The 115343-nt window shown below is 57.4% G+C and carries 107 protein-coding genes (2 of these 107 running past the window's edge); 43 read left to right on the forward strand and 64 right to left on the reverse strand.

What is annotated here, in order from left to right; translation table 11 throughout:
* Positions 1 to 860, reverse strand: the 5' portion of a protein-coding gene (gene mutM, locus QMZ18_RS02435) for a bifunctional DNA-formamidopyrimidine glycosylase/DNA-(apurinic or apyrimidinic site) lyase (protein WP_282604637.1). The gene continues 13 nt to the left of window position 1, outside the view; only the first 860 of its 873 coding nucleotides appear in the window; it begins with the start codon at positions 858 to 860; its stop codon lies off the left edge, out of view.
* 117 nt (positions 861 to 977) lie between these two features.
* Between mutM and QMZ18_RS02440 the strand changes: the two genes are divergently transcribed.
* The gene (locus QMZ18_RS02440; protein WP_282604638.1) at positions 978 to 1874 is read left to right on the forward strand and encodes a class I SAM-dependent methyltransferase; all 897 of its coding nucleotides are present in this window, start codon (positions 978 to 980) and stop codon (positions 1872 to 1874) included.
* A 16-nt stretch (positions 1875 to 1890) separates the two neighbouring features.
* Positions 1891 to 3432, forward strand: coding sequence for a 2-polyprenylphenol 6-hydroxylase (gene ubiB, locus QMZ18_RS02445; RefSeq protein ID WP_282604639.1), 1542 nt, complete (start codon positions 1891 to 1893; stop codon positions 3430 to 3432).
* A gap of 30 nt (positions 3433 to 3462) precedes the next feature.
* Here the strand turns inward: ubiB and QMZ18_RS02450 are convergent, their stop codons facing one another.
* The 4 genes from QMZ18_RS02450 to QMZ18_RS02465 all read right to left on the reverse strand — a co-directional run bounded on the left by QMZ18_RS02450 (position 3463) and on the right by QMZ18_RS02465 (position 7398).
* Positions 3463 to 4197, reverse strand: a complete 735-nt coding sequence (locus tag QMZ18_RS02450; RefSeq protein WP_282604640.1) for a gamma-glutamylcyclotransferase — start codon at positions 4195 to 4197, stop codon at positions 3463 to 3465.
* Between the two features lie 81 nt (positions 4198 to 4278).
* Positions 4279 to 5154, reverse strand: coding sequence for a sulfurtransferase (locus QMZ18_RS02455; RefSeq protein ID WP_282604641.1), 876 nt, complete (start codon positions 5152 to 5154; stop codon positions 4279 to 4281).
* Between the two features lie 18 nt (positions 5155 to 5172).
* Positions 5173 to 6432: an MFS transporter gene (locus tag QMZ18_RS02460; protein ID WP_282604642.1), complete on the reverse strand. Its 1260-nt coding sequence runs from the start codon at positions 6430 to 6432 to the stop codon at positions 5173 to 5175.
* Positions 6433 to 6510: 78 nt separating this feature from the next.
* A complete protein-coding gene (locus QMZ18_RS02465; RefSeq protein WP_282604643.1) occupies positions 6511 to 7398 on the reverse strand; it encodes a DMT family transporter in 888 nt (295 codons plus the stop codon).
* A 159-nt stretch (positions 7399 to 7557) separates the two neighbouring features.
* Here QMZ18_RS02465 and QMZ18_RS02470 point away from each other — a divergent pair, with 159 nt between their 5' ends.
* The 6 genes from QMZ18_RS02470 to QMZ18_RS02495 all read left to right on the forward strand — a co-directional run bounded on the left by QMZ18_RS02470 (position 7558) and on the right by QMZ18_RS02495 (position 12944).
* Positions 7558 to 8445, forward strand: a complete 888-nt coding sequence (locus QMZ18_RS02470) for a LysR family transcriptional regulator (RefSeq protein WP_282604644.1) — start codon at positions 7558 to 7560, stop codon at positions 8443 to 8445.
* Between the two features lie 40 nt (positions 8446 to 8485).
* Entirely contained in the window at positions 8486 to 9730 is a 1245-nt protein-coding gene (coaBC, locus tag QMZ18_RS02475) for a bifunctional phosphopantothenoylcysteine decarboxylase/phosphopantothenate--cysteine ligase CoaBC (RefSeq protein ID WP_282604645.1), read from the forward strand.
* A gap of 182 nt (positions 9731 to 9912) precedes the next feature.
* Entirely contained in the window at positions 9913 to 10404 is a 492-nt protein-coding gene (gene dut / locus QMZ18_RS02480; RefSeq protein ID WP_322097119.1) for a dUTP diphosphatase, read from the forward strand.
* A 5-nt stretch (positions 10405 to 10409) separates the two neighbouring features.
* Positions 10410 to 10868, forward strand: a complete 459-nt coding sequence (locus tag QMZ18_RS02485) for an Rrf2 family transcriptional regulator (RefSeq protein ID WP_282604646.1) — start codon at positions 10410 to 10412, stop codon at positions 10866 to 10868.
* Positions 10869 to 10916: 48 nt separating this feature from the next.
* On the forward strand, positions 10917 to 11936 hold the full coding sequence (cysK, locus tag QMZ18_RS02490; protein ID WP_282604647.1) for a cysteine synthase A: 1020 nt from the start codon (positions 10917 to 10919) through the stop codon (positions 11934 to 11936).
* A 177-nt stretch (positions 11937 to 12113) separates the two neighbouring features.
* Positions 12114 to 12944, forward strand: coding sequence for a molybdopterin-synthase adenylyltransferase MoeB (locus tag QMZ18_RS02495; RefSeq protein ID WP_282604648.1), 831 nt, complete (start codon positions 12114 to 12116; stop codon positions 12942 to 12944).
* A gap of 21 nt (positions 12945 to 12965) precedes the next feature.
* On the opposite strand, the gene QMZ18_RS02500 is transcribed toward QMZ18_RS02495, so the two are convergent.
* Positions 12966 to 13952 (reverse strand): D-glycerate dehydrogenase, encoded by a 987-nt coding sequence (locus tag QMZ18_RS02500; protein ID WP_282604649.1) that lies wholly within the window; start codon positions 13950 to 13952, stop codon positions 12966 to 12968.
* 248 nt (positions 13953 to 14200) lie between these two features.
* Here QMZ18_RS02500 and QMZ18_RS02505 point away from each other — a divergent pair, with 248 nt between their 5' ends.
* The 3 genes from QMZ18_RS02505 (at position 14201) to QMZ18_RS02515 (ending at position 16565) form a co-directional block, all read left to right on the forward strand.
* Positions 14201 to 14785 carry an SH3 domain-containing protein gene (locus QMZ18_RS02505; protein WP_282604650.1) on the forward strand — a complete coding sequence of 195 codons (585 nt, stop codon included), beginning with the start codon at positions 14201 to 14203 and terminating at the stop codon, positions 14783 to 14785.
* A gap of 59 nt (positions 14786 to 14844) precedes the next feature.
* Positions 14845 to 15861 carry a dipeptidase gene (locus tag QMZ18_RS02510; RefSeq protein WP_282604651.1) on the forward strand — a complete coding sequence of 339 codons (1017 nt, stop codon included), beginning with the start codon at positions 14845 to 14847 and terminating at the stop codon, positions 15859 to 15861.
* 68 nt (positions 15862 to 15929) lie between these two features.
* Positions 15930 to 16565 (forward strand): glutathione S-transferase family protein, encoded by a 636-nt coding sequence (locus tag QMZ18_RS02515; protein ID WP_282604652.1) that lies wholly within the window; start codon positions 15930 to 15932, stop codon positions 16563 to 16565.
* Positions 16566 to 16655: 90 nt separating this feature from the next.
* Here the strand turns inward: QMZ18_RS02515 and QMZ18_RS02520 are convergent, their stop codons facing one another.
* From QMZ18_RS02520 to irrA, 4 genes are all read right to left on the reverse strand, one after another.
* Positions 16656 to 17246, reverse strand: a complete 591-nt coding sequence (locus QMZ18_RS02520) for a DUF3501 family protein (RefSeq protein WP_282604653.1) — start codon at positions 17244 to 17246, stop codon at positions 16656 to 16658.
* A gap of 68 nt (positions 17247 to 17314) precedes the next feature.
* Complete coding sequence (locus QMZ18_RS02525) at positions 17315 to 18655, reverse strand: heterodisulfide reductase-related iron-sulfur binding cluster (RefSeq protein WP_282604654.1); 1341 nt, start codon at positions 18653 to 18655, stop codon at positions 17315 to 17317.
* 441 nt (positions 18656 to 19096) lie between these two features.
* Positions 19097 to 19510: a rubrerythrin family protein gene (locus QMZ18_RS02530; protein ID WP_282604655.1), complete on the reverse strand. Its 414-nt coding sequence runs from the start codon at positions 19508 to 19510 to the stop codon at positions 19097 to 19099.
* Positions 19511 to 19825: 315 nt separating this feature from the next.
* Positions 19826 to 20248 (reverse strand): iron response transcriptional regulator IrrA, encoded by a 423-nt coding sequence (irrA, locus tag QMZ18_RS02535; protein WP_282604656.1) that lies wholly within the window; start codon positions 20246 to 20248, stop codon positions 19826 to 19828.
* 354 nt (positions 20249 to 20602) lie between these two features.
* Here irrA and fabA point away from each other — a divergent pair, with 354 nt between their 5' ends.
* From fabA to QMZ18_RS02550, 3 genes are all read left to right on the forward strand, one after another.
* Positions 20603 to 21121: a 3-hydroxyacyl-[acyl-carrier-protein] dehydratase FabA gene (gene fabA / locus QMZ18_RS02540; protein WP_282604657.1), complete on the forward strand. Its 519-nt coding sequence runs from the start codon at positions 20603 to 20605 to the stop codon at positions 21119 to 21121.
* A gap of 42 nt (positions 21122 to 21163) precedes the next feature.
* Positions 21164 to 22384, forward strand: coding sequence for a beta-ketoacyl-ACP synthase I (fabB, locus tag QMZ18_RS02545; protein WP_282604658.1), 1221 nt, complete (start codon positions 21164 to 21166; stop codon positions 22382 to 22384).
* 135 nt (positions 22385 to 22519) lie between these two features.
* On the forward strand, positions 22520 to 23308 hold the full coding sequence (locus QMZ18_RS02550) for an enoyl-ACP reductase (RefSeq protein WP_282605583.1): 789 nt from the start codon (positions 22520 to 22522) through the stop codon (positions 23306 to 23308).
* 83 nt (positions 23309 to 23391) lie between these two features.
* Here QMZ18_RS02550 and QMZ18_RS02555 read toward each other — a convergent pair whose 3' ends face one another.
* The 26 genes from QMZ18_RS02555 to QMZ18_RS02680 form a co-directional block, all read right to left on the reverse strand.
* Positions 23392 to 23757, reverse strand: a complete 366-nt coding sequence (locus QMZ18_RS02555) for a nuclear transport factor 2 family protein (protein WP_282604659.1) — start codon at positions 23755 to 23757, stop codon at positions 23392 to 23394.
* Positions 23754 to 24173 carry a RidA family protein gene (locus tag QMZ18_RS02560; protein WP_282604660.1) on the reverse strand — a complete coding sequence of 140 codons (420 nt, stop codon included), beginning with the start codon at positions 24171 to 24173 and terminating at the stop codon, positions 23754 to 23756. The genes QMZ18_RS02555 and QMZ18_RS02560 overlap by 4 nt, the downstream gene beginning before the upstream one ends.
* A 77-nt stretch (positions 24174 to 24250) precedes the next feature.
* A complete protein-coding gene (ugpQ, locus tag QMZ18_RS02565) occupies positions 24251 to 24994 on the reverse strand; it encodes a glycerophosphodiester phosphodiesterase (protein WP_282604661.1) in 744 nt (247 codons plus the stop codon).
* Positions 24995 to 25261: 267 nt separating this feature from the next.
* The gene (pnp, locus tag QMZ18_RS02570; RefSeq protein ID WP_282604662.1) at positions 25262 to 27370 is read right to left on the reverse strand and encodes a polyribonucleotide nucleotidyltransferase; all 2109 of its coding nucleotides are present in this window, start codon (positions 27368 to 27370) and stop codon (positions 25262 to 25264) included.
* Between the two features lie 266 nt (positions 27371 to 27636).
* Positions 27637 to 27906, reverse strand: a complete 270-nt coding sequence (rpsO, locus tag QMZ18_RS02575; protein ID WP_282604663.1) for a 30S ribosomal protein S15 — start codon at positions 27904 to 27906, stop codon at positions 27637 to 27639.
* A 72-nt stretch (positions 27907 to 27978) separates the two neighbouring features.
* The gene (truB, locus tag QMZ18_RS02580) at positions 27979 to 28917 is read right to left on the reverse strand and encodes a tRNA pseudouridine(55) synthase TruB (RefSeq protein ID WP_282604664.1); all 939 of its coding nucleotides are present in this window, start codon (positions 28915 to 28917) and stop codon (positions 27979 to 27981) included.
* Positions 28907 to 29347 (reverse strand): 30S ribosome-binding factor RbfA, encoded by a 441-nt coding sequence (gene rbfA / locus QMZ18_RS02585; RefSeq protein ID WP_282604665.1) that lies wholly within the window; start codon positions 29345 to 29347, stop codon positions 28907 to 28909. The genes truB and rbfA overlap by 11 nt, the downstream gene beginning before the upstream one ends.
* Positions 29348 to 29476: 129 nt before the next feature.
* Complete coding sequence (gene infB, locus QMZ18_RS02590) at positions 29477 to 32113, reverse strand: translation initiation factor IF-2 (RefSeq protein ID WP_282604666.1); 2637 nt, start codon at positions 32111 to 32113, stop codon at positions 29477 to 29479.
* A 13-nt stretch (positions 32114 to 32126) separates the two neighbouring features.
* Positions 32127 to 32834 carry an RNA-binding protein gene (locus QMZ18_RS02595; protein WP_282604667.1) on the reverse strand — a complete coding sequence of 236 codons (708 nt, stop codon included), beginning with the start codon at positions 32832 to 32834 and terminating at the stop codon, positions 32127 to 32129.
* Positions 32835 to 32859: 25 nt separating this feature from the next.
* Positions 32860 to 34458 (reverse strand): transcription termination factor NusA, encoded by a 1599-nt coding sequence (gene nusA, locus QMZ18_RS02600; protein ID WP_282604668.1) that lies wholly within the window; start codon positions 34456 to 34458, stop codon positions 32860 to 32862.
* Between the two features lie 104 nt (positions 34459 to 34562).
* A complete protein-coding gene (gene rimP, locus QMZ18_RS02605; RefSeq protein WP_322097163.1) occupies positions 34563 to 35072 on the reverse strand; it encodes a ribosome maturation factor RimP in 510 nt (169 codons plus the stop codon).
* Between the two features lie 338 nt (positions 35073 to 35410).
* Complete coding sequence (trmB, locus tag QMZ18_RS02610) at positions 35411 to 36145, reverse strand: tRNA (guanosine(46)-N7)-methyltransferase TrmB (protein WP_282605584.1); 735 nt, start codon at positions 36143 to 36145, stop codon at positions 35411 to 35413.
* 146 nt (positions 36146 to 36291) lie between these two features.
* Positions 36292 to 37464, reverse strand: coding sequence for a methionine adenosyltransferase (metK, locus tag QMZ18_RS02615; RefSeq protein WP_282604670.1), 1173 nt, complete (start codon positions 37462 to 37464; stop codon positions 36292 to 36294).
* A 291-nt stretch (positions 37465 to 37755) separates the two neighbouring features.
* A complete protein-coding gene (locus QMZ18_RS02620; protein WP_282604671.1) occupies positions 37756 to 38217 on the reverse strand; it encodes a helix-turn-helix domain-containing protein in 462 nt (153 codons plus the stop codon).
* Positions 38218 to 38335: 118 nt separating this feature from the next.
* The gene (lnt, locus tag QMZ18_RS02625) at positions 38336 to 39934 is read right to left on the reverse strand and encodes an apolipoprotein N-acyltransferase (protein WP_282604672.1); all 1599 of its coding nucleotides are present in this window, start codon (positions 39932 to 39934) and stop codon (positions 38336 to 38338) included.
* Positions 39927 to 40862 (reverse strand): hemolysin family protein, encoded by a 936-nt coding sequence (locus QMZ18_RS02630; protein WP_282604673.1) that lies wholly within the window; start codon positions 40860 to 40862, stop codon positions 39927 to 39929. The genes lnt and QMZ18_RS02630 overlap by 8 nt, the downstream gene beginning before the upstream one ends.
* Positions 40859 to 41452: an rRNA maturation RNase YbeY gene (gene ybeY, locus QMZ18_RS02635; protein WP_282604674.1), complete on the reverse strand. Its 594-nt coding sequence runs from the start codon at positions 41450 to 41452 to the stop codon at positions 40859 to 40861. The genes QMZ18_RS02630 and ybeY overlap by 4 nt, the downstream gene beginning before the upstream one ends.
* Before the next feature lie 277 nt (positions 41453 to 41729).
* Complete coding sequence (locus QMZ18_RS02640; RefSeq protein ID WP_282604675.1) at positions 41730 to 42752, reverse strand: PhoH family protein; 1023 nt, start codon at positions 42750 to 42752, stop codon at positions 41730 to 41732.
* Positions 42749 to 44212, reverse strand: a complete 1464-nt coding sequence (gene miaB / locus QMZ18_RS02645) for a tRNA (N6-isopentenyl adenosine(37)-C2)-methylthiotransferase MiaB (RefSeq protein WP_322097120.1) — start codon at positions 44210 to 44212, stop codon at positions 42749 to 42751. Before miaB ends, QMZ18_RS02640 begins: the two co-directional genes overlap by 4 nt.
* Before the next feature lie 81 nt (positions 44213 to 44293).
* Entirely contained in the window at positions 44294 to 45271 is a 978-nt protein-coding gene (locus QMZ18_RS02650; RefSeq protein WP_282604677.1) for a 1-acyl-sn-glycerol-3-phosphate acyltransferase, read from the reverse strand.
* A gap of 1 nt (position 45272) precedes the next feature.
* Positions 45273 to 46190 carry a GNAT family N-acetyltransferase gene (locus QMZ18_RS02655; RefSeq protein WP_282604678.1) on the reverse strand — a complete coding sequence of 306 codons (918 nt, stop codon included), beginning with the start codon at positions 46188 to 46190 and terminating at the stop codon, positions 45273 to 45275.
* A gap of 121 nt (positions 46191 to 46311) precedes the next feature.
* Complete coding sequence (locus QMZ18_RS02660) at positions 46312 to 46731, reverse strand: Fur family transcriptional regulator (RefSeq protein WP_282604679.1); 420 nt, start codon at positions 46729 to 46731, stop codon at positions 46312 to 46314.
* 154 nt (positions 46732 to 46885) lie between these two features.
* Positions 46886 to 47302 (reverse strand): MucR family transcriptional regulator, encoded by a 417-nt coding sequence (locus tag QMZ18_RS02665; RefSeq protein WP_282604680.1) that lies wholly within the window; start codon positions 47300 to 47302, stop codon positions 46886 to 46888.
* Positions 47303 to 47506: 204 nt separating this feature from the next.
* Complete coding sequence (locus QMZ18_RS02670; RefSeq protein ID WP_282604681.1) at positions 47507 to 48034, reverse strand: GNAT family N-acetyltransferase; 528 nt, start codon at positions 48032 to 48034, stop codon at positions 47507 to 47509.
* A gap of 9 nt (positions 48035 to 48043) precedes the next feature.
* On the reverse strand, positions 48044 to 48826 hold the full coding sequence (tsaB, locus tag QMZ18_RS02675; protein WP_282604682.1) for a tRNA (adenosine(37)-N6)-threonylcarbamoyltransferase complex dimerization subunit type 1 TsaB: 783 nt from the start codon (positions 48824 to 48826) through the stop codon (positions 48044 to 48046).
* A gap of 192 nt (positions 48827 to 49018) precedes the next feature.
* A complete protein-coding gene (locus QMZ18_RS02680) occupies positions 49019 to 49609 on the reverse strand; it encodes a malonic semialdehyde reductase (protein ID WP_282604683.1) in 591 nt (196 codons plus the stop codon).
* Positions 49610 to 49835: 226 nt separating this feature from the next.
* On the opposite strand from QMZ18_RS02680, the gene QMZ18_RS02685 reads away from it, so the two are divergent.
* Positions 49836 to 50954, forward strand: coding sequence for a polysaccharide deacetylase family protein (locus tag QMZ18_RS02685; RefSeq protein WP_282604684.1), 1119 nt, complete (start codon positions 49836 to 49838; stop codon positions 50952 to 50954).
* 66 nt (positions 50955 to 51020) lie between these two features.
* Here the strand turns inward: QMZ18_RS02685 and QMZ18_RS02690 are convergent, their stop codons facing one another.
* The 7 genes from QMZ18_RS02690 to murJ all read right to left on the reverse strand — a co-directional run bounded on the left by QMZ18_RS02690 (position 51021) and on the right by murJ (position 58121).
* Positions 51021 to 52052 (reverse strand): glucosaminidase domain-containing protein, encoded by a 1032-nt coding sequence (locus QMZ18_RS02690; protein WP_282604685.1) that lies wholly within the window; start codon positions 52050 to 52052, stop codon positions 51021 to 51023.
* Between the two features lie 63 nt (positions 52053 to 52115).
* Positions 52116 to 52673 (reverse strand): NifU family protein, encoded by a 558-nt coding sequence (locus QMZ18_RS02695; RefSeq protein ID WP_282605585.1) that lies wholly within the window; start codon positions 52671 to 52673, stop codon positions 52116 to 52118.
* A 144-nt stretch (positions 52674 to 52817) separates the two neighbouring features.
* Entirely contained in the window at positions 52818 to 53336 is a 519-nt protein-coding gene (locus QMZ18_RS02700) for a universal stress protein (protein ID WP_282604686.1), read from the reverse strand.
* 9 nt (positions 53337 to 53345) lie between these two features.
* Positions 53346 to 54140, reverse strand: a complete 795-nt coding sequence (locus QMZ18_RS02705) for a TIGR02186 family protein (protein ID WP_282604687.1) — start codon at positions 54138 to 54140, stop codon at positions 53346 to 53348.
* Positions 54137 to 55048, reverse strand: a complete 912-nt coding sequence (locus QMZ18_RS02710; RefSeq protein WP_282604688.1) for a sulfite exporter TauE/SafE family protein — start codon at positions 55046 to 55048, stop codon at positions 54137 to 54139. The genes QMZ18_RS02705 and QMZ18_RS02710 overlap by 4 nt, the downstream gene beginning before the upstream one ends.
* Positions 55049 to 55413: 365 nt before the next feature.
* Positions 55414 to 56442: a tryptophan--tRNA ligase gene (gene trpS / locus QMZ18_RS02715; protein ID WP_282604689.1), complete on the reverse strand. Its 1029-nt coding sequence runs from the start codon at positions 56440 to 56442 to the stop codon at positions 55414 to 55416.
* 125 nt (positions 56443 to 56567) lie between these two features.
* Positions 56568 to 58121, reverse strand: a complete 1554-nt coding sequence (gene murJ, locus QMZ18_RS02720) for a murein biosynthesis integral membrane protein MurJ (RefSeq protein ID WP_282604690.1) — start codon at positions 58119 to 58121, stop codon at positions 56568 to 56570.
* A gap of 196 nt (positions 58122 to 58317) precedes the next feature.
* Here murJ and QMZ18_RS02725 point away from each other — a divergent pair, with 196 nt between their 5' ends.
* Positions 58318 to 59184 (forward strand): amino acid ABC transporter substrate-binding protein, encoded by an 867-nt coding sequence (locus QMZ18_RS02725; protein ID WP_282604691.1) that lies wholly within the window; start codon positions 58318 to 58320, stop codon positions 59182 to 59184.
* A 65-nt stretch (positions 59185 to 59249) separates the two neighbouring features.
* Here the strand turns inward: QMZ18_RS02725 and QMZ18_RS02730 are convergent, their stop codons facing one another.
* The 3 genes from QMZ18_RS02730 to mutS all read right to left on the reverse strand — a co-directional run bounded on the left by QMZ18_RS02730 (position 59250) and on the right by mutS (position 66312).
* Entirely contained in the window at positions 59250 to 60461 is a 1212-nt protein-coding gene (locus QMZ18_RS02730) for a homoserine O-acetyltransferase (protein WP_282604692.1), read from the reverse strand.
* 140 nt (positions 60462 to 60601) lie between these two features.
* Positions 60602 to 63466: a [protein-PII] uridylyltransferase gene (locus QMZ18_RS02735; protein ID WP_282604693.1), complete on the reverse strand. Its 2865-nt coding sequence runs from the start codon at positions 63464 to 63466 to the stop codon at positions 60602 to 60604.
* A gap of 179 nt (positions 63467 to 63645) precedes the next feature.
* Positions 63646 to 66312, reverse strand: coding sequence for a DNA mismatch repair protein MutS (gene mutS / locus QMZ18_RS02740; protein ID WP_322097164.1), 2667 nt, complete (start codon positions 66310 to 66312; stop codon positions 63646 to 63648).
* A 338-nt stretch (positions 66313 to 66650) separates the two neighbouring features.
* Here mutS and QMZ18_RS02745 point away from each other — a divergent pair, with 338 nt between their 5' ends.
* The 9 genes from QMZ18_RS02745 (at position 66651) to phoB (ending at position 77583) form a co-directional block, all read left to right on the forward strand.
* Complete coding sequence (locus QMZ18_RS02745) at positions 66651 to 67151, forward strand: hypothetical protein (RefSeq protein WP_282604695.1); 501 nt, start codon at positions 66651 to 66653, stop codon at positions 67149 to 67151.
* Positions 67152 to 67259: 108 nt separating this feature from the next.
* Positions 67260 to 69545, forward strand: a complete 2286-nt coding sequence (locus QMZ18_RS02750; RefSeq protein WP_282604696.1) for an NADP-dependent malic enzyme — start codon at positions 67260 to 67262, stop codon at positions 69543 to 69545.
* Positions 69546 to 69710: 165 nt separating this feature from the next.
* Positions 69711 to 71210: an ATP-binding protein gene (locus QMZ18_RS02755; RefSeq protein WP_282604697.1), complete on the forward strand. Its 1500-nt coding sequence runs from the start codon at positions 69711 to 69713 to the stop codon at positions 71208 to 71210.
* 234 nt (positions 71211 to 71444) lie between these two features.
* Positions 71445 to 72473, forward strand: coding sequence for a PstS family phosphate ABC transporter substrate-binding protein (locus QMZ18_RS02760; RefSeq protein WP_322097121.1), 1029 nt, complete (start codon positions 71445 to 71447; stop codon positions 72471 to 72473).
* A 117-nt stretch (positions 72474 to 72590) separates the two neighbouring features.
* Positions 72591 to 73970 carry a phosphate ABC transporter permease subunit PstC gene (gene pstC, locus QMZ18_RS02765; protein ID WP_282604698.1) on the forward strand — a complete coding sequence of 460 codons (1380 nt, stop codon included), beginning with the start codon at positions 72591 to 72593 and terminating at the stop codon, positions 73968 to 73970.
* Complete coding sequence (gene pstA, locus QMZ18_RS02770; RefSeq protein WP_282604699.1) at positions 73963 to 75267, forward strand: phosphate ABC transporter permease PstA; 1305 nt, start codon at positions 73963 to 73965, stop codon at positions 75265 to 75267. The genes pstC and pstA overlap by 8 nt, the downstream gene beginning before the upstream one ends.
* Positions 75268 to 75278: 11 nt before the next feature.
* The gene (pstB, locus tag QMZ18_RS02775) at positions 75279 to 76082 is read left to right on the forward strand and encodes a phosphate ABC transporter ATP-binding protein PstB (RefSeq protein WP_282604700.1); all 804 of its coding nucleotides are present in this window, start codon (positions 75279 to 75281) and stop codon (positions 76080 to 76082) included.
* Positions 76083 to 76117: 35 nt separating this feature from the next.
* Positions 76118 to 76891: a phosphate signaling complex protein PhoU gene (phoU, locus tag QMZ18_RS02780; protein WP_282604701.1), complete on the forward strand. Its 774-nt coding sequence runs from the start codon at positions 76118 to 76120 to the stop codon at positions 76889 to 76891.
* Positions 76888 to 77583, forward strand: coding sequence for a phosphate regulon transcriptional regulator PhoB (phoB, locus tag QMZ18_RS02785; protein WP_282604702.1), 696 nt, complete (start codon positions 76888 to 76890; stop codon positions 77581 to 77583). Before phoU ends, phoB begins: the two co-directional genes overlap by 4 nt.
* Positions 77584 to 77593: 10 nt before the next feature.
* Here the strand turns inward: phoB and QMZ18_RS02790 are convergent, their stop codons facing one another.
* From QMZ18_RS02790 to QMZ18_RS02805, 4 genes are all read right to left on the reverse strand, one after another.
* Complete coding sequence (locus tag QMZ18_RS02790; RefSeq protein ID WP_282604703.1) at positions 77594 to 80326, reverse strand: bifunctional acetate--CoA ligase family protein/GNAT family N-acetyltransferase; 2733 nt, start codon at positions 80324 to 80326, stop codon at positions 77594 to 77596.
* A 198-nt stretch (positions 80327 to 80524) separates the two neighbouring features.
* Positions 80525 to 81925 (reverse strand): AmpG family muropeptide MFS transporter, encoded by a 1401-nt coding sequence (locus QMZ18_RS02795; protein ID WP_282604704.1) that lies wholly within the window; start codon positions 81923 to 81925, stop codon positions 80525 to 80527.
* Positions 81915 to 83777 carry a translational GTPase TypA gene (gene typA, locus QMZ18_RS02800; RefSeq protein ID WP_322097122.1) on the reverse strand — a complete coding sequence of 621 codons (1863 nt, stop codon included), beginning with the start codon at positions 83775 to 83777 and terminating at the stop codon, positions 81915 to 81917. The genes QMZ18_RS02795 and typA overlap by 11 nt, the downstream gene beginning before the upstream one ends.
* A 39-nt stretch (positions 83778 to 83816) precedes the next feature.
* The gene (locus QMZ18_RS02805) at positions 83817 to 84809 is read right to left on the reverse strand and encodes an adenosine kinase (RefSeq protein WP_282604705.1); all 993 of its coding nucleotides are present in this window, start codon (positions 84807 to 84809) and stop codon (positions 83817 to 83819) included.
* Positions 84810 to 85021: 212 nt separating this feature from the next.
* Here QMZ18_RS02805 and QMZ18_RS02810 point away from each other — a divergent pair, with 212 nt between their 5' ends.
* Both QMZ18_RS02810 and QMZ18_RS02815 read left to right on the forward strand, forming a co-directional pair.
* Positions 85022 to 85750 carry an EI24 domain-containing protein gene (locus QMZ18_RS02810; protein ID WP_282604706.1) on the forward strand — a complete coding sequence of 243 codons (729 nt, stop codon included), beginning with the start codon at positions 85022 to 85024 and terminating at the stop codon, positions 85748 to 85750.
* Positions 85747 to 86256 (forward strand): hypothetical protein, encoded by a 510-nt coding sequence (locus QMZ18_RS02815; RefSeq protein ID WP_282604707.1) that lies wholly within the window; start codon positions 85747 to 85749, stop codon positions 86254 to 86256. The genes QMZ18_RS02810 and QMZ18_RS02815 overlap by 4 nt, the downstream gene beginning before the upstream one ends.
* A gap of 24 nt (positions 86257 to 86280) precedes the next feature.
* Here the strand turns inward: QMZ18_RS02815 and nth are convergent, their stop codons facing one another.
* Positions 86281 to 87027 carry an endonuclease III gene (gene nth, locus QMZ18_RS02820; protein ID WP_282604708.1) on the reverse strand — a complete coding sequence of 249 codons (747 nt, stop codon included), beginning with the start codon at positions 87025 to 87027 and terminating at the stop codon, positions 86281 to 86283.
* Positions 87028 to 87101: 74 nt separating this feature from the next.
* Here nth and QMZ18_RS02825 point away from each other — a divergent pair, with 74 nt between their 5' ends.
* The 3 genes from QMZ18_RS02825 to QMZ18_RS02835 all read left to right on the forward strand — a co-directional run bounded on the left by QMZ18_RS02825 (position 87102) and on the right by QMZ18_RS02835 (position 89514).
* A complete protein-coding gene (locus tag QMZ18_RS02825) occupies positions 87102 to 87614 on the forward strand; it encodes a DUF2244 domain-containing protein (RefSeq protein WP_282604709.1) in 513 nt (170 codons plus the stop codon).
* Positions 87615 to 87855: 241 nt separating this feature from the next.
* Positions 87856 to 89106, forward strand: coding sequence for a sorbosone dehydrogenase family protein (locus tag QMZ18_RS02830; RefSeq protein WP_282604710.1), 1251 nt, complete (start codon positions 87856 to 87858; stop codon positions 89104 to 89106).
* Positions 89107 to 89175: 69 nt separating this feature from the next.
* Complete coding sequence (locus QMZ18_RS02835) at positions 89176 to 89514, forward strand: cytochrome c (protein ID WP_282604711.1); 339 nt, start codon at positions 89176 to 89178, stop codon at positions 89512 to 89514.
* Between the two features lie 10 nt (positions 89515 to 89524).
* Here QMZ18_RS02835 and dapB read toward each other — a convergent pair whose 3' ends face one another.
* From dapB to dnaK, 3 genes are all read right to left on the reverse strand, one after another.
* On the reverse strand, positions 89525 to 90337 hold the full coding sequence (gene dapB, locus QMZ18_RS02840; RefSeq protein ID WP_282604712.1) for a 4-hydroxy-tetrahydrodipicolinate reductase: 813 nt from the start codon (positions 90335 to 90337) through the stop codon (positions 89525 to 89527).
* A gap of 138 nt (positions 90338 to 90475) precedes the next feature.
* Entirely contained in the window at positions 90476 to 91609 is a 1134-nt protein-coding gene (gene dnaJ / locus QMZ18_RS02845; RefSeq protein ID WP_282604713.1) for a molecular chaperone DnaJ, read from the reverse strand.
* A gap of 143 nt (positions 91610 to 91752) precedes the next feature.
* Positions 91753 to 93732, reverse strand: coding sequence for a molecular chaperone DnaK (dnaK, locus tag QMZ18_RS02850; RefSeq protein WP_282604714.1), 1980 nt, complete (start codon positions 93730 to 93732; stop codon positions 91753 to 91755).
* A 208-nt stretch (positions 93733 to 93940) separates the two neighbouring features.
* Between dnaK and QMZ18_RS02855 the strand changes: the two genes are divergently transcribed.
* Both QMZ18_RS02855 and QMZ18_RS02860 read left to right on the forward strand, forming a co-directional pair.
* Complete coding sequence (locus tag QMZ18_RS02855; protein ID WP_282604715.1) at positions 93941 to 94264, forward strand: hypothetical protein; 324 nt, start codon at positions 93941 to 93943, stop codon at positions 94262 to 94264.
* Between the two features lie 17 nt (positions 94265 to 94281).
* On the forward strand, positions 94282 to 94908 hold the full coding sequence (locus QMZ18_RS02860) for an alpha-ketoglutarate-dependent dioxygenase AlkB (RefSeq protein WP_322097123.1): 627 nt from the start codon (positions 94282 to 94284) through the stop codon (positions 94906 to 94908).
* On the opposite strand, the gene grpE is transcribed toward QMZ18_RS02860, so the two are convergent.
* The gene (grpE, locus tag QMZ18_RS02865) at positions 94898 to 95596 is read right to left on the reverse strand and encodes a nucleotide exchange factor GrpE (RefSeq protein WP_282604716.1); all 699 of its coding nucleotides are present in this window, start codon (positions 95594 to 95596) and stop codon (positions 94898 to 94900) included. The genes QMZ18_RS02860 and grpE overlap by 11 nt on opposite strands.
* Positions 95597 to 95641: 45 nt before the next feature.
* The gene (hrcA, locus tag QMZ18_RS02870; protein ID WP_282604717.1) at positions 95642 to 96706 is read right to left on the reverse strand and encodes a heat-inducible transcriptional repressor HrcA; all 1065 of its coding nucleotides are present in this window, start codon (positions 96704 to 96706) and stop codon (positions 95642 to 95644) included.
* Positions 96707 to 97019: 313 nt separating this feature from the next.
* Here hrcA and rph point away from each other — a divergent pair, with 313 nt between their 5' ends.
* The 3 genes from rph (at position 97020) to hemW (ending at position 99708) form a co-directional block, all read left to right on the forward strand.
* A complete protein-coding gene (gene rph, locus QMZ18_RS02875) occupies positions 97020 to 97739 on the forward strand; it encodes a ribonuclease PH (RefSeq protein WP_282604718.1) in 720 nt (239 codons plus the stop codon).
* 85 nt (positions 97740 to 97824) lie between these two features.
* The gene (rdgB, locus tag QMZ18_RS02880; protein WP_282604719.1) at positions 97825 to 98466 is read left to right on the forward strand and encodes an RdgB/HAM1 family non-canonical purine NTP pyrophosphatase; all 642 of its coding nucleotides are present in this window, start codon (positions 97825 to 97827) and stop codon (positions 98464 to 98466) included.
* 27 nt (positions 98467 to 98493) lie between these two features.
* Positions 98494 to 99708 carry a radical SAM family heme chaperone HemW gene (hemW, locus tag QMZ18_RS02885; protein ID WP_282604720.1) on the forward strand — a complete coding sequence of 405 codons (1215 nt, stop codon included), beginning with the start codon at positions 98494 to 98496 and terminating at the stop codon, positions 99706 to 99708.
* Between the two features lie 22 nt (positions 99709 to 99730).
* Here the strand turns inward: hemW and QMZ18_RS02890 are convergent, their stop codons facing one another.
* Positions 99731 to 101149 carry a penicillin-binding protein activator gene (locus tag QMZ18_RS02890; protein WP_282604721.1) on the reverse strand — a complete coding sequence of 473 codons (1419 nt, stop codon included), beginning with the start codon at positions 101147 to 101149 and terminating at the stop codon, positions 99731 to 99733.
* Here QMZ18_RS02890 and rsmI point away from each other — a divergent pair.
* From rsmI to QMZ18_RS02920, 6 genes are all read left to right on the forward strand, one after another.
* Entirely contained in the window at positions 101134 to 102189 is a 1056-nt protein-coding gene (gene rsmI / locus QMZ18_RS02895; RefSeq protein ID WP_282604722.1) for a 16S rRNA (cytidine(1402)-2'-O)-methyltransferase, read from the forward strand. The genes QMZ18_RS02890 and rsmI overlap by 16 nt on opposite strands.
* 43 nt (positions 102190 to 102232) lie before the next feature.
* On the forward strand, positions 102233 to 102607 hold the full coding sequence (locus QMZ18_RS02900; protein ID WP_282604723.1) for a YraN family protein: 375 nt from the start codon (positions 102233 to 102235) through the stop codon (positions 102605 to 102607).
* A 43-nt stretch (positions 102608 to 102650) separates the two neighbouring features.
* Positions 102651 to 103337: a BON domain-containing protein gene (locus QMZ18_RS02905; RefSeq protein WP_282604724.1), complete on the forward strand. Its 687-nt coding sequence runs from the start codon at positions 102651 to 102653 to the stop codon at positions 103335 to 103337.
* Positions 103338 to 103415: 78 nt separating this feature from the next.
* Entirely contained in the window at positions 103416 to 104270 is an 855-nt protein-coding gene (locus QMZ18_RS02910; RefSeq protein ID WP_282604725.1) for a SirB1 family protein, read from the forward strand.
* Between the two features lie 175 nt (positions 104271 to 104445).
* Entirely contained in the window at positions 104446 to 105402 is a 957-nt protein-coding gene (gene gshB / locus QMZ18_RS02915; protein ID WP_282604726.1) for a glutathione synthase, read from the forward strand.
* A gap of 341 nt (positions 105403 to 105743) precedes the next feature.
* Positions 105744 to 107396: a SulP family inorganic anion transporter gene (locus QMZ18_RS02920; RefSeq protein ID WP_282604727.1), complete on the forward strand. Its 1653-nt coding sequence runs from the start codon at positions 105744 to 105746 to the stop codon at positions 107394 to 107396.
* Here QMZ18_RS02920 and QMZ18_RS02925 read toward each other — a convergent pair.
* Complete coding sequence (locus QMZ18_RS02925) at positions 107386 to 108564, reverse strand: hypothetical protein (protein ID WP_282604728.1); 1179 nt, start codon at positions 108562 to 108564, stop codon at positions 107386 to 107388. The two genes, QMZ18_RS02920 and QMZ18_RS02925, sit on opposite strands and share 11 nt — an antisense overlap.
* Before the next feature lie 429 nt (positions 108565 to 108993).
* Between QMZ18_RS02925 and QMZ18_RS02930 the strand changes: the two genes are divergently transcribed.
* Positions 108994 to 109890 (forward strand): PEP-CTERM sorting domain-containing protein, encoded by an 897-nt coding sequence (locus QMZ18_RS02930; RefSeq protein WP_282604729.1) that lies wholly within the window; start codon positions 108994 to 108996, stop codon positions 109888 to 109890.
* Between the two features lie 246 nt (positions 109891 to 110136).
* Here the strand turns inward: QMZ18_RS02930 and QMZ18_RS02935 are convergent, their stop codons facing one another.
* On the reverse strand, positions 110137 to 110736 hold the full coding sequence (locus QMZ18_RS02935) for a TetR/AcrR family transcriptional regulator (protein ID WP_282604730.1): 600 nt from the start codon (positions 110734 to 110736) through the stop codon (positions 110137 to 110139).
* A 360-nt stretch (positions 110737 to 111096) separates the two neighbouring features.
* On the opposite strand from QMZ18_RS02935, the gene QMZ18_RS02940 reads away from it, so the two are divergent.
* Positions 111097 to 112623: a YifB family Mg chelatase-like AAA ATPase gene (locus tag QMZ18_RS02940; protein ID WP_282605589.1), complete on the forward strand. Its 1527-nt coding sequence runs from the start codon at positions 111097 to 111099 to the stop codon at positions 112621 to 112623.
* Between the two features lie 126 nt (positions 112624 to 112749).
* Here the strand turns inward: QMZ18_RS02940 and QMZ18_RS02945 are convergent, their stop codons facing one another.
* The 5 genes from QMZ18_RS02945 to hisF form a co-directional block, all read right to left on the reverse strand.
* A complete protein-coding gene (locus QMZ18_RS02945) occupies positions 112750 to 112926 on the reverse strand; it encodes a hypothetical protein (protein ID WP_282604731.1) in 177 nt (58 codons plus the stop codon).
* A gap of 424 nt (positions 112927 to 113350) precedes the next feature.
* A complete protein-coding gene (locus tag QMZ18_RS02950; protein WP_282604732.1) occupies positions 113351 to 113614 on the reverse strand; it encodes a hypothetical protein in 264 nt (87 codons plus the stop codon).
* Positions 113615 to 113707: 93 nt separating this feature from the next.
* A complete protein-coding gene (locus tag QMZ18_RS02955; protein WP_282604733.1) occupies positions 113708 to 114076 on the reverse strand; it encodes a histidine triad nucleotide-binding protein in 369 nt (122 codons plus the stop codon).
* A 127-nt stretch (positions 114077 to 114203) separates the two neighbouring features.
* Positions 114204 to 114563, reverse strand: a complete 360-nt coding sequence (locus tag QMZ18_RS02960; protein ID WP_282604734.1) for a phosphoribosyl-ATP diphosphatase — start codon at positions 114561 to 114563, stop codon at positions 114204 to 114206.
* A gap of 265 nt (positions 114564 to 114828) precedes the next feature.
* Positions 114829 to 115343: the 3' portion of an imidazole glycerol phosphate synthase subunit HisF gene (hisF, locus tag QMZ18_RS02965; RefSeq protein ID WP_282604735.1), read on the reverse strand. Its footprint extends 250 nt past the window's final position; 515 of the gene's 765 nt are visible here — the last part of the coding sequence; its start codon lies beyond the right edge, outside the window — the gene reads right to left on this strand; the stop codon is at positions 114829 to 114831.

Raw genomic sequence — 115343 nt, forward strand, 5'->3', positions numbered from 1 at the left:
CTCGCACAATAGAAAGTGGAGCGGTTCGATTGAACGATACGCCGTACGACGACTGCGCCCGCGTCATCTGGCGAGCCGCCGCCCTTACCGCAGCGCCGGCAGAGTTCCCCCTCCCGGCCATAGACCACCCAGTCATGCTGAAAATACCCGAGCTCACCATCCACCTGAACGTAATCGCGCAAGCTTGAGCCGCCGGCCTCGATAGCGCGGCCCAGGACATCCCGTACCGCCGAAACCAACCTCTCCGCACGTTGCCCCTGCACCGTATAGGCCTGACGTTTCGGCGACAGTCCCGCAATGTGGAGCGCTTCACAGACATAGATGTTGCCCAGTCCGGCAACGACCTTTTGGTCAAGCAACGCCGCTTTGATGGGGGAACGTTTCCCTTCCAGGCGGCGAGCAAGTTCCGGTCCGTTAAAAGCATTGCCAAGAGGTTCGGGCCCCAGACCGCTGAGTAACTTGTGTTCATCGAGCTTGTCACCATCGATCAGATCCATAACCCCGAAACGGCGGGCATCGTTAAAACGGACTTCATCTCCATGATCAGTCTCGAAGATGACGTGATCATGAGCTTCCCAAGGCGACTTTTCGCTTGTTAGATCTGAAGCATCGATGATGATCATGCGTCCGGACATACCCAGATGACACAACAGCACCTGTCCGTCGTCGAGCTGCATCTGTATGTATTTCGCACGCCGCGACAGAGACTCGACCCTGCGCCCGGTCAGCCGTTGCACGAAATTGTCGGGAAAGGGGAAGCGCAGGTTGGGACGGCGCTGCGTCACTTTGACCAATCGGCGGCCTTCGAGGCGCACGCGCAGACCGCGCATGACTGTCTCAACCTCAGGCAATTCAGGCATTTAGGATTACTCTGCTTCTTTCTGGACGGGCTCGCAATGCGGGCAAACCGGTATGGAGAACGAATTCACGAAGCGACAGAGTAGCGCGGCGGGTGAGTGCGCGCTATGGTCCGCGCCATGTCAGCTAAATCTTCCTCAATTCCGGGCAGCGGCCAGGGCGATCCGAAGTCAGACGGCAGCACCCCCGACGCCGTCACACATTTCGGCTACCAGGACGTGCCGGTCGCTGAAAAGCGCGGCCGCGTGCAGGGCATTTTCGAGAGCGTGGCTTCGAACTACGACTTGATGAACGATCTTATGTCGGGAGGAATTCACCGCCTCTGGAAAAGCGCCATGATCGATTGGCTGGATCCGAAGCGGGGCCAAACTTTTCTCGATGTTGCGGGCGGCACCGGCGACATCGCCTTTCGCATCGACGAACGTTTGACTCAGAACAGGGATGACGTACCCGCCTCGATAACGGTCACAATGTCGAAACAGGATGCAGACTCTCATCAAGCTGCAACAATAAGCGATCCCCGACACCCGATTACGGTCTGCGATCTTACGTTGGGTATGTTGGAAGTCGGTCGGGATAGAGGCCTCGACCGAGGAATCCTGCACAGCATGGATTGGGTCTGCGGCAATGCCGAGAGCCTGCCGTTCCCCGACCGCAGCTTTGACGCTTATACCATCGCTTTCGGCCTGCGCAACGTCACGCACATCGATGCGGCTCTGTCGGAAGCGCGGCGCGTACTCAAGCCTGGTGGGCGTTTCCTCTGCCTGGAATTCAGTCAGGTCGTGATCCCGGCATTCGCGTCTCTCTACGACCTCTACTCCTTCAAGGTCCTGCCGGCGATGGGTGAGTTCGTGGCCAAGGACCGTGCGTCTTATCAATACCTGGCCGAAAGCATTCGGAAGTTTCCGCCGCAGGACGAACTTGCTGAACGCATGCAGGGCGCAGGGCTGTCCATGACCAGCTACCGCAACCTTAGCGGCGGCATCGCAGCGCTGCACTCCGGCTGGCGAATTTGAAAGCGGCCATGACTCTATGATTCGCTCGGTCCGTATCCTGATTCGTCTCGTCACCATTGCCCGCACGCTTGCACGGCACGATGCGCTCGCAGCCCTGGAGGCGATGGGCATTGCGCGTGGCGTGGTCTGGATCGCCCGGCTGGTCTCCCGGAAGAAAACTGCCGGCCGGCCAGGTCAGAAACTAGCACGCGCGTTGACGGAACTGGGTCCCAGCTTCATCAAGCTCGGACAATTCCTGTCCACCCGTGCCGACCTGCTTGGTGAAGAAATTGCCGGCGATCTGGCTCAGCTGCAGGACAACCTGCCGCCTTTCTCAACTGCAGAGGCACGCGCCACCATCGAGCGGGAACTGGAACATCCGGTCGGCAAACTGTTTGAGCGTTTTGACGACAAACCGATCTCCGCAGCGTCGATCGCCCAAGTGCATCTTGCCGTGACATCCGACGGACAGGAAGCGGCCGTCAAGATTTTGCGGCCCGGAATTGAACAGGCGTTCGAGCAGGACCTATCGCTTTTCTATGGACTGGCCGAACTGGTCGAACGCACGCAGCCCGCTCTACGCAGGCTCAAGCCGGTCGAGGTTGTCGGCACCTTTGAGGAAACGGTTCGCCTGGAAATGGATCTGCGCATGGAAGCCGCCGGCGCAACGGAGCTCAGCGAAAATTTTCAAGACGACTTCACCTATCGTGTCCCCGCAATCGACTGGCAAAGGACCTCGCGTCGGGTGCTGACCATGGAGCGGGTCGGCGGAATTCCGATGGACGACAAGGAAGCGCTTCTGGCCAACGGACACGATCTGGAAGACGTCCTCTATAAAGCCGCTGCAATCTTCTTTAACCAGGTCTTTCGGGACGGATTCTTTCACGGCGACCAGCATCCGGGGAACATGGGCGTCGATACGGACGGCAACATCTTCGCGGTCGACTTTGGAATCATGGGTCGACTCGATTACCGGACGCGATGCTTCCTGGCCGACATGCTGATGGCAACCATCGCGCGCGATTATCAGCGGCTGGCAGAGGTGCAGGTCGAAGCAGGTTATCTCCCGGCGGGGCAGTCGCTCGATATCTATGCGCAGGCGCTGCGTTCGGTCTGCGAGCCGATTGCCGGCAAGCCGCTCCAGCAAATCTCCTTCGCGCGTCTGCTGGCACAGCTTCTGCAACTGACTGAATCCTTCGATATGCCGGTTCAACCTCAATTGCTGCTATTGCAGAAAAACATGCTGATGGCCGAGGGGGTCAGCCGTCGTCTCGATCCGGATCTCAACATCTGGGTCTTGGCCCAACCCCTGATCGAGGCCTGGATGCGCGAGCACCGGGGACCGGAAGCCCGTTTGCGCGACGGAGCTCTGCAGCTCTTAAGATCAGCGGAGCGCTTGCCTCAATTGATTTCCAATCTGGAGAAAGTCGCCCACGACGTGGCACACGGCGGCCTGGGTCTTCACCCCAAGACTTTTGAGGCACTGCAGGGACGCGCGCGCACGCAAAAACTCAGCTTGCTCCTAGGCGGACTGTCGTTGGCGCTAGGTCTATTGCTGGCGGCCAGCATCTGGTTCTAGACGGCAATCATTCTTCGCGTAAAGGACGGTTCATGTTGGCTTGGCAAGGTAGTCCTCGACTTCCTGCAACAGAGCCGAGCAATCTTCATCGACAACGCCAAGGGCAGCAAACTGACTGACGATGTTGCCCAGGTATTCCATACTGGTTCCTAGAAAACCGGCGCCGCTCGCAATAAAACAGATCTGTTCTTCCCGGGTCAGGTCGGGACAAATCACGTCTGAAGAGTGATTGGCCGCGAAGGCCAGGGCTGTGATGGTCTGATCGCCGAGTGTCGCCGCCACAAAGATCGGTTTGTAAGCATGACCGATCATTTCCCGCCGCCAGAGAATTTCAGTTTCAGTTTCAATGTCCTGCGCCGCAATCCGGAACACCAGCCCTTCACAGCAGTCGCCGTGATCAAGGGCGGCCATCAATCCTGGCGCTTCCCGGGTGCCACGCGCGCCGTAGGTGTGCTTCAAAACAAAACGCCGTTCGTATCCGGGGACGGTTGCGCGGCGGACCTCGGCGAAATGAAACGCGGGATCCCACATCAGCGATCCATAGGCGAAGACCCAGAGATCACCGCCTCGGTGATCGGCCAATGTCCGCATGCGGGAATCCTCGCGATCACTGTCGCTGCGCAATTCGTCCAGGACCCACTGCAATTCAGGTTTCTCCGAGAACACCGTTGCGATGTTGAAATTGCGAAAGAACGAGGCACGGGGATCGGTGATTTTCCCCTCAAGTTCCGGGTGGTGGGAAAAGGCGCTAGACGGGGCTGGCATACAAATACTCCGGGTATCGAAGGATTATGTTGCAGCCGGAGTTAACAGAAATGCAAAGCAAATCATGGCCACCGATCGTGATCAGTCCGCGCGAAAGGATTGGGCGATTTCGCGGGAAGGGTCCTGTTTCCACTCGGCCATGGAACCGTCGAAAAGGGCAGATGCGACGCCCAGATGAGCCATTGCCAGCATCAGTACTGTTCCAGCATAACCGGACCCACAGGACGAGATAACCTGTGTCGTGCGCCAGTCCGGCGCTTCGCAGTCAAACACAGTGGTAAGTGCGTCATCGGGTAAAAACAGGCCCGTTGTTTTATCCAGCATCGCGCTGTACGGAACATTTATCGCACCGGGAATATGGCCGCTCCGCGGGTCTTCTGGATTGCCTGCATAACCAACGGGACCGCGCCCGTCCAACAGGCAGGCCTCATCTTTACCTGCAATCACGCCCTCCACCGTCATTCTCATATCATCCTGAACGATAGGTTTGAACGAGCCTGCAACTGCATCGGGTTCTTCTCGCGCTGTTGGAAAATCCTGCCCAACCCAATGCGCCCAACCGCCATTCAACACCTGAACATTCCTAAAGCCATGATAGCGCATGGCCCACCAAACGCGGCCGGCCATCATATGGTGGTAGTCGTCATACAGCACAACGTGATCGTCAGCCGAAATGCCTAGGCGTTCAAACGATGTTGCAGCCTCTTCGGCTGTCGCAACCGGCGCAAGATTGATCGGCACACCCTGTTGCAAGAACTCAAGCGTCCAGTCAAGAAACGCCGCACCGGGAATGTGGCCGGCCAGATAGTCGTCGTGCAGCGCTTGTGGCGGGCTGCCCCATCTCCCCCGGACGTCAAAAATCCGAAGACCCGGCGTACCCAACCGCGATGCCAAATCATCGCCCGGGATAAGGGGTGTCGAGGATGCCGTCACGCTCATACTTGATGCTTTATCCATTACCCTGTCCTACCCAGTTCATGCTGCGATACGGGCTTTTCTGCGATCTTGAACCGTCAGCCAAACCAACGCGCCACCTGCCAGCAGCAGGAACGGGATCATTGCAACATTCACGGCATTCCAGCCGTCAACTGCTGTCCCGCCCGAACAGTTCATCAGACCGCCTGAAGCAAGACTGGCCATGGTGACACAGCCGAAGACCATCATATCGTTCAGGCCCTGTGTCTGGCCGCGTTCGTTCGGTGCATGCCCACTGGATAAGAGGGTCGTTGCGCCTACAAAACCAAAGTTCCAGCCCAGACCCAGAAGGATCAGAGCGATAAAGAAATTTCCAAGCGTCACGCCCGTCAAGGCAACCACACCCGCGAGCCCGAGGATCACGAGTCCTGCAATAATAATCCGCGTGACGCCAAAGCGCACAATGAGGTGTCCGGTAAAAAACGACGGAATGAACATTGCCAGGACATGAGCCGAAACGATGTCGTTTGCGTTGTCACTGCTTAACCCGCAGCCGACGACCGCAAGCGGCGTCGACGTCATGACGAGATTCATCAGGGAGTAGGCAACCATCGCGCAGATGATCGCAACCAGGATGGTTGGATTGCGCAGAAGCTCCAACCGCGACCTCCCGATTGGTGCCGAGACTGCCGCCGCCTTGTTTTGGGCTCCGTTTGGCAGGTCGAGCAGCAAAAACAGGAACATCCCGAGAAGATTGATCGCGATAATGGTCAGGTAGGTTCCGATGAAGGGGATGGGTGGCAACGCGCCCCCGATGAACGGCAAGATCGAGCCATCGGACACAAGCTTATTCAGCTGCGGACCAAAGATTGCCGACAAAAGCCCACCTGCCATGACGTAAGAAATCGCCTTGGGTCGAAAAGCATCTGTGGCCGTGTCGGTCGCGGCAAATCTGTAGAAGCCTTGAGCAGACATATAGATGCCGGTGAAATAGGACCCGAGGAGAAGCAGTGGAAACGACGCGATGTACAAGCCGTACGCTGAGATCGCGGCCCCTATAGCTCCACCGATTGCACCAACGAAAAAGCCAAACTTACGCCCTTTGCGTTGCATCAATGGCGAAATCCAGGGTGCCGTGGTCATCGATCCGAAAACGATCACCGAGATAGGAAGCGTCGCAAAACAGGGATTGTCAGCCAGCATCCCGCCGGCAAGGCCGCCAACAACAAAAATCATTGGCATCTGCGCCCCCAGGACCGCCTGCGCGGCCACCAGAACCGCGACGTTCCGCTTTGCGCGCGTATCGTCTGTAATCGTCATCTAAGAGAAACCTTTGAGAGAGAGCTTAAGCAACCTGACACGCGCGGCCCTACGGTTCAAAAACGATAGTTTGCGGCATCAGGCCATCACCTTTTTTGGCGTTGTCGCCATGAAAACTCCCGCGCCCGCGATCCCCATGCCGAGCCAGGCCACGGGCGGCATGACTTCATCTAACACAAGCCATGCAACAGCGGCGGCCAGCGGCGGCACCAAAAAGAAGAGCGCGGAAACACGAGAAACATCTCCCGCCCGGATCATGGCAAGCAACAGGCCAACAGCAATCAGCGAGCTGCCGATGATCAGATAGGCCAGCGACACGGCCAGCTGCCACGACCACGTGATATGCATGGTCTCAAAGGCGACCGCGAAAGGTATAACGCCAATCAATCCAGCAGCGAAGCCGACCAGATTGGAGGTCACCGGATGATGCGAAACGCCATAGCGCTTTTCCCAGAGCGACCCGCCGGTGATGCCAAAGAGAGCAAGGGCAGCAAACAGAAACCCAAGGGCGGATGGGGCCGCAATCTCCGATCTCGCTGCGATGACAATCACCGCGCCCGCCAATCCCAGCAACAGACCGTTCCAACGGCGCCAACCGACTGTCTCACGGCTCCATCTCGGGGCAACCAGGCCGACGATGATGGGCTGAAGCGACAGAATCAGCGCCAAGGTTCCTACCGCCAGTCCTGCTTTGAACGACATGTAGCACATCCCGAAATACATTGATTGCAACAGGAAGCCGACGGTTGCCAAGTGCATCCATTCCGCGCGCGACTTGGGTAAGGGCGGGCGTAAAACCATAAACAGCGCCGCCATAACGACGACAACGCAGGCAAACCGCAGCGTGAGAAAGGTCAAAGGCTCGATGTATCCAAGCCCGAATTTGGCCGCAACATAGCCTGTCGACCACATCACGAGAAAAATACCGGGCGCAAAAGCCAACCATTTGGGGGAGCTGCTGTTCAAAAACGATCTAACCTTTGTGGTCGATGTGACAAGACGGGAGCCGTACCTGAGTGTCGGTCTTTAACCCGACATCACTGAGTAAGCCGTCGGGCGAACTGAAACAAAGTGATATTGGGCTATCCTTTGCGATTAGAAAAATGAATTGATACGATTGTCTTCATGAACACAAACGAACGCACTTCGCCGGACAGCAGTCTTCTAAGAACCTTTTTGGAAATAGCTGACTGCGGAAACCTGACGCTTGCCGCTTCTCGCCTGAACCGAAGTCAATCTGCCATCAGCGTGCAGTTGCGCAAGCTTGAAACCGAATTGAACGTCTCGCTATTTGAACGTGACGCCAAAGGAATGGCGTTATCCGTAAATGGAGAGCGGCTCCTGCCTGTGGCCCGGCGTGTCCTCTCGGAACTCGGCCAGGTCCACGCACTGTTCCAACCGGCTCTCAAAGGTAAAATTCGGGTCGGTATACCAGACGATTTCGAAGAAAATGTCCTCGAACAGACGCTGGCTGACTTCGCCCGCAGCAATCCCGGCGTTGACGTCGTTGCGTCATCCGGCTGCACGGTCGGCTTTCCTGAGGCTATTCAGCGAGGAGCCTTAGATGTTGCCGTCTACTCGGGACCAGGAGAGATCGCAGGAGAAGTTTTTCTAACGCAAAAGCCGGTTTGGGTCGCAAGCGGGACGATGTGTCTCGGCAGGTCGGAACCGGTGCCGCTTGCAATCATGGACCGAGGTTGTTGGTGGCAGGATCTGCCCACAAAAGCGCTCGAACAGCAGGGACGCGCTTACAACATTGCGTTCGAATGCAGCGGCCTCACGAGTCAGAAAGCTGCGATACGCGCCGGTTTTGCGATTGGAATACTCTATGAGAATAGTGTTGAGCAGGGCATGAAGGTGCTGACACCACAGGACGGCTTTCCGCCATTGCCGTTGTCAAAGCGTTCCATCATCTTAAATCCTGACGCTCCAGAAAAGCTGACAATGGCAATGGCAAAGGCCATCAAAAACGCATCTTTACGCGGTCTTGCAAAACCACTTTCTGCTCTTTAGATTATCTACGCTAACTTACCGTTAAATAACGGGTGAAATCATGACCGGTGATACCCGCGTACTGCTCGTCGTAGCTGGCGGAATCGCAGCTTATAAAGCTTTGGAACTGATCCGCCGCCTTCGCGAGCAGTCGATCAGGGTGCGGTGTATTTTAACCCGTTCCGGTGCGGAATTCGTCACGCCTCTCTCCCTGTCTGCTCTTACCGAGGATAAAGTCTACGGTGAGCTTTTCTCGCTGACCGACGAAGCAGAGATGGGACATATTCAGCTGTCCCGCGACGCCGACCTGCTGGTCGTGGCCCCGGCAACTGCGGATCTGATTGCCAAGATGGCGACGGGCCAAGCCGACGACATGGCCTCCACGGCTCTACTGGCAACCGACAAAGACGTCCTGATCGCCCCAGCCATGAACGTGCGTATGTGGGATCACCCTGCGACAAGGGCTAATGTCGCGACATTGCAGTCACGTGGTGTCACCGTGATTGGCCCTAACGAAGGCGACATGGCCTGTGGCGAGTTCGGCTTTGGCCGCATGGCGGAACCCAGCGAAATTCTAGCGGTTGTGTTGGATGCCCTGGGGCGCGCACCAACTGCCTCTAGCGGCGGCGGGCTTCTTGCAGGCCGCAGCGCCCTGGTCACCAGTGGACCCACTCATGAAGCCATCGACCCGGTGCGCTATATCGCCAATCGGTCTTCAGGCAAGCAAGGACACGCAATTGCCCAAGCCCTGACCAGCCTTGGGGCGAGAACAACCCTGGTGACGGGACCAACTCAGCTACAGGATCCGGCGGGCATGGATGTGGTTCATATCGAATCCGCCCAGCAGATGCTGAGTGCTTGCGAGAATGCCCTGCCGGCCGATATTGCTGTTTGTGCCGCTGCTGTCGCCGATTGGCGGGTCGCGACACAAAGCAACCGGAAAATCAAGAAAACAGGCGGCAACGGCTCCGGAGCCAAGGTGCCAAACTTAGAGCTGACTCCCAATCCCGACATTCTGGCATCCCTCTCCCAGCGAGGGAACGACCGGCCCGGACTCGTGGTTGGTTTCGCCGCCGAAACGGAGGACGTGGTAAGGCAGGCGACGGAGAAACGCACGCGCAAGGCCTGCGATTGGATCATCGCGAACGACGTATCCCCAGGCAGCGGCACTTTCGGAGGAGGTGATAACTCTGTCCATGTCATCGATGAGCAGGGCGCGGAAAGTTGGGAGCGCATGAGCAAGGTTGATGTCGCCCAGCGTTTGGCCGAACGCATCGCCGATCATTTTAGAGACGCACCAACTTGATAACAGAGACCTGATGACAGAGCCCCGATAACAAAGACTGAATGAACCCAGGTGGATATTACTGACCGCACGATGCGCAATGTTCTGGAAGTGTGGATGAGCGCAATAAACAAGAGCAAGCGCAGGCAAAGAGCTTATCCAAGAAACAAGCCGGCCCGATAAGAAAATACGCAGGAGAGATCATGAGCCCAATCACCATCGCCGTAAAACGTCTGCCCCATGGCGCGGACCTCGAATTGCCGGCTTATGCCACCGCGCAAAGTGCAGGCATGGATCTGGTGGCCGCCGTAGACGCTGACGTGACACTGGCACCTGGTGAACGCAAGTTGGTTCCCAGCGGCCTCGCGATTGCCCTGCCGGGCGGCTATGAAGCACAGGTCCGTCCGCGCTCGGGCCTCGCGCTCAAGAGCGGCGTAACGGTCTTGAACTCACCGGGCACCATCGACGCGGACTACCGCGGCGAGGTCGGTGTCATCCTGATCAATCATGGCCAGGAGCCCTTTGTTGTTACCCGCGGCAGCCGGATCGCCCAGATGGTGATTGCTCCCTGCCTGCAAGGAAGCTGGCAGGTAAGCGAAGACTTGGAGGCTTCGGCACGTGGCACCGGTGGTTTCGGCTCGACCGGCACTGGACCTCAAGCTGTTCAGGCCGCAGCACACGTAAACGGAGGATAGGGGACATGCTACGGCTGTCCAAGAAGCTGCTGTTCGCAATTGAGGCCGTGGTTGATATTGCCTACCACGCAGGCAGCGACACCGTGCGCTCCAGCGACATCTCGCGGCGTCAGGGAATTCCGCGCCGATATCTCGAACAGGTCCTGCAACAGCTTGTCCATCACGGTATTCTTGCCGGACAGCGAGGTCCGCGCGGCGGCTATCGCCTGGCCCGGGAACGAAGGCGTATCTCGGTGGGCGAGATTATTCGCATCGTGCGCCAATTGGAGGGTACGATCGATCCGGCCAGTGAACCGGACGGCTCTGAAATCGGCGTGAAGGTGGTGCGGCCCCTTTGGATCGACATGCAGCGCGAGATCATGGAACGCTTCGACAACACCACCATCGAACAGCTTTGTGACCGGGCCCGGGAAAAGAACATCTCCCGGGAGACCGGTAGTATCATTCCCGACTTCTCGATTTAAAGCAGGAATAAACAAGCACCCGCTGAAGAAAATTTGCGCAACACAGATATGACGACAAATAAGAAGTCTCTCCCAACCAATCACGTCGATGCATCAGAACCTCTATCGCCAGAGTTCGAAGCGCCCGAATTCAGAGGCCGCATCTATGACAACGTTCTGCAGACCATTGGTGCAACGCCGCTGGTTCGGCTCAGCAGGTTGAAGGCTGCGCATGGAGCCGTCGCGGAGATCGCGGGGAAGTGCGAGTTCTTCAATCCTCTCACATCGGTCAAGGATCGGATTGGGTTGTCGATGGTTGAAGCCCTGGAGCAGGCCGGAAAGATTGGACCTGAGACAACCATCATCGAACCGACCAGCGGCAATACCGGCATCGCACTGGCATTCGTCTGTGCGGCCAAGGGCTACCGACTGATCCTGACCATGCCCGAAACTATGTCCGTGGAGCGTCGCAAGATGCTGCGTTTCCTCGGCGCAGAGTTGATTCTAACGGATGGTGCTCTCGGTATGCGCGGTGCCGTCACAAAAGCCGAAGAGTTGCTGGAAGAACTCCCGGATGCGGTCATCCCGCAGCAATTCAAAAATCCCGCGAACCCAGCGATCCACCTGGCGGCGACGGCCGAGGAGATCTGGCGCGATTCCCACGGAGAGGTTGATGCGGTGGTCATGGGCGTGGGCACGGGCGGAACCTTGAGTGGAGTCGGTCAAGCACTAAAGGCGCGCAAGCCGGAGATCAAGATTATCGCCGTCGAACCCGAAGACAGTCCGATCCTCTCCGGCGGACAGCCTGGTCCCCACAAGATCCAAGGTATCGGCGCCGGCTTCGTGCCGGACATTCTGGACACCTCGCTGATCGACGAGGTCTTGCGGATCGGCAGTGATACAGCCTTCAGAACGGCCCGCGAAGCGGCCGCCATTGAGGGCATGCCCGTGGGTATTTCTTCCGGGGCTGCACTGGCAGCAGCGCTGGAGGTCGGTACGCGGCCTGATATGGAGGGCAAGCTGATCGTCGTTGTGCTGCCGTCCTTCGCAGAACGCTATCTCAGTACCGATCTCTTCGAAGGCTTCTGATCGCTCGACAGTAATCAAAGCCTGGCGTGCGTTGATTTTCTCTAAAACAGCGAAAAACGATCAGACTCTAATGAAATAGAGAGGGATTCGGTCTAAAGGAGGAAACCCTTGCTGGGTATCTCGTAAGCGATCCCCATATGGCAGGATATAAGACCGACTTCGTCCGATGAGGTGACCGTGGAATTTACTGACGAACAGATCGACCGCTACGCCAGGCACCTGGTACTGCCGGAAATCGGCGATGGGGGCCAAGGCCGGTTACTCGAATCCAAGGTCCTGGTAATCGGTGCCGGCGGCCTGGGTTCACCGCTGCTCAGTTATCTGGCAGCAGCAGGTGTGGGTACGCTTGGAGTTATTGACGACGATGTCGTGGATTTGTCGAACTTACAGCGCCAGATCCTGCACGACACCTCGGCAATCGGTCAGCCGAAAGTTCGCAGTGCGCGCCGGCGCCTGGCTGAGATCAACCCGGAAGTCAAAGTGATCGAACACGCGGAACGCCTGACAACCGAAAACGCAATCGGCGTGATCGAAGGCTACGACTTGGTCGCTGACGGCTCGGACAATTTCGCGACACGCTATCTCGTCAACGACGCCTGTTTTCTGGCTGAGAAAACCCTGGTTTCAGCTGCCATCATGCGCTTCGACGGACAGATAGCGACCTTCAAGGCCTACAAGGAAGGCGAACACCCCTGCTACCGCTGCCTATTCGGCGCCCAGCAACAAGATATTAAGAACAGCTGTGCCGATGTTGGCGTGCTCGGGGCTCTGGCCGGAACTATGGGATCGCTGCAGGCAGTCGAGGTCGTAAAGGAACTGCTGGATATCGGTGAGAGCCTATCGGGTTCACTCCTGCTCTACGATTCCCTGGCAACGACATTCCGCAAGATCAAGACCCGCAGGGACCCTGCCTGCGAGCTCTGCGGACCGCAAGCCACTAACTTTGCCCAGCGCGCCAAGCTGTCGCGCGGTATCCTGCGGACTCTCAGCTCCGATCGCGAAGGCTGATCGTTTCGAATTGATCGTTTTTTAGAACATCGCCTCGAGAACCCGGTCGGGCGGCGTGTGGCCGTCGGCGAAGGTCTTGATGTTGATGATGACCTTCTCGCCCATGGCAATCCGGCCCTCGATGGTGGCCGAACCCATATGCGGCAGCAGGACCACGTTGTCGAGCTTCAAGAGCTTTGGGTTGACCGCCGGTTCGTGCTCGAACACATCGAGCGCAGCGCCCGCAATTTCCTTCGTCGTCAACATGCGGGTCAACGCATTCTCGTCGATCACTTCGCCGCGGCTGGTGTTAACGATGAAGGCCGTTTCATGCAGCAGCTTGAGACGCCGTGCCGACAGCAGATGGAATGTCGCCGGCGTGTGCGGGCAGTTGACCGAGATGATGTCCATGCGTGACAGCATCTGATCGAGACTCTCCCAATAGGTCGCTTCCAACTCTGCCTCGACATCGGGATGGACCCGGCGCCGGTTGTGATAATGGATCGAAAGGCCGAATCCTTTGGCGCGCCGCGCGACAGCTTGGCCGATTCGGCCCATGCCGATAATCCCCAATCGCTTGCCCCAGATCCGATGTCCCAACATGCCTGTCGGGCTCCAGCCAGTCCAGTCGCCGGAGCGCACCAGCCGTTCGCCTTCCATCAGACGCCGGGGCAGGGCCAGCATCATAGCCACTGTCATGTCGGCGGTATCCTCGGTCAGGACACCCGGCGTGTTGGTTACGTTGATGCCACGCTGACGGGCGGATTTCAGATCGATGTGATCGACACCGGTGCCGAACGAGGCGATAAGCCGCAGATCCGGACCGGCCTGCGAAAGCGTGCCCGCGTCGATCCGGTCGGTAACCGTAGGCACCAGGACTTCTGCCTGCTTCATGGCATCGATCAGGTCGGCTTGCGCCATCGGCCTGTCGTCCAGGTTCAGGCGGCAATCGAACAGCTCCATCATGCGTGTTTCGATCACATCAGGAAGTCGCCGAGTCACGATGACGAGGGGTTTTTTCTGCGGCATGAGCCTTGATCCATAAGGAAAGATAACGGTCCTTGCCATAGCAGGCGCAACCCCGTGTTGTCCAGCGCGACGGCGCCTTTCGCCGGGGCAATTTGACCAGAACCGGGCGGACGGTGAGTTGAACGAGACTACTGTCGTTCATCATCGACAGCGACGACGCCGTCCGGCATGATCCACATCCTAACTCACTTGGTTGAGCCCGCCACCGTTTGGACGGGAAACACCAGAAATTTTCGCCTCAAAGTTCAATGATCTTGTTTGCAACAAAATCTCTTACCTTTGCCTTTGCGCTTCTTAGGTCCTCCGCAATTGGTTTGCTGTTCACCGTCCTGATTATTTCTGCGGGCTCCGGCATGTTGCCGCTCAGTGCATCGGCTGAAGGCGCAAGCGCCGCGGCACAGGGCGCAACGCTGGGAAAGAGCGGCTTGCCACTGCCACGCTACGTCTCGCTGGCGAAACCCAAGGTAAACCTACGCAAGGGACCAGGCCTTCGGTATCCGATCGAATGGGTCTATCGCCGCAGCAATCTGCCGGTTGAAATCATCGCCGAGTTCGACACCTGGCGCCAGATCCGCGACTGGGAGGGAACTGTGGGCTGGGTGCACCGGAATATGCTCCAAGGCAAGCGATCGGTCATCATTAAGGACGAGATCAAGACTCTACGCCAGGATCCGGGTGAAGATGCGCCAGCCTTGCTGCGTGCCGAGGCTGGCGTTATCGGCCGCTTGATCGAATGTTCCCGGACCTGGTGCCGAATCGAGGTCGCCGGCCGGCGGGGTTGGCTTAGGAACCAGGAGATCTTTGGTGTTTATCCGGATGAGGTCGTGAAGTAACGCCCAGATACCGGGATTAATGCTCCTTGTTATTAAGAGGATTAGGGAGAAGCACTATCATGGATGCCCCCGCGATCTATCGCGACAGCCTGGTCTGGGACGATCACTGCGGCTTCGAAATGCTGCCCGACGCACCCCTGGCGCCGTTGCTTAAACCTTGGCGCGAGGCTGGAGTCGATTATCTCTCGATCAACGTGGGGTACGACGTCAAAGCCTGGACCCGCACCATCGAAAACATCGCAGCCTTGCGGCGGCGCCTGCCGACAGAAGCACCCTTTTGCCGTCTTGTCTCGACAGTCAGCGAAATAGATCAGGCGCGCGCGGACGGAAAGCTGGCAGTCACCTTCGATATCGAGGGCATGGATGCACTGGCAGGGCGGACCGACATGGTTCAGCTGTACTACGACCTGGGTGTCCGGCACATGCTCTTTGCTTATAACCGTAACAATCTGGCCGGCTCCGGCTGCCATGACGAGGACACGGGCCTCACCGATTTCGGGCGACAGGTGATTGTCGAAATGAACCGGGTCGGCATGGTGGTGGACTGCTCCCACAGCGGTTTCAAGACCACCATGGCGGCCATGGAAATTTCAGCCGATCCGGTGGTCTTTTCGCACTCCAACCCCAAGGCGCTGGTCGACCATGGCCGCAACATCACCGACGAACAGATTAAGGCCTGTGCCGCCACCGGTGGGGTGATTGGGATCAACGGCGTCAATCTCTTCCTGGGCGAAGAGGTTCCGAGTCCTTCGAACGTAGCCCGGCACGCGGCCTACATTGCCGAATTGACCGGCCCGGAACACGTCGGCCTGAGTCTCGATTTCGCACCGAAGGAAGAAGACACGGAAGACGACGCGTCAGGGAACCAAGAATCCAGCGATGTCTCAGGATCGATTGCCCGTAACCCGCATTACTGGCCGCCCGGGACCGGCTACGAAAAGGGTGTCAGCTACCTGGATATCCGCCGCCTCCCCGACATTGCAACGGAACTGGCCACAGTTGGTTTCAGGAAGAGCGAGATCGCCGGCATTCTGGGGGGGAACTTCAGACGCATCGCGGAGCAGGTTTGGAAGTAACACCTTTTGGAAGTAACACTTAGCAAACGGCTCCATCCAGATGTCCGGTGCATACAAGGAGCAGCAGGATGTACAAACTCTACTGGGCTTTTGACACGGCCAGTTTCGGGCCGCATGCGGTGCTGGAAGAAGCCGGACTCGACTATCAACTGATCCCGGTCGATATCGCTGCCGGGGAGAACCGAAAGCGGGCCTACAAAACGATCAGCCCTCTGGGTAAGGTCCCGGTAGTCGAACTGCCTGACGGCCAGATCCTGTACGAGGCCACTGCCATTATGCTGTATCTGGCCGAGCAGCATGGACTGGATGATCTCATGCCGCCGCCGGGTCATCCGCTCCGCGCGCTGTTTCTCCGGTCTCTGTTCTATCTCTCCAACAACGTCCAGGACACCTACAAGCGATTTTACCATCCCCAGCGTTTTTCGACCGACCCGCTTGATGCCCCCAAGGTCAAGGCAAAATCGATCGACGCTTTGATGGAATGCTGGCAGCCGGTGGATGCACACCTGAGCGCAAACGGCCCTTTTCACCTGGGTTCACGCTTCAGTCTGGCGGACATCTACATGACCATGCTGGTGACGTGGTTCCGGCCGATGGAGCAATTGCTGGAAGCTTATCCGGCAATCAGGGCGTGCCACGAGATCGTCGGTCAGAGACCCGCCATTGCGCGCTGCCTCAAACCACCACAGAACATCGACATCTGATAAAAGAAGAAATTCCGGCGCTGCGAATCAGACAATCCGCAGGCTATAGAACGCGATCGTTCTCGGTCGCGTAAAGCAGTCAATCAGACTCTAATCGAAGTCTTGCGCCAGCGCCGCACGGACGGCTTCCGGCAAGACGGCCATGTGGCTATAGAACTCGTGCTTGAAGCCCAGGATCACCTGGTTGCCTTCGGACCGGAACTTGGCGACCTGGTCGGCGGTGAAAGGAAAGTGGATGAACTGTACTGCCGAGGCCTTGCCGTCGGCCGTGGTCCGATCAACATCCTCTTCGGGAACGCCTATCACGGTCTCACCGTCAAACTGGAAGAAGGCCGTCTCCTCGACCCCGCCCAACTTTGAGAGAAAGGTCGCCCGGCGCACCGGTTCGTCGATTTCGAACATCACCGTGGCGACCAGTTCGCTGCCCTGGGGGATCAGTGGATTATAAGCCTCCAGCTCGTCCTTAAGCTGCTCGTCGCCGCCCTTTTCGATGTAGAGCATCTCCTGAACCTGAGACCACATGGTCTCGTAGTTCTCGAAATAAAAAGTGCAGACCGGGCCGACCTCAAGACGGCGGTGGCGCTTCACGTCGACCAGTGCTTTGCGTCGAGACTTGCGGTCGGCGGCATAAACCTCCATAGGCAGGATATCGTCAGCCGTAATCATGCGCTTTTCCGCCATTGCGGTTTCTCCTGAAACTGACATTCATCTTCTCAATTTACACGATAGGGAAAATCCTATCGCAGAGGTTACAAACCGTAGGCGCGCGCCATCAGCTCGATCGGATGCTGGGCTTCCTCGATCTGTGGCTTATCATCCATCTTCAGGCGTTCGATACCCTGTAGGATATGGGTTCCGGCAAGTGGGCACTCGGAGGCAATGTAGGTCTTGCCGCTGCTGGCCGCCTGGCGGGCCGCGGTGCGCCCGACCTTGATAGCCTTTTCGAAATTGTCCTTCATACAGCCCCAGCTGCCGCCATGGCCCGAGCAACGCTCGATGACCTTGATGTCGGCTTCAGGCACAAACCGCAGCATCTCGGCGGCCTTGGCACCCATGTTCTGCGCCCGCGCGTGGCATGCCATATGCAGCGCGACACCGCCATCCAATGAAGAGAGCCCATCGGCCAAACCCTCTTTCTTGGCAATATCGACCACGTACTCGGTGATGTCCGAGGTTGACGCAGAAAGCTTCTTTACGCTCTCGTCATCCGGCAGGATCAAGGGCCATTCGAACTTTAGCATCAGGGCGCAGGATGGCGTCAGCGCAACAATGTCGTAGCCCTTATCGATCCAGGTCGACATCTCGGCGGCCACACGCTTCGCGGATTCGGCCACCTTGGCGATATCACCCTGCTCGAACTGCGGCATGCCGCAGCAGGACGGATAGACCACTTCGGTCTCGACGCCGTTGTGCGCCAGTACGGCGCGGGCGGATTCCCCAATGGCCGGATTGTTGTAGTTCACGAAACAGGTGGCATAGAGCGCCACCTTGCGGCCGTAAGCCGGCGCATCCTTGTTGGGCGCAGTGCCATCGCTCTTGGCACGCAGGGCAAAGGTCTTGCCATGGAACTTCGGCAACGCTGCCTCTTTGTCGATACCCATCGTCTTTTCCAAGATCGGACGGGTCAGACTGTTTCCGGTGTCGCTGGCCCAATTCGCCAAGCCGGGCATCATGCCGGCGAGTTTGCCGTTGCGGTCCGTCTTGGTCAGCTCCATGAGCGCCTTGTCTGCCTTGCCGGCTTTTAGTTCGGCGGCGCGGTAGCGAAGCATGAGGTGGGGGAAATCGAGATTGAATTCGTGCGGCGGAACGTAGGGACAGGAGACCATGAAACACATGTCGCAGAGCGTGCAGGCGTCTACGACCGGCTTATAGTCAGCAACATCGACCGTATCCAGTTCTCCGCTTTCCGAATCATCGATCAGGTCAAAGAGGATCGGAAAGGATTCGCAGAGATTGAAACAGCGCCGACAGCCGTGACAGATGTCGAATACGCGCTCCAGCTCGGCGTTGATCTTGTCGAAATCATAAAAATCGGGATCGTTCCAGTCGATCGCGTAGCGGACCGGTGCGCCCAAACCACCTTCGCTCATGGATATTGCCCTCTCAGCACTCTCAGGTCTCGCCCTCGCGATGTCGTCAACAGGGGGCAGACGCGCAGCGTAGCTCTGATTCGAAGTGACCCATCGATCAGGCACTCGTCAAGCTGCGCAGATCGTCCCGGCACGGCGCCTGCCAGGACATCCCCGCGCCCGGCAACAGCAGCCAGCAAATAAAGCCGGCGATCCCTTCAGATTGGAAAATAACGGGTTCGCGGGATCGATCCGAAGAACGATCCTGCGAACCTTATGCGGTACTCAGCGAAAATAATGCGCCGCAGCTGCTCCGGTACCTTCCCAACACGGCACCACTCCACCGACAGAAGGGAATTCCACCACATAATCCGCGGAACAAGCACGCCCGTCACAAACCGGAACACCGGGAAGAAGATTTTCCTTCCCCGAAATCCGGCGATACAGCGGACGCAAAGCGCCTTACATCGTGTCGAGTGCTTTCTGGAATCGGCCGGCGTGGCTCTTTTCAGCCTTCGCCAGAGTCTCAAACCAGTCTGCAATCTCGTCGAAACCTTCTTCACGGGCCGTGCGGGCCATACCCGGATACATGTCCGTGTATTCGTGAGTTTCGCCGGCGATGGCAGCTTTCAGGTTCAATGACGTTTCACCAATTGGCTCACCGGTAGCGGGATCGCCAACTTCCTCGAGGAACTGAAGATGGCCATGGGCATGACCGGTCTCGCCCTCTGCAGTCGAACGGAACACGGAAGCGACATCGTTGTAGCCTTCGACGTCAGCTTTTTGTGCGAAATAGAGATAGCGACGATTTGCCTGGCTTTCGCCGGCAAAGGCGTCTTTGAGGTTACCTTCGGTCTTTGAACCCTTTAGCGACATAGTATTCTCCCTCCAGAATGCGGGTTACGGATGCGACTGCCTCAGATCACAGCCGACTCCACGGTCATAGCATTAATAACTAGCCGTGGTCCGAGCCAAGCATGACCGCCCTTGTTTTAAAGGGTGCCGATCAGACTCGATGAGGGTTAATACGACCTTCAAACGGTCATGTCAAACCGTTTAGAATAGTTCTAGAAAGAATAATATCAGTAAGAGGTTGATCGTTTTTCTTGAATCCAAAAATAACTGTGAATTCGCCTCAGATCAAACAGGCCGGGAGGCAATCAAGAACGATTGCGCTCCACAAATTAGATGCTAATCGTTCGCCGGGTTCAGGCGAATGATGACATCCACGCGCGAGACTTTCATGCCCTCGGGCGCATCAGGCAGCGCGGTCAGAACCACCTCGTCGCAATCGACATCCTGCAGCTCACCTGAACCTTCCATATAGAAATGGTGGTGATCATCCATATTGGTGTCGAAATAGGACCGTCCCGCCTCCACGACCACTTCGCGTAACAATCCGGCATCGTTGAACTGATGTAGAGTGTTGTAGACCGTGGCCAGGGAAACTCTGACTTCCGCACCCATGGCCTCGGCGTGAAGCTGCTCGGCCGTGAAGTGCCGGTTTCCACCTTCGAACAACAGCTTTGCCAGCGCCAGGCGCTGACGTGTCGGACGCAATCCGGCGGTCTTAAGCTGATCGATCAGGGCGCTATAGGGGCGTTTTGTGGTCATAAGTCTCAATATACGCACATCCGTACAAAATTAAAGACTTTAGAACAGTAATCTGTTGTTTTTTTTGGAATGACTATAATCTGCAGCGACTCAAACCCCGCCGAAGCAGGCTGCCATTGGGTACAAATACATCTAGTCACGACTTTTTGCGTTTTCCATTGGGTCCTTGAGTTTGTTATGGTTTTTCTGGTAATGCGCTGTGCTATAGTCCGCGTCTTGGCTTAGGGGGAACTGTCGGGAACGCACTCCTGGTCGCCGTAAAAGACGGAGTTCAGGATCACCAAAAAAACGCCCTGAAAATCTACGTGATCCCCCGAGTTTGCGTAAAAGTACTAGTTTGTTGGATTGAGGCCTTTGACCGAACGACCGAATAACTTCTCATACGAAGATCTGATCAAGTGCGCCCAGGGCGAACTCTTTGGCCCCGGTAACGCGCAGTTGCCAATGCCTCCGATGCTGATGTTCGACCGCATCACCAACATCACCGACGTCGGTGGAGAATTCGACAAAGGCGAGATCACTGCCGAGTTCGATATAAATCCTGATCTCTGGTTCTTTAAGTGCCACTTTGAAGGCGATCCGGTCATGCCCGGCTGCCTGGGTCTGGATGCGCTTTGGCAGCTTGTGGGATTTTTTCTTGGCTGGAAGGGAGCACCAGGCCGGGGCAGGGCGTTGGGTGTTGGCGAAGTCAGAATGAGAAACATGATTTTGCCTTCCGCAAAACAAGTCACGTACCATATAGACTTCAAGCGCGTTATCATGCGTCGCTTGGTGATGGGCATTGCTGACGGTGTTGTGAAAGTCGACGGCGAAAATGCCTGCGAGGTCAAGGATCTGCGCGTCGGTGTTTTCACCAGCGATGCACCGGCGTAAAACACCGCTGAATATTTGATATCCGCTTCGGAGAGGCAGATCATGCGACGAGTCGTCGTCACTGGGCTGGGCATTGTTTCCAGCATCGGCAACAACAAGCAGGAAGTTATTTCTTCCCTGCGTGAGGGCCGTTCAGGCATCGAGTTCTGTGAAACTTATGCCGAAATGGGCTTCCGTTCTCATATCCACGGTTCACTCAACATCGACCTCGATGCTGCGATTGACCGCAAGGTTCGCCGCTTCATGGGCGACGGATCGGCCTATAACTATGTCGCCATGCAGGAGGCTATCGCCGACGCCGGCTTGACGGATTCCGAGATATCCCACGAGCGGACCGGACTCGTGATGGGCTCCGGCGGCCCCTCGACGTCCAATCAGGTGGCGGCCGCGGATATCACGCGGGAAAAGGGACCGAAACGGATCGGCCCCTATATGGTACCGCGCTGTATGTCGAGCACGAACTCCGCAAACCTTTCGACTGCATACAAAATCAAAGGTCTGTCCTATTCCATCTCCTCGGCCTGCTCGACTTCGGCGCACTGCGTCGGCAACGGTGCTGAGCTGATCCAGATGGGCAAACAGGACATTGTCTTCGCCGGTGGCGGTGAAGAGTTGCACTGGAGTCTGACCGTTCTCTTCGATGCCATGGGCGCCCTCTCGAGCAAGTACAATGATACGCCGGAACGAGCCTCCCGGGCTTACGATGCGGATCGGGACGGCTTCGTGATCTCCGGAGGCGGTGGTGTGGTTGTGCTGGAAGAGCTTGAGCACGCCAAGGCCCGTGGAGCCAAGATTTATGGCGAAGTGGTCGGCTATGCCGCGACCTCCGACGGCGTGGATATGGTGGCCCCCTCTGGTGAGGGCGGCATGCGCTGTATGCGGTTGGCTATGGCCAATCTCGGCAATACGCCTGTCGACTACATCAATGCGCACGGCACCTCGACACCAGTCGGCGATATCATCGAGCTGGAATCCATTCGCGAGGTCTTCGGTGCCGATATGCCAAAAGTGTCTTCGACCAAGTCATTGACCGGTCATTCCCAGGGAGCGACCGGCGTCCACGAAATCATCTATTCGCTGCTGATGATGGACAACAACTTCCTGTGTGCATCGGCCAATATCGAGAACCTCGATCCCGGCGCAGAAGGATTTCCAATTGTGCGGGAACTGGACGAGAGCAATCAGATCAATTGTGTGATGTCCAACAGCTTCGGTTTTGGTGGCACCAACGCGTCGCTGGCATTCCAACGCTACAATAGCTAACTCCCGAACAACAGGGAGAGAGCGGTTTTCGGGTAGTGGCAAGACTCACGCCACACCAGCATTAGGCACAGGCCGGGCAGGTGAACGCGTGAAAGATATTGAGGAACATATTACGTGACGTCCAAGTCATCGCTAATGACGGGCAAGCGCGGCCTCGTGATGGGGGTTGCCAACGATCATTCGATCGCCTGGGGCATTGCAAAATCGCTACATCAACGGGGCGCAAGCCTGGCCTTTACATATCAGGGCGAAGCCTTTCACAGGCGTGTCGGGCCGCTCGCAGAATCGGTCGGATCGAACCTGCTGTTACCTTGTGACGTCGAGAACGAAGATGATGTGAAGCAGGTTTTCGCCTCGCTCGCGGAGTCCTGGGGCAGTTTGGATTTCGTAGTTCACGCTATTGCCTATTCGGATAAGGAAGAGCTCAAAGGCCGCTATCTGGATACGACGCGCGAGAACTTTCGCCGCACCATGGCCATCTCCTGCCATTCCTTCACCGCTGTCGCGCAGCATGCCTCAGCCCTGATGACCGATGGTGGCAGCCTGCTGACGCTCTCTTATCTAGGTGCAGAGCGCGTGACGCCGAACTACAACGTCATGGGCGTCGCTAAGGCGGCACTGGAAGCCAGTGTCCGTTATCTGGCCGCCGACCTGGGACCACAGGGGATCCGGGTCAATGCCATTTCAGCGGGACCGATGCGCACCCTTGCCGGTTCGGCCATTGCAGACGCGCGTCATACCTTTCGTTTCAACCGGGACAATGCGCCTCTGAAGCGGAACATCCTGCTGGAAGAAGTCGGCTCGGCCGGGCTCTATCTGCTGTCGGATCTTTCGTCCGGCGTGACGGGTGAGATCCACCATGTCGATGCCGGCTACAATGTGATCGGCATTCCCTCGCCGGTGCGGGAAGAAAAGCCTGCCTGAGGTTGGGATTGGGATTCAGCCCGACTTTAATTTTAGCCAAGCATTGATGACAACCAGAATTTAACAGCAGCCAAACTCGGGTTTTAGGCAGTCACTTGGACGTCGATTTCGGTAATCGATCCGGAGTCAGAAAACCGCAGGAGTTCGACTCCATTGCGCACGATGACTTCGCCGCTTTCCGCCTTGGTTGCTCGCATGGTGAAATCGAAGACGACGGCCCGGTTTCTATCCGGCCGGGTGTCCGCAATCTCCCAGGTTACATCTGGAAAGCTTTCGAAGAACGTCGTCATCATCTCCAGGATCGCCGCGCGGCCTTGATAAGTTCCGACGGATGACGAACGGTAAACAGCATCTTCCGCGAACATCGGCCCGATCGCGGCCAGATCGTGCCGGTTTGAGCATTCGACATAGTGCTGCGTCAACGCGGTCAGATCCCGGGTAGCGCTCACCTTTCGTGACCGGGACGGCCGGCGGCGACCGCTTCGCCCTCGATTTCGACCAGAAAATCCGGACTGGCCAGCCCCGCCACCACGACATAGGTCGCGGCGGGCGCATGACCCTCAAGCACGCGGTCGCGGATCTCCCGATAGAGCGTCGTCGCATCGGACCGGGTGACGTAGACCGTAACCTTAATCAGGTCTCGCTTGGCCATGCCTTGAGATTCCAGGATGGCAAAGATGTTGAGCCAGCAACGCTCCATCTGTGCGGCCATATCCCCCGCGAGGCTGCCATCGGGGTTGAGGCCCACCTGGCCGGCAATTACGAGCCGCCGTGCAGAATCGGACACCACGGCACCATGGCTGTAGTTCGACGCCGGCGCAGCAATGCCCTCCGGGACGATAAATTTTGTGGAAGATGTGCTCACCTTGCGCCTCCCATTCGTTTTCTAGGGCAATTGTAGGTTGTTTCAATAGAGAAACGACCGATTTTGGAGTTATCCGATCAAGAAATCGCCTGGGCAATCACATCCGGCGCATCAGTGATCAGGCAGTCAATACCCCATTCAAGCAGCTCCCGCGCCTGTTCCGGATCGTTCACCGTGTAGACTGCCAGGCCATATCCGGCAGCCTTGGTCTCGGTCACCTGCCTGGCCGTCACGGCCTTCGCGTAATGATGGATCGTGACACAGCCCAGATCCTTCGCAATCGATGACCAATCGTCTGGAAGTTCTTCCACAAGATAGCCGCGCGGCAGTTTTGGCGCTTGTTTCTGCAATGCTTCGAGGCTTCTACGCGAGAAACTGCTCATCAGCGGTGCCGGTGATGTTGCCGGCCAGACCCGCTCAAGCACCTCAATAGTCTTCGTGACCGTATCGGCTTCTTCGCCCGGCGAGGGCTTGATTTCGATGTTCGCGGCCATGTCCAACTCCCGCAATAGCCCAAGGGTTTCCTCGAGGGAGGGTACAGTTTCACCGGCAAACTCCGGGCCAAACCAACTGCCGGCGTCGAGCGCCCTGAAATCTGCCAAGCTCAACTCGGACGCCAATGCGTCTTTTCCAGTGGTGCGCTTGAGAGAGTCATCGTGCATCAAAACCGGAATTCCGTCAGCGGTAAGCTTCACATCAAACTCAACCCAAACAGCTCCATAGGCTGCAGCCTGGCGAATGCCGGCCAGAGTGTTTTCCGGCGCCGACGCAGCGGCACCGCGATGCCCCATAATACGCGGCAATGATACTATTCCAGACACAGCGTTCTCCCCAACGTCACCAGCCAGACAAAGTCTTGCTGCCCGCTAACGACGACACCGGGCGTTTCATCCTAGAACCTGATCGTTTTTCACTGAATCTGTGAAATGCACGAATCAGCGTCTACATCAAATTGTTAGAGCAGTTCGTTTTAATGATTCACACCCTGGGGGCATAGCTAAAACTCACAAAAACAAAGGGCGGATGCATCAGCACCCGCCCTTTTTTATTTTTTCGGAAGCTCTTCAGTCGCCGAAGCCTCTAATCAATCAGTCGGCAACAGCTTCCAGATCTGCGCCGGTTTCTTGATCGACGCGCTTCATCGACAGCTTGACCTTGCCGCGCTCGAGGCCGATGCACTTGACCTTAACCTGATCACCTTCCTTGACCACGTCGCCCACGGTTCCGACCCGCTCCTTCGCGAGCTCGCTGATGTGAACGAGACCGTCGCGCGGCCCCATGAAGTTCACAAAAGCGCCGAAGTCCATGATCTTGACGACCTTGCCGTCATAGATCACGCCAACTTCGGGTTCGGCCGTAATGGACTTGATCCAGTTGATCGCCGCTTCACCCTGCTCCTGATCAACAGCCGCGACCTTGATGGTGCCGTCGTCTTCGATGTCGACCTTGGCGCCGGTGGTCTCGCAGATTTCACGGATCACCTTACCGCCCGTACCGATCACTTCACGGATCTTATCTTTGGGGATCGTGAAGGTCGTGATGCGCGGCGCGTGATCCGACACACCTTCGCGGGCGTCCGTCAAAGCCTTCGACATTTCGCCCAGAATATGGAGACGGCCTTCACGCGCCTGACCCAGAGCGATTTCCATGATCTCCTTGGTGATCGAGGTGATCTTGATGTCCATCTGCAGCGAGGTGATGCCACCGTCGGTGCCGGCCACCTTGAAGTCCATGTCACCAAGGTGATCTTCGTCACCAAGGATATCGGAGATGACCGCGAAGTCGTCACCTTCCTTAATCAGACCCATCGCGATGCCGGCGACCGGGCGCTTCAGAGGCACACCCGCATCCATCAGGGACAGCGAAGCGCCACAGACCGAAGCCATGGAAGAGGAACCGTTAGATTCGGTGATCTCGGACACCACGCGGATGGTGTAGGGGAAATCTTCTTTAGCCGGCAGCAACGGACGCGCTGCACGCCAGGCCAGCTTGCCGTGGCCGATCTCGCGACGGCCCGGGGACTTCAGGAAGCTTGCCTCACCGACCGAATAGGGCGGGAAGTTATAGTGCAGCATGAAGTGTTCGCGATAGCTGCCCTCGAGCTGGTCGATGATCTGCTCGTCCTGGCCAGTGCCGAGCGTGGTGGTAACCAGCGCCTGCGTTTCGCCACGGGTGAAAAGCGCCGACCCATGGGTCAGCGGTAGAACGCCGACCTGACAATCGATCGCACGCACATCCTTGCTCGAACGACCGTCAATCCGCGGCTGACCCTTCAGAATGTTGCCGCGAACGACATCGCTTTCCAGGGACTTGAAGAGACCACCCGTGAGGGGCATTTCTTCTTCGCTGAGATCGGCAGCGGCAGCTTCCTTGACCGCAGCAACCTTGTCCTGGCGCAGCAATTTGTCCGCTTCGCCGTAGGCTTCCGACAGCTTGTCGATGATTCCACCGGCCAACAGCTTCTCGCGCAGAGCTTCGACTTCCGGCGGTGGCGGCGGCACGTCGCGCGGTTCGCGTGCACAGCGTTCAGCCAACTCGATAATGGCCTTGATCACCGGCATCATGGCTTCGTGACCGAAGTTGACGGCGCCGAGCATGACGTCTTCAGGCAGTTCCTGGGCCTGCGACTCGACCATCAGGACGCCTTCGCTGGTGCCAGCAAGCACCAGATCAAGATCGGACTCTTCCATCTCGTCCATGCGTGGATTGAGGATGTATTCGCCATCCTTGTATCCCACGCGCGCACCACCGATCGGCCCCAGGAAGGGGAGACCTGAAATCGTAAGAGCGGCGGAAGCACCAACCATGGCGACGATGTCTGGATCATTCTCCAGATCGTGGCTGATGACGGTACAGATCACCTGGGTCTCGTTCTTGTAGCCCTTGGCGAACAGGGGACGCAGTGGTCGGTCAATCAGGCGCGAAGTCAGGGTTTCCTTTTCGCTCGGACGGCCTTCACGCTTGAAGAAGCCACCTGGGATTTTACCCGCAGCGAAGGTCTTTTCCTGGTAGTTGACCGTGAGTGGAAAAAAGTCGATGCCCGGTTTGGGCGACTTCTGACCAACTGCCGTGCAAAGCACGACCGTATCGCCGTAGGTTGCGATAACTGCACCGTCCGCCTGGCGAGCCACACGGCCCGTCTCCAGTTTCAGGGTGCGTCCGCCCCACTCGATTTCTTTGGTGTATATGTCAAACATCTTATTATGGATCCTTAGAGATTCACGTCGGAATCAAAAAAACACCGGACCCACGTAAGGGTCGTAACGGCGGGCATAAGCTGCCCCTTGCCGCAACGACCCTTACGTTGGCCCGGCTCATATCGCATATTGCGCCGACGTACCCGCAATACCGTTTTCATTGGATATCCCGCCATTGGCCCGCCCGAACCTCTGCCCGTCTGGTCGAAACCGAAACGGGTTCAGAGCGGTATTGCGGGCGGAGCCTCATGGCGAGTGCCCTACACCTAGCGGCGCAGGCCTAAGCGCTGGATCAAGCTGTCGTAACGGCTCTGCTCCTTGCGCTTTAGATAATCCAGCAGGCGGCGGCGCTGACCAACCATGATCAAAAGTCCGCGGCGCGAGTGGAAATCTTTTTTATGCGTCTTGAGGTGCTCAGTGAGGTTGATAATCCGTTCAGTCAGAATCGCGACCTGTACCTCAGGTGAGCCGGTGTCGCCCTCGTGCGTGGCGTATTCTTTAACAAGTTCGTTCTTTCGCTCAGTCGTAATCGACATCGCAGTATCCTCGTCTTACAGGTTAGAGAGCGACCCACAGGCTTGAATGCTTCAAGCAAGAATGACCGCACTCTAGAGGTTGAGTACTCGGACCGGGTGAATATCGCCCGCTTCATAACGCGCCAAGGCCACCGGTGTATCGCCGGTCTTGGCAAACACAATAGATCCGCTATTCAGCATGCGAACTTGATCGCTTCGGCTGCGGGCCAACATGGACACCGACTGACCGGATCGCAATCTCGCTGCCTCGGTCTCGGATAAGGCCAGCGCCGGGATGTCGTCCAGCGCGGTCTCTACCGGGAGCAATAGCTCCAAGGCGGCGGGACTATGCCCTAACGCTTCAAGAGATTCCAGCGAAATCGCGTCGTTTTCATGGAAAGGTCCCACCGACGTCCGACGCAAAGCACTGACATGCCCGACCGTCCCCAGTTTCCGGGCCAGATCGCGCGCCAGTGAGCGTACGTAGGTGCCTTTTCCGCAGTCGACCTCGAAACTCGCAAGGTCAGGGTTGAAGGTATCTCTGTCCGAATCGCAAAGGACAAACCTTTCAATCTCAACGGGCCGCGCCGCCAACTCGAATTCGCGATTTTCCCGTGCCAAATCGTAGGCGCGCTCTCCCTGCAGCTTGATGGCGGAAAAACGGGGTGGGATCTGCGCGATCGTGCCATGAAAGTCCGCCAGCGCAGCTTCGATTTCTGCTCTTTCGGGCCGGTGGTCAGAGGTTTCAGTGACCTCGCCTTCACGATCGTCCGTCGATGTGGCTTCGCCCCAGCACACCTCGAAACGATAGGTCTTGCGACCGTCCATAGCGTAGGAAACGGTTTTGGTTGCCTCGCCCAAAGCAAGCGGCAGAACCCCGGTCGCTAATGGATCGAGCGTACCGCCGTGTCCAATTTTTTGAGCATCAAGTGCACGGCGAACCCGGCCGACAATCTGGGTCGAAGTTACGCCGAGCGGCTTATCGACAATCAGCCAGCCATGAACAGGGCGGCCTTTGCGCTTACGCGCCATGGTCCTCGTCGCCCTGATCTTGAGCGGCATCCTCAAAGTCCGGTTGTTCGGTCAGATCACGCCGGACGCTTGGTTGGCTGAGGATAGCGTCAATCTTGTTGGCTTCGTCAAAAGAGCGATCCGCTGCAAATGTCAGGCGGGGATTATTGCGCAGATCGACAACACGTGCGATCTGGCCGCGAAAGTAGCTCGCTGCTCGATTGAGGGCTTCGACTTTGTTTTCCAGCTCGGCTCCGCCGAGGGGAATGACAAAGACGGTCGCATTTCGCAGGTCTGGACTCAGACGCACTTCAGTAACGGTTAGATTTGCGTTCGAAAGGGCAGGGTCAGAAAGTCCGCCCCGAGAAATAATCTCTGACAGAACATGCCGCAGCTCTTCGCCCACACGAAGTTGCCGCTGGCTCGGAGCCCGGCTCCGGCTTCGCTTCATGATCGTTCCTTAGTTTTCAACCGGAGCAGTGGCGAATTAATGGCCACTCGTCCAATCATTGGAGTCGCAGATTAGCTTCGCGCGAAGTCGGCCCGGAGCAAAACCCCGGGCCAGTACTTCGTTTCCGAGCTATAGCTCGCGCGCGATCTCCTCGACTTCATAACACTCAATTTGGTCGCGGACCTGAATGTCGGTGTAGTTTTCGAACGCCATGCCGCATTCGTAACCATCCCTGACTTCCTTGACCTCGTCCTTAAAGCGGCGAAGCGTCTTGAGCGTACCGTCATGGATGACCACGCTATCGCGCAACAACCGAACCTTGGCACCGCGCTTGACGATACCTTCAGTGACCATACAACCGGCGACCTTACCGACCTTGGAATTGCTGAAGACCTCACGGATTTCAGCGTAACCCAGGAAGTTTTCACGCTGCATCGGCGACAACATGCCGCTCATGGCCGCTTTGATATCATCGACCACATTGTAAATGATCGAGTAGTAGCGGATATCGACACCGTCACGGCGAGCCATCTCGCGTGCTTGCGGGTTGGCCCGGACGTTGAACGCAATAATCATCGCACCGGTCGAACGGGCCAGCGTGGTATCCGATTCATTGATACCGCCGACACCGGCATGCAGGATGCGCGCCTTGACCTCGTCGGTTCCCAGTTTTTCGAGGCTGGAAACGATCGCTTCGAGCGACCCCTGAACATCCGACTTGATGACAACCGGCAGTTCGGAAGCTTCACCCTCTTTGATTCGGTCGAGCATCTGCTCGAGGGTCCCGCGACCGGACGCCGCCATCTCTTTCTCGCGCTTGGTCTGGCCACGGAATTCGGCGATTTCACGGGCACGCGCTTCATGTTCGACAACGATGAAATCGTCGCCGGCCAGAGGTGCACCGTTCAAGCCCAGAACCTCGACCGGAAGTGCTGGTCCAGCTTCCACGATCGAATCTCCATGCTCGTTGAGCATGGCACGGACACGGCCCCATTCCGAACCAGAGACAAAAATGTCACCGATTTTCAGGGAGCCGCGCTGAACGAGTACCGTCGCAACAGGACCCCGGCCGCGCTCGAGCTTGGCTTCGATAACGACGCCCTGCGCCGAACGGTCGGGATTGGCCGAAAGCTCCAGCAACTCAGCTTGCAGCAGGATCGCCTCGATCAGCTTATCGAGATTGGTCTTCTCTTTTGCTGAAACTTCGATTGCCAGGATGTCGCCACCCATGTCCTCGACGACCAGCTCATGCTGCAAAAGCTCGGTTTTGACGCGATTGGGATCGGAATCCGGCCGATCGATCTTGTTGATGGCAACGATGATCGGAACCTCAGCAGCCTTGGCGTGATTGATCGCCTCAACAGTCTGTTCCATGATTCCGTCATCTGCCGCAACCACCAGGATCACGATATCGGTAACGGTAGCACCGCGTGAACGCATTTCGGTAAAGGCGGCGTGGCCCGGTGTATCGATAAAGGTAACCTTATCGCCGGAATCCACCGTAACCTGATAGGCACCGATGTGCTGGGTGATACCGCCGGCTTCGCGATCGGCCACGTCAGTCGAGCGCAACGCGTCAAGCAACGAGGTTTTACCATGATCGACGTGACCCATAATGGTCACGACCGGCGGACGCGGCTGAAGGCTGCCCTCATCATCCTCGTCTCCGCGCATGCCGATTTCGACATCTGCGGCTGTCACACGCTTGATCTTGTGGCCAAACTCTTCCGTCACCAGCTCGGCGGTGTCCGCATCGATCGTCTGATTGATGGTCGCCATTACACCCAGTTTCATAAGAGTTTTAACAACTTCGACACCGCGCTCGGCCATCCTGTTCGCCAGCTCCTGGACCGTAATGGTCTCGGGAACGACAACTTCGCGGATTACCTTGTGTGGGAGCTGTGCACTGCCGCCACGCTCCAGCGCCTTCATCTTCTCGCGCTGCCGCTTGACGGACGCCAACGACCGCTGACGGCCTTCGCGGCCTTCCAATGCCTGGCTGATCGTCAGCTTGCCATGACGGCGACGCTGATCGGCTTCACGACGGCTTGGGGTTTTAGGAGCAGGCGCCACACTCTTGCGCTTGATACGTCCTCCCAGATCTTCTTCCAGCTTGATCCCGCCCTTGCGTGCCGGGGCCTCATCAGATTTCGGTTGATCTTTGGTTGGTGCGGGAGCGGCTTCTTTTGCGACCGGCGCTTGCTTGGCGGCCGGCTGCCGAGGCTCTTCGGCGGTCGGGGCAGTCTGCACGACAGGTTCTGCCGCGGCGCGCTTGGCCTCCTCTTCAGCCTGCCTTTTTGCTTCCTCTTCGGCGCGCTGACGGGCTTCTTCCTCTTGCGCTGCAACCCGAAGCTCTTCTTCCGCCCGCTGACGGGCTTCTTCAGCTTCGCGAACCTTACGCTGTTCTTCTTCCTGCTTGGCCGCTTCCAGAACCTTGATGCGCTTGGCCCGTTCATCCTGGGTCAGATGCGACAGATCCTTGGCGATCGCAGCCTGCTCGTCCTGCGGTTCCACAACGTCGGCCTCGCCGGCAGGCACAAAAGCCTTCTCGGCGACTTCGCGACTTTGCGTCACTTCGGTCATTCTGCCGCCTTTACCGGGCGCAAAGGTCCTACTGCGCTTGACCTCGACGGTAACGGCCTTGGAGCGCCCATGGCTAAAGCTCTGCCTGACCTGACCCGTCTCGATCGTCTTCTTGAGCTCGAGAGTGCCCGGCCGACTCAGCTTCAGCGGCTTCTTGGATTCTTTTTCGTTGCTCGTCGTCATCTCTTCCCGGCACTCACTTTCCAGGTCGTCGTCCGTTCGGGATTGTCCCGCGCGGAGGTTCTATTTCGCCATGCCGGACACCCGCCAATCTTGCCGCCTCGGCGACAATACGATCAGCAAAGCCGCCCGGCGCGACGGCAATATGTACCGACGCCGGACGACCGAGTGTACGCCCCAGTTGCTCAGCATCAAACAGTTCTAACACCGGCAATCCGGGCGTTACCGCCCGGCCCAGCGCACGCAGCTTACCGCGCCCGTCTTCGGCTGCATCCACAGCCTGGATCAGAAGACCCACTTTACCCGCCGCAAGCCACGACTTCACTTTATCGTGGCCGGCAACCAACTGTCCGGCACGCTTTGCAAGACTAATAAGCTCAAGACACCGACTGGCGAGCAATCGTTCGACCAGCGTCGCCAAATCCTCAGGTACGTGCACAGCCGATTTCGCCGCTCTGGCGAAAAGATTGCGGGTACGAGCCTTGTCTATCATATCTCGGCGTGGAGACAACCACAATCCGCGTCCCGGCAGTTTACCGGCAAGATCAGGGACAAGGATTCCATCGGGCCCCACGACAAAGCGCAGCAACTCCACAGGCGGTTTTCGCTCGCCGCTGACGATGCAACGCCGCAGGGAACTCTCGGCAGAACGGCGCGTGACCGGCCCAGGTGACTCCTTTGAGCCCCCGTTAGCTGACTGCGCCGTTTCCGCCTCCGATATCATCTGTGACCCTCACCACTGCCTGCGCTCAGGCTTCGGGCTGGGGCTCGGACTGAGCCTCCGCCTCGGCGCCTGACTGGGATTCCGCAGCGGACACATCGGCGGCATTCGGTGTTGAAGTATCGTCATCATCGAACCAATGCGCACGGGCGGCCATGATGATGTCGTTTGCTTCCTCAAGGCTCGGGGCCAGATCACCGAGCATCTCAACCAGTTCATCGCTGGCCAGATCACCGAGGTCGTCGAGGGTTTTGATTTCCGCTTCACCGAGCTTGATCAGCATCGCAGGTGTGATTCCGGTAATGGCGGCGATGGCATCGTCGACCCCCAATTCGCGCCGGCCTTCTTCGAACTGCCGGTTCTGCTCTTCGAGGAAACCCCTGGCGCGAGCGCGCAGTTCCTCTGCGACATCTTCATCAAAGCCCTCGATCGAGGCCAATTCCGCGATCGGAACGAAGCCAACCTGCTCGATGGCCTGAAATCCTTCAGCCACAAGCAGGTGCGCGATAACGTCATCAACGTCGAGCGCGTCGATGAACATCTGGGAGCGCTGTTTGATTTCTTCCTGCCGGCGCCGGGACTCTTCCTCCTCGGTCATGATGTCGATATCCCAGCCACTCAAAATCGACGCGAGGCGTACATTCTGACCGCGCCGGCCGATCGCGAGCGAGAGCTGCTCATCGGGCACCACAACTTCAATACGGCCCTGTTCTTCGTCCAAGACCACCTTTGAGACCTCAGCAGGTGCCAGAGCATTGACCACAAAGGTCGCCGTGTCGGGCGACCAGGGAATAATGTCGATTTTCTCGCCCTGCAGCTCGCTGACCACAGCCTGAACGCGGCTGCCCCGCATACCGACACAGGCACCGACCGGATCGATCGAGGAATCGTTCGAGATGACTGCAATCTTGGCCCGGCTGCCCGGATCACGGGCGACCGCCTTGATCTCGATGATGCCGTCATAAATCTCAGGCACTTCCTGCGAGAAGAGCTTCGCCATGAACTGCGGGTGGCTACGAGAAACGAAAATCTGCGGGCCTCGCTGTTCTTCACGAACGTCGTAGATGTAAGCCCGGACCCGGTCGCCGGTGCGGAAAGATTCACGCGGCAGGGTTTCATCGCGCCGCATCATGGCTTCTGCACGGCCCAAATCGACCGTGACATTGCCGAACTCGTTCCGCTTGACGATGCCGTTGATCACCTCGCCGACACGGTCCTGGTATTCCTTGAACTGCCGCGAACGCTCGGCTTCACGCACCTTTTGAACAATCACCTGCTTGGCGGTCTGCGCGGCAATCCGGCCCAAATCGATCGGCGGAAGATCTTCGATGATGAACTCGCCCAACTCGATCCCGGGCTGGCGCATCTGTGCGTCCTTGAGGATCATCTGAGTCTGCTCGTTCTCTATCTCTTCGACAGCTTCCACAAAGCGCCGCAAGTGGACTTCACCGGTCTTGCGATCGATTTCGGCGCGGATGTCGTGCTCGTGACCGTACTTGGCCCGCCCTGCTTTTGAGATCGCCTGCTCCATCGCCTCGAGAACCTCGTCCCGTTCGATAGATTTCTCTCGTGCGACCGCATCAGCAACTTGCAAAAGCTCGGTCTTATACAGAACGTTCGTTTCCATGATCACTCGTTTCCTGATTCCATCATCACCGCCATCTGGCTTCCATCAGATAAGGTGCTTGTCGGCAAAGAGCCAGACCCTGCATCCCCACCGCTTTCAGCGGACTATTGAGTTTCCTGATGTGCGGCAATCAATTCGTCGGTCAGCACCAATTTCGCCTTAGCGATATCATCGAATGGCAAAACCACCTCTTCGCCATCCACGGTCAACTTCACATTCTCTCCGTCGACGCCGAGTAGGCGGCCGGAAAACCGACGGCGGCCATCACGTAGCATCGAGGTCTCGACTTTCGCTTCAAATCCGGCAAAGCGGTCAAAATCCGCGAGACGCGTCAAAGGCCGGTCCAACCCGGGAGAGCTGACTTCGAGTTCATAGGCTCCAGAGATCGGATCCTCGACATCCAGGATCGCTGCAGATGCCCGGCTGATATCCGCGCAATCCTCAACGGTCATTGCCGCCCCATCGACACGTTCGGCCATGATCTGCAGGACAATCCGCCGGTCGCCACCTAGGCGCACACGGACAATGTCGTAATCCATGGACTCGATCATAGGCGCGATCAGTTCCTCGACCCGCGCCGCCAGGCCCTCACTGGTCTTGGCACGTCTGATCACCGCCTTTTCAGAGGCTTCGTTCAACCACAGAACTCCATAACGAGAACATCTAATAAAAAAGTGGGCCGGAGGCCCACCTGTTCGGTAGCCCGATACAGCCAACTCGATCAGACCGCATCAAACTCATATAACGGCGGCAATCTAACGCTGGAAGCGGCTGTACCGCAAGATTTTTCTGAAGCGGCTACACGCCGCCGTCACAGCCGGAAACCCTGCTGCAGCCGGGCTGTCGTTATGCAGCGCCCTTAATCACATCCACAGCGCAAATACCTGCGGTTAAGTATTGCCGGTGCTGGAGGTGGAAAGGGCGAAGAACAGTGCAAGTTTTTCCCAAAACATCAATGACTTCGCCGGCAGCGACGGAACTTCAGATAGGCAGGTTTCCGGCCCGCCTCGATCGCCTTGCGCTCATAGCGGGTCTGCGGCCAATCCTCCGTCCGCACCCGCCAGTCCTGCGGGCCACGCGCCGTCCAGACGAAATCGTCGCGGCGCATCAGATACTCAAGCATCCAGTTCAGATAGCCAGGATCGTCCGTACCCAGACGAAGTTCCGCGCCATCAGCCATTACGCGTGCCAATTCGTCGAGCGTTTCATCCTGCACCAAACGCCGTTTGTTGTGACGGGATTTTGGCCAGGGGTCGGGAAACAGGATGAATACGCGAGTTAGCGACGCATCCGGTAACTTCGGCAGGAGATCTCGGACATCGCCTTCGTAAACACGTAAATTTTTCAGCTGCCTGTCGTCGATATGGCGCAGCAGGCTGGCAATACCGTTGAAAAAGTATTCTGCGCCAATAAAGCCAACCTCGGGATGGTGCTCAGCCTGCCACGCCAGATGCTCGCCGCCACCGAATCCGATTTCCAGCCAAAACTCTGCATTGGGTGCCGCAGCGAATGTGGCTTCGCCACTGAAGAGTTCCCTCGGGTCCACGTCCGGAACCGTCCCCTCGGTCAGTTCGATCCGAACCTTTGGTAACAGGGTCTCGACCAGATTTCGCAGCTTCGCCCTTAAAGGGCGTCCGTGACGGCGTCCGTAAAAATGACGTGCCGCCGTGTCTGGCGATTTTGACATCATTCAGAATCCAGCGCCGCACAAACAGCTTCGCGCGGTCGGTGCATACAAAACAAAGGCCCGATAACTTCAGCCTAAAGAAGGGGGGGGGCGGGTCCAGTCCAGGATCAAGCGAACGATCAGACCCTTGCCGTGCCCGCAGTATCTTAAGCGCCGAAGGCTGCCTTCAGGCTGGCTGCCAGATCCGTCCGCTCCCACGAAAAACCGCCATCGGGATCAGGTGCTCGCCCGAAATGGCCATAAGCAGCGGTCCGAGCATAGATTGGCTTGTTGAGACCAAGGTGCTGGCGGATTCCGCGTGGCGACAGGTCCATGTTCTGATTCAACAGGTCGGGCAGGCGTGTATCGTCGACCTTCGCGGTGCCATGGGTGTTCACATAGACCGACAGCGGCTTTGCGACACCAATAGCGTAGGACAGCTGGATCGTGCAGCGCTCTGCCAGTTCTGCCGCGACAACATTCTTGGCGAGATAACGTGCCGCATACGCTGCCGAACGATCGACTTTGGTCGGATCCTTGCCGGAGAATGCGCCACCGCCATGCGGGGCTGCACCACCATAGGTATCAACAATGATCTTGCGTCCGGTGAGTCCGGCATCGCCATCCGGACCGCCTATGACAAAGCGACCAGTCGGGTTTACGTAGAATTCGTGCTCGTCGCACATCCAGCCTTCCGGCAAAACGTTGACGACGTGAGGGCGGACGATTTCACGAACCGCATCCTGATCGAGATCTCCAGCATGCTGTGTCGAAACCACGACGGAAGTCGCCCGCACCGGCTTGCCCTCGCGATACTCCAGAGTTACCTGACTCTTCGCGTCGGGACCAAGTCCGGGCTCGGCGCCGGAGTGCCTGGCTTCGGCCAACGAACGCAGGATGTTGTGGGCGAAGAAGATCGGAGCCGGCATCAGGCTCTCGGTCTCACGGCAGGCGTAACCGAACATAATGCCCTGGTCGCCCGCGCCTTCGTCCTTATTGCCCGCCGCATCGACACCAACCGCAATATCTACTGACTGCTCGTGAACGTAGTTATTGACGTCCATTGTCTTCCAATGAAAGCCGTCCTGCTCGTAACCGATATCCTTGACGGCGTGACGTGCGACCTGCTCAAGCAAGTCTGAATTAACCTCGGCAGGACCACGGACTTCCCCTGCCAACACGATCCTGTTGGTTGTTGAGAGGGTTTCAACCGCAACGCGCGCTTCAGGGTCATGCGTTAGGAATGTATCGACCACGGCATCCGAGATTCGGTCGCAGACCTTATCGGGATGACCTTCAGAGACTGATTCGCTGGTAAACAGAAAACTCTCGTCGCGCACTATTAGGTCCCCCATAAGCACTGGTTGCAATCCGATCCCGGATGGTCGGACTAACTTTTAGAATCCGTTCGCCAAGCAGCATCTTAAAGTGGCGAGCAATATGGCGCTTCTAGAAACAAAATGCGCGCGAAAGGTCAAGAACAAACGCGACCAGCTTGAAAGCTGATCGCGTTTTGCACCTAAAATCAACGTTATGTCCAAAAAAAACACATGGACTTAAGAGCTCTGCAGCTTCGCACGTAAAAGCAATAAAGTTACGCGGTCACGAGGCTCTTTGCCAACGGGCTCCGATCAGTCGCTCTCGGAAGCAGCACCCAGGGCTTTAGTCATCTCAAACAGACGCTTGCGAACCTGCGGATCCGATATTTTGTAATAGGCCCGGACCAGCTCCAAGGTCTCGCGCTTTGCCATCGGATCCGGCTCGTGGGTATACATCTCCTCGTCCGTAACACCCATATCGCGGATCTGCACCGGCGATTGCGCGGCAACCGTGTCGGGCATTTCGGCAAAAAAGTACCCGATCGAAACGTCTAGCACGCGCGACAAGTCATAAAGACGACTTGCGCCAACGCGGTTTGCGCCGCGCTCGTATTTTTGAACCTGCTGGAACGTCAAGCCGATCGCTTCGCCCAATTTTTCCTGGCTCATACCCAAAAGGGTACGGCGAAGCCGAATGCGGCTACCGACGTGTACATCGATAGGGTTTGGCTTGCCTTTTCCGCGCACCGGCTGCATTTCCTGAACGCCACTCATCGTCGCATTATCCTTAAGCTTATCCACCATTACTATGCTTACTTATAAGCATACCACTGTATGCGGTCAATGGCTTTTCGCGACTTTATGTCCGGTTAGTACCCAAGCTATTCAAGTTTTAGCTGAAATTTCTTAGCCCGAATCCGATAACAATGAACAGGAACAACTGTGTGATCAATTTCCAACCACTTGAAATTGAAACGATCTTTTGATCATCAACAGGCTTGGGAAGTGCGATATCGAGGATGCCCTCTGTTCCGAGTGCCATTTCTCCTAAAACCCGACCGTAACCGTCAATGACACCAGAGATTCCTGTGTTGGCCACTCGAATTACGGGAATGCCCTCCTCCACTGCACGCATGCGTGCAGTCGCGAAATGTTGCCTGGGGCCGGAAGAATCGCCGAACCAGGCATCATTGGTGACATTGAGCATCCAGCTCGGCCGGTGGTCAGGATCGACGACCTGACCAGGAAAGATAATTTCATAACAAATCAAAGGGCTTACAGGGGGAAGTCCAGGAAACGACAGTGTCGTCATACCAGGCCCCGAGGAAAAATCGCCGCGGCCAGCCGTCAGTTTTGAGAATGACAACAACCAGCGCAACGGCACATATTCGCCGAACGGAACCAGGTGGAATTTGTCATAGGTCTCTCTCGCCGTTCCAGTGGCGTCTAGGGCAATCAGACTGTTCCAAGTCAAACGCCCGCCTCCGACAGACCGCTCGGTCGACCCACTTCGGCCATCGCCGGCGCGTGGCGCCCCTGTCAACAGCAGGCCGTTCGCCGGCGATGCCGCTGCAACCAGGCTGCGCAGATCCGCATCTCTCGAATCGTTAGAAATCAGGTAGGGAATGGCGGTTTCCGGCCAGATGACATGTGTCACCGCCTCGAAACCGGGGCTGCGACTCAGGCGGATCAGATCGTCTAGGTGACCGCGCCTTAGGTCACGCTGCCATTTTCTGGATTGCTCGACGTTGGGTTGAACCAGCCGCAGCGTGACCCCCTCGACCACATGTGTTTCGGGGATCGGCGCTGAAGCAAGCCGAACCGCCCCGCCGGTCCAGGCGAGAGCCGGCAAAAGGAAAAACAAGCCAACGACCAAGCGCACCCGTATTTTTGGCTCGTCGCCTCCTGCCAGAGCCGCGGGCACACTGGCCGCCAAAAGGGTCAAGAACGACAGCCCCCAAACGCCGGTCAGGGCCGCCAACTGAAGCATTTCCGGCGAGAATGTCCAGACGCTTCCCATGAGGTTCCAAGGAAACCCGGTAAAAATCCAGGAGCGCAACCACTCCGACAAGACCCAGAAAACCGCCAGCGCAACCCCACGCGCAACGCCCCGCCAGCTAAGCTGAGCAACAGCGTAAATAGCCAGCGCCTGAAAGACGGCGAGCAATGCCGCCAGACCGGCAACGGCGAACGGCATAAGGAACCCGAACTGAGCGGCATCGACCAGGAAGGCGTAACCCACCCAATAGAGTCCGACGAGTCCGTGTCCGAAACCAAAACTCCACCCCAGGAACAACGCCTGCCGGGGCCGGCCAACGCCGTCCAGCAGCCAGAGCAGGCCGCAAAAAGCCGGAATCAAAAGTGGGATAAGATAGACAGGGGGTAAAGCGGCTGCACCCAATGCGCCGCAAACAGCAGCAGCCGCATGACGGCGCCAACCAGTCAACGCCGCAAGAAATCCGGCGCAGCGCCCCAGAAACGTTTCACTCATCCGCAGTTTCGGCCACTGTCCGCTCTGGAAGCTGACGAACGCGCAGCCGCTTCACGCGCCTCGGATCAGCTTCAAGAATTTCAAAACACACACCGCTCGACGGATGTACAATCAATTCACCACGCGTCGGTACCCGACCGGCCAGAGAGAACACGAGGCCGCCAAGTGTATCGATATCCTCTTCGCGCTCCTCGTCCGAAAGAATGGGTCCGACCATTTCTTCGAACTCTTCGACAGTTGCCCGCGCATCTGCGGCAAGCAAGCCGTCCGACCGCTCGACAAGTTTCGGACCTTCCTCGACGTCATGCTCGTCCTCGATCTCTCCAACGATCTCCTCCAGCAGATCCTCTGTGGTCAAAAGGCCGTCGATACCGCCGAATTCGTCGACTACAAGTGCCAGGTGAACGCGGGAGAGCCGCATTTCCAGCAATAGATCCAGGACGCGCATGGAAGGCGCCACGATCAGAACTTTGCGGACAATGTCGGCAAGATTAAAGGGCTTTTGCTCCCTGGTGTTTTCGAGCAGGTCCTTGATGTGAACGATTCCAACGACGTCATCGAGGGTTTCGCGAAACACCGGCAATCTTGAGTGTCCGGCACGGCTCATCACCTCTACCAGCTCTTTGATGGGCGTATTAATGTCGACAGCAACGATATCGGCCCGGGGAACCATGACATCGTAAGTCGTGAGGTGACGAAGTTTGAGGATGTTGCCCAGCATCATCCGCTCGTCGGTGCTGATTGGCGTCGAGGCTTCGCTCTCGTCCTCGTTTTCCTGGATCTCGACAATGATCTCTTCAATCGTTTCACGCAGCTGCGAATCGCCATTGCGTGATTTGAAAAGCGTCGAAAACCATTGCTTGAGCCCGCCAAACAAGGTGGGCACGGCAGTCCTGGTAGGCTTTTCGTTACCTGCCGCTTCACTCATCGCGTCGCCACCGTCTGTTCAAAATCGGTTTGAGCCGGGCCATCGGTTCCGATTTGATAGGGATTGCCGACTCCCAACGACGCCAGGATTGTTATCTCAAGCGCTTCCATTTCGTCGGCGTCTTCATCTGTCTCGTGGTCTAAGCCCAAAAGGTGAAGAACGCCGTGCACCACCAAATGGCTGATGTGATTTTTCACGTCCTTGGACTGCGCCGCTGCCTCTTTTATAAGGGTTTCGCGTGCAAGGATCACATCGCCCAGCAATACAGGTGTTTCCACCGGCACTGCATCTAAGTCCTCGAGCGCCGCAAAGGACAACACGTTCGTAGGTCTGTCAAAACCACGATAGTCTCTGTTCAGAGTCTGGATGTGTGCATCATCGACCAGCACAAGGCTGATCTCGACCGGGCAATTCCGGAAAACCGCCGGCGCGGCGGCGACAAACGCCGCCCTAACCGCCGGCAAGACAATAGCGTCGGAGGTCACCGCTTCGTCATCAGACGGAGGCAGATCAGGAAAGATTTCGCGCCACAGGGGATCGAGGACTGCGATCTCAACATGTAAGCTGGTACTATCAGGGTCGTCGTTCATCGTCTCAAGCGAACTGCCGTCACTTCCAAGCACCCGAAACGGTCGTGTTCCGAGGCACTCGTCCAGAGGGTACTCGTTCCCGATTGGCAAAATCTAGAACGAGAGCCGCCCTCGAACTTACTGAATGAGAAACTGATTTGCGTTTCAATTCGACCTGAAATGAAACGATCATGCCCCAGTCCCTTAACTCCAAAACGCTAGCACAGTAAAACCATCTTCTACGACGCACACCTGCAACCGCAAGACTACAGCCCGCTCTTCATACAATCCGATCTTGTCAAGAGCCTGAGGATTTGTCACGCGCTTCGTAGGCTTTTACGATCTTGGTCACAAGGTCATGCCGCACAATATCGGCGTTGGTAAACTCCACGAAGGACAATTCCTTCATGCTGCGCAATGTGTCGAAAGCATCCTGCAGCCCGGAAAGCTGACCGCGGGGGAGATCGACCTGCGAGAGATCTCCCGTAATAGCCATCCGGCCGTTCTCGCCCAGTCGGGTCAGGAACATTTTCATTTGAACCGGCGTCGTGTTCTGCGCCTCATCAAGAATAACGAAGGCATTGCTCAGAGTCCGGCCGCGCATGAACGCTAGTGGCGCGATTTCGATTTCTCCGCTTTCCAGGCGACCCGCGATCTGTTCTGCAGGCAACATATCATGCAGAGCATCGTAAAGAGGTCTCAGATAGGGATCGACCTTGTCACGCATATCACCGGGCAGGAACCCCAGACGTTCTCCGGCTTCGACCGCCGGACGCGAGAGGATAATACGTTCCACACGGCCAGTGATCAGCATCGAGGTGGCTACGGCAACCGCAAGATAGGTCTTGCCGGTACCCGCTGGCCCAAGGCCAAACACCAACTCATGATCATTTAGTGCAGCGATGTACCGGGCCTGCCCAGGAGAGCGCGGCGTCAACTTCCGGCGCCGTGTGACAATGGTCAGGTCATCGCCATGCATTGATTCGACGGCCGCTTTCTTGTCAGGTTCCTTCGGATCAGCCTGCACCAGTCGCGCGGCCGCATCCACTTCCCCTTCACCGACATCCATACCTTTGCGCAAACGTTCGTAGAGCGCCTTAACTGCCTCGCTCGCGCCTTTGACCTGCTCGGGAGGGCCTGAAATCGACAAGCGGTTCCCGCGTGACGCAACCCGTACGCCGAGCCGTTGTTCAAGGCGCACGAGATTTTGGTCATGCTCGCCGTAAAGCAACGGCAAAAGGGCGTTATCATCAAATTGAATAACAATCGGTCCGTCGGACTTCGTCACTTCGGAGCCTTCTCCCGAGGATGAAGCGCTCAAGTTCCAGCTCCCACCACTGACTGCACGACCTGATCCGAAGACCGGCCCACTTCAGCAGGTAATGTTGTATAGCTGCCGGTGACGACCGAGCCTTCGAGGCTGCGGGCATGGGCTTTTTCGATCCGAACCTCCACAATCTCGCCCAGTAAACGGCGATTAGCCTCGACAAACACCGATTGCATGAAGGGGCTCCGCCCCGACAGCTGGTTATTTCGCCGTCCGGCCTTCTCCAGAAGCACAGGCATAGTTTGTCCTACCGTCGACTGGTTAAAGGCAAGCTGCTGAGCGCCTAACAGACCTTGCAGAGTTTCCAAGCGTTCGCTCTTATCCGCTTCGTCGATCTGCTGTTCGATGGACTCAGCCGGAGTGCCCGGACGTGGGCTGTATTTGAACGAATAGGCCTGGGCGTAACCAATATCAGTCACCAGCCTCAAAGTTGCAGCAAAATCCTCGTCCCGCTCACCTGGAAACCCAACTATGAAATCAGACGAAAGGGCAATATTCGGGCAAGCCGCACGCAGCCTGTCAACAATCCGCCGATAGTCGTCAGCCGTATGCCGGCGATTCATGGCGTCCAAGATCCGGTCCGCACCGGACTGCACTGGCAAATGAAGATAAGGCATGACCTTAGGCTCTTCGCCATGTACAGCGATCAACTCGTCGTCCATGTCCCGCGGATGCGACGTGGTGTAGCGCAGCCTTTCCAAACCTTCTATCTCCGACAGGTATCGCAATAGCCGACCCAGGCCCCAGGTCGACGTTTCCTTTAGAGTGCTGCTTGCGGCAGGTGCGGTAGCAAAGCTGCGGATTGGCGCTTCACCGTGATAGGCATTCACGTTTTGACCCAATAGGGTGATTTCACGCGCGCCTGCAGATACCAACCGCTTGGCCTCGGCAAAGATGTCAGCCGCAGGGCGTGAGAATTCTGCGCCGCGAGTGTAGGGGACCACACAGAACGTGCAGAACTTGTCGCACCCTTCCTGAATCGAGAGGAATGCTGCCGAACCCTGAACAACGGAATCCTCCGGCAGAGAATCGAACTTTGATTCAAGCGGAAAGTCGATATCCAAAACGCCTCGGGACTTTTCATCGCGCAGCGTCCGCGTCACCAACTCGGGTAAGCGATGATAGGTCTGAGGACCGAACACCAGATCTACCTGGGGCGCGCGCCGTAAAATTTCGTCACCCTCTGCCTGGGCGACGCACCCGGCAACGGCCAAAATCATGCGGCCTCCGTCTTCGGCCTTTTCCTGCTTTATCTGCTTCAACCGGCCAAGTTCGGAAAAGACCTTTTCAGAGGCTTTCTCGCGAATGTGGCAGGTGTTCAGGATAATCATGTCGGCACCGTCGGGATGATCCGTCGGCGCATAGCCCAGGGGCGCCAGAACATCCGACATTCGCGTCGAATCGTAGACGTTCATCTGACAGCCGTAGGTTTTTATAAAAAGCTTTTTTGCCAATTTTGTTTCACCAAGAAGTCCGGTGCAGCTGGTCGGTCCAGCATTCATCCTGCCGTCGGCAGCCTGCCCGAAACGTTGTATTCATTCCTTCGCCGGATTTCCGGACGAATCCGGTTCCGGCAGTTCGGCGGCGGCAGATTGCTGCTCGGCGGCTTCCCGCTCCTCTTTCGAGCGTCCATCGACCAAACGTGCCAATTCCCGAGCCGCCGAAAGCTGTTCGATCCGGCGGCGCGGACGCCCGGAAAGAGCCGCTGCGACACCGATCGCGACCTGTCGATGACAATGATCGCTCATGGCCTTCCGAGAACTAAATTCAGCAAGTGTGACCGGAGGGTGGAAGTCCACCACTACGGTAACCCACCCCAAACCGACTGCGCGCCAAATATGGCTCGCCAACTCCATATCGCCATACCAAGCGAAGAACGGTCTTAGATAACGTCCCATTGGCACGCCGTCGAGTCTCGTATAGGCAAGCGATACAGGTTGTACCGTAATCGGCTGACCATCGAATTCTGTATTGGCGGCCGCGAAGAGTGCGGATTTGAAAGGTAGAACCCAGTTGCCGTCGTTCGAAGTCCCCTCGGGAAACAGAACCAGATCATCGCCGGCTTGAAGCCGCGTCGTCATTTCATCGCGGCCTTCGCCTGATTTATGCCGACGTCGCTCGACAAATACCGACCGCTGAAGTTTTGCCAGCCAGCCGAAAAACGGCCAGCTAGCCACCTCGGACTTCGCAATGAACGACGCAGGCAGCAATGATCCCAGGACCATTATGTCGATATATGAGGAATGATTGGAGACATAGAGAGTGGGATGCACTCGTGACTGTCGTCCGCGCCGCTCGACCCGAAAACCCAGAATCTTACAGCACTGCCGATGATACCATCGCGGCAGTCCACGCCGCAGTGTCGATCCCATGCGAATGGCAATGTATTGAATTGGTATAATCGCAAGTGTAAAGGTCACGTAGACCAGGATACGACCTAGTGAGCGAAGGAATGATCCCGGGTTGGGGTCCGTCGACTCGCGCCTCGGATCCATCAGATCGACGGAGTCCATACTAACCGTCGTCCTGCTCACCAGACGCAACGTTCTGAGGCGAGTGCGGATCCGAGTCTGACCGGGGCGATACGGCACCCATGGATGCAGCTGCAACGGCGCGTTCGGCGCGCTTGACCTCGTCACCTACGTAGTGGCGATAGTATTTTCCGGTCACCGATGCCATCCGCACGACGACACAGACATCGGTTGTTCCAAAGTCGTGGTCGACCACGGCACCGTCTCCGACGTAACCGCCAAGCCGAAGATAACCCTTCAAAAGCGGCGGCATCTCTCGCAGCGCTTGTCGCGGTGGAATTTCGTCCTGCGGTGCCAGATCCATGGCCGTGTATCTGCTGTCGACGGCACGAGGCCGCAGTTCCGGCGGCGCAAGATGATGCCGATACAAATAGGACAACGGCAATGCCAGTGCCTGCGGGTCCGTGCCTGGGAGGCTTGCACAGCCGAACATCAGTTCCACGTCATAAGCCATGACGTAAGCAACGATCCCTTTCCATAAAAGCTGCATCGCCCAGCCCTTGCGATAATTGGGGTCGATGCACGACCGGCCAAGTTCAAGGATTTCACCGGGGTGATTGAGCAGGTTCGAAATATCGTACTCGTCTGCCGAATAGAACTGCCCGCAACGTGCAGCAGCGTCCCGGCGCATCAGACGATAGGTTCCGATCACTGATTCCGGACCGTTCCCCAGCGATACATCGAACATCAGGAGATGATCGCAAAATTCGTCGAACCCATCGAAATCCCGCTCCAAAGCCGCAACTTCGGCAGAGGGCTTCGCGGCCATATCCTTATAGAAGACCCGATAACGCAACGCCTGTGCCGCCCGCACTTCCGCTGCAGATTCGGCGAGCCGAAGGACGATATTGTTCGACCGTTCTTCGACCGGCCGACCCTCAGTCGTATCCAGCAGTACCATCAGGGCAGTCCCCTCGCGATCGTGACACTGGCTTCACTTGATGAAAATTCCTTGATCAAGCGCTCCGACCGATCGGAACGATGCAGAGTTTACCGACGTCTCTCGACGCGTGCCTAATGAATTAATGAGACTCTTCACTCTGGCGAACCGCGTAGAGTTCTAGTCGATGACCGACCAGTTTGTAACCAAGAGAATCAGCAATCTGCTGCTGAATTTTCTCAATTGTCTCGTTGCTGAACTCAATAACATCACCGCTGTTAACATCGATCAGGTGATCGTGGTGCTCGGTCGGCACTTCTTCATAGCGGGCACGTCCATCACCAAAATCGTGGCGATCAAGAATATTGGCTTCCTCGAACAGCTTGACTGTGCGGTAAACCGTAGCAATCGAGATCCGCTGATCGTGTTTTGAGGCGCGTTGATACACCTGTTCAACATCAGGGTGATCGGTGGAATCGGAAAGTACTTGGGCGATGACTCGACGCTGTTCCGTCATCTTGAGGCCCTTGTCTATACACAACTGTTCTAGGCGTGACGTCATGATTCTGCCGTTAAATGGAACCTATCGTGCGTGACTATAACGTAAAAAGCACCGCCCGGCCAATGCAGAGCAGCGCTTTTTGAGCGTCGTAGCAGCGGCGCCGTTTTCCGAGCCGTCGGGAAGCCCAGGAAAAGTTGGCGACGGTAATTCCGCGTTACCGTCTCGTACGACGTGATTTTGTCCCCAAACCAATTTGTTTGGCGAGCCGGCTGCGTTGTTTCGCGTAGTTGGGTGCAACCATAGGGTAGTCTTGAGGGAGATTCCATCTCTCCCGGTAGTCCTCGGGCGACATATCGTAGGCCGTTTTAAGATGCCGCTTGAGCATTTTAAGTTTCTTGCCGTCCTCCAGACACACAATGAAATCTGGCGTGATCGATTTCTTGATTGGGACAGCGGGATTCGGGCGCTCGGCCGTCCGGCTGTCTGGCGAGCCTACATTCGCCAGAGTTTGATGAATTTCCCGAATTAGTTGTGGCAATTCAGTTACAGGGACTGAGTTGTTTGAGACATGAGCGGCAGCTACACGAGCCGTCAGCTCTAAAAGCTCGTCCGTTTGGGCTTCTTCAGGCATTATTTTTTCTTACTCGTTTGTGGACATTTGATATTTTGGGAGTTGGCTTCATATAAATCAACAATGTTTGCTTTGTCCACATGTATTATTTATCGAATTAGCTCGTTTTTTAGTTAAGGTCCATTTGTTTAGGTTGGAATCAAATCTCCAGAGGCACATAAGCACGCCTGCGGCGTCCCATAGCATCGACACTCGTAACACGAGTTAAGATTTAGTGCCAAACTGATCATCTAGAGGCTTGGACATGACAACAGCATCGACCCGGCGTAGCGGGTTGTCCCGCCGATAGTAGTTGGGTCTTACAGCCGTTTGCGCGAAGCCCATACGCTGGTAGAGCCGAATGGCCGCCATGTTGTCGACGGCGACTTCCAGAAAAACATCCCGCACGCCCAAACCAGTTGCCCGATGAAGTCCGGCGATCAAGAGGTCAGACCCTATGCCGCCACGCCTTGCAGACCCGATAACGCAAAAGGTGAGAACCTCACATTCGTCTGCAACCGCCCGGCACAGTATTATCCCCAGTGGCAAATCGGTCTCGTAGGATAGAAAACCAAAGGTTCCCGGCATCGCCAGCAAATCGGCAAAGGCCTCGGTGTGCCAGGGCTCATCCTGGAAACAGGCGCTGTGAAGCGCGGACGACAGAGCGGCGTCACTTAGAGTGAGATCACGGATCCTTGACCGGTGCTGCGGTACGGCCAACGTCGTGTCTTGCTTGATTGTCTTCTCAGACATGAGTGGCGTCTAAGATCCCTGTTTTGAGCGCACGGCCCCCGGCCGGGCGCCAAACGGGCGGCCGCCCGGCAAGGTTACGTCGGGTGCTCGAAGGTACAGCGGGCCGGGAGACGGGAGTTCCGGGTCGGGGAGGGGACGTCCAGCTGCCAAGGCGGCAACCAAAGACGCGTCTGTCAGACCCTTGCCTCGGGAAAATTTAAACTGCCGGCCCGCAGCTTTCAGCGAAGCACCTGCAACCTCAACAGCATCGCCGATCAGCACCAGGGGACCATCAGGCAAATAGGTATCAAGCTCATCCGGCAATAGAGCCGTCGGTGCCGTCAAGGGGTCCAAAAAACCCTGAGTCTGATCATTGGCTGAAAAGTCGTCACCCATCCTGAAAGCCTGCGCGTAGAGATCCGCACGCTTGGCATCAAGAACGGCGACCAGACTGTGCCCCGCGCACTCCTCCTGTAATGCAGCGGCCGCCACGGCCTCAAAGTTGGTTACACCAATAACCGGCCGGGACAGAGCCAGAGCAAAAGCCCGCGCGGTGGCAAGACCGATACGGACACCGGTGAACCCACCAGGCCCGAGAGTGACTGCAATTGCATCGAGCTGAGAATATTCGAGGCCGGCGCGCTCCATAACCTCGTCGGCCATAGGCACCAAACGTTCAGACTGTCCGCGCGACATGCTCTCAAAATACCGGGCGGCGATCTGGCCTTCGCTCCAGACAGCGCAGGAGCAGGCGGCGCCCGCAGCATCCAATGCCAATATGTTTCTGGAACGCTGCATATTACTCATTGTCATCAGCTACATCGCGACCACTCGCGGTCGCCTGAATGATAGGTACGAAGCCCTCATAAATGACACGGACTGAGATCAAGCAAGAAGAATTCGATGCAGTGCCAGCAAGGTATTGGGCGCCCTGGCGCTCGCATGCGGTGGTGTTGTATCAGCTTCACAGGATATTACGCCTGTCTTTCCTCGGTGTCTCTTGAACTACAGGACCTGACAGGCTTCCTCAAATCCGAGGCGGGGCGAGCGGGGCCGAAGTCCGGAGGCGTCACCATAACCAAGGCTACAGAGAAAGTTGGACTTGATACGTCCGTCAGGGAAGAACTCTTCATCGACCTTGGCGTTATCGAACCCTGACATCGGGCCGCAATCCAGCCCTACAGCACGAGCCGCCACAATAAAGTAGGCGCCCTGTAGTGAAGAGTTTCGAAACGCGGTGGCTTCGCAGTGTTCAGGCTTTCCCTCGAACTTCGATCGCGCATCGCCATGGGGGAACAGCTTAGGCAGCAGCTCGTAGAACTGCGTATCCTGGCCGATAATTGCCGTTACCGGAGCCTTCATGGTCTTTTCCGCATTGCCGGCAGACAACATAGGCTTCAATCGCTCTTTCGCCTCAGGTGTCGTCAGATAGACGACACGCATCGGGCTGCAGTTGAAGCTGGTCGGGCCCATCTTGGCCAGATCATAAACCGCCTCAAGCAGGATCGGGCTGACTTCCTGATCCAGCCAAGCCGAATGAGTCCTGGCGTCACGGAACAGGATTCCCAGATCAGTGTCGCTTAAGATAGTGCTCAAGGTTCTTCCCCTTCGTGGTCAACGCCGACAGCGGCTAACCGTTTTCCTCTGTATTCGCGTCGCAGAATAGACGGGTCCGAGCCAAGGCGAAAGCGGTCCAAAAATCCAAGGTTCAGAATGCGATAACAATTGCTGTGCTATCAAGATGCGTCGATCTGCAGCCGGTTGTTGCAAGATAACCGGGAAATTGGAAAGAAATCGTTTCGTATCAAAAGGATGGGCGGGCGTGACATCCCCTGTTGAAAAATCTTCTTCGGCCATGAACCTTTGCCGGGCTTTCGCAGCAGCGGCATACGTGAGCATGGGCCTCGCTGTTTTTTCGCCTCATGGCGCTGCCGAAGCCGCGAAGTCGCCGAATCTTGGAAACCCGGAAACGGCCACCCCGGCCGCGGACAACGGTGCAGTTGCCGTCATGTATCAGCGGTTTGGCGAAACCGGCTTCCCTGCCACCAACATTACACTGGAGCAGTTCGAAGCCCATATCGCGGAGCTGACATCGGGCGCCTACAAGGTTTTGCCGCTGGCGGACGTGGTGGCCGCACTGCGCGAGGGACGGTCACTTCCGGACCGCAGCGTCGTCCTTACCATCGATGATGCCTATCTTTCCGTCTATCGGGAGGCTTGGCCTCGATTGAGAGCGGCAAACCTGCCTTTCACTGTCTTCGTGTCAACTGACGTTGTGGACCGCAGTTACCCGGATTTCATGTCCTGGGAGCAGCTTCGCGAGCTAGCCGTCGATCCCAACGTCACAATCGGGCTTCATGGCTCAAAACACGGCCACATGATTGAAGCCACGGCAGATACAAACCGGGCAAAGATCAAACAATCGGGACAGAGGCTTCGCGATAAACTTGGATTTGCGGCCACGCTCTTCGCCTATCCCTACGGGGAATACAGCACAGAACTGGTCGAAGTCGTACGCGAGGCGGGTTTCGAGGCCGCTATGGGGCAGCAGTCCGGCGCCATTGGCCGTACCGAGGATCTCTTCACCCTTCCGCGCTTTCCTTTGAGTGAGCTTTACGGCGGTCCTGACCGGTTCCGTCTGACCGTCAACTCCTTGCCACTGCCTGTCACTGATGTCACGCCGGGTGATCTCCTGCTGACATCCTCGACCAACCCACCAGCCTATGGATTTACGGTGACATCCGAAGTGCGGTCTCTAAACGGACTTCAGTGTTACACCGGAAACCATGAGGTCGTAGTCGAACAGCTTGGATTGGATCGGGTCGAAGTGCGTATCGACAGCCCCCTCCAGCCCGGGCGGCGGCGGATCAACTGCACTCTGCCAGGGCCTGACCGGCGCTGGCGATGGCTCGGCAAACAGTTTTACATTCCGCGTTCGTAGCGTGTGATCGCTCTTGATCCCATCGATCATGAGTGTGGATGACGTTTAACCCAATTGGATCAGCCATTACGAGTCGGCGTCGATACCGGACGCCATCAGATCCGGAGAAGTTCCGAGGCGGGCACCGTTCAGTGATCGCAGGCTGTTGTCGCGGATCAGCCCGCTCAGCGCCTTCACGTAACCGGCGTTTTCCTCGGAATAGCGGGTCAGTGTTGATGCAAGGGCTAATCCTGGATCGCCAACCGAGTTCTGACGCAGCTTTGCCCGGCGGCGCCGCAAATCGCGGTAGGCATCGTGGGTATTGATATTCAGCATGTAGGCGCGAATGGCCGCCATCAGATCGGGAAAGCTTTTAACGCGGTAAGTTTCACCCTCTGCGCGCAGATCGGGCACGATGCCATCTTCTTCGGGATTCCAAGTTCTCTGACCGAATAGGGCATTGCCGTCTCTGGCGAAACGCGAGGTTCCCCAACCGCTCTCCTGGATGGCTTGCGCCATGATCAGGCTAACAGGAAGCTCGTCAAGACGCGCGAGTAACGTCTGCCAATCGCCAATTTCAGTGCCATAGCGGTTATTAACAGCGGCGAGCCATTGACGGTCGGCATATTCGAGCTGATCAATGCCAGATTCCATGGACAGCTTCGGATAGCGTTCGCGAAGTGTCACCCCATGGGCACGGTCCGCCCGTAATTCTTCGTTGGCCATCAATATCAGCGGCAGCAATGTACCAAAAAACAGCCTTTTCCGCCGCTGCGTGTCGGTCACTGACACCAAATTGTTCGGCAAACGCCGCACGTACATTCTGGGAACAAGCGCAGTGTCTGCCCGGATCGCTTCAAGATCAAAATCCGCTTGGTCCAGCAACGCCTCCAGATGATCCACCGTGACCGGACGAACAACTTCAGGCCTGATTAAGGGCTGCCAGTGATCCTGGTCGCCACGATCACCTGTCAGCAGGCCAGATACGGGCAGCCCCGACAACAGGACACTAATCGAAAGGCCGACCGCGGCAATCAACAAAAGGGTTGAAACACCAAAGGACGTTCGGCGAATTGCGGAAGCGCCGACGAGCCGCATGGCGCAGGTCCGTACTGTCATGCAAAAATCCTGATCCGTGCCGACAAGCGAACTGCGGGCTGCTACACGCAGCTGATAGAGCGGTTACGCGATGGCACGCACTTCCTGGACTTCGGGAATGTAGTGCCGAAGCATATTCTCGATACCCATCTTCAGCGTCGCGGTCGAACTGGGGCAGCCTGCGCAGGCGCCTTGCATATGCAGATAGACAACTCCCCCGTCAAAACCGTGGAACACAATATCGCCGCCGTCCTGGGCAACCGCCGGCCGGACCCGGGTATCAAGCAGCTCTTTGATCTGGGCGACGACTTCATCGGGCTCGCCGTCGTCGTCCGAGGGCAGATCCGGTGCTTCATCCGGCAGGAGAACAGGCCGTCCTGCTGTGAAATGCTCCATGATCACGCCAAGAATGGCCGGCTTAAGCAGGTACCACTCGCGGTCTTCTTCCTTGGTGACGGTAATGAAATCGCTGCCGAGAAAGACGCCGCTGATCCCAACGATGTCGAAGAGACGCTGAGCGAGCGGAGAACGTGATGCCGACGAGGGTTCGGGAAAATTTGCGGTCCCGGACTCGACAACGGGCCGGCCCGGAAGAAATTTCAAGGTTGCGGGATTAGGCGTTTGTTCGGTCTGGATAAACACGGTCATTTGCTCCAAGCAGCTGTGCGCCGCGACGGTAGTCACAGCGTAATCAGACTCTGAATGTGGTCGATTGCGACCGAAAGTTCAAGTTGGGAACTTCACAGCTTGCCAGCAGTCATCATGAGTGTGGTTCGAAAAGCAGGTTCAGCTGATGCTGTCGATAGTCTCGTTGTCGAGGTTATCAGGTACCAGAGTGATAGGAACCCGCAGTTTGCCCAAAAATTTACCGGTCAGGGCTGAAACAAGCGGCCCAGGTCCACCCGAACCGGTTTTCGCACCCAACACCAGGATCGAGACCTGTGGTTCTTCGTCCAGCAATTCAAAAAGCTGGTCGCGACAGTCACCTTCCCGCACGTATAGGACGGGCATGCTACCCGCCATCTCGTGAACCCCTGCTGCAAGCTTCTGAAGAAGCTGTTCGGCCTCGGCACGGGCTTCCTCGCGCATCAAGTCCCCGACCGCCATCCAATGCTGAAAATCAGAGGGTTCGGTCACATGCAGCAGCGCAACACGCCCGCCGGTATTCTTTGCGCGGCGGCAGGCAAACCGAAGCGCATGCTGCATTTCCTCGGATTCGTCGACGACAACGAGGAATATGCGGTTTGATCTTCCTGCCACAGGTTCCTGTTGTCCGCCGTTATCGATGTCAGCTCCGTCGCTCATAGGCCGCTATCAACCTTTCCGGAACACCACATGTCCCAACCATCCTGCCACTAGTGCGACAAGGATCGCAATCACTCCGTACAGAGCGGCGCGATTTTGAGCAAAATCAAATATCTCCGCCTCGACACCGATCTTGCTGACCGAGAGCGGTGTCGTCTGGGCACTGACCACACGCCCGTCCTGGAGGTGAAATACCTCTACAAGATAAGTCCCGGTGGGAACGTTCGCCGGCAACACGATCCTCGTACGAAACAGGCGCCGGCCCAGAAAACTGACCTGACCAATCTCCTGGGGAAAGAGACCGCTTCGTTGCTGATTGCGGATCAGGCCACTTTTCCACTGTTCAGCGATATTGGGCGAAGCCTTTGCCGGCGGCGGCGCGATCGGCAGGTATTCCACACCCATCTGGTGACGCCTCCGAACCGGTTCACCGGTGATCTCCTCAAGGGGGCGCGAAGATGCGATGGCGTAGAAACCCGGTACATTCTCGATGGTCATGGAAGCCGTATTAATCCAGATGCCCGCAACCCTGCTTTTGCGGTGCATCAAAACCGGGTAGCTGGGCCCTCGAACGATAACAACAATATCGCCCGCCTCTTCGGTCGCGCCGAACAGCAACACACTGGCTCCCGAAAACCCGGTTGTGATCGCGATCAGGTGGTCGGAAAGATCCGCGACCAGTGATGAGGCACGGGCAGACGGAATGCGGTAGAACGCAGTGACGGCGAGAATGCCGATGATAAGAATCACCCCTATGCGCATTCCCATCTTGCGCAGGCGGCAAGAACCGTGAAGCCAATTCATAGCGGAACCCCCACGGAATAGATGTCGATAGGCGGGGTAAAAAGGTCAACGAAAAGCTTCGAACAAACCGCGACGACCAGGATACCCAATAGGAGCCTCAGCCAGTCGCCTTGAAGGCGGCTGCCGATGCGGGTTCCGATCTGCGCACCGACAACGCTCCCGACCAACAGCAGCATCGCCAGGACAACATCCACGGTCTGGTTCTGGGCTGCCTGAAGAAACGTTACGTTTGCGGCCACGAAGATGATTTGAAACAGAGACGTCCCGATCACCATCGCCGTCGGCATGCCGAGCAAATAGATCATGGCCGGTACCAGAATGAAGCCGCCGCCGACCCCCATAATTGCCGATAGGACGCCCACACCGAAGCCGATGCCGAGCGGCACCAGCGCCGAAATATAAAGCCGGGACTTGCGGAACCGGGTCTTGAGCGGAAGCCCGTGAATCCAGGAATGCTGATGGAGTTTGCGAGGGGCGGCCTTGCGCCGCCGGCGCATCATGGCCCGCGTGCCCTCGATCATCATCAAGGCCCCGATGGTGCCCAGAAAAATGACGTAGCAGAGATTGATAACAAGGTCGATCTGACCAAGGCTGCGCAGGAGCGAAAAGAGGCCGACCCCAACGGTCGATCCTGCAAAGCCGCCACCAAGCAGCACCCATCCCATTTTGAAATCAACGTTGCCACGTCGCCAGTGCGCGAAGACACCCGACACAGAGGAGGCAATGATGTTATTTGCCTGAGTTGCAACGGCAACGACCGGCGGCACGCCGATGAATATCAGCATCGGCGTCATCAAAAAGCCGCCCCCGACGCCGAACAGACCGGACAGGAATCCGATAATCCCACCTAGGCCAAGCAGAAGAAGGGCGTCGACAGACAGTTCAGCGATCGGAAGGTATACCTGCATCGCTTTATGGAACTGAAACTAGGCGTAGCGGTCGCGGCATAGCGGCGCTTTGAACTGAGGTAAAAATCTATGAATCAGCGCGGCCGCGGAGCCGCTCTTTGTTGTTTCGAACTTACTGCGTTTTTTGTCCGAACGCCAATGGTTTAGGCGAGGTTTGTTTGCCAAATCGGAAAAAAGGCGACCGAAGCCTCTCAATTCATGCGCAGATTTCTATTCCCGAAAAATCACGGAGAGTCGAAATCAAACGCGTGACAATAGGTCAGAGGCTGAAGGTATTTCACCAAATCAGTGAAATGCCCCGGTCAGCCAATCGTTCGAACGACTAAACGGCGATTCCGTCTAACCCGGCTCTTCACTAAACAAATTTACGGACGCAAAAACCCGACCACGTCATAAACCTCGCGCAAGACTGGTTCAGCAACCGCGCGGGCGCGGGCGGCACCGTCGCGCAGAACGGCGTCCACATGGTCGGGCGCTTCGGTCAGACGCTTCATTTCCGATCCGATTGGTCCCAGCTTTTCAACCGCCACTTCCGTCAGCGCAGATTTGAAATCTGCAAAGCCTTTCCCTTCGAAGTCGCTCAGCACGTCGCCAAGCTCCTGTCCCGCCAGAGCTGCATAGATGGTCAGAAGATTGAAGGCTTCCGGCCTTGCACGGCGTAGCTCCTCGTCCAGCAGGCCGTTTTCACTAAGAATTTCAGGACCCGGAATCAATTCCGAATCGCTGGTTGCCTTGCGGATCTTCTTGGCAATCGCATCAGCATCATCCGTCATTGTAATGCGGCTGTATTCGGAAGGATCAGATTTGCTCATCTTCTTGCTGCCGTCGCGCAAGCTCATCACCCGGGTCGCGGCGCCGAAAATCAACGGCTCGGTCACGGGAAAGACCTCCTTGCCGAAATCACCGTTGAACTTGATGGCGATATCGCGAGTCAGCTCCAGATGCTGCTTCTGGTCCTCGCCAACCGGCACGTGGGATGCCTTATAAGCCAGAATGTCGGCCGCCATGAGCGTCGGGTATGCGTATAGCCCGACGCTGGCATTCTCACGGTGTTTTCCAGCCTTCTCCTTGAACTGTGTCATGCGGTTCATCCAGCCGAGCCGAGCCACACAGTTGAAGATCCAGGCCAGTTCGGCATGAGCCGAGACCTGGCTTTGATTGAAGATGATGCTTCGTTTTGGATCGATACCGGCGGCAAGATAAGCAGCAGTCACTTCCCTGGTATTTGCGATCAGCTCCTGCGGGTCCTGCCATACCGTGATGGCATGCATGTCGACAACGCAGTAGATGCAGTCGTAGTCAGCCTGCAGGCTCACGAAGTTTCGTATGGCGCCCAGGTAGTTTCCCAGATGCAGGTTGCCGGTCGGTTGCACGCCGGAAAAGATGCGCTTCATAACAAAAGATCCCGTTGATAACTGGGGCCGGGTTATCGCCGCTGCAGGGTGCGATGGTCAAGGTTTGGTTGCTGATTACCAGTCTGTTTAAAAAGCTGAACGATCAACTGGATTTGGACTTTACCCTATTGGCTATTCGCCCCGCGGCGAAGCAAGCTCCGAAGAGCCTCGCGGTCCATGGCGCCTGAGACCAGCGCCAGGCCGCCATAAACGATCAGTCCGCCTGCCACCAGCATCACAAGTGCCAGGATCCGGAGTTCCTGCGAAGCTTCGAACCAGGATGCAAGACTTTCGGCAGCAAACCACAGGGCAATACCCATCGCCGCTGCGGCCAGCGCGATGCGCGGCAGGCGCCGGCGCAATCCGGAGTCCGTTTTAAGAAACCCGAGCGAGCCAAGGCGCCCGCCCAGCAACAGTGCGTGGAGCCAGGCAGAGACTGAGGTGGCCAGCGCAATGCCTACATGCCCGAGGGGCCAGAACAGTGCGAGGCTAAGAGCGATGTTCACGCCAATTGATATCAGCGCCATTTTCAACGGCGTGACGGTGTCTTCGCGCGCATAGAACGCAGGCTGGAAGATCTTGATCAGCACGAAAGCAGGAAGTCCTGCCGCAAAAGCGGCGAGTGCCAAAGAGGTTGCATCTGTCGCCAAACGGTCGAAAGCGCCACGTTCAAAGAGAACGATCGTGATGGGTTTGGGAATGATGGCCAGCGCAACCGCCGCCGGCAGGGTCAGCAGCATGGCGAGTTCCAAACCTCGGTTGAGACTGTGCATGGCGGCTTCGTCGGCGCCGGCGCGCAGTTTACGGCTCAAATCCGGCAGCAGTACGACGCCGAAAGCAATCCCGATCAACCCGAGTGGCAATTGGTAGACCCGGTCCGCATAGTAAAGATAGGAGACGGCACCGGCCTGCAGGGTCGCGATCACGGTCCCGATCAGCAGGTTTATCTGAATCGCGCCGGCGGAGAGCATGCCCGGTAACATCAGCGCGATCAGGCGCCTGACACCGTCAGTAATTTTTGGCCGGGGCAAGCGTAGCTTCATTCCGGCGCGTGACGCTGCGATCATTAGCATCAAGAACTGTCCAACCCCCGCCACGGCAACGGTCCAGGCCAGCAAATGTCCGGGCATACCGGAAAACGGCAGGATCAGGACCAGCGCAATGATGAAGCAGACGTTTAGCAGAACCGGGGCCGCCGCCGCCGCCGCGAAGCGGTAAAGTGAGTTCAGAATTCCTGACAGCAGTGCGACCAGCGACATGAAGAGCAGATAAGGAAAGGTGATCCGGCTGAGCTCCACGGTCAGCGCGAATTTCTCAGGATCCTTCTCAAAACCCGGTGCCAGACCGTACATCAGCCATGGCATGGCCAACATGGCCAACAGAGAAACGACCGCGACCACGCTCAGCAGAACCGCGAGGGTATGCTCTGCAAAAGCCTTGGCAGCGGCTTCGCCCTCTTGTTCAAGGCGTTTCGCAAAAAGCGGCACAAAGGCGGCATTGAAGGCGCCCTCGGCAAAGAGGCGCCGAAAGAGATTTGGAAGCTTGAACGCCACAAAAAATGCATCAGCCACCGGGCCGGTACCAAGCACGGCCGCGATCAAAATATCGCGCACGAAACCCAGCACCCGGCTGAGGCCGGTATAGCCACCCACTGTGGCCAAGGAACGAATCAATGCCATACCCGCGCGTTTCTAGATCAAACGGGACCGGGAAGGAAGCCTGCGATTCCGGGCCAGCTTACCCCGAAAGGTACACGAGCGAATATCATGCTATGTCTGAGAGCGAGACAAACAACGCTCGCGCCTCCGCCCTTAAGCCTCACAGCAACAAATATCGATTGACGCGCCCCAGCACGCAACCGGAAGGAACAAAGGAATGAAAAGATCGTTTGGAACAGTACCAGTTATTGGAATGATTGCGGGCATCTTGGCGCTCGGGGGCATCGCCGGTGAGGCTGCTGCCGGTGCCCTGGAGCGCATAAAAGAAAGCGGCAAGATCAAAATCGCCTATCGTGAAGACGCTGCACCCTATTCGGTCAAGAACGCAATTGGTGAGCCGGCAGGCTACAGTGTCGACCTCTGCCGCGCGGTGGTGGTTCACTTGAAGGCGCATCTAAAACTGACCGAGATTTCGATCGACTATGTTGCGGTCGATTCGGCAAACCGCTTCGAAGCCGTCCAGAGCGAACAGGCGGACTTGCTGTGCGGCGCGGCCACAGCAACTCTGGCGCGGCGCGAGCTGGTCGACTTTTCCATTCCCATATTCGTCGACGGTGCCGCCGTCATGACCAAGCTTGAGGGCCCGAAGAACTTTGAGGCTCTAAAAGGACTAAAAATTGGGGTTCTGAAAGCCACCACAACTGAACAGCTGCTGCGTAACATCGTTGAGAAGACTGGCCTGGACTCCGAGATCGTGACAGTGACCAATCACCTGGATGGGCGCGGCAAACTGGAATCCGGAGAGATCTCCGCCTACTTCTCGGACAGGGCGTTGCTGGTATACCTCGCCGCACAAAGTACTGAACCCAAATCCTTCCGCATCGGTAAGCGTTTCTTTTCTCACGAGCCCTACGCACTGGCCATGAAGCGCGGCGATAGCGATTTCCGTCTGGCGGTCGACCGCGCTCTCAGCCGAATCTACCGCTCCGACAACATCTCCAGCATTTTTAACAATGCCTTTGGTGGTGGGAAGCCGAGCGACATCCTGCGGGCCATGTATCTGGTCAGCGCCCTGCCAGAATAGCTGGCGCAGACTGTGAGTACCCCACCGTCGTATAGCTTCAGCGGCAGTGGGGATCAGCTGTTCCGCTATTTTTCAAGAAAAGCTCGAATCTTTGCACCCGCCTGAGCGATCGAGAGCACGCCATCCAAATGCCCGCGCGTGCCCTGGAGTTCGACGATCTCGACCGGCGTGCCATCCGACTTAATGATCGATGCGGTGTCGCGAACCGCATCGCCGGGGAAAACCAGATCCTCGTCGCTGTGGATCAACAAGACCGGCGCCTCGATAGCCAGCAAGCCCTCATAAAGGCTTTTACCGTGTCCGGTATAAAACAGCTGATTGGCTTTGGCGAGATAGAGGAAATGATTGGCGTCCGAAGCTTTCGCGCGCGCCAGACCGGCCCCATCGAGCACGGCTTCGATCTTGAAGAGATTATCGAAAGCAGAGGCGGGGTCGGCCCCTTCCTTTGCCCAGCTACGCCCGAATTTCCCGTTCGACCACTCCCAATGCTGCGCGTGAAGTGTCACGATCTTCAAGGATTCGGCCAGTCCCTTCACAGGCGCATCACCGTCATAGTAGTCGCCACCGTTCCAGTTCGGGTCCAGTTTGATTGGCGCCGCCCAGATGTTGAGCCAGGCAATTAAGTCGCCGTCCGCCCAGCCAGATCCGATCACCGGGATCAGCCGCTCCACCCGCTCGGGATAGACAGCCGCCCATTCGTAGGCCTGCAGGCTGCCCATCGACGCGCCCATGACCGCATGCAGCTTCGAAATGCCGAGGCTATCCAGAAGCGCCTTCTGTACTTCGACAAAATCACGGATCGTAACGATCGGAAAATTCATGCCATAGGGCTTGCCCGTGTCCGGATTTATCGAGGCAGGGCCCGTGGTGACGACCTTGGGGTTTCCGGTTCCCAGATTGACCAGCGTATCCACTGAGATCACAAAGTACTTGCTGGTATCAATCGGCTTTCCGGCGCCGATGATCGAATCCCAATAACCCGCTCGTTGGTCGTCTGCGGCGTATTTGCCTGCCGCATGGCTATTGCCGGAAAAATAGTGGGTAATCAGGATGGCGTTGTCTTTTTGAGCGTTCAGCGTGCCGTACGTTTCCCAGCCGACTTTAACATCGCTGATGGTCTCTCCGCCCTGGGTGGTAAAATTGTCGAGCTCAAATCCCTGCTTTTGCACCAGCGGCTCGTAAGCAGTGACAGGTGTCATCATCAAGGTCATCGCCATGAAAGGCAAAACGATACGTTTGAAACAAAATGAAAAAATTCCGTCTCTCTGCTGATGCATCTTGAATTTCCCTTGCTTGACACTTCGGCAAGACCGACGAAGCGTCATTTTTCAAAGCCGCCGATTCACGAGAATTCAGGCTTCCATTCTCAAGGTATTTTTGCAATCACAGATATTTGTCGGACAACGTCGCGATGAACCTATTCGGCTGCAGCTTCAGGTTTCCGCTTGGTCACTTTTGCAGGCTTCTTGTCGTCAGCTTTCATCCCCGTGGCCTTCTTGGAAACAGAGGCTGGCGTACAGTCGTTACTCTCAAGGACCTCAAGAAGTTTCTTGCGGATACGAGTCAGCTTTGACTTGTTTTCAATCTTGGATCCCAGAGCGTCTTTCACGTAGAAAACATCCACTGCATGCGTGCCGTAAGTGGCAATGCGGGCTGTGGAGATCATCAGATTGAGCCGGGTTATGGCTGTGGTGAGCTGGTACAGCAGGGCGGGACGGTCGCGGCCATTGACTTCGATTACCGTATGAGTCGCACTGGCCTTGTTGTCGATAAGAACGCGAGGCGCCACCTTGAAGACGCGGTAGCGGCTGGGAATTGACGAGCGCTGACTGGCCAGCTCCTGAATCGGGCGCATGCCACCCGACAAAACCTTTTCAATGTTGGCAGAGAGGCGCTTGAGGCGCTCATCGCTTTCGAAGGCGCCACCCTCCACGGCATCGTGAACATAGAAGGTATCGAGCGCCATGCCGTTGGCGAGCGTGATGATGTTGGCACCCTCGATCGAGGCGCCACTGACTGCCATGGCGCCGGCGATCCTGCTAAACAGGCCTGGATGGTCCGCCGTGTAGATGGTGACCTCCGTCACCTCCCGATAACCGTCGACATGGGCGTCGATCTTAAGAGGAAGTTTCTCTCGCTCTGCTTCCCGTACCAGCAACGCGTGGCGTAGATGGGTTTCGGTATCCGCCGAGAGCCAGTAGGAAGGGTAGCCCCGCTTGATGTGGGCTTCGATCTCTTTCTTTGGCCAATCCGCGATTGCGGCACGCAGGGCTTCCTTGGCATGTTCGACTCGTCTAGCCCGGCCTTCGGACGAAATGCCGCCGGAGAGGACCTCCTCTGTGCGCCAGTAAAGATCACGCAGCAAGGCCGCTTTCCAGGCATTCCACACATTGGGTCCAACGGCACGGATGTCGGCAACGGTCAAGACCAGCAGCAGCCGCAGCCGCTCTGGCGACTGTACCAGTGCCGCAAAATCCTGGATGGTTTTAGGGTCATCGATATCGCGCTTAAAGGCGGTATCACTCATAGCCAGATGTCGGAGCACAAGCCAAGCCACCGTTTCGGTCTCTTCGGCGCTAAAGCCTAGGCGCGGGCAAAGCCGGCGCGCCACTTTGGCCCCTTCTTCCGAATGATCGCCCGGCCGGCCTTTCGCGATATCATGTAAAAAGACCGCAACGTAGAGCACGCGCCGCGACAAAACCTTATGGACGACTTCAGTGGCGATCGGAGCTTCCTCGGCCAATCGTCCCTGTTCGATATCATGCAGAATACCGATCGCGAAGATCGTATGCTCATCGACCGTATAGTGATGGTACATGTTGTATTGCATCTGCGCGACAACCCGCCCGAAATCGGGGATGAAGCGGCCAAATACACCGGCCTCGTTCATACGCCGAAGCGCCGTCGCCGGGTCCTCGTCTGCGCAGAGAATATCCATAAAGACCTTGTTGGCCTCCGGATCGTCTCTCAGAGCCTTCTTGATCAGCTTGAGATTCTGGGTGATCCAGCGCAGAGCGCGCGGATGAATGTCCAGATCGTGTTTTTGCGCGACGGCGAAGATGCGCAACATCTCAATCGGTGCGTTCGTAAAGACCCCTGCATCCTTAACCGACAATCGATCGCCTTCGAGCCTGAAACCACCAATCGAGCGGCGCCGGGACAGGGACGGCAGACGAAAACGCGAGCGGCGATTGTGTTCGGCCTCGAGCGTCGCGCAGAAGATTCGGGTCAGATCACCGACATCCTTGGCGATCAGGAAGTAATGCTTCATGAAACGCTCGACACCCTGGGTCCCGGCGTGATCGGTGTAACCCATCCAGTCGGCCAGGGACTTCTGGACATCAAAGGTCAGACGTTCCTCGGGACGGCCGGTCAGATAGTGCAGGGCGCAACGCAGGGTCCAAAGGAAGGCCTGGGCTTTCTCAAAGCGGCGGACTTCCTGACGCGTGAACACCTTTTGATCGACCAGCCGCGAAATGTCATCGACGTGATAGAGAAACTTCGAGATCCAGAAGAGCGTATGAAGATCGCGCAAGCCGCCTTTGCTCTCCTTGATATTGGGTTCCAGTGAATAGCGGGTGCCGCCGTTTCGCTTATGGCGCAGATCACGCTCGTTCAACTTCGCTTCGATGAACCTGGCGCCACCCTGGGCCTGCAGTTCCGACTGGAAGCGTTGGCGCAGCTCGACATAGAGACTCTGGTCACCCCAGAGCCAGCGGGCCTCAAGCAAGTTTGTGCAGATCGTCACGTCCGCCTTCGCCTGGCGAATACAATCAGACACTTTTCGGGTTGCATGACCGACTTTGAAGTTCAAATCCCAGAGGAAATAAAGCATGGCCTCTACGACCTGTTCACTGCGCGGCGTCATCTTGTAGGGCAGTAAAAACAGCAGATCGACATCCGACTGAGGTGCCAGCTCTCCCCGGCCATAGCCGCCCACGGCGACGAGAGAGAGCACTTCACCAGTCGAGGGGTTGGCCAGTGGGAAAAGGTGGGTCGTCACATGGTCGTAAACCACCCGGATCAACTGGTCGACCAGGTAGCAGTTAGAGCGCACCACGACGGTTCCCGAAGCCCGTTCGTCGAAGCGACGGCGCACTTCGGCCCGGCCGCCTTCGAGTGCATCCCGTAGAGCCGCCAGCACCTGCTTGCGGATCTCATTGTCGGACGCATCCGCTCCGACAATATCTTCAATCCGGCCGAGCAGAGTGCGCCGGTCAATTATGGCGCGCTTGTTCCGCACCTCCGTCTCAAACGACTCTTCCGGCAAAAGGTCCTGCATATCCAAATTCCGCAGCGAGAGCGCGATCGTTCTCGATTGAGACGATCAAGAGCGCGAATTCCCCTCCAAGAGACCGCAAAACACCAATTTTGGCAAGGCGTCAGACCTCTCAGCAATCACTTCTGTTCGTGCGGAGAGTTAAGCTTCAACCGACCTGTGAAAATGGAAACGAGCCTTCTTTACTCACGCCCGGAAAGAGTCTTCAACGCATAGAGCAACTCGAGTGCCTGACGGGGCGTCAGATCATCGGGATTGATCTCGGACAGTCTTTCTTCGACTGCGGAAGGTGCGGGGGCCGTTTCGGACATGCCTGCGCCACCTTCTCCAGGTGCCCGTTCTTGCGCCAAAGCCGCTGCGAAGAGCGGCAGGTCGTCTGCCAGACGCGTCAGAACACCGGCCTGTTCGCCCTGCTCCAGGGTCGCCAGCACCTCTTCCGCCCTGGAAACGACTGCATTCGGCAAACCCGCCAACTTGGCAACGTGAATGCCATAAGAGCGATCGGCGGCGCCGGCGGCAACTTCATGCAGGAAGATCACCTCACCCTGCCACTCCTTGACCCGCATGGCGTGGCACGCCAGCGCTGTCAGCTTGGCTGAAAGAGTGGTGAGTTCATGGTAGTGAGTGGCAAACAGCGCCCGGCTGCGATTGACTTCGTGTAGATGTTCAACGCAAGCCCAGGCGATGGAGAGACCATCGAAGGTCGCGGTGCCGCGGCCGATCTCGTCCAGGATTACCAATGAGCGCGGCGTGGCTTGATTGAGAATCACTGCCGTTTCGACCATCTCAACCATAAACGTGGAGCGACCTCGCGCCAGGTCGTCGGCGGCACCCACTCTGCTGAACAGGCGGTCAATCACTCCGATATGGGCGGCATCGGCAGGAACAAAGGATCCCATCTGCGCCAAAATCGCGATCAGGGCATTCTGGCGTAAAAAGGTACTCTTTCCCGCCATGTTGGGGCCGGTTATCAGCCACAGGCGCTGCTCGTCGGCCAGGTTACAGTTGTTGGCGACAAAGCTGCCTTCCTGGGTCTTTGCCAGAGCCGCCTCAACCACCGGATGGCGGCCTGCGGTGATGTCGAACGTCGAGCTATTATCGACTTTCGGCCGGCACCAGCGGCCCTGCAGTGCCAATTCGCTAAGAGCCGCAGCGACATCCAGTGTGGCCAATGCACCGGCAGCCAGGGCGACCACCTCGGCTCGGCCGTCAATTTCACCGACCAGATCCTCGAACAGTCTCATCTCGATGGCTTGGGCCTTGTCGGCCGCCGAAGCGATCTCCTGCTGCAACTCGGACAGCTCCACAGTGGAGTAGCGGACGGCACTGGCCAGGGTCTGGCGATGGATGAAAGGTGCCTCTTGTCCAGTCGGCATTTTTGGAGCATGGGTCGGCGTAACCTCAATGTAATAGCCGAGCACGTTGTTGTGCCGGATTTTGAGGTTTGTAATCCCGGTTTCTTCGGCATAGCGGCTTTGCAGCGCTGCAATCAGCCGCCGGCTCTCATCACGCAGACCGCGGTACTCGTCTAGCTTGGCGTCGTAGCCTTGGGCGATGAAACCACCGTCGCGGGCCAGCAGCGGCAGCTCCTCAGATAAGGCCCGCTGCAGCCGATCGACCAATTGATCATGGAATCCGAGGTCCTGAAGCACGGATGCCAATTTCTCGGGAAGGGGGGCGAGCTTTTTGTCCGCCAACATAGCCCGCATACCGCCAGCTTCACTCAGTGCATCCCGCACGGCCGCGAGATCGCGCGGTCCTCCCCGTCCAAGAGAAAGCCGCGACAGTGCGCGCGCGATGTCGGGACAGAGGCGCAACCGGCGTCTCAATTCTTCACGTAGCTGGTCGTTGCCGACCAAATAGTCCACGACATCCAGGCGGGCAGCAATGGCCGCCGCGTCCGTCAGGGGGGAGGCCAGCCAAGACGCGAGCAAGCGCGCCCCCGCCCCGGTGACGGTGCGGTCGATGGTCGCCAGGAGCGTACCGGCGCGGCCGCCGCTCAAGGCTTGGCTCAGCTCCAGATTTCTGCGGGTCGCGGCGTCGACCTCCATAACGCTGCCTTGACGCTGCCGACGGGGCGGCACCAGCCGGGGAAGGCGGCCTTTCTGTGTCAGCTCCACGTAGTCCAGCAAAGCGCCTACGGCAGCCAGTTCGGCCCGCTCGAACTCTCCGTAGGCATCCAGGGCCTTTACTTCGAAAATCGCCTCTACCCTGCGTTTGGCATTCTCGCTGTCAAAACGCGAGGCGGGGAGGGTCGTTAGCCGGTCCTTCCATTCGGCGAAGACCTCAAAGAGCTCGGGCCGCTGCGCCAGACGATCAGAGACAAGCATTTCGCCAGGCGCCAGACGCGCCAGCACAGCACCAAGGTCCCCGTAACCCAGTGGCTGCACGTGGAAATCACCGGTCGACATATCCAGCCAAGCAAGTCCGAGCCGGCCTGCAGAACTGCCGCCGGTTTCAGCCAGGGCCGCCAAAAAGTTATGGTTTCTGGCATCGAGCAATTCATCTTCGGTCAGAGTCCCTGGTGTAACCAAACGGACAACGTCACGGCGAACCACTGATTTACCGCCCCGCTTTTTGGCTTCGGCAGGGTTTTCAACCTGTTCACAGACTGCGACCTTGAACCCTTTGCGGATCAGGCGAGAAAGATAACCGTCAGCCGAATGCACAGGCACGCCGCACATGGCGATATCGGCGCCTTCGTGCTTGCCGCGTTTGGTAAGGGTAATATCCAGCGCCGCCGAGGCCACGACGGCATCTTCATGAAATAGTTCGTAAAAATCACCCATGCGATAAAACAGAAGGGCATGGGGATAGCCCGCCTTGATTTCCAGATACTGGGCCATCATCGGCGTGACGCTCCGGGCGGACTCGGTTGGCGGTGTGGCGGCTTTGCTGACGGCGTTGCTGGAATCGGGCATTGATACCGGACTGAATTAGGACGTGAATAGCGTAAAACAGTGAGCAATAGGCTGCGGCTTAGGAACAGCGCTCTCTGCGACCGAACAGCTTCGCACTTACTCTATCCCATGCCCTCTTTGCAAGCACGGGTAGGAGCAGGCAATATAACCTTATTAGGGTCGACGGCGGCAATAGAGCCTGCCGAAATCCGGTCGACGGCATCGAGCTATCAACGATGAAGCCGTAGAACTCGAGATCATCGACAAAGCGTAAGGAGTACGACGCCTTGCAGGACAACGGCATCGAGGAGACAACCGAGATCGTCGGGCGCTTCGCCGAGCGTGAAAATTTCAAAGCGGCGGTTGAAACCCTGCTTGCAGCTGGTTTCAGATCAAGCGACCTCTCGGTGCTGGATACTCATGAGGCCTTGAGCGCCAGCGAATCCACTGGCGCGGCCTGGCAGCAGGCCATGATTGGTTTGGTTGGTGAGATCAAGTATGTCGGACCAATCACAGCAGCAGGTCTGATCGCAGTTGCAACAGGCCCGGTCGGCGCAGCCATGGCAGGTCTTGTCGCGGCCGGATTGACGTCAGTCGCGCTGTCCGAATTGCTCACAACTCTGCGGGCTACGCCACATACCGAACAGTTCGCACGCGCGCTGGAATCGGGTACCGTCCTGCTTTGGGTCCGGACAATAAGTGAACAGCAAAGTGACGTCGCCGCGGAAATTCTTACCCGTCACGGCGCCGAGGACGTCCACAGCCATAGGCGCAGCCCACAAATCTAATCGCCACGATGTGGAAAGGGGACTACAACCCCGCCTGCGGTTCTGTACCAATAGAGAAACCAAAGAAAAAGCAAAGCCTGTACGGCTGCACACCGGAGAAAAGAATCTATGTCCAACGATAGCTCGCGCACCACTGATCAGGAAGCCCTCGACCTTCATTCAAGTGGGCGTCCCGGCAAGCTGGAGATCCGGGCGACAAAGCCGCTGACCACACAGCGCGACCTGTCCCTGGCCTATTCGCCCGGTGTTGCGGTTCCCTGCCTTAAGATCAGCGAGGATCCTTCAAAAGCCTATGACTATACCGCCAAAGGCAACACCGTCGCCGTCGTCTCAAACGGGACTGCGGTACTGGGTCTAGGCGATCTTGGCGCATTGGCTTCGAAGCCGGTTATGGAAGGTAAAGCGGTTCTCTTCAAACGCTTCGCAGATGTCGACGGGATTGATCTGGAGGTCGATACACGGGACGTGGACGAATTCGTCAACTGCGTCAGGTTCCTCGGTTCAAGTTTTGGCGGCATCAATCTGGAGGATATTAAGGCACCGGAATGCTTCATTATCGAACAGCGCCTGCGAGAACTGCTGGACGTACCCGTCTTTCATGACGATCAGCACGGTACGGCGATTATCGCGGCGGCGGGCCTGATCAACGCCGTCCATCTCACCGGACGGGAACTCGGTACCTTAAAAATGGTCATTAACGGGGCCGGTTCGGCAGGGATTGCCTGCGCTGAATTGATCAAGGCTATGGGCGTACCTCATAACAATATTCTGCTCTGCGACACCCGAGGCGTTATCTACCAGGGTCGCGAAGCAGGCATGAACCAATGGAAGTCTGCTCATGCGGTCGTAAGCGAGGATCGCAGCCTCGAGGATGCGGTCAAGGACGCCGATGTCTTTTTCGGTCTTTCAGTCAAGGGCGCCCTGACACCGGCGATGGTCAAGTCCATGGCGCCGCAGCCCATCATCTTCGCCATGGCAAATCCGGATCCGGAGATCACCCCGGAAGAAGTCGAGGCCGTGCGCGACGATGCCATCATCGCCACCGGGCGGTCCGACTATCCCAACCAGGTCAACAACGTGCTGGGCTTCCCATATATCTTCCGCGGTGCCCTGGATGTGCGGGCGTCGACCATCAATATGGAGATGAAAATCGCAGCCGCCGAATCTTTGGCGGCCCTGGCCCGGGAGGACGTGCCCGACGAGGTCGACCGGGCCTATGCCGGACGGCGTCTGCGCTACGGCAAGGACTACATCATTCCTGCTCCCTTCGACCCACGCCTGATCGTCGCCGTTCCAAAAGCAGTGGCACAATCGGCTATGGCCACCGAGGTCGCACGCAAACCAATCACCGATATGGCACTTTATGAGCAGGAACTTTCGGCGCGCCTCGATCCGGCGGCTGCCAGCCTGCAGGGAATTTTCGAAAAAGTGCGTGCGGCACCGGTCCGTAAGAGAATCGTCTTTGCCGAAGGCGAGGAGGCACCGACCATCCGCGCGGCGTTGGCCTTCCACAACGCCGGCTACGGCACGCCCGTCCTGGTCGGCCGGGAGGAGCGCGTCCGCGAGACCATGAAAACCATGGGTCTGAGCGGCGATTTCCTGGAGATTCACAATGCCCGGGTGTCGGAGCACAATACCCACTACGCAGAGTTCCTGTACCAGCGCCAGCAGCGCAGCGGAGCCCTGTTGCGAGACTGCCAACGTATGGTCAATCAGAACCGCAATGTCTTCGCTGCCTGCATGGTCGCAAACGGCCACGCAGACGGGATGGTTTCGGGCCTGACCCGCAGCTTTGGCGTCACCTACGAGGATATCAGCCACGCTATCGACCCCAAGCCGGGACACCGTGTCTTCGGCATGTCGATGATGATGCTCGATGGTCGCTCGGTCTTTATCGCCGATACCTCGGTCCACGAACTGCCAACTCCCGAACAACTGGCCGACATCGCCATTCAGAGTGCCGAGCAGGCCCGGGCGATGGGATATGAGCCGCGTGTTGCTTTCCTGAGTTTCTCGAATTTCGGCAACCCCATGCGGGCAAAAGCCTTGCGCATCCGTGAAGCTGTGGAGGTATTGGACGGCATGGAAGTCGATTTCGAATACGATGGCGAAATGCAGGCCAACGTCGCTCTGGATTACGACCTGATGCGACAACTTTATCCCTTCTGCCGTTTGGCCGGGCCGGCCAACATCCTGATTATGCCGGCACTGCATAGTGCCAACATCGTTTCAAAGCTGATCCAAAAGATCGGCAGTGGGACGGTCATCGGCCCCATGCTTCTGGGATTGAGCCATCCGGCACAGATCGTCACTCTGGGCGCGACGGTGAACGATTTGGTCACGGCGGCAGGGCTAGCCGCGCATGAGTCGATCACCCGAAAACAGTCGGTATGACGACTCTCCAGACAGGTGAATAGTCTTAGGCCTCAAGAACGACCGGATCCGCAGCCAACAAACTTGAATAGGGGGAGCAAAGGTCACCGAAAATGCGCAGAGTTGAGTCAATCTGTAATACTCCGGTGCTAGAGTAGGCGAATAAACTTGGCGACATCACCTCTTATGACAAGGGTCCGGGCCATGGCAGAAGCTGCCGCTCCCGCTAAACGCATGCTGCCGGCGACGACACTCTTTGCTCTACCGGGTGTCATTGTGCTGCTAATTGCCGGCCTGGTGGGTTTCGCGCCTTGGAGCTATGTCGCCGCAGGATGCGGCATCGTGATTTTCGGATCTGCCGCTCTCCTTGCCCATCATTATCGCCATGTCACGGTTCTGCGGCGCTATTTCGAACAGCTGCGTTCGACCGACCTGTCGGCTCAGTTGGTCGCACCGCCTGAAGGCGGCGGTCTGCTTTATCCCGGCCTGAACGAGGCCATTAAGGATACCCTGCGCGACCGCCAACTCCGCCGGCAGGAGCTGGTAAAGACCATCTCCAACCACGAAGCCGTACTGGCTGCCTTGCCGGATTCCCTCCTGCTGATAGATGCACAGCGCCGGATACTGCGCGGAAATCCTGCGGCGGAAGAACTCTTCGGCAAGGATCTGGCGGGCGGCGATCTTACCTCGGTATTGCGCAATCCCGAGCTCATTGAAGCGACAGAAGAAGTGCTTTCGGGAGAAACAGGCAAGGTCGTCGAATTTACCGTTCCGGGTCAGTTCGAACGTCATCTCTCCTGCCGTATCGCAAAATTGGCAACCACGGCCTCGGACGGGACCGCCGCGATTATCGCACTTCACGATCTCACAGCGGTCAGACGCGCGGAACAGATGCGCGCGGATTTCGTGGCCAATGCCAGCCACGAACTGCGTACACCCCTGGCCAGCCTGCTGGGGTTCATCGAAACCCTCCTCGGTCCCGCAAAGGATGACGGGGATGCGCGCGTCCGCTTCCTTGGTGTGATGCACGAACAGGCCAAGCGCATGTCCCGTTTGATCGAGGATTTGCTGTCTCTCTCAAGGATCGAACTTCACGAATACACACCGCCCAGCAGTACCGCGAACATCGAACTCATTCTGGAAAGCGTTGCCAATGCCCTCGAACCGCAGGCGCGCGAGAAGGCAATGAGCCTGGATCTCGATTTCGCCAAGGTCGATCTGGTGTCGGGCGAAGCTGACGAACTCACGCAGGTCTTTCAGAACCTGACAGAGAATGCGATCAAATACGGTCGGGCCGGAACCAAGGTTCGTTTGGTCACAAAGCGTATCGAGCCCGGCAGCGGCGGTGCGCGGCGTCTTGGGAAACCAGGCATCACCGTGTCTGTGATCGATCAGGGCGAAGGCATCGCCAGAGAACACCTGCCGCGCCTGACCGAACGCTTCTACCGCGTCGATACCGCACGCTCGCGAGAACTCGGTGGGACCGGGCTCGGACTTGCCATCGTCAAGCACATCGTAAACAGGCATCGCGCCATCCTCGATGTCGATAGTACGATCGGAGAGGGATCCTGTTTCAAGGTCTTCCTTCCGCTTGCCGGCCAAGAAACGCTAAATCCTCCGTCATCGGGCAGCGCGACGCAAAAGCCTGGACAAATGACGTCAAGCGGCGACGGCGCGGCAGCCTGATAAACCGTAGAGATTCCAATTCCGCCGTGCATAAGAGTCTGCAAGATTTCTCCAAATTCCCAGCGGTTTATCCTGGTAAATCAATCCGTAAGCGAACGTCATAAAAGTGTCATCGATTTGTAGTAAATCTTGCGCCGAAGATACATAGGTTCGGCCTCGTCGGCATCCGGCCGACACCGCATAACAAAGTTTGTGCGACTGCAGATTTCTCAGCCATGATGCTGGAGACATAACGTGATCAAGCATTCTCTCGTCGTTGCCGCACTCGCAGGCTTGGCCCTTTCCGCTACAGCCGCGTCCGCGCGTGACCAAATCCGCATTGTCGGATCCTCTACCGTATTTCCTTTCTCGACCGCTGTTGCCGAACAATTCGGTAAGACCAGTGATTTCAAGACCCCCGTTGTTGAAAGCACCGGTTCGGGTGGCGGCATGAAGCTGTTCTGCTCAGGCATTGGTGTGGAACACCCCGACATCACCAATGCATCGCGTCGCATCAAGGCATCCGAATTTGAAAAGTGCGGCAAGGCCGGTATTACGATCACCGAAGTCAAGATCGGCTTTGACGGCATCGTTCTGGCCAACTCCAAAGCAAACGAACAGCTTTCCCTCACCAAGCAGCAGATCTTTAAGGCTCTGGCCAAAAAGGTTCCGGTCGACGGAAAGCTTGTCGACAATCCCTACAAGATGTGGAGCGAGATCGATCCTTCGTTGCCTTCCAAGAAGATCGAGGTTTTGGGCCCACCGCCGACCAGCGGCACCCGCGACGCCTTTGTCGAGCTGGCCATGGAAGGTGGCGCCAAAACTTTTGAGTCGCTCGCCGATCTGCGTAAATCCGACAAGAAAGCCTTCAAGGCCGTCGCCCACGGCATCCGTGAAGACGGCGCCTATGTCGAAGCAGGCGAGAACGACAATCTGATTATCCAGAAACTGCAGGCCAATCCCAATGCTCTCGGCATCTTCGGCTTCAGCTTCCTCGATCAAAACGCCGACAAGATTCAAGGCTCCAAGGTCGAAGGCGTCGAGCCGACTTTCGAAAACATCGCCGACGGCCAGTATGGCGTATCTCGCTCGCTGTATTTCTACGTCAAGAAAGAGCACGTCGGTGTCGTTCCCGGTATTGCCGAATTCGTTGCCGAATTCACGGACGAAGGCACCTGGAGCGAAGACGGTTATCTGGTCGACAAGGGCTTGATTCCGCTTCCCGATGCAGACCGTAAAGCAATGGGTGCATCCGCGAACGGCATGGCACCGCTGTCCATGTAATGAAGAAGCGCGATTGCCGGCGGCTTCAACCCAGGCCGTCGGCAATCGCACTTTTCACATGCCCCGCACAGGTTTCGTTTTGTTTGTAACTATCGATTTTTATGCCGGTGACATTCGATGTCGTTGCTGATCCTCGCGACCACTTTGTTTCTGCTTAGCGTTGCCGGTTTTTACCTCGGGCGCGGACGCGCCTTTGCCGTGAGCGGCGGCCAACTGCGCGACCTTCATTCACGACCGCAGTACTACGGGATGTATGTCGCCTTGTGGTGTGGCCTCCCCAGTTTAGTTCTGTTGTGCCTTTGGCTGGCACTTGAGCCGGAGATCACCGAGCTCATCCTGGTGGCCAACCTCCCGGCAAGTGCGCAGGGCATGAGTCAGGATCAATTGGCGCTCTTCATTAATCAGATCAAGAATCTCGCCAACGGAAATGCATTCGGCGCGGTAAGCGCAGAGATTGAATCGGCAGCGAAAGACTATGCCAGCCTGCGCGACACGGGTTTTGCCGCGATGACGGTCATTGTTCTCGCCCTCGGGATCTGCGGCCTTGCCTTCGGGCGACGTTCGATCACCCCTGCGATGCGTGCGCGAAACCAGGTCGAAAAGGTGGTTTCGGTCGTCATGATGGTCGCTTCAACGATCGCGATCGTGACGACAGTTGGCATCGTGCTTTCTTTGTTGTTCGAGGCCCTTAGGTTTTTCACCAAAGTACCCCCGATGGACTTCCTGTTCGGTCTGCAGTGGAGCCCGCAAACGGCGCTGCGCGAAGACCAGGTCGGCGGGTCCGGCGCCTTTGGCGCGATTCCGCTTTTTGCCGGCACCTTGCTGATTACCTTTATCGCGATGTGCGTTGCCGTTCCGGTCGGCTTGTTTTCTGCGATCTATATGTCCGAGTATGCCGGCCCAAAGATGCGCGCCATCGTTAAACCGGTCCTTGAAGTCCTGGCCGGCATTCCAACCGTCGTCTATGGATTTTTCGCAGCCCTCACCATGGCACCGTTTTTTCGACAGGTCGGCGAGTTCCTGAACCTCGATGTCTCTTCGGAATCGGCTCTGGTCGCCGGCATCGTCATCGGCGTCATGAGTATCCCTTTCGTCTCTTCTCTTTCCGACGACGTGATGAACTCGGTACCTCAGACACTGCGTGACGGCGCTTATGCCCTCGGCGCCACCAAATCCGAAACGATCAAGCAGGTCGTCGTACCTGCCGCACTGCCTGGTATTGTTGGCAGCGTCCTGCTCGCGATCAGCCGCGCCATCGGCGAAACCATGATCGTGGTCATGGCGGCCGGGCTTGCAGCCAACTTAACGGCAAACCCCCTGGAAGCGGTGACCACGGTCACCGTCCAGATCGTAACTCTGCTCGTCGGCGATCAGGAGTTCGACAGCGCAAAAACGCTGGCTGCTTTCGCTCTCGGGCTTGTCCTGTTCCTGGTCACCCTGGCCCTCAACGTCGTGGCTCTGCGCGTCGTACGCAAATACAGAGAGAAGTATGACTGAAATGACTGCATCGGCAGCGCCCTTTCGACGGCCCGATCTGTCTGAAGCGCACCTACGCCGGCGCTATTCGGCGGAACGTCGTTTCAAGGCCTATGGCATCTTCGCTATTGCTGCGGCAACCGCGATGCTGCTGGTCCTTTTGTCGAGCATTGTCGCAAAGGGATACACGGCCTTTTCCCAAACCTACATCGCCCTGGATATAGCGCTCGATGCCGACAGAATCGACCCGAGCGGCGATCAAGATCCGCAGGTGCTGAGAAAGGTCAAGTACCAGCCTCTGGCTAAAGCGGCGCTGCGGGACCGCTTTCCAGAAGTATCCGGCAGACGTGACAAGCGTGCGCTCTCAAAACTGATCAGCGGCAGCGCCGACGTAACCTTGCGCAAATTCGTCATGGCCAATCCCGATACGATCGGGACAACACAGACCATCTGGGTCAAGGCATCCGATGAAATCGATTCCCTGCGCAAGGGTCATGTTGATCGCGGCGCACAGGAAAGCGATCGGTTGGTCAGCGATCAGGCCCTTGAATGGTTCGATCATCTGGAAACCGATGGCGCAGTGGATCTTAGGTTCAATACCACCTTCTTCACTGCAGGTGATTCCCGCGAACCGGAGCAGGCAGGCATCTGGGGCGCCACGGTGGGTTCGTTTCTGATGCTGATCGTAACGCTCGCATTGAGCTTCCCCGTGGGAGTGCTGTCAGCCGTCTACCTTGAGGAATTCGCACCGAAGAACCGCTGGACCGACTTCATCGAAGTCAACATCAACAATCTCGCAGCCGTTCCGTCGATCGTCTTTGGCCTGTTAGGCCTGGCTGTCTTTCTGAACTTCTTCGGCCTGCCACGCTCTGCACCGCTGGCGGGCGGCATGGTCCTGGCACTGATGACCCTGCCCACGATCATTATTGCCGCACGGGCCGCGCTCAAGGCGGTTCCACCGTCGATCCGGGAAGCTGCCCTGGGAGTCGGCGCGTCGAAACTCCAGACCGTGACTCATCACGTACTGCCGCTGGCAATGCCGGGCGTGCTGACCGGGACGATCCTGGGATCGGCGAGGGCGCTGGGCGAGACGGCACCGCTGTTGATGATCGGCATGGTCGCCTTCATCGTCGACATTCCCGGTGGGTTCACCGATCCGGCAACGGCCTTGCCGGTGCAAATCTATCTCTGGGCCGACAGCCCCGAACGGGCCTTTGTCGAAAAAACCTCTGCCGCAATTATCGTTCTTCTTGGATTTCTGATCATGATGAACGCCATTGCGGTTCTGCTTCGCAAACGCTTTGAGCGTCGTTGGTAGGAAAGAACGAAATGGCTATCGCTGCTGAAAACTTCGCCGAGCCGGAGAGCAACACCGCGCTACAGAAAATCGTCGCACGAGGTGTTTCGGTTTTCTATGGCGAATCCCAGGCCCTTCAATCGATAGATCTCGACATCGGCGCCAATCAGGTGACGTCGCTGATCGGCCCTTCTGGCTGCGGCAAGTCGACCTTTCTGCGTTGCATGAACCGGATGAACGACGTGATCGACGGCTGCCGTGTGGACGGCAGCATCACATTAGATGGCGAGGATATCTACGACAGCAAACTCGATGTCGTTCAACTGCGCGCCCGCGTCGGCATGGTTTTTCAAAAACCCAATCCCTTTCCCAAGTCTATCTATGACAACATTGCCTATGGGCCGCGTATCCATGGATTTGCTGATTCAAAAGCCGATCTCGATGAGGTGGTCGAGATTAGTCTGACCCGTGCCGGTCTGTGGAAAGAGGTCAAAGACCGCCTGGACAAACCCGGGACCGGGCTGTCAGGCGGCCAGCAGCAACGGCTCTGTATTGCGCGGGCGATCGCGGTGAACCCGGAAGTAATTCTGATGGACGAGCCCTGTTCGGCACTCGATCCGATCGCCACGGCGCGCATCGAGGAATTGATCGACGAGCTACGGCAGAACTTTACCATCGTAATCGTCACCCACTCGATGCAACAAGCCGCCCGCGTCTCGCAGCGAACCGCCTTTTTTCATCTCGGTGACCTGGTTGAATGCGGCGACACGCAGCAGCTGTTCACCAATCCGAGAGAAGAGCGGACGCAAGGCTATATCACGGGCCGTTTCGGCTAAGCACAATATAAATTGCAGTAAGCAGGAATAAGATAATGCCTACGGGATCGGAACATATCGTCAGTTCGTTCGACAGCGAACTGCAGGGACTGAACCAGATTATCGTCCGGATGGGTGGAATGGCGGAGAGCATGCTCGCAACTGCTATCGATGCGCTGGTCAAGCGAGACAGCGATCTGGCCAACAAGGTCATCCGGAGCGACAAAGAAGTCGATGCTTTGGAAAAGGCGGCCGACGAGGCCGCTATCAATCTCATCGCCCTGCGCCAGCCGATGGCCAATGACCTCCGCGAAGTGGTTGCCGCCCTGAAGATCGCCAGTGATATCGAACGGATCGGCGATCTGGCGAAGAACGTGGCCAAACGCACCGTTGCCCTGAATCAGACGCCGCCGACCCGTCCTGCCTACGCCATTCCGCGCATGGCCAATCTGGTCCAGAGCATCATCAAAGACACCCTGGACGCCTATGTTGCCCGCGATGCGGATCGCGCGATCGACGTCTGGCATCGGGACGAAGAAGTCGACGAGATGTACACCGGTCTGTTCCGCGAATTACTGACCTACATGATGGAAGACCCCCGGAACATCACACCGAGCACACATCTGTTGTTCATCGCGAAAAACATTGAGCGGATGGGCGATCACGCGACAAATATCGCTGAAAACATCTATTACCTCGCCACCGGCGAGCAGTTGGAAGGCCGACGTCCCAAGGGTGACACGACCTCGTTTCAGGTCGTGGCTCCGCCGGATGATGCCCCCGGAGCTTCGGAGGAAGCGGCAAAGGATCCCCAGGAGAGCGGTAAATGAAACCCCTTGTTCTGATTGTTGAAGACGAAGCGGCACTTGTTACGCTGTTGCGGTACAATCTGGAAGGCGAAGGTTTTCGTGTAGCGGAAGCCAATGACGGCGAACAGGCGCTTGTTCTGGCCAAGGAAGAAACACCCGACATCGTGCTGCTCGATTGGATGCTGCCGTTGATGTCGGGTATCGAGGTCTGCCGCCAGATGCGCCGGATCCCTACGACCCGAGACGTTCCGATCATCCTTCTGACCGCTCGCGGTGAGGAAACGGATAAGGTTCGCGGTCTTGACAGCGGTGCCGACGACTACATCACCAAGCCCTTTTCACCGGCGGAACTCATTGCCCGTATCCGCGCCGTTCTGCGGCGCAGCCATCCGGAACTGGAAGCCGATGAACTGGCGTTCGAGGATCTTGCCATGGACCTGGTCGCCCATCGCGTCCGGCGCGGCAGCCGTGAAGTTCATCTGGGACCGACCGAATTCCGACTGCTGCGGCATTTGCTGCAGAATCCGGGGCGGGTGTTCAGCCGCGAACAGCTGCTGGACGCGGTCTGGGGCCGGGACGTCTATGTCGAGCCCCGCACTGTAGATGTCCACATTCGCCGTCTGCGCAAGGCCCTTAATGACGGTAATGAGAACGATCTGATCCGCACCGTCCGTTCAGCCGGTTATGCACTTGATCGGTCCATGGCGGCCTGATAGCCCGCCTTCAAACGCCATCTGACAGCTTCCTGGTCACACGGACAATGCCCGGTTCGTCGTGAAGATGCCTGATGGAGAACCCGAGTTCCCGGGCCAATTCCAGCATGCGCCTGTTGTGATCCAAAACGTCACCCCAGATCTCTTCCAGGCCTCGACTGCGTGCATAGTTGAGGATCCGGTTCATGAGTTCGACCCCCAGGCCGCGGCCTTTGATGTCGGAACGCACCAGCACGGCATATTCAGCCCGCTCGTTATCCGGATCGGCAGAGATTCTCACTACACCCCAGATTTCAGGTGATCCGTCCTCACTTTTGCTCAAGGCAATAAACGCCATTTCCCGGTGGTAATCGATCTGGGTCAGGCGCGCGGCAAAGCTATGGCTAAGTTCGGTGAGCGAGGCAAAAAACCGCAAGCGTACGTCCTGCGGCGACAATTGATCGAACATCTGCTGCAAAAGCGGTTCATCCTCGGGCCGGATCGGGCGCAGAAAAATTCCGGTGCCGTCGGGCAGGGTGAAGTTCTGCTCCAGCTCCCGGGGATAAGGCCTGATGGCGAGCCTCTGACCGACGGTCCCGATATCGGGGCGCACACGCACACGTGCATCCAAGGCCACGACACCCTGAGCGTCTGCGAGCAGAGGGTTGATATCGACCTCGGCGATCTCGTTGAAATCGACGATCAGATCGGAGAGTCTGATCAAGGTGGCGGCCACGGCGTCGAGATCGGCAGGCGCCCGGTCCCTGTAACCCTGTAGTAAGCGAAATACCCGCGTTTCCTCTATCAGAGCCCTAGCGAGCGTTGAATTGAGCGGCGGAAGCCCGATCGCCTTGTCAGCGAGAACCTCTACCGCGGTGCCGCCGGCCCCAAACAATATGACCGGCCCGAATTGCGCATCAGTGGCAGCACCAACGATAAGTTCCTGCGCGTGGGGCCGCTGGCAGAAGCTCTGCACCGTGAAACCCCGCAAAACGGCATGGGGCGCCAAACGGTGGATCCGGGCCTGCATTTCTTGCGCAGCCTCCAGAACTTCGGTCTCGCCTTCGAGACCGAGCATCACGCCTCCGACATCGCTTTTGTGAGTGAGATCCGGCGAAAGGATCTTGAGCACGACCGGGCCTGCTATCCGGGCCGCGGCTGACGCTGCCGCCTCCGGACTGTCGACCTGATAGGTCTCAACGACGGGAATATCGTAAGCAGACAGGACCGCCTTGGCTTCCGGCTCGCTCAACCATTCCCGGCCTTCGGCGAGAGCTGTAGAAATCAAGGTCCGTACACTCGCTCTGTCGGGTAGAGCCGCGCTGCCGTCGGGATTGTCGATGATTGAGCTCGGCGTTTCCGTCAACAGCACTTGATTGCGCTTGTAATGAACCAGGTGCATGAAACCGCGCACCGCTTGCTCCGGCGTGTTGTAAGTCGGCAGGTGATTCCCGTCGAAAACCGCACGTGCATCACGGGCAGCAGCCTCGCCGACCCAGGCGGTAAAAACCGGTTTGCCGCCTCTGGCAGATCCCAGGCCGGAAGCAGGCTTTGCAATGCTCGAAGCGACCGCTTGGGCTGCCTCCAGCGAAGAGGCCACAGCGGTAGGGCAATTCATCACGAGAAGGGCGTCCGCTGCTGTATCGTCCATCAGAATATCGAGCGCCGCGGTGTAGCGCGCGCCCGGCGCATCGCCGATGATATCGACCGGATTGCTACGGCTCCAGGTTGGCGGCAAAACGCCATCCAGCCGCTCGATGGTCTCCGAAGAAAGCTCGGCAAGTTGACCACCCTGCTCGATTAGGGCATCGGTGGCCAGAACTCCCAGGCCGCCGCCATTCGTCGCAATCGCCAGGCGGTCACCACGAACTGTCCTTACCGTTGCCAGCGTCTCGGCAGCGTCGAAGAGTTCTTCCAGGCTGAAAACCCTTAGGAGACCGGCACGGGAAAAAACCGCATCGTAGACCGCATCGCTGCCTGCCAAGGCGCCGGTATGAGAGGCCGCCGCCTTTGCGCCCTCGGCATAACGCCCACCCTTGATCACGATGACGGGCTTGGATCTGGCGGCTGCGCGCGCTGCAGACATGAACTTGCGCGCGTGGGTGATGGATTCGACATAGAGCAAAACCGCCCGGGTTGCCTGATCCTGCGCCAGATAATCGAGCATGTCGCCGAAATCTACATCGCTCTTGTCGCCCAGAGATACGACATGGGAGAAACCGATCCCGCGTGGGGTCGCCCAGTCCAGCATGGCCGTGACCATGGCCCCCGACTGGGTCACGAAGGCGAGGTCGCCCGGCAGGGCCGCAATATGACTGAAGCTGGCATTCAGGCCCGATCCCGGAACGATAACGCCGAGACAGTTTGGGCCGATTATGCGCAAGGTGTTGCTGCGGGCCGCATCCAGCATCTTCTGCCGCCGTTGCTGCCCCTCCCGGTTGCCGCCCTCGCCAAACCCCGCCGTGATCACAACCGCCCCTCGGGTTCCGCGTTCAGCGAGCTGTCCGATTAAATCTGGCACGGTATCGGGCGGTGTCGCCAGCACCGCGAGATCGGGCGCTTCCGGCAATTCGGCCACCGACGGAAAAGCGGTCAGGCCGTTGATTTTCTCTGACTTTGGATGGACCGGATAGATAGTGCCGGCAAATTTGGCCGACATGAGATTGGCTGCAAGAACCGCCCCCAGAGACCCTTCGCGGCGGCTGGCGCCGATCACGGCCAGAGACTTAGGCTTGAATAGACTTTCCAGATGCCGAATGCTCACAGGCGCAACTCGCTTTTCCAGAGTCTGATCGCGAGGATCACGTCACTATAAATCTATTGATGTTGCAGTGCAAAAATCATTGCCGGACTGTGACAATTTGACGTGCAGGAGCTCGATCATTCCGATCGAATCTTCAGGCCTGAAGCTCCTGGTGGGCCGTCTTTGCGAGAGTCTGTTTTGCTAGCGTGATTGTTTCAATCAGGAACGATCACGTGCAGGGGAGGCCGACTGCTCCATTCGGCGCTCGTGATACATGAGATAGAGCACCAGCAGAATTGCAGGTATGCCAAGCGCCGAGGCGTAGAAGAAGAAATTCACATAACCAGCCGACTCGACCACGAAACCAGACCCACCGGCGACGAGCTTGCCGGGGAGGGTAAAGAGTGACGAGAAGAGGGCGTACTGCGTTGCCGTATAGGCCGTGTTGGTGAGGCTGGAGAGGTAGGCGATGAAAACTGAACCGGCCAGCCCGCCGGAGATGTTATCAGCGCTGATCGCGACCGCCAGCATCTTGATGTCGGGCCCGACGACCGCCAGAAGGGCGAAGAGCAGGTTGGTCCCCGCAACCATCAAAGCGCCAATTAACAAGGATTTCAGCAGCCCGATACGCACGACCAGGATGCCACCGACCAGCGCACCCACCAGCGTGGCAAGCACGCCATAGATCTTCGCGACATTCGCAATCTCGATCTTGGTAAAACCGATCTCGTTGTAAAAGGGATTGGCCATCACCCCGAGCGTGATGTCGGAGAGTCTGTAGAGCCCGACGAAAGCGAGAATGACCAAGGCAAACTTACCGTTGCGCGCGAAAAAATCGACCAGGGGGCTGACCACCGCACCGGAAAACCAGGCGATCAGGCGGTGAATGCTACCTTCACGGCTGCCGCTGCCCTCGATCTGGCGCAGGAGTTCCGCTTCACGCAGCAAGGTTGCCTGGTCTCGCACGACCTCAGGCTCGCGGATAATGAGTACGGTCACCATGCCTATGCCGACCAGCGCCGCCATGGTCATGTACGCGATTGGCCAGGATGAAAAAGCAGCGATATAAAGCGCTCCGGCACCGGCGGCAATGAGGCCGATCCGATAGCCGACCTGATAAGTCCCCGACATAGCACCTTGGAGAGATTGTTCCACTGCCTCAATGCGGTAAGCATCAATGGCAATGTCCTGGGTGGCCGAGGCGAAGGCCACGAGCAGGGCAAAGTAGACGATAACTTCCAGATTCTGGAGCGGGTCGCTATTGGCAATACCCAGCAGTCCGGCGGCAATTCCGATCTGGGCCAGCAGCATCCAGCCACGCCGCTTACCAAGCAGGGTGGTAAAGGGCGGTATCGCCAGCCGATCCACGACCGGCGCCCAAAACACTTTTATCGAGAACGTAAGGCCAACCCAGCTGAAAAGACCGATGGTCGTCACACTGACGCCAACCTCACTCAGCCAGAACGACAGCGTGGAAAACAGTAACAGGAATGGCAAGCCCGCCGAAAAGCCTAGAAAAAGCATCCCCAGCACGCGCGGGTGACGATAGACCGCCAGAGCTCCAGCCCAGCTGCGCCGGACCGGAGTAGAATCCAAAGGCGGGTCGGCCTCAGCCGGCATCCTTCAATCGGCTTTGTTTCTTACGTTCATGTGGACAAAGCAACTGCTTGCGCAGACGGATCGACTTCGGCGTGACCTCGACCAGTTCATCGTCGGTAATGTAGGACAAGGCCTGCTCCAGGCTTCGGATCCGGGGCGGGGTCAAGCGGACCGCTTCGTCCTTGCCGGAAGCCCGCATGTTGGTGAGCTGCTTCGCCTTCATCGGATTGACTTCGAGGTCATTGCTCCGCGAATGCTCGCCGATCACCATGCCTTCGTAGACCGGCGAACCTGGATGAATGAAGATCTCGCCGCGTTCCTCGAGATTCCAGAGAGCGAAGGGCACGGCTGTACCAGTTCCGTTGGAGATCAGAACGCCGGTCCGGCGGCCCTGGATCGGGCCCTTGTAGGGGCCGAAATCATGGAACAGGCGGTTCATGATACCGGTGCCGCGGGTGTCGGTCAGGAATTCACCGTGATAGCCAATCAGCCCGCGCGAGGGAGCGATAAAGGCGACACGGGTTTTCCCGCCGCCCGACGGACGCATGTCGGTCAACTCTGCCTTGCGTTCGCTCATCTTCTCGACCACGACGCCGGAATATTCGTCGTCAACGTCGATCACGACCTCTTCCATCGGCTCCTGCCGCTGGCCGGTCTCGGGATCGTTGCGGAACAGAACCCGGGGGCGGCTTATTGAGAGTTCATAGCCTTCACGCCGCATGGTTTCGATCAGCACACCAAGCTGAAGTTCACCACGTCCGGCAACCTCGAACGCGTCCTTTTCCTCCGTTTCGGATATACGGATCGCAACATTGCCCTCGGCTTCGCGCAACAAACGGTCGCGGATCATGCGGCTGGTGACCTTGTCGCCCTCACGCCCGGCAAGAGGCGAATCATTGACGGAAAAGGTCATTGCAAGGGTCGGCGGGTCGATCGGCTGTGCCGTGATAGCTTCTGTAACCGATGTGGCCGCGATTGTGTTGGCAACCGTTGCTTCGGTCAGGCCGGCAATGGCAACGATGTCACCGGCACGAGCACTATCCACCGGAACACGCTTCAGGCCCTGGAATGACAGGAGTTTGCTAAGACGGCCCTCCTGCAGCACCTTGCCATCGCGGTCGAGAACGCGCACAGGCATGTTGACTTTGGCGACGCCGCTGTGAATGCGGCCGGTCAGAATGCGGCCCAGGTAGGGGTCAGCTTCCAAAGTCGTCGCCAGCATGGCGAAGGGCTGCTCGAATTCACCGATTGGGGCCGGCACCGATTCCAGCACCAGGTCGAAAAGCGCGTTCATATTCTCGCGCGCATCTTCCAGATCAGTCACCGCCCAGCCCTGCTTCGCAGAGGAAAAGAGCGTGGGGAAGTCGAGCTGCGTGTCGTTGGCGCCCAGCGCAGCAAAAAGGTCGAAGACCTGATCCTGAACCCAGAAGGGGCGAGCGTCCGGCTTATCGGCCTTATTTATGACCACGATCGGGTTCAGTCCGCGGGCAAGCGCCTTTTGGAGCACAAACTTGGTCTGAGGCATGGGGCCCTCGGCGGCATCTACCAGCAATACCACACCATCGACCATCGAGAGGATGCGCTCGACTTCGCCACCGAAGTCGGCGTGACCCGGCGTATCGACAATGTTGATGCGTATATCCCGCCATTCAACGGCCGTGCATTTAGCCAGGATCGTGATCCCGCGCTCTCGCTCCAGGTCATTGCTGTCCATGGCGCGCTCGGTGACCTGCTGATTGTCGCGGTAGACACCGGACTGCTTCAGCAGCTCATCGACCAGCGTCGTCTTGCCGTGGTCGACGTGCGCGATGATCGCAACATTGCGAAGCGCAGTATTTACCTGACCGCTGTCGGCCTGGGACATCTCACTCATCACCTTAACCTTGAGTTCCCTCGGACAGCGGTCAAAACCCTATCCAAGTCGTTGTTTCACATATGCCGCGAGCGGGGTCGCCGGTCTGGCACCAAAATGCGAGATAACCTCGGCTGCGGCGATCGAAGCGATCCGGCCACAGTCGTAAAGGCTCTTGCCCTGTGTATAGCCATAAAGGAATCCTGCGGCATATAGGTCTCCTGCCCCCGTCGTGTCAACCAGTTGCTCGACAGATTCCGCCTCAACCATCACGGTTTCTTCGCCGGAAACGATCACCGAACCCTGTTCACCGCGGGTCAAAGCCGCAATTTCACAATGTCCACGAACCTTGGTCATCGCTTCTTCGAAGCTATCAACTTGAAACAAAGCGCAGATTTCGTGATCGTTTGCGAACAGCAGGTCAACGTGTCCGCTGATGAGTTCCAGGAAGGACTCCCGATGCCGTTCAACACAAAAAGAGTCGGAAAGGGTCAGTGAGACCTTACGACCGGCGCCATGGGCGGCAGCAGCAGCTTCCAGATAGGCAGCTTTGGCCGGCGGCATATCCCAGAGGTAGCCTTCCATGTAGGTCACCTTGGCACGGCGAATCATTTCCAGATCGAGGTCCTGTGGTCCCAGATCGACCGCGGCACCCAGGAAGGTGTTCATGGTCCGCTGCGCATCGGGCGTGACCATAATCAGGCAACGCGCCGTGGGAGGACCCTCGACTGCGGGCGGAGTTTCGAATTCAATGCCGACGGCGCGAATATCGTGCTGAAAGATGCCACCGAGTTGGTCGTTGCGGACCTTGCCGATATAGCCGCCTCTACCGCCCAGCGCCGCAACTCCGGCCATTGTATTGCCCGCGGATCCGCCGGAGGCTTCAACGCCGGGACCCATTGCATTGTACAGCGCCGACGCACGCTCTGCATCGATCAGGGTCATTGCCCCCTTAACAAGACCCTGTTCTTCCAAAAAGGCGTCATCGGCCTGAGCCAAAACGTCGACGATGGCGTTGCCGATACCGACAACGTCCAGGAGCTGATCATTCATTATTGCTGTTCCGCTAGAAAACCCTGAAAACGGCGCGCAGAGTATAGTTGCAGGTGATTTACAGCAAGCTAACAGTCAGACCCGCCGGAGACGACATAAACAGGAATTCCGTTGCAACTCTGCTATCGGACTTCGTAAAGGCTTGGAATTGCCCAAATCGTGCATAAATTGGCGTCTTGTCCCACCGCGCAGCGCGTATTAAAAGGCTGGCTATGTTCAATGCGCTCTCCAAGGCTTTCGGCCAGTCCGCTGATCCCGCGTTCCGCCGGGTTTTTGTCTTTTCCTTTCTGATTTCGCTGGCGATATTCGTCGTCCTCTGGGTTGTTGCGGGCTTCGCGCTGTCATGGCTGGGCGAAGGGCTGGGAGCCTGGGTCACTGAGAATATGCCATTCGAGTGGATCCGGACCGCTTCCGAATGGCTGTTCAGCACCCTTTCCGTCACAGCTGTTCTGATTGTCAGCTTTTTTCTCTTCCCTTCGGTGATGCTGATCGGCATGTCGTTTCTGCTCGACCCCATTGCAGAGGCCGTGGAACGCGAGCACTACCCCGGTCTTCCGGCGGCGCGCTACCAACCAAACGGTGAAGCGATCCGCGGGGCTCTGGTCTTCACGGCCGTAACCCTGGTAATCAACCTTATCGCTCTGCCGTTTTATCTGGCGCTGCTATTTTTGCCGCCGATGAACCTCGTGTTGTTTTATCTGATCAACGGTTACCTGCTGGGGCGGGAATATTTCGAACTGGTGGCCGTCCGGCGCCTTGATATCAGGGGCGCAACAAAGCTGCGCAAGCACTTCCGTCTGCGGATCATTCTCGCCGGCGCAGTGATCGCCTTTCTGTTGACGATTCCAATACTGAACCTCTTCATGCCGATCCTGGCGACCGCCTTCATGCTGCATATTTTCGAGGAACTTCGTCGCCGAACCGGGGGAGCCACGTCGTGACGGCAATACAGGTATTGGATCGGTCGAGTGCAGACATGCCGCCAGCCCGGCATCTCCCTATTCTGATCGCGATTGCTCTATCTGCCGTCGTATTGGCCGGTTGCGCACAGTCCCGCAAAGTCCCCTCGGCGGGCAGTGAGGCGCAAACATCCAGCTCAATACCTTCCAACACACCTTCCAGCGAAAAGGCGCCGGTGCAGGAAAGCGCCCTGCCGAAATCGGATTTGCCGAAAATCGACGACGATCCGTCTCAGCTGATCGAAATGACGCGGGACGATCTCAACGCTTTGCTGGGGCAACCGGATCTTGTGCGACGGGAAAATCCAGCCGAGATATGGCAGTACCGGGGAAAAGGCTGCATCCTCGATGTTTTCCTCTACAGCGAGAACGACCGGAAGGACAGTCCTTTTAAAGTGGTCTACAGCGAAGCGCGGGGCCGCGAGACCGGGACTACGGACCAACGCGCCTGCCTGAACGAATTACTGCGCGCTCAGCTTACTTCGTAACGCAATTTTTTCTGTAAAACCGCTTTAACTGCGCACCTTGCGTGCCGCAGGTTTTGCACGTCCAACGGCCTTTTTCACGGTTTTCGAAGAACTTCGTTTTGGCGTCCTGGGTTTTGCGGCGCCAGCCTTCGGAACTTCCACAATCGTCTTGGCCTTGTAGGCACAGAGGTCCACAACCAGGCAGGTTGGACATTCAGGCTTGCGGGCCTTGCAGACATAGCGCCCGTGCAGAATCAGCCAGTGGTGGGCATGCAGCTTCTTGTCCGCCGGCACCGCTTTGTCGAGCTTGCGCTCGACCTCCAGAGGGGTTTTGCCCGGCGCCAGACCGGTGCGGTTGGAAACCCGAAAAAGGTGAGTATCGACGGCGATCGTAGGCTGGCCAAACGCGAGGTTTACAACGACGTTTGCCGTTTTGCGGCCTACACCGGGAAGCTTTTCAAGCTCATCGCGATCCTCTGGCACCTCGCTGCCATAATTTTCGACCAGCAGCTTAGAGAGCGCCATAACGTTCTTGGCCTTGGAGTTGTATAGACCAATTGTCTTAATGTGCGATTTCAGCTTCGCCTCGCCGAGCGCAAGCATCTTCTCCGGTGTGTCGACAATCTTGAACAGCTCTTTGGTCGCTTTGTTGACCCCGATATCCGTTGCCTGTGCGGAAAGCACAACAGCCACCAGCATAGTGTACACGTTGACGTAATCCAGCTCACCCTGGGGTTCCGGGCTGGCAGCGGCAAAACGATCGAAGAAGGCTATCCTGTCGGCTTTTTTCATAACGCTTCTGTGACTTTCGGGAGAGGAGGTCGGAATCTTTCAATGATCTGGCTATTTGGTATTATGCTTTCCCAATGACCTCTGTCGAGACCCAACCTGACACAGGCGGAGAGGACGAACCGCCTCTTCTGTTAAATGCCCGCCTGCGGCCCAATCGCAGCCTCAGCCCTCGTGGTTTCGTGATTCTGATGACAATCGTCTGCACGGTCAGCTTTGTCGGCGGGTTGGCATTTTTCCTCTCAGGCGCCTGGCCCGTCGTGGGGTTTTTGGGTTTCGACGTCCTGTTGATCTTTTTGGCATTCCGAATCAACTACCGGGATGGGCGTAACTACGAGACCCTCTGCATGACACGCCGGGAGCTCGAAGTCACGAAAGTCAATTACCACGGCAAGGTGCGGCGATGGCTCTTTCAGCCGGCCTGGCTGCAGGTTGATATCGACAATCCTGTTGAGCACAATTCAATGCTTACGCTGCGCTCCCACGGCCGCAGCCTGATCATCGGTAGTTTCCTCACGCCTGAAGAGCGCGCGGAGGTAGCAAACGCAATCTCGAATGCTCTCATGAGGGCAAGGCGTGCCGAAATCTAGTTTCTCAAAATCTTGATACGTCGGATCCTTCATATACGAGATGTAGTGTAGTTCTCATTTCAGACGGGCCCGCTCCAATCCGCAATGCTGCGTTAGGTCAGTAGTTACGAACGACCATAGGTCTTACGGCCAATATCGAAGCAAGGAAATCTCACATAAAATCTCTGCCGCTTAAAAAAAGTCCCAAATGCAAGAGGATTGATACCAACACTTAAACCTTAATCGAAAAAGGGAGGAAGCAATGTCGAAGTGGTTCACCACCGTTTCAGCCATCCTGGCCGGTTGCCTTTGGACCGGCACTGCGTCAGCCGCCGACAATCTGGAAAAACTCTCCGGCTTTAAGACCACCGGCACGTCGATGGAAATGGAAGTTATTCCCCAGGACTCTTCCTCGGCAGATCAGATCCGTAAGAACCTCGAACGCGTGAAGCTTCCCTCCGGTTTTAAGATTGACCTCTACGCCCTCGTACCGGATGCCCGTCACATGGCAGTCGGTCCGACCACTGGCGTGGTCTTTGTCGGTACACGCAAAAACAAGATGTGGGCGGTCACCGACCGGGATAAGGACCGGATTGCTGACGAGGTGAAAATCTTTGCCCCTTCGATCGATCTCGTCATTCCCAACGGTGTCTGTTTTTCAAAGGACGGATTTCTTTACGTCGCCGAGCAAAACCGAGTGCTGGTCTTTCCCGCAGCCGAGTTCTTCTATGAAGGTCCAGACGTGGCCGCATTTCTCGTCGTTGAACAGGGCAAGCTGATCCCCGTCGACGAGGAATCCTATAATCACACCGCCCGGGTCTGCCGGATCGGCCCCGACGACAAGCTCTACATTTCGCTCGGCCAACCCTTCAACGTCTTCCCGGAAGAAAAGATGGAGCTCTACAACGAAACGGGTATCGGCGGCATCATTCGGATGAACCGGGATGGCAAGGGTCGTGAAGTCTATGCCAACGGGGTCCGTAATTCGGTCGGTATGGACTTCAATCCGGCCAACGGCGAACTCTGGTTCACGGACAATCAGGTCGACGGCATGGGAGACGACATCCCGCCCGGCGAACTCAACCGCATCACCGCCATGGGTCAGCATTTCGGCTTCCCGTGGTATGGTGGCGGCACTGTCCGCACGAATGAATATCGTGGCTCCGAAGTCCCAGCCGATGCCGTGCCGCCGGTCGTCGAGATGGTCGCGCATGCAGCCGACCTCGGTATGGACTTCTATGGTGGCAAGATGTTCCCGAAAGCCTATCAGGGCGGCATCTTTTCCGCGCAGCATGGATCCTGGAACCGCACGGAGCCGGTAGGCGCGAGGGTGATGTTCACTTCGGTCAACGAAGATGGCTCAGTCGGTGAGACAAAGCCGTTTGCAGAGGGATGGCTGATGGATACGGGAGAATATCTGGGCCGCCCGGTCGCGGTTACTGAACTGCCGGACGGGTCCATCCTGGTCTCGGATGATTTTGCCGGTGCCATCTACCGGATTTCCTATCAGTAACAGTGGCTTAAGTGAGGCTGAGTCCAAAGGGGGTTCGGTCTCACAGACCTAAGAATTTTGAGGCAATGAATGCGCGTCAGGCTTTTTAGCATCTGTCTTTGTAGTCTAGTTGCGGGAGGATCGCTATCGAACACCCTACAGGCCGCCGACTTGGAGGCGGGTCGGACCAAGGTCAAGAGCACCTGCCGGGTCTGTCACGGGCTGGACGGCCTGGGCAAGCTGCCGGATGTCCCCAATCTGGCGGGTGAGGGGACCATCTACCTCTCAAAACAGCTGAAGGCCTTTCGCTCGGGCGAACGAACGCACCAGCAGATGTCGATCATTGCAAAGGGCCTGAGTGACGAGGATATCGTGAATCTTGCCGCCTATTACGCCGCCATTAAGGTCACGGTAGAAGTGCCTGAATAAGGCAGAAGCATCAGCGAGACAGTCCGAGCACGTCCTTCATCGAGTAAAAACCGGCAGACCGGCCATTCAGCCACAAAGCGGCCGTGATAGCCCCGCGCGAGAACACCTCTCGGTTGGAAGCTTTGTGGCTGAGAATGACGCGCTCGCCGTCAGCTGCAAAGATCACTGAATGCTCACCCGGCACATCACCCCCCCGCAGAGTTGCGAAGCCGATGTCGCCACGCTTGCGGGCGCCCACGATGCCGTCTCTGACTTTATCGGCAACTGCATCAAGATCAACGCCACGGCCCGCTGCAGCGGCATTACCGAGGGCCAGAGCGGTGCCTGAGGGCGCATCGACCTTGTGCCGGTGGTGCATCTCCAGAACTTCGATGTCGTAGTCTTCGTCCAGCGCTGCCGCGACCTGCTCGACCACCTCAAGCAAAAGATTAACACCAAGGCTCATATTGGCGGCAAGGAGCACCGGAGCCTTTGCGCCTGCTGCCTCGATCTGCGCAATCTGATCGCTGTTCAGACCTGTCGTACCGATAAGAAGCGCAGTTCCGGTTTCTGCCGCCAGTGCGGCATGGGCAACGCTTGCGGCCGGTGCCGTGAAATCGATGACCACATCCGACCCAGCAAAGAGTCCAGCAGTGTCCTCGCCGGCGGAAACAGCAAGAGAACCGAGGCCTGCGAGCTCTCCCAGATCCTTGCCGAGAGAAGGGCTACCGGCCGGTTCCGTTCCGCCCCCAACCGAACAACCTTCGCGCTCCGACGCTGCTTTGATCAGCATCCGACCCATGCGGCCCGCACAGCCAAGTATTCCGATTTTGCAGTCACTCATCTTTCGCTCCCATTTGGCCCACACGGCCACGCCACAGGTCATCGCACGCGGGTTTAGCACGCGGGAATGAACTTGCCCAGATTGGGGTCTAGGAGCGCCGTCGATGGATAAACCCTGCTCCCGCCGTTGGATGAGAGACTACTCGGTGAGATCTTCCCAAAAATCCTTCACCCGGCTGAAGAAACCGTGGGATTCAGGGTTGGTCTTGCGGTTGTCGCCTTCTTCCTCAAACTCGCGCAGCAGCTCCTGCTGGCGCTTGGTGAGGCTGACGGGGGTTTCAACCGAAACTTCGACATACATGTCACCGGTCGCACTTGAGCGCAGGACCGACATTCCCTTGCCCTTGAGGCGGAAGCGCTGATTGGCCTGGGTTCCGGCAGGAACCGAGACTTTGGCGCGCCCGCCGTCAATCACTGGCACCTCTACGGAGCCTCCCAACGCAGCCGTTGTCATGGGAATGGGAACCCGACAGTAGATGTTGGCGCCGTCACGCTGAAAGATCCTGTGCGGCACGATCGAAAGAAAAATGTAGAGATCGCCGGACGACGCGCCGCGCATACCTGCTTCGCCCTCACCGGCCAAGCGGATCCGCGTACCGTCCTCGACACCAGGCGGTACATTGACCTGTAATGTTTTTTCCTTGTCCACGCGACCCAGGCCGCCGCAAGGGCGGCAAGGTTTTTCAATCACCTGACCGACGCCCTGGCAACTCGGACAGGTCCGTTCGATGGTAAAGAAACCCTGCTGTGCACGGACACGGCCGCGCCCGTGGCAGGTCGAGCAGGATACCGGGGAAGATCCATGCTCCGCGCCGCTGCCGTCGCAGACATCGCAGGCTACGCTCGTGGGTACCTGAATCTGGGCCGTCTTGCCGCCGTAGGCCTCTTCGAGCGTGATTTCCATGTTGTAGCGGAGATCGGAACCGCGCGAGGCATCGCCACCGCGACGGCCACCCATGGCACCGAACATTTCATCGAAAATATCGGCAAAGCCGCTGCCGAAGTTAAAGTCGAAGCCACCAGCGCCGCGGCCGCCACCCCCACCGCCGTCGAAGGCCGCGTGGCCGTAGCGGTCATAGGCTGCCCGGCTGTCCTCATCCTTGAGGATTCCGTAGGCTTCGTTGATTGTTTTGAAGTTTTGTTCGGCCTCAGCATCGCCCGGATTACGGTCCGGATGATACTTCATCGCGAGCTTTCGATACGCCGATTTCAGATCCGCTGCGCTGGCATCCCGCCCAACACCCAGCGTTTCGTAGTAGTCCTGCTTTGACATCGATATCCCAGACCTTCGGCCACTGCCTTTGCGCTTCCCCCGGTCGACGATCTCCTGGCTGCCAATCCCCTGGCCGCCAAAGGAGCCGCCGTGACCGGTCTACGACCTCTTCACGACAGCTCCTATGATCAACGACCCTGGCGTCAGGCGGTTTTATCCTTCTTGTCGTCGTCGACTTCCTCGAAGTCGGCATCGACAACCTGGTCATCGGTACCGGCGTTTCCGCCCGCTTCCGCATCTTCACCGGTTTCAGCGCCGCCATCAGGTGCATCTTCGCCGCTCTGATACAGGGCTTCGCCAAGCTTCATCGAAGCCTGAGCCAGCGATTCAGTCTTAGCTTTGATATCGTCCAGGTCTTCACTCTCGAGTGCGGTCTTCAAGGCCGTCACAGCCTCATCAATCGCATTCTTGTCGGCATCGCCGATCTTGTCGCCCGCTTCTCCGAGAGTCTTCTCGGTGGTGTGGATCAGCGATTCGCCCTGGTTCTTCGCTTCGACCAGCTCTCGGCGCTGACGGTCGCTCTCGGCATTCGCCTCGGCGTCCTTGACCATGCGGTCGATGTCATCGTCGCTGAGACCGCCCGACGCTTCGATGCGGATCTGCTGCTCCTTGCCGGTCGCCTTATCCTTCGCGCTGACGTTCACGATGCCGTTGGCATCGATGTCGAACGTCACCTCGATCTGCGGCACACCACGCGGTGCATTGGGAATACCGACCAAATCGAATTGACCCAGGACCTTGTTGTCAGCGGCCATCTCGCGTTCGCCCTGGAAGACGCGGATCGTCACCGCGGTCTGATTATCCTCGGCGGTCGAGAAGGTCTGGCTCTTCTTGGTGGGGATCGTGGTGTTGCGGTCGATCAGCTTGGTCATGACGCCACCAAGGGTCTCAATGCCCAGAGACAGCGGCGTTACGTCAAGCAGCAGCACATCCTTGACGTCGCCCTGCAGGACACCTGCCTGGATCGCGGCCCCGGAGGCCACGACCTCGTCAGGGTTCACGCCCCGATGTGGGTCTTTGCCGAAGAAGCTTTTGACCGTCTCGTAGACCTTGGGCATGCGGGTCATACCGCCGACCATGATCACATCATCGATTTCACCGGGAGACACGCCGGCATCCTTGAGTGCGGCCTTGACCGGACCCATGGTCCGCTGGACCAGATCGTCCACCAATGCTTCGAGCTTGGCCCGGGTCAGCTTGATGTTGAGATGTTTCGGTCCGCTGGCATCGGCGGTAATAAAGGGCAGGTTGACCTCGGTCTGGGTCGACGACGACAACTCGATCTTGGCCTTTTCAGCACCTTCCTTCAGACGCTGAAGGGCGAGCTTGTCGGCACGCAGATCGATACCCTGTTCTTTTTTGAACTCTTCGGCGAGATACTCGATAATCTTGGCATCGAAGTCTTCGCCGCCCAGGAAAGTATCGCCGTTGGTCGATTTGACCTCGAAGACACCGTCACCAATCTCAAGAACCGAAATATCGAAGGTACCACCGCCAAGGTCGTAAACGGCGATGGTCCCGCTGCCGCGTTTTTCCAGGCCGTAGGCCAGGGCCGCCGCAGTCGGCTCGTTGATGATTCGCAGGACTTCAAGGCCGGCGATCTTACCGGCGTCTTTTGTGGCTTGGCGCTGTGAATCGTTAAAGTAGGCCGGCACCGTGATCACGGCCTGAGTCACCGTTTCGCCCAGGAAGGTCTCGGCGGTTTCCTTCATCTTCTGCAGAATAAAGGCGGAAACCTGCGACGGGCTGTAGTTTTCGCCCTGCGCCTCGACCCAAGCGTCGCCACCGTCGGACTTCGTAATCTTGTAGGGTACGAGATCGATGTCCTTCTTGGTCGTCGGGTCGTCGAAACGACGGCCGATCAGACGCTTGATGGCGAAGAGTGTGTTTTCCGGATTGGTGACAGACTGGCGCTTAGCAGGCAGCCCGACAAGCCGTTCGCCTGATTCGGCAAAGGCAACCATGGAAGGAGTGGTACGTCCGCCTTCCGAATTTTCAATGACCTTCGCGTCTTTACCGTCCATGACGGCGACACAGGAATTGGTCGTCCCGAGATCGATTCCGATAACTTTGCTCATGTGCTCCTCACGCGTAGCAAACTCCTGGGTGGCCTTATTAAGCAAGCACCACCACCTGGTCCCGTAGGGTGAAGTGAAATAACCGTAATGCTTAGCGGGTTATATAAGCAGAGACTCACGGCCTGCAAGGCGCGAGACGCTTTTTCGCCCCAAGGTTCCCTCGAATGTCGGCGCTAATTTGGCTAGTCTCACCGCCATGTCAAGTACGGCAAGTTTCGGATAGGAATATTCGCAGGTCAGGATTGGAGTTTTCATGCAAGATTCTTCACAGCAAGAGCCACCCGATTGGCAGCCATCTCCAGAGCCTCCGGCGCCAACGGATCCAAAAGATGCCGTCTTTACCAACATCATGTGGATCATGATCGCCAACGTGTTGGTGGGGGCCGTGCTGGCAATCACAGGCGCAACCTTAGACCTGTCACCAGCTTTTGGGCGTGTCGGCCTCGGTTTGGCGATTATCTGCGGAAGCATTTATTTTTTCTTCCGCTGGCTGCAACGCAAGGAAGCCCGTCGACGGGAAAAGCTCTGGGAAGAAGCGCATCAGACACGAGATACTCAGTCCGGCGACGAAACCTAACTCGAAAAAATGCGCTTATGCCTATGCTTAAAGGTTTCAAAGTTATTCCGGACTATCTGTCCGCATCCGCGCAGGCCGAGCTCGTTATCGAACTTCGCCGCATTGTAGCGCAAGCTCCGTTCTATCGACCCGTGATGCCCAAAAGCGGCCGGGCTTTTTCCGTTGAGATGACAAATAGCGGCCCCTTGGGCTGGATGTCGGACAAAGCCGGCTACCGTTACCAAGCAACACACCCGGTCACTGGCGAACCCTGGCCGGCGATTCCTGAGCCTGTTCTGGCGGCCTGGGACGAGTTAACAGGCTATCGCGCACCGCCTGAGTGCTGCCTGATCAACCTTTACCGAGGCGAGAAAGCACGCATGGGTCAGCACCGTGATGCCGACGAAGAGGATTTCGACGCGCCCGTTCTGTCCCTATCGCTCGGCGATACTGCAACCTTCCGGCTGGGAAGCACCACGAGAGGCGGTCCGACAAAGAGCGTGACCCTGCATTCGGGAACCGCCCTGATCTTGGGCGGTGAAGCCCGTATGGCCTACCATGGGATATCGCGCGTTATGACGGGTACCAGCCGGCTTTTGTCAGGCGGCGGGCGACTTAATTTGACGCTGCGCCGCGTGACAAAGCCGTCAAACACTACGCCGTAGTGTCGATATTCTCGCCAGGCGCAGGCTTGTCAGCCTCACCGGCAGTCACTGGGCCACCAACCGCAACACCAACCCGCGCAGGCCGTACCAGCCGGTCATGCAGACGGTAACCGGGCTGCATGACCTGAACCACGGTTCCGGCAGGACTGGTGGGGTCAGGCACTTCGTACAAGGCTTCGTGTGAGTGGGGATCCAGTTTCTCACCCAACGCCGCCACTTGCTTGATGTTGTGGCGCTCGAACACCGTAAGGATCTCCTTATCGGTCATTTGCACGCCGGTCAGCAGGTTCTTCAGCTGCTCATCGTCTTCGACAGCGTCGGCCGGCACGGATTCGATCGCCCGCTTCAGGTTGTCGGTTACCTCAACCAAATCCTTGATCAGCCCCATGGCCGCATATTTGATGGTGTCCTCGCGCTCGCGGCGGGTCCGCTGACGGAGGTTTTCGGTCTCCGCCAAGGCACGCAGCAACTGATCCTTCAGGCTGGAAACTTCAGCTTCCAGCTTGACGATACGCTCGGCCTCGAGAGCAGTTTCGGCTGCTTCGGCTTCTGGCGAAGCATCTTCGGCGACTGCTGCCTCAGCCGCAGCATGGACGGCCGCCGCTTCCGCGAGTGCCTCGTTGGTTGTTGTTTCAGCCGCCGCAGCGTCGGCCGCGGTTTCGGCATTTTGTTTGTTTTGATCTGACATCCCTGCCAGTCGCTCCTTTCTAAAGCTCCTATCGGTCTCAGTGAGCTATCCCACCAAGCGTCCGATCACCTTGGCCGTATAGTCGACCATGGGAATAATGCGGGCGTAATTGATCCGAGTCGGACCGATCACACCAATCGCGCCGACGATCTTGTTCTGGCTGTTGCCATAGGGGGCGATCACCACCGAACAACCGGCCAGTCCGAAAAGATCGTTCTCGGCGCCAATGAAGATCTGCACACCCTCGGCACTGTCGGTCAGTTCAAGGAGGCGCGCTAAGGCTTCCTTGGTTTCCAGCGCCGTAAAGAGTCTGCGGATACGCTCAAGATCCTCAAGCGCGGTAATATCCTCCAACAGCTGTGCTTGTCCACGGACAATCAACGCACCATCACCAACATCCTTGGCCCAGGTTGCCAGGCCGGATTCGACGACCCCTGCTGTCAGCTCGTCCAGAACCGCCCGTTGTGCCGCCAATTCCTGCACGACTTCGGCTCTTGCTTCCCCTAACGTCCGGCCCACCAGGCGCGCCGAGAGGTAATTGGTAGCCTCCACCAGCGAGGCCGGCGGCAACCCGATCGGAACATCGATTACGCGGTTTTCCACCTGACCTGAAGCCGTGACGAGGACAACGAGGGCACGTCCCGGTCCCAATGAAACGAATTCGATATGTTTCAGCGCCTCGGAGGCCTTAGGCGCCACCACCAGACCGGCGCAGCGCGACAAGCCGGAAATCATTCCGGTCGCCTCTTCCAAAAGCTCGGGGACAGATCGGCCCACGGCCGCACACTGGCTCTCGATCGCGCCACGCTCGTCTTCGTTCAGGTTACCGTGCTCAAGTAAGCCATCTACAAACAAGCGAAGGCCTATCTCGGTCGGCAGGCGCCCTGCCGAAGTATGCGGCGCGTACAACAGCCCCAGATCCTCAAGGTCGGCCATCACGTTGCGGATGGTCGCCGGAGACAGGTCAAGACCCAGTTCCCGCGAAATGGTGCGCGAGCCTATGGGTGCCCCCGTGGAGACATAAGCATCGACAATATGACGAAACACCTCGCGCGAACGATCGCTGAGGTCGGATATCAGTGGATTGTCGCTAATCGGTCGCTGCTTCATCTCTTGATTCCTGCGCGAGGCATCGGCGACTTTTCCCGGCCTTACGCACTTGCAATGTAGTAACGGCCCGGAGCAGCGTCAACGCAGGCTGTGCTGAGCAACGTATGGAAGCAGCCTAAGCAGCGTTTGCGGTGGATCGGGGAGAGCTTGATCTGAGTTGGGCTTGAAGAGTGGACGTGAGCCGATGCTTGGGCTAGCTTCCCGCCGCAACGTCACCGTGGACATCCTGCGAAGTGCCGGACACGACCGAAATATCTGCATTTCCTGGGAATGCGGACCGTCACAAGCCCCGAGAAAGAACTGAGACATAGCCATGAGACCATCCGGCCGGACGCCAGACCAGCTCCGCGACGTCACGCTTGAAATTGACGTCAACAAACATGCCGAGGGCTCCTGCCTCGTGAAATTCGGCGACACCCACGTACTTTGCACTGCCTCGGTGGAGGATTCCGTACCGCCTTGGCTGCGGAACAGTGGCAAGGGATGGGTTACCGCCGAATATGGCATGCTGCCCCGCTCCACGGGCTCTCGGGTCGCGCGAGAAGCGGCGAGAGGCAAGCAATCCGGCCGGACGCAGGAAATCCAGCGCCTGATCGGCCGCAGTCTGCGTGCCGTGATCAATCTCAAGGGCTTTGGCGAACGGCAGATCAAGGTGGACTGCGACGTCATCCAGGCTGACGGCGGGACCCGCACCGCATCCATCACCGGCGCCTATGTGGCGCTGTATCAGGCCTTTGCTCATATGAAAGATCTCGGTGCAATCTCCGACATCCCCTTCACTGATCAGGTCGCTGCAGTCTCCTGCGGCCTTTATAAAGGCACGCCGGTTCTCGATCTGGATTACGACGAAGACTCGACGGCCGACGCCGACGCCAACTTCGTTCTCACCGGACGTGGTGGCATTGTCGAAGTCCAGGGTACCGCCGAAGACGAACCCTTCAGCAGAGATCAGTTCAATGCCTTGCTTGATCTTGCCGAAGCTGGAGTTCAATCCCTAGCCGCAGCACAGCGGCGAGCGCTAGGCCTTGAATAGAGCCCGCCTGGAATAGAGCCGAACTGGTATCTAGCCGCTGTGGAATAGCGTTGGATTGAATTTGAGAAAGAAGACAACACGCGCCATGCAACGCCGCCTCACAGAAGAAAAGCTGGTTCTGGCAAGCCATAACGCGGGTAAGCTGCGCGAAATTGCCGATCTCGTGCGGCCTTACGGCGTTACCGTCGTCTCGGCAGGGGAATTGAACCTGTCCGAACCCGAAGAAACGGAAACGAGCTTCAGCGGCAATGCAATCCTTAAGGCCCGTGTAGCCGCGGACGCAAGCGGCCTGCCGGCCCTGGCTGACGATTCCGGCCTTGCGGTCACAGCGCTAGATGGTCAACCAGGAATCTTTTCGGCCCGTTGGGCGGAAACCGACGGCAGTGGCGCGGCAGGTGGTAAGCGTAATTTCGGCGTCGCCATGGAGCGTGTGGAACGAGAACTGGGCGAACAGGCTGCAGGGGGCAGAACCGACAGGTCCGCACGTTTTGTCTGTGCGCTCTGTTTGGCCTGGCCGGACGGTGACCAGGTCGTCTTCGAAGGTGAGGTTCGGGGCCGCATGGTCTGGCCGCCAAGGGGATTACACGGCTTTGGTTACGACCCCATGTTTGAGCCCGACGGCTACGACATCACGTTCGGCGAGATGAACCCGGACAAAAAACATACAATCAGCCACCGCGCGGATGCCTTCCAAAAGCTGGTTGCCGAGGTTTTCGAAGCAGGCTGATCAAGGATGCGGCAGAAAGAGGCCGTCATGGCGGTATCGACTGAAAACGCGCCACAAATGGACGTGACGAGGCCGGATCCAGGTTTTGGCGTCTACGTACATTGGCCTTTTTGCCTGTCGAAATGCCCCTATTGCGATTTCAACAGCCACGTCCGGGACTCCATCGATCACACAAGGTGGCGGTCTGCGCTTCTCGCTGAACTCGATCATTACGCGGCACTGACTCCGGACCGAGAAGTGACCAGCGTGTTCTTCGGCGGGGGCACGCCGTCATTGATGGCACCGGAGACGGTTGCAGCCGTTATCGAACGGGTCGGGCGGAACTGGCGCCTTGCCAATGACGCTGAAGTGACGCTGGAAGCAAATCCAACCTCCGCTGAGGCTGGCAAGTTTGCGTCCTTTGCCGCGGCAGGCGTAGGGCGGCTATCCCTTGGAGTCCAATCCCTCGACGACGCGGCTCTGAAATTTCTCGGCCGGCAACACTCTGCGGCAGAGGCACTTCAGGCAGTTGCCCTGGCGCGCCAACACTTTCCGCGCTTCTCCTTCGATCTCATTTACGCACGGCCGGAACAAAGCCTCGACGCCTGGCAGGCGGAACTTACTCAGGCGTTGAGTGAGGGTGCCGACCATCTGTCGCTCTATCAGCTCACGATCGAGGAAAATACGGTGTTTCATGGCGCTTGGCGCCGCGGTGAACTCAAGGTTCCGGAAGACGAGCGGGCAGGCGCGCTATTCGACCGGACGCAGCTGGTTATGGAGGAGGCGGGTTTACCAGCTTACGAGGTTTCGAATCATGCACGCCCCGGGCAAGAAAGCCGCCATAACCTGACTTACTGGCGTTACGGAGATTACATAGGGGTCGGACCGGGCGCCCATGGCCGTCTGACGCTGAACGGACGAGATTCATCGAGCAGCCGCAAACTGGCAACCCGCCAGCACCGCGCGCCGGAAGCCTGGTTGTCCGCCGTAGAAATAGACGGGCACGCAACACGTGGTGGAACCGAGATCGACGCTGCGCAGCGGCTTGAGGAACTGGTGATGATGGGACTAAGGCTTCGCGAAGGTATCTCCCGGGGAGCTTTTTCGTGTGAGATCGGTCGTCAACCCGAGCAACTGTTCGATCCCAAAAGACTACAAGCACTTGTCGAGAGCGGTTTTATCGAGGTGACCGACAGAAAGCTGGTTGCCACGCATCAGGGCCGCACACGGCTCGACGCCGTCCTGGCGCATCTACTGGCCTGAGTGCGCAGCTACCTACCGTGATTTAGTTAATCAGATTTTCGAAGCTGCCGGGAGCCGGATCAATAACCTGCGGTGCTTCGCGTTCAATCGCTAACACGGCAAGGCCGCGGTCGCTTTCACCATTCGCGTAGAAGCGGAAGATTCCGTCAATTCCGGCAAAGCCGCTTGCCTGGGTAAAGGTAATATCGTCGAAAACCGGATCCAGGCCACGTTCGGTCGCCTGCGCCGTCAAGACAGCAGCAAGGGCCGTAGCATCGTAAGCCAGGCTTGCGACACGTGGCGGCGAAGACCCAAAGGTTTCCGCATAGCGTGTTTTGAAGGCCGTCCAATACTCCGGCGCCGGCGCAGCAAACCAACTGCCCTTCAGCGAAGGTTCGGCGCCCAGGTTTGTGCCGTCCCACAGGGCCGTGCCCAAAAACCGCACGACATTGGGGTCAACATCGTAGTAGGCCAGCAGAGGCGCCAGCGAAAGCGCCTGCTGGGCGGTGCCCGCCAATAGGATTGCGTCGAATTCCAGTGTTCCAACCGTTTCGATGCCACGCAGGCGTGCCAGGGCACGGCGCGAAGCGGCATCGCCAGCGGCCTCCAATGCCTGTTTTCTCGCATTCAAGGACGACTGTCGTCCGTCATAATTTGCAAGCGAGCGAACCTCCGGCGACAGATCCGGGGACGCAGGATCATAGAAAACCACACGGTTCAGGATGCTGCCGTTGCGATCAACCGCGTTTCGCATCGCTTGCGCAACCGCCTGTCCATAGGGGGTTTCAGGTGCGAGAACACCGAACTGGCGAAGCCCTTGTGACGCCGCATAGGCCACGATCCGCTCGACCTGAAGATGAGGCGACAACCCCATAACATAGACCCCGTCACCACCGACATTACGATTGCTTGAGAAGGCCAAGACCTTGATCTCAGCCGCCTGCACAACGGGTTTCACCGCCTCGACCGAGGTTGAAAAGAGCGGACCGATGATAAGATCCACACCGGCTGTCACTGCGGCCTGGGCAGCCGACGCGGCGCCTTCGGGGGTCCCGGCGGTATCCTGCACAACCAGTTTGAAATTCTCGCCTCCCAGATCAAACAGCGCGACCTGAGATGCGTTCAGCAGAGCTTGTCCCACCTGCCTGTGCTGGCCGCTCAGCGGCAACAGCATCCCGACCTTTACGAAGCCATCTTCTTGGGCGATGGCTTCACCTTCGACCACACCGTTTTCGTATTGGGAAAGAGACTCCGCCCAGTTTTCAGTATTTCCGCCCTCAGCCGACGACGGCGGGGCACCGTCGGGCGCCGCTTGCGTATCCTGGGACCTATTGGCTACGTTGGGCGCTGAACAGGCCGTCAGCAAAAGCAGCGACAGCAATAATACCGAACCCAAGCCGAGCGACGGGCGCTCGATCCCCAGGTTGGCGCAGCAGCGCGGTGAGAATGTCAAAAACTTCACGCTCAAATCCATCTTCCTTGGGGCGAAACGAGCCTAACGGCGCTGCCGCACGAAGTACACCCCGGAATACCGCCAAAAAGACCCAAACAACCGCAGATGGCACGCAAAAGGCACAGGTACACCCGGCCGCTTCTGCCGCGGTCCCAGATACATCGCAACGCCGCCCAGGTACGAAAGGCGATCCCGCAGCAAAACTCAAAGCGGGCCTCTATCTCGTCGCAACTCCGATCGGCAATCTCGGCGACCTGACCTTCCGCGCACGTGACGTACTTGCGGCGTCAGACGCCATCGCCTGCGAAGATTCGCGGATTACCCGGCGTCTTACCCAGGCTTACGGCATCGACGTTCCGCTGATCAGCTATCACGAGCATAACGCGGAGCGCGCCCGTCCGAAGATCATCGAACGTCTAAAATGTGGCGAGGCTGTGGCGTTGGTATCGGACGCTGGAACACCCTTGATTTCCGACCCAGGCTACAAGCTGGTGACGGCAGTGATCGAGGCGGGTCTGGAAGTCACGACGCTTCCCGGTGCCTCTGCGGCACTCAGTGCGCTGGTGTTGTCGGGATTACCCAGTGACAGCTTTCTGTTTCATGGCTTTCTGCCACCGCGTTCCTCTGCCCGTCGAACCGCCCTGACCAAATTGGCTAAAATTCCCGTAAGCCTGATCTTTTACGAATCGCCACGGCGACTGGCCGATATGTTGAGTGACGCACTGGTGGAGCTGGGCGATCGTCAGGCGGCGGTGGCGCGGGAACTGACCAAAAAGTTCGAAGAGCTTCGGCGTGGCAGTCTGAGCGAACTGATCGCCTATTATCAGGAAAACGGCGCGCCAAAAGGGGAAGCGGTTGTCGTTATCGGTGGCGGTGCGGCAGACGCGGAAATACAGGCAATAGACCTGGATGATGCCCTGAAAGCAGCACTGGAAACTCAAAGCCTTCGTGACGCTGTCGCCGCAGTCGTCCAGGAAACAGGCCTGCCAAAGCGCAAAGTTTACAGCCGCGCTCTCGAGCTTGCGGCAAACCCCACAACGCCAAAATGAGATTTCGGCTGCCTTGCTGGTTGGAACCGGCCCAAGGGGCGCCGTGACTGGCAAAAAATCCCGTCTTAAAGCCTATCGCAGAGGCCGCTGGGCCGAGCTGATTGCAGCAATCTGGCTTGTTCTGAAAGGATATCGTCTGGTTGCGCGGAGTTACCGCACTGCGTCAGGGGAAATCGATCTGATTGTCCGAAAGGGCAGACTAATCGTATTTGTTGAAGTTAAGGCCAGAACGAGCCTCGACATTGCCCAAACGGCCATCAATCATCGGCAGCAACAGCGGATCCGGCAAGCAGCCGCAGTTTTTTTGCAGCGAAACAGGAAACTCTCGTCACACGATTGCCGTTTTGACGCGATATTAATCGCACCGAAACACTGGCCCAGGCACATTCGTGATGCCTGGCGGGAATCCAGTGGCTAAGTTATTGGCTTTATATTTGATTGGTAGGAGATCAACCTCGGCGATGGAAAAGACGATCCGGAACAAAGCGGCGAATTCCAAAAAAGATAGTTTCACGCTCTCGGCGCCCGGCGTTCGGCGCAAGTCTTCAAAGACGTTTGGCCTTGTGTTGGGCGCCACAAGCCTCGGCCTGATGGCTCTTGGCGGGTGCACACCCGCAGGTGTCGCGGTCGGCGTCGGTGCGACAGCGGCCACCGCGGCCTCACAGGAGCGCGGCTTTCAGGGCGCGCTGCAGGACACTGAAACGCGGCTGGATATCAATCACCTGTTTCTGCAGGAGAGCGAGACGCTCTTCACAGATATCAATCTGCAGGTCCAGGAGGGCCGTGTGCTCCTGACCGGAGCAGTGGAAAAGCCGGAGACCGAATTGATGGCTGTACGCCTCGCCTGGCAGGGCAAGGGCGTCCGGGAAGTCATAAACGAGATCGAGGTAACCGATCAATCATCGGTCGGCGACGTGGCGCGCGATCTTTGGATCGAAACCCAACTTGAAGGTAAACTCCTCATCGACAGCGGCGTAACTTCCATCAATTACTCAGTCGAATCCGTCAATAATACGGTCTACCTGATGGGTATCGCCCAAAATCAGGCCGAGCTGACACGGGTGGTGGGGCATGCGAAAGACATCGAATACGTCCGCCGGGTGGTAAATTATGTTCGATTGAAGGACGACCCGGCGCGGCGATCTTGAGTTAACGGCGGGCCACAAACAGCACCCTACTGGCCCGGGAATTGAGCACGCGAAAGAAACTAAGGGACTTAGCAGACCATGAACTGGTCTCCCGCCAGCGGTCGGAAAGATCTCGAGGCCAGCCTCCGCCGCATTGGCGGGCAGGCGGATGATGAAATCGATTTGGCTGAAGCGGCATTGTTCCTTGCCGCCCTGGACCGGCCGCGTGTTTCGCTTGACCGCTACCGGCACCATTTGACCGTTCTCGCACGTGATACCAAGCAGGCCTTTGAAAACCGGACGCAAGAGGACAGTCTTTCGGCTCGCATGGAAGCCTTAAAAGCGGTGATCTTTGATCAGCACGCCTACAGGGGCGACAGCTTGAACTACGACGATCTTCAAAACGCAAACCTGATGCGTGTGATCGACCGTCAGAAAGGCCTGCCCGTTGCGCTCGGCATCCTCTACATCCACTGTGCCCGCGCGCAGGGTTGGAAAATCGAAGGTTTGAACTTTCCGGGCCATTTTCTGCTGCGAATGGACGCCGGCGATGACCGCAGTATTGTCGACCCCTTTCACGGCGGGGCTGAACGCAGCACCGCCGAATTGCGGGCCATGTTAAAGGCGATCGGCGGACCGGAGGCGGAGTTGAGGCCTGAGCACTACCGTCCGGCCGAGAATCGGATGGTCCTCAAGCGTCTCCAGGACAACATCAAGGTCCGGCTGCTGCGCCAGCACCAGATCCGCGAAGCACTGGAGGTGGTCGAAACCATGCTGATGTTCGCGCCCGCAGAAGCGAACCTGTGGCGCGAAGCCGGTATTCTGCATGCAGATCAGGAAAATCTGCGCGCCGCGATCCTGGCACTTGAACAGTGTCTGTCCCTGTCCACTTCACCAAATGCGCGGCACGAGGCAGCCGCCCTGTTGCAACAGCTCAAGAGCAACCTCAATTAGTGCCACACAGGAAGTCAGGACTTGAGCTGACCTGGGCATCGGGTTATTCCGCTGGGCAGCCGGCACCAAGACCCTCATCAGTTGTTGCAGTGAACAGCGATAAGGTCTTGGAAATCACAATCTTTTGGGCAAGAACACCCAAATATCAGACAAATAGCGTGAGCGGAGCGAAATTATGAGCCTTGCGGTCGCAATCCAGATGGATCCGGTCGAAACCATCGATATCGACGGTGACAGCAGCTTTGTGCTTGGCCTCGAAGCCCAGCGGCGCGGCCACAGCCTTTATCATTACCAACCGCAGGACCTGTCGTTGCGAGATGGCCGGGTCTACGCGCGCTGCCGTCCCCTGCGTTTTGCTCGGAAAAAAGGGGCGCACGCTGAACTCGGTGGTGCCGAACTGATCGATCTGACAACGCTCGATGTCGTGTTGATGCGTCAGGATCCACCCTTCGATATGTCTTACATCACCGCAACCCATTTGCTTGAGCATGTCCATCCCAAGACCCTGGTCGTGAACGACCCGATGGAGGTACGCAACGCGCCGGAGAAGCTCTTCGTCACCCACTTTCCGGATCTGATGCCTCCGACCTTGATCACCTGTGACCGGGCGGAAATCACTGCCTTTCGCGACGAATACAAGGACATTATCGTCAAACCGCTGTTTGGCAACGGCGGTGTCGGCGTCTTTCACATCAAGCCTGACGACGAAAACCTCAACTCTCTGCTGGAAATCTTCACCGAGCTTTATCGGGAGCCCATCATCGTACAGCAGTATCTGCCTGCAGTGCGTGAAGGAGACAAACGCATCATCCTGATCGACGGCCGGCCCGCCGGCGCACTCAACCGCGTTCCGGCAGCGGGCGAGGCCCGTTCCAACATGCATGTAGGCGGCCGACCCGACAAATCGTTACTGACGCCACGGGATCTTGAGATTTGCGAAGCCATCGGCCCCACGCTGAAGGCAAAGGGAATGATCTTCGTAGGGATCGATGTCATTGGCGACGTGATGACCGAGATCAATGTGACGTCACCGACCGGCCTTCAGGAGATTGATCGCTACGACGATGTCTGCCTGGAAGCGGAAATCTGGGACGCCGTCGAGGAGCGTTACGGTGAAGTCCACGTGACATAGCGATTAAGTTCGACGTGTCCTTACGACGTATCGGCCCCCGTGCTGAGAAGCCGGTCGCTCCTTAAATTTTGCATCGCAGCATGGTTTAAATTGACGAAATCTTCATCGGATAGACGGCAACATTAGGAGAGAACTGCGTATTTTGCATGGGCTTATGCAATGTACAATCGATTGAGCAGTTCCCTTACCTTGCAAAGCCTGATATGATGTTTGTGCGCTGCAACAGACGTTGCGGCGCATTATTTTGTCCAGAGCCTGATTCACGCCCCACTGTGATTCCTAGTGAGGCGTGAATCAGGCTCTTGCTCTAACGAACCTACTCTAGATCCCAGGATGCCGCTTTGTTTCTTACCCTCCAAAAACTCGTGCCAGCCTCCCCGAAAACCGAAGTCCTTTCCGGCCTGACAGTCGCCCTTGCGCTGGTCCCGGAAGCCGTCGCCTTCGCCTTCGTGGCGGGCGTTCACCCACTTTCAGGGCTTTACGCGGCATTTTTGGTGGGTTTGATCACCGCCGTAATAGGTGGGCGCCCGGGCATGATTTCCGGTGCGACCGGTGCACTTGCCGTGGTTATGGTCTCGCTGGTAGCGGATCACGGTGTCGAGTATCTTTTCGCGACGGTGGTGCTGATGGGTCTGCTCCAGATCACGGCAGGCGTGCTGAAACTCGGCAAGTTCATCCGCATGGTGCCGCACCCCGTCATGCTGGGCTTCGTGAATGGTCTGGCGATCGTGATCTTTCTCGCACAGCTGTCCCAATTCAAGATCACCGGCGCCGACGGAAGCCTCGAATGGATGCAGGGTGAAGCGCTGACCGTCATGCTCGGCCTCGTGGCTCTGGCCATGGCAATCATCCATTTCCTACCGCGCGTCACCCAGGCCGTGCCAGCGCCACTGGCCGCCATTCTCGCTGTGACAGGTATGGCACTCTTTCTGGGCTTCGACACACGTACGGTCGGCGACCTGACCAGCATATCCGGCAACCTGCCCAGTTTTCACCTGCCTATGGTGCCGCTGAACCTCGAAACCCTGCAGATTATCTTCCCTTATGCCTTGATTCTTGCGGCCATCGGTCTGATCGAATCCCTGCTGACCCTGACCCTGGTCGACGAGATGACTGAAACCCGCGGCCGGGCCAGTCAGGAATGCATCGGTCAGGGCGTTGCCAACACGGTGACCGGCGTTTTCGGCGGTATGGGAGGTTGTGCGATGATCGGACAGAGCATGATCAATATCAAATCAGGTGGGCGCAGCCGGCTCTCGGGCATCGCCGCCGCCGGGTTTCTGCTGTTTTTCATCCTCTATGGTTCGTCCCTGATTGAAATGATCCCGCTGGCCGCCCTGGTCGGCGTGATGTTCATGGTGGTGATCGGGACCTTTGAGTGGTCAAGTTTCCGCATTATCGGCAAGATTCCACGATCCGATGCCTTCGTTCTTGTCTTGGTTTCGGGCGTGACGGTCTTCACCGACCTGGCGATTGCCGTCGTGGTGGGGGTCATCGTCTCGGCGCTAGTGTTTTCCTGGAAAAGTGCGAAGCGTATCACCGCGCGCAGCTACCAGACCGACGACGCCACCAAGGTCTACGAGCTCTCGGGACCGCTGTTCTTCGGCTCCATCACCAGTTTTCGCGATCTCTTCGATCCAAAGAACGACAGCGATGACGTGGTGGTTGATTTCAAGGGTTCGCGGGTTTGGGATCACTCGGGACTGCAGGCCATCGACAGCCTGGCAGAACGCTATACAAACCATGGTAAGCGGCTGCATTTAAAACACCTGAGTGGAGACTGCACGCATCTGCTGCAAAAGGCCGGAAACCTCGTGGAAGTGAATGTTATCGAAGATCCGCACTATGGTGTCGTGGTCGATTACGCCCAGCTCTACAGAGACACTCCCAAGGCCGATGCCGCCGCGGTTGAGACAGCTAAACAGTCCGAACCTGCTGGAAATGGCGAACCAAATCCCAAGGTTCCGCTAAAACCGGCTGCGGTCAAAGCCTGAGAGCCCAAACTTCCGGCAACCTCCTAGCGTCTGTTATGTCCGCAGGCGGTGCCGCGGTGACGAGCAACAGCACGTTGCGCTGCGGATCGTAATGAAGGTGATAATTCATGCCCAAGGCGAAGGGCAGAGTGGCCGTCTCGAATCGACGCCATCGGTCATTTCCCAGGTCATACGCCCAGGTCTCTGCCCGCCCCTTAAGAAGGTTGCGGCGCGACGTTCCGGTCGCGAAACGATCGACCAACACTATGGTTTCCGCCAGTTTCGGATGAAATGCCATAGGTGCATGCTCATCCTTCGGTGGCCTCGTGCCAGGCGTCGGCATCGGCACGACTTCTCCCTCGCCGGTCCGGTAGATCAATACGTCATTGCCTAAACCGTTTCGTCCAAATATCACCACGGCTTCTTGGTTTTGGTCATAAACCGCGTTGTTGTGATAACCGATTGTCTCGCCGTCTGCCTTTTTTTCCCATCGGCCTGTCGGCTCCGAAAGCTCGAAGACACCGTCATACCCAGTCCCGACCATAACGCCACGAACGCTGTCATAGGTCGTTGCATAGGCAAAAAATGACCTCTTGGCCTTGGGCAACGGCGACCAGCGCTCGCGTTTAAGATCGAAAAGCCAATTCGGGTGCCGGCTGATGCCTGGCCAAAGGTCCCTTAAGGTGTCGCTGAAGCGCCCAGGCTCCATATGCGCGGGATGGCTGCTGACCAAGACAGCGTCCCGTGCTGAATCGTAGTCAACTGCCCCAAAGGAGTGCATCGCCCAGGGATGATCACCTTGCGGACCCGCGACCGGCAGCCCTCTGGCGTCAACTCCATAGCTGGCCGGCGGATCGTCGGGATAGACGCGCCGCCATGCCAGCGTCGCTAGATCGAAAACAAGAGGAGAGTTGCTCCAATCCTCACCGTGAGTATCGCTCCCGAACAGCAGGATGCGGCTGCGACGTGTATCGAAAGCACTGCCACCATGGTTTTGTATAGGAAAGACAACCGCGTCGTCGGGCCGCATCCGATGCACGCGCGTCCAAATTCCTAACTTCAGTTCGGCGTCCCAGCTGTTCTCGGCTGCCATGGTTTGTAAGCCGCCGGGTGTTGAGAGCATCGCCATGAGGAGTAGCGGCGCAATACCCGGAATGAAGAATACGATGCGAACAAAGGTAGAAAACATTTCTGCATGCTACGACGCCGTGAGGACGGCGGCGAGCAGAAAGCTTGTTGTGGTCATGACATTGCTACTGCAGTATTTTTCGATTAATTGGAGAAGTTTGTCGATGAAGTTTACAGCATAAAAAACACAGAGATTCGATCGTACCTGATTGTTTTAGCTTATTAAGTAAGCGCGTACTCCTCCGGAGCGACCTGATTTTCTGACAAATGTGTGACTGTCCGCTGTCGGCATTTCTTACAATCTCAGAGAGATTCCACCCACAATCTTTGTAAGGCCTTGAAATACCGATCATACAATCTGTGGCTTAATTCTTGCTTGGGTCTTGCTCGGTCGTGGGGTGGCGCGCAGCGCTTTGGAGGCGACAAGCGAGCCCTGCGTAGTTTCTGAAGGCCGGATAAACCGGCCTTTGTGTTTTGGGGGACAGGCAATATGAAGAGTGCTCATTCATTCGCCGGCATTCGCTGGCGGGTTATCAACCCTATTGTTATCGCCATCGCGCTTGCCGGGTCATTGCTCACGGTGGCGGAGTCGTCTGCAGCCGTTATCGTCGAGGATTCCATCGATGCGAACTTCGTCGCCTTGGGCCAATGGTATGAAAACGATGTCAGGCCGGGAGGAACGGCAGCTATCGTCAGCGTGTCCGGTACAGGCGGAACGCTCGAAAACAACGCGCCCCTGCCACAGGGAGCCGCACGCCTGACAACCGGTTTTGACAATAATCACAAGGCGGAAGTCGGCGTTGCTGATAGCTATGGAACCGCGGGCAATATTCTAAACAACAGCTTCAATCTCGGTTACTCATTTTACAAAGTGGACGTGCCCGGCGGGAACACCTTTGCTGCGCCTTCCATCAAACTAACCTTTTCCAATCCTCTGACGACCCAGAATGGCGGCGACGGCTTCGTCACTCTGGTCTACGAGCCCTATCTCAATGGCAATTCGCCGGTGGCGACAGGCGACTGGACCGATGTTCAAATCGACCTGACCTCAGGTCTGTTCTGGCAAACCGGTGGTTTCGGTCAGACTTTCGACCAAACAAAACTACTAACTTTGAGCGACTGGCTCACCGAATTCGATCCCGATTTTCTCGACGCCCAAATGCTCCTTCTGTCGGTTGGCGTAGGGTCCTTCAATCAAGGACAGGATGGCTATTTCGACAACGTGAGCCTCGCCTTCCAAACGATCGGTGCCACTACCTTTGATAAGACCTATGATTTTGAAGTCGCGAGCACGGCCGTTCCAGAGCCCGGCTCTCTCGGTCTCCTCGGCATCGGTCTTCTTGGGTTAGGTCTTGCCCGATTGCGGTTTACTAAAAGCGCAATCTAGCCGCCGACTCTCTGCAGCTCGGACAACCAAAGTAAGGAAATGCCGATCGGCCCATCGGATCGCGCAATCGAACGAACGCTGGGTCGGTCGGTATTTTTCCCTCAAAACTGGCAACACCTTTTACTTGTTTTTCTAAAGTTATTTTCAATTTTTTGGGATCGTATTTGTTAACAACCGACCAGTTGGTTTTTAACAAATCGACAAATTAATTTAAATGCGATGGAATTGCCGGTACAAGCCGGTCAATCAACCCCTGAGGATCAACTTTGCGGTATCGAGACTTTCGAGAATCGCGTCAGGGCGGTTCTCGGCTTTGGCCGATACAAGCGCGCCGTTCATGATTGTCACCAAAGCTGGCGCGGCCACATCGCCGTCGAGTTCGCGGTTGGCGTAACCGATCACCTTTGCATCACGCGCAATCAGACGATAGTAGGTTCTGAAGTGAGTGAAGACGGCGTCGACGGCATCACGGATGACAGACGAGCTCGACGCCATTTCGCTGGAAATGTTGACAAATGGGCAACCAGCGCAGCTTTCACCTTGGTCATAGCGGCTCAAGTGCTGCTGATAGATCCTCTGATAAATACCGCTGAGCCGGTCGATCGGATTGGGGGCGGCGGACAAGGCCGCCTCATAAACTTCCGTCTTCTGACGCTCGAAGTGCTGCGTGATCGCGGCAACGGCCAGCGCTTCCTTTGAACCGAAGTGCTGATAAAGAGTTGCTTTGTTAACCTTCGCAAGATCGCATACCTGATTGACGTTGACCGCCTGGTAACTCTGCAGCCAGAAAGCAGATGCGGCTGCATGGAGAATACGCTGTTGGGTTTTTTCCTTCCGAGTGTTCATATTCGTTGCATAACCGACTGGTCGGTTTTTTACAAGTGTTACGGTTTTCGGCAATCTCACGTGTTGGATAAAGGCGCAATCCAGGCTTGCCTCAGTCGCTCGTATTTTTCGCCTTATTCGCAGGGTGGTCGCTTGGTACAGTCAGCGATTCAACCGCGTGAATCCTAAACAGACATCGCAACTACATTACGGGAAGACGCGGTTATCGATCGGCGTTGCGACCGAAGTAGAGACAGCAGCATCGCCGGAATAGGGTAGGCGGCTCTCAGAAAGCGACCACCGCCTTTCCTCATGCGTTTGACAAGCCGGTGGCGTCCTGCGATACCCGAGGAACCACTTTTACGTGTGAATCGGCGTTCCATGGTCGCAAGAGTGAATACCGTCGCCTTTGCTGGTGTCGAAGTCGTCAAGGTCGATGTCCAGGTGCAGATGGCATCTGGCCTGCCGGCATTCTCTGTCGTCGGACTACCCGATAAGGCCGTCGCCGAAAGCAGAGACAGAGTGCGCGCCGCTCTCACTGCGCTGGGCCTCTCCCTGCCGCCCAAGCGCATCGTCGTCAATCTGGCGCCCGCCGACCTGACCAAGGAAGGCAGCCATTTCGATCTCCCCATTGCGTTGGGTCTTCTGGTCGCCATGAACATTCTACCGTCTGACGAAGTTTTGGACTATTCGGTGCTTGGAGAACTTGCCCTGGACGGACGCGTCATGCCGGTCAGTGGTGTGCTGGCGGCCGCGCTGAATGCGTCAGAACGCGATTTAGGATTGATCTGTCCTCAAGAACAGGGCGGCGAGGCAGCCTGGGCGAACGGAATAGAGATCTTGGCGCCCGTTACCCTGCTGAGCTTGATCAATCACTTCAAAGGCAGCCAGGTCTTGAGTCCGCCAGAGCCAGCTCTAAACACGGATAACGACGAAGGCTTGGATCTGAAGGACATAAAGGGGCAGGACACGGCCAAGCGTGCGCTGGAAATTACCGCCGCTGGCGGTCACAATATGCTGATGGTCGGCCCTCCAGGAGCCGGCAAATCCATGCTGGCACAACGCCTCCCAGGGATCCTGCCGCCTTTGGAACCCGCAGAAGCTCTCGAAGTCAGTCTTATTCATTCCGTAGCCGGAACATTGGAAGGCGGCCGGCTTTTGCGCCAACGGCCCTTTCGCGATCCACATCACTCCGCCTCGTTGCCCGCGTTGGCTGGTGGCGGCCTCAAGGCAAAACCTGGTGAGATTTCGCTGGCCCATCTGGGGGTATTGTTTCTGGACGAACTGCCGGAGTTCGGCCGCGCAACGCTGGAGGCCCTGCGCCAGCCTTTGGAAACAGGCCGCGTTGCCATCGCCCGCGCCAACGCCCACGTTACCTATCCCGCTCGCGTGCAGTTGATTGCGGCCATGAACCCCTGCCGCTGCGGCTATTTTGGCGATCCTGCGGCTGCTTGCGGCCGGGTGCCTCGCTGCGCTGTCGACTATCAGGCCAAGATTTCCGGACCGCTCTACGACCGCATGGACATTCACCTTGATGTGCCGGCGGTAAAAATACAGGACCTTAGCCTGCCTCCGCCCAGCGAAGGATCTGCCGCGGTGGCCGCGCGGGTCACGGCGGCACGGCGTATTCAAAGGGAACGCTACAGCAGTCAACCCGAGGCAAAACGGCCGCGCAGCAATGCAGAAGTGGATGGCAGGTTGTTGGAGGAAGTTGCTGCCCCCGACGCCGAAAGCCGGAATTTGTTGCTGCAGGCAGCGGAGCGTTTACGCCTCACAGGCCGCGGCTACCATCGGGTTCTGCGGGTTGCACGCACTTTAGCCGATCTGGATGGCAGTGCCGAACTGCGCCGGCCACACGTCGCCGAAGCGCTCTCCTACCGTCGCCTTCCACCCGGCAGAGAAATCTAGCTTGCAGTCGTCTTTGGTGGGTACGATTCAGCGCGTGGAACGCTTTCTATTTAATTGATTGAGAGGCTGTTTCACGTCTTTCGCCGACACGAGAAAACATCCAGACTCTCGGCCAAGGGCCGCGTTTCAAACCGCGCGGTAGGAGCGGTAAGCGTCCGAAATACCCAGCGCCTGCATGTCGAAATCACGTGGATTCCGGCCACGCTTGATGTCGTTTGAAACCCTGGTCGCTGCGCCGACATTCTCGAAGAACGACAAAACGGCGTCTACATTGCTCAGGATGGTCTGGAAAAGGCTTTTCATGACAGTAATCTCCAGTTTGTGCATCGCAAACCGAAAATGTTGCGATGCACAAAATATAGAGATCTCATTGCCCAGCTAAAAGGCACGATGCTGCAACCAAGCCATGTGTCATTTGCAACCCAAGCAATTGATACAGTTAGATTCGATATCTTCCCGGCAGTTCAATCGGGGGCAAATCAACGTGGTCAGATGTCACCCTACACGGGGGAACGACTTACTACTGCAGCGCACAGTATTTATGCGACAAAAGCCGTGAATTTGGAGGCTCCAGACAAGTGTGTAAACGGCCCATGCATGGAGTTGGCCAGAAGTTGATTCATGGCTTCTCACAGTCAGAGAAAACAATCAAACTCCACACGGACCCCTTTATTGAACCGTGGTTCGCAGCCTGCAGCAGTCCGCAGCGCTATGCAGGTTCAGACGATCACCGCAAACTTGAGAGATTTGCAATCAGGGCATCGTTCTTCTGCCGGATTGCCGTCGCAATCTTATGTGCGACGTCTTGATCGGCTTCGGGGGCGTGCAAGGCCGCATCGACCGCGCGGTGCTGGCCTTCGAGCAGGGCCTTAATCACCGTCTGTTCGACGATTCTTTCGACCTTTTGAAATTGCTCTGGCGTGAGGTGCGTCACCAACAACTCGTCGATGCCCTTGGTTGCCTCTTCCGCGATCTCACGCAGCCTGTCCATTCCACTCTCCCCCAAAAAATCATCCCTGTCCTCGTAGACTAACACATCGTCCGCCACGGTCTGCAAGGCCAACAGCGAAATCGCTGGCGCGGCCTATTTATCCTGAGGTTTGATCATGCGGCCCAGATTTTTGCCGCCAAAGAGATGCAGGTGAAAATGGGGAACCTCCTGATGAGCGTCCGCCCCGTGATTGGATAGGATCCGATAGCCAGGTTCAACCAGGCCGAGATCACGGGCGATCTTGCCTGAGGCCCGTACGAATCCGGCGATTTCCTCAGAGGACGCACTTTCGGAAAAGTCATCGAAAGAGACGTAGGCACCCTTTGGGATGACAAGCACATGAGTGGGCGTCTGCGGATTAATATCGCGAAACGCCAGGACGTGATCATCCTCGTACAGTCTGTCGCATGGGATCTCGCCACGCAGGATCTTTGCGAAGATGTTATCGTCGTCATAGGCCATCGCTTTGCCGGTCTCCTGCAATTGTTACAGCAGCATCCTTGACGCGCTTTCGCACAAATCTGGTGCGCAAATTTGTCGCTTAAAGGATTTAGGTTGTTACGTTTTTCGAGTACTTACCCTTCAATCGTCAACCTTCCGCAACATCACCAATAGCGACACTACGTGACGCCTTTTCGGCGATGCCTGAAATACCTTTGCGGCCCTCGAGTTGCCGCCAGATGTCGTTCGGTGTCAGTCCTCGCGCGGCCCAGAGAACCAACAGATGATAGAGAAGATCGGCAGATTCATCGGCCAGTTGCTCGCGGCTTCCCGCAACACCTTCAATCACCGCCTCCGTCGCCTCTTCGCCAACCTTTTGTGCGATCTTCAGCACGCCCTTATTAAACAGCTTTGCGGTGTGCGATGTCTCCGGATCGTCGGAACGGCGACTCTCGATAACCTCGAAAAGGTGATCCAAAACACGTCCGTCCAATTCGAGTTCCACCATCTTCCGTCTTTCATCTTCTCGCTCAGGGCACTTGTTTGAAATGGCTCCCCCGAGACCAGGATAACTTGGCTAGCTAGACCCAATTTCGCGGGATTGCAACCGTTTTCAAAACTGACCTCTCGCCATTGAGAGAGGGCTAGAACCCGCTGATCTTTCGCTGATGCAGGGAATAACACGAACCAACCCCTACAACATATGATCAGACGGCGATTCACCTCGCAGATCGATTCAATCAGGAACACCCGGCTCCAGCATCTAATCGGGTTCAGCTTGTTAAACGCACAGGAATCCCGTCTTTTTCCATATGTTCTTTGGCCTCAGCGATCGAATATTCCCCAAAGTGAAATATTGACGCCGCCAAAACCGCGCTCGCATGACCTTCCCGGACGCCGGCGCTCAAGTGTTCGAGCGTGCCAACACCACCGGACGCAATCACAGGAACCGGAACTGCATCCGCGACGGCCCTTGTGAGTGCGAGGTTATAACCTTGCTTCGTCCCGTCCCGATCCATGGAAGTCAGTAGAATTTCACCTGCGCCGTAATCGGCCATGCGCCGCGACCAGGCAACAGCATCGATACCTGTCGCTTCCCGGCCGCCGTGGGTGAAGATCTCGAATCGATCGTCGGAAACCTGTTTGGCATCAACAGCAACCACAATGCACTGCGCGCCAAACTTTTCAGCCGCCTCTCTCACAAACTCCGGATTGCGGACGGCAGCCGTATTAATGGAGACCTTATCGGCACCCGCCAGGAGGAGGCGCCTGATATCCTCGACTTCGC

This window comes from Pelagibius sp. Alg239-R121 (assembly GCF_947331435.1).
Taxonomy (GTDB): Bacteria; Pseudomonadota; Alphaproteobacteria; order Kiloniellales; family Kiloniellaceae; genus Denitrobaculum.

What these genes read in the sequence shown, in the direction of transcription:
- QMZ18_RS02440 (WP_282604638.1), top strand. Translation starts at nt 978, where the DNA reads ATGTCAGCTAAATCTTCCTCAATTCCGGGCAGCGGCCAGGGCGATCCG.
- ubiB (WP_282604639.1), top strand. Translation starts at nt 1,891, where the DNA reads ATGATTCGCTCGGTCCGTATCCTGATTCGTCTCGTCACCATTGCCCGC.
- QMZ18_RS02450 (WP_282604640.1), bottom strand. Translation starts at nt 4,197, where the DNA reads ATGCCAGCCCCGTCTAGCGCCTTTTCCCACCACCCGGAACTTGAGGGG.
- QMZ18_RS02455 (WP_282604641.1), bottom strand. Translation starts at nt 5,154, where the DNA reads ATGGATAAAGCATCAAGTATGAGCGTGACGGCATCCTCGACACCCCTT.
- QMZ18_RS02460 (WP_282604642.1), bottom strand. Translation starts at nt 6,432, where the DNA reads ATGACGATTACAGACGATACGCGCGCAAAGCGGAACGTCGCGGTTCTG.
- QMZ18_RS02470 (WP_282604644.1), top strand. Translation starts at nt 7,558, where the DNA reads ATGAACACAAACGAACGCACTTCGCCGGACAGCAGTCTTCTAAGAACC.
- coaBC (WP_282604645.1), top strand. Translation starts at nt 8,486, where the DNA reads ATGACCGGTGATACCCGCGTACTGCTCGTCGTAGCTGGCGGAATCGCA.
- dut (WP_322097119.1), top strand. Translation starts at nt 9,913, where the DNA reads ATGAGCCCAATCACCATCGCCGTAAAACGTCTGCCCCATGGCGCGGAC.
- QMZ18_RS02485 (WP_282604646.1), top strand. Translation starts at nt 10,410, where the DNA reads ATGCTACGGCTGTCCAAGAAGCTGCTGTTCGCAATTGAGGCCGTGGTT.
- cysK (WP_282604647.1), top strand. Translation starts at nt 10,917, where the DNA reads ATGACGACAAATAAGAAGTCTCTCCCAACCAATCACGTCGATGCATCA.
- QMZ18_RS02500 (WP_282604649.1), bottom strand. Translation starts at nt 13,952, where the DNA reads ATGCCGCAGAAAAAACCCCTCGTCATCGTGACTCGGCGACTTCCTGAT.
- QMZ18_RS02505 (WP_282604650.1), top strand. Translation starts at nt 14,201, where the DNA reads ATGATCTTGTTTGCAACAAAATCTCTTACCTTTGCCTTTGCGCTTCTT.
- QMZ18_RS02510 (WP_282604651.1), top strand. Translation starts at nt 14,845, where the DNA reads ATGGATGCCCCCGCGATCTATCGCGACAGCCTGGTCTGGGACGATCAC.
- QMZ18_RS02515 (WP_282604652.1), top strand. Translation starts at nt 15,930, where the DNA reads ATGTACAAACTCTACTGGGCTTTTGACACGGCCAGTTTCGGGCCGCAT.
- QMZ18_RS02520 (WP_282604653.1), bottom strand. Translation starts at nt 17,246, where the DNA reads ATGGCGGAAAAGCGCATGATTACGGCTGACGATATCCTGCCTATGGAG.
- QMZ18_RS02525 (WP_282604654.1), bottom strand. Translation starts at nt 18,655, where the DNA reads ATGAGCGAAGGTGGTTTGGGCGCACCGGTCCGCTACGCGATCGACTGG.
- QMZ18_RS02530 (WP_282604655.1), bottom strand. Translation starts at nt 19,510, where the DNA reads ATGTCGCTAAAGGGTTCAAAGACCGAAGGTAACCTCAAAGACGCCTTT.
- irrA (WP_282604656.1), bottom strand. Translation starts at nt 20,248, where the DNA reads ATGACCACAAAACGCCCCTATAGCGCCCTGATCGATCAGCTTAAGACC.
- fabB (WP_282604658.1), top strand. Translation starts at nt 21,164, where the DNA reads ATGCGACGAGTCGTCGTCACTGGGCTGGGCATTGTTTCCAGCATCGGC.
- QMZ18_RS02550 (WP_282605583.1), top strand. Translation starts at nt 22,520, where the DNA reads ATGACGGGCAAGCGCGGCCTCGTGATGGGGGTTGCCAACGATCATTCG.
- pnp (WP_282604662.1), bottom strand. Translation starts at nt 27,370, where the DNA reads ATGTTTGACATATACACCAAAGAAATCGAGTGGGGCGGACGCACCCTG.
- rpsO (WP_282604663.1), bottom strand. Translation starts at nt 27,906, where the DNA reads ATGTCGATTACGACTGAGCGAAAGAACGAACTTGTTAAAGAATACGCC.
- truB (WP_282604664.1), bottom strand. Translation starts at nt 28,917, where the DNA reads ATGGCGCGTAAGCGCAAAGGCCGCCCTGTTCATGGCTGGCTGATTGTC.
- rbfA (WP_282604665.1), bottom strand. Translation starts at nt 29,347, where the DNA reads ATGAAGCGAAGCCGGAGCCGGGCTCCGAGCCAGCGGCAACTTCGTGTG.
- infB (WP_282604666.1), bottom strand. Translation starts at nt 32,113, where the DNA reads ATGACGACGAGCAACGAAAAAGAATCCAAGAAGCCGCTGAAGCTGAGT.
- QMZ18_RS02595 (WP_282604667.1), bottom strand. Translation starts at nt 32,834, where the DNA reads ATGATATCGGAGGCGGAAACGGCGCAGTCAGCTAACGGGGGCTCAAAG.
- nusA (WP_282604668.1), bottom strand. Translation starts at nt 34,458, where the DNA reads ATGGAAACGAACGTTCTGTATAAGACCGAGCTTTTGCAAGTTGCTGAT.
- trmB (WP_282605584.1), bottom strand. Translation starts at nt 36,145, where the DNA reads ATGTCAAAATCGCCAGACACGGCGGCACGTCATTTTTACGGACGCCGT.
- QMZ18_RS02620 (WP_282604671.1), bottom strand. Translation starts at nt 38,217, where the DNA reads ATGAGTGGCGTTCAGGAAATGCAGCCGGTGCGCGGAAAAGGCAAGCCA.
- lnt (WP_282604672.1), bottom strand. Translation starts at nt 39,934, where the DNA reads ATGAGTGAAACGTTTCTGGGGCGCTGCGCCGGATTTCTTGCGGCGTTG.
- QMZ18_RS02630 (WP_282604673.1), bottom strand. Translation starts at nt 40,862, where the DNA reads ATGAGTGAAGCGGCAGGTAACGAAAAGCCTACCAGGACTGCCGTGCCC.
- ybeY (WP_282604674.1), bottom strand. Translation starts at nt 41,452, where the DNA reads ATGAACGACGACCCTGATAGTACCAGCTTACATGTTGAGATCGCAGTC.
- QMZ18_RS02650 (WP_282604677.1), bottom strand. Translation starts at nt 45,271, where the DNA reads ATGGACTCCGTCGATCTGATGGATCCGAGGCGCGAGTCGACGGACCCC.
- QMZ18_RS02655 (WP_282604678.1), bottom strand. Translation starts at nt 46,190, where the DNA reads ATGGTACTGCTGGATACGACTGAGGGTCGGCCGGTCGAAGAACGGTCG.
- QMZ18_RS02660 (WP_282604679.1), bottom strand. Translation starts at nt 46,731, where the DNA reads ATGACGTCACGCCTAGAACAGTTGTGTATAGACAAGGGCCTCAAGATG.
- QMZ18_RS02665 (WP_282604680.1), bottom strand. Translation starts at nt 47,302, where the DNA reads ATGCCTGAAGAAGCCCAAACGGACGAGCTTTTAGAGCTGACGGCTCGT.
- QMZ18_RS02670 (WP_282604681.1), bottom strand. Translation starts at nt 48,034, where the DNA reads ATGTCTGAGAAGACAATCAAGCAAGACACGACGTTGGCCGTACCGCAG.
- tsaB (WP_282604682.1), bottom strand. Translation starts at nt 48,826, where the DNA reads ATGACAATGAGTAATATGCAGCGTTCCAGAAACATATTGGCATTGGAT.
- QMZ18_RS02690 (WP_282604685.1), bottom strand. Translation starts at nt 52,052, where the DNA reads ATGACAGTACGGACCTGCGCCATGCGGCTCGTCGGCGCTTCCGCAATT.
- QMZ18_RS02700 (WP_282604686.1), bottom strand. Translation starts at nt 53,336, where the DNA reads ATGAGCGACGGAGCTGACATCGATAACGGCGGACAACAGGAACCTGTG.
- QMZ18_RS02705 (WP_282604687.1), bottom strand. Translation starts at nt 54,140, where the DNA reads ATGAATTGGCTTCACGGTTCTTGCCGCCTGCGCAAGATGGGAATGCGC.
- QMZ18_RS02710 (WP_282604688.1), bottom strand. Translation starts at nt 55,048, where the DNA reads ATGCAGGTATACCTTCCGATCGCTGAACTGTCTGTCGACGCCCTTCTT.
- trpS (WP_282604689.1), bottom strand. Translation starts at nt 56,442, where the DNA reads ATGAAGCGCATCTTTTCCGGCGTGCAACCGACCGGCAACCTGCATCTG.
- murJ (WP_282604690.1), bottom strand. Translation starts at nt 58,121, where the DNA reads ATGGCATTGATTCGTTCCTTGGCCACAGTGGGTGGCTATACCGGCCTC.
- QMZ18_RS02725 (WP_282604691.1), top strand. Translation starts at nt 58,318, where the DNA reads ATGAAAAGATCGTTTGGAACAGTACCAGTTATTGGAATGATTGCGGGC.
- QMZ18_RS02730 (WP_282604692.1), bottom strand. Translation starts at nt 60,461, where the DNA reads ATGCATCAGCAGAGAGACGGAATTTTTTCATTTTGTTTCAAACGTATC.
- QMZ18_RS02735 (WP_282604693.1), bottom strand. Translation starts at nt 63,466, where the DNA reads ATGCAGGACCTTTTGCCGGAAGAGTCGTTTGAGACGGAGGTGCGGAAC.
- mutS (WP_322097164.1), bottom strand. Translation starts at nt 66,312, where the DNA reads ATGATGGCCCAGTATCTGGAAATCAAGGCGGGCTATCCCCATGCCCTT.
- QMZ18_RS02750 (WP_282604696.1), top strand. Translation starts at nt 67,260, where the DNA reads ATGTCCAACGATAGCTCGCGCACCACTGATCAGGAAGCCCTCGACCTT.
- QMZ18_RS02755 (WP_282604697.1), top strand. Translation starts at nt 69,711, where the DNA reads ATGACAAGGGTCCGGGCCATGGCAGAAGCTGCCGCTCCCGCTAAACGC.
- pstC (WP_282604698.1), top strand. Translation starts at nt 72,591, where the DNA reads ATGTCGTTGCTGATCCTCGCGACCACTTTGTTTCTGCTTAGCGTTGCC.
- pstA (WP_282604699.1), top strand. Translation starts at nt 73,963, where the DNA reads ATGACTGAAATGACTGCATCGGCAGCGCCCTTTCGACGGCCCGATCTG.
- pstB (WP_282604700.1), top strand. Translation starts at nt 75,279, where the DNA reads ATGGCTATCGCTGCTGAAAACTTCGCCGAGCCGGAGAGCAACACCGCG.
- phoU (WP_282604701.1), top strand. Translation starts at nt 76,118, where the DNA reads ATGCCTACGGGATCGGAACATATCGTCAGTTCGTTCGACAGCGAACTG.
- phoB (WP_282604702.1), top strand. Translation starts at nt 76,888, where the DNA reads ATGAAACCCCTTGTTCTGATTGTTGAAGACGAAGCGGCACTTGTTACG.
- QMZ18_RS02795 (WP_282604704.1), bottom strand. Translation starts at nt 81,925, where the DNA reads ATGCCGGCTGAGGCCGACCCGCCTTTGGATTCTACTCCGGTCCGGCGC.
- typA (WP_322097122.1), bottom strand. Translation starts at nt 83,777, where the DNA reads ATGAGTGAGATGTCCCAGGCCGACAGCGGTCAGGTAAATACTGCGCTT.
- QMZ18_RS02805 (WP_282604705.1), bottom strand. Translation starts at nt 84,809, where the DNA reads ATGAATGATCAGCTCCTGGACGTTGTCGGTATCGGCAACGCCATCGTC.
- QMZ18_RS02810 (WP_282604706.1), top strand. Translation starts at nt 85,022, where the DNA reads ATGTTCAATGCGCTCTCCAAGGCTTTCGGCCAGTCCGCTGATCCCGCG.
- nth (WP_282604708.1), bottom strand. Translation starts at nt 87,027, where the DNA reads ATGAAAAAAGCCGACAGGATAGCCTTCTTCGATCGTTTTGCCGCTGCC.
- QMZ18_RS02825 (WP_282604709.1), top strand. Translation starts at nt 87,102, where the DNA reads ATGACCTCTGTCGAGACCCAACCTGACACAGGCGGAGAGGACGAACCG.
- QMZ18_RS02830 (WP_282604710.1), top strand. Translation starts at nt 87,856, where the DNA reads ATGTCGAAGTGGTTCACCACCGTTTCAGCCATCCTGGCCGGTTGCCTT.
- QMZ18_RS02835 (WP_282604711.1), top strand. Translation starts at nt 89,176, where the DNA reads ATGCGCGTCAGGCTTTTTAGCATCTGTCTTTGTAGTCTAGTTGCGGGA.
- dapB (WP_282604712.1), bottom strand. Translation starts at nt 90,337, where the DNA reads ATGAGTGACTGCAAAATCGGAATACTTGGCTGTGCGGGCCGCATGGGT.
- dnaJ (WP_282604713.1), bottom strand. Translation starts at nt 91,609, where the DNA reads ATGTCAAAGCAGGACTACTACGAAACGCTGGGTGTTGGGCGGGATGCC.
- QMZ18_RS02855 (WP_282604715.1), top strand. Translation starts at nt 93,941, where the DNA reads ATGCAAGATTCTTCACAGCAAGAGCCACCCGATTGGCAGCCATCTCCA.
- QMZ18_RS02860 (WP_322097123.1), top strand. Translation starts at nt 94,282, where the DNA reads ATGCCTATGCTTAAAGGTTTCAAAGTTATTCCGGACTATCTGTCCGCA.
- grpE (WP_282604716.1), bottom strand. Translation starts at nt 95,596, where the DNA reads ATGTCAGATCAAAACAAACAAAATGCCGAAACCGCGGCCGACGCTGCG.
- hrcA (WP_282604717.1), bottom strand. Translation starts at nt 96,706, where the DNA reads ATGAAGCAGCGACCGATTAGCGACAATCCACTGATATCCGACCTCAGC.
- rph (WP_282604718.1), top strand. Translation starts at nt 97,020, where the DNA reads ATGAGACCATCCGGCCGGACGCCAGACCAGCTCCGCGACGTCACGCTT.
- rdgB (WP_282604719.1), top strand. Translation starts at nt 97,825, where the DNA reads ATGCAACGCCGCCTCACAGAAGAAAAGCTGGTTCTGGCAAGCCATAAC.
- hemW (WP_282604720.1), top strand. Translation starts at nt 98,494, where the DNA reads ATGGCGGTATCGACTGAAAACGCGCCACAAATGGACGTGACGAGGCCG.
- rsmI (WP_282604722.1), top strand. Translation starts at nt 101,134, where the DNA reads ATGTCAAAAACTTCACGCTCAAATCCATCTTCCTTGGGGCGAAACGAG.
- QMZ18_RS02905 (WP_282604724.1), top strand. Translation starts at nt 102,651, where the DNA reads ATGGAAAAGACGATCCGGAACAAAGCGGCGAATTCCAAAAAAGATAGT.
- QMZ18_RS02910 (WP_282604725.1), top strand. Translation starts at nt 103,416, where the DNA reads ATGAACTGGTCTCCCGCCAGCGGTCGGAAAGATCTCGAGGCCAGCCTC.
- gshB (WP_282604726.1), top strand. Translation starts at nt 104,446, where the DNA reads ATGAGCCTTGCGGTCGCAATCCAGATGGATCCGGTCGAAACCATCGAT.
- QMZ18_RS02925 (WP_282604728.1), bottom strand. Translation starts at nt 108,564, where the DNA reads ATGTTTTCTACCTTTGTTCGCATCGTATTCTTCATTCCGGGTATTGCG.
- QMZ18_RS02930 (WP_282604729.1), top strand. Translation starts at nt 108,994, where the DNA reads ATGAAGAGTGCTCATTCATTCGCCGGCATTCGCTGGCGGGTTATCAAC.
- QMZ18_RS02935 (WP_282604730.1), bottom strand. Translation starts at nt 110,736, where the DNA reads ATGAACACTCGGAAGGAAAAAACCCAACAGCGTATTCTCCATGCAGCC.
- QMZ18_RS02940 (WP_282605589.1), top strand. Translation starts at nt 111,097, where the DNA reads ATGGTCGCAAGAGTGAATACCGTCGCCTTTGCTGGTGTCGAAGTCGTC.
- QMZ18_RS02945 (WP_282604731.1), bottom strand. Translation starts at nt 112,926, where the DNA reads ATGAAAAGCCTTTTCCAGACCATCCTGAGCAATGTAGACGCCGTTTTG.
- QMZ18_RS02950 (WP_282604732.1), bottom strand. Translation starts at nt 113,614, where the DNA reads ATGGACAGGCTGCGTGAGATCGCGGAAGAGGCAACCAAGGGCATCGAC.
- QMZ18_RS02955 (WP_282604733.1), bottom strand. Translation starts at nt 114,076, where the DNA reads ATGGCCTATGACGACGATAACATCTTCGCAAAGATCCTGCGTGGCGAG.
- QMZ18_RS02960 (WP_282604734.1), bottom strand. Translation starts at nt 114,563, where the DNA reads ATGGTGGAACTCGAATTGGACGGACGTGTTTTGGATCACCTTTTCGAG.